Below are 115,343 nucleotides of genomic sequence, written 5' to 3'. Positions count from 1 at the left end.
CGAACAGGCGGTGGACCGGATGCTCGACGGCCGCACCGCCGTGATCATCGCGCACCAGCCGGAAGCGGTGCGGACCGCCGACCGGGTGCTGCTGCTCGCCGAGGGGCGCGTGGTGGAGCAGGGCGACCGCCGCGCCCTGGCGGCCGACCCCGCGTCGGCCTTCTCCCGACTGCTCCGCGCCCAGGAGGTCTCCGCATGACCCGCCGGCCACTGCTGCGCCTGCTCTCCGCCAAGTCCGGACCGTACCTGGCCATCTCCACCACCTGGATCGTGCTCCGCAGCACCGCCCTCGCGGCCGGCTTCCTGATCAAGGCCGTCTTCGACGCGCTCGCCGGGCCGGACACCGGGCACAGCATCGTCTGGGTGCTCGTCGCCGCCCTCGTCGGCTGCGAGGCCGCCCGGCTCTTCCTCTGGTACGGCGTGGTGCTGAGCCGGCTGGAACCCGGCTACACCTACCGCATGCGGGCCAGGCTGCAGGACAACATGCTGCGCGGGATCTTCCGGCGCCCCGCGTCGGTCGCGCTGGGACGCCCGGTCGGCGACGTGGCCAGCAGGCTCGGTGACGACGTCGACGAGGTCGGCGTCTTCGCCATCTGGTCGGCGTCCAACATCTCGCGGCTGGTCATCGCGGTGGCAGCGCTGGTCGTCATGCTGCTGATCGACCCGGTGGTGACCGCGGCCCTCCTGGTGCCGGTCGTCGTCGTCATCCTGCTGGGCCGCGCGCTGACCGGGCCGATCGGCCGGGCACGGGAGGCGAGCCGGCGGGCGGGCGGCGAGGTGAGCACCATCGTGGGCGAGTCGGTGCACGGGGTCCAGGCGCTGAAGGTGAACCGCGCCGAGCGCCGGATGGTCGACCGGCTGCGGTCGGCCGGCGAGGTGCGCCTGGCGGCGGCGGTCCGCGAGGACCTGCTCACCGCCGTGCAGGGCGCGCTGTTCACCAACGTCGCCGCGCTGGGCACCGGGCTGCTGCTGATCGTCGCCTCGGGGCGAATGCGCGACGGCGAGTTCACCATCGGCGACCTGGCGCTGTTCGTCTACTACATCCAGTTCGTCTCCGACGCGGTCAACGCGTTGGGGATGTTCATGTCGCGGACCCGCCGCGCGAACGTCTCGCTCGGCCGCATCGCCGAGGTGGCCGGCGGGCTGCCGGCCGCGATAGAGGCCGCGCCCACCTACGTGGACGGGGAGCAGCCGCCCGCGCCGAGCGAGCCGGCGAAGGACGCCGAGCCGCTGCGCGCGATGACGGTCACCGGCCTCACGTACCGCTACCCCGGCTCGGACCGGGGCATAGTGGACGCGGCCTTCACCGTCGAGGCCGGCGCACTGACCGTGATCACCGGCCGGACCGGTGCCGGGAAGAGCACGCTGCTCCGCTCGGTGCTCGGAATGCTTCCGGCGGACCGCGGCGAGATCCGCTGGAACGGCGAGCCGGTGGACCGGCCCGACGACTGGTTCGTACCACCACGCTCCGCCCACGTGCCCCAGGTGCCCCGGCTGTTCACCGGTTCCCTGCGCGGCAACGTGAAGCTGGGCCTGGAGCGCGACGACGACGCCGTGCTCGCGGCGATCCGCACGGCGGCACTGGAGCAGGACCTCGAGGCGATGCCGAAGGGGATCGACACGATGATCGGCTTCCGCGGGCTACGGCTGTCCGGCGGGCAGGTGCAGCGGCTGGCGGCCGCCCGGATGCTGGTCCGCGGTACCGACCTGCTGGCCTGTGACGACCTGTCGAACGCGCTGGACCCGGCCACCGAACGGCTGCTCTGGGACCGTCTGCTCGCCGAGGGCCGGACGGTGCTGGCCGTCTCGCACCGGATCGCGGTGCTGGAGCGGGCCGACCGGATCGTGCTGGTCGACGACGGCGCGGTGATCGACTCGGGCACCTCCGCCGAACTGCTCGAACGTCGGCCGCTGATGCGCGAGTTGTGGCAGGAGGCCGCCTCGGAGCAGCCGACCGGGGCCGAGTCGGTGGAGCCGGCCCGGTGACGGCCCGGGTCACCTCCGGCCCCGCCGGTGCCGGGACGTCCGCGCCGGGCGCGTGTCGTCACGTGCTCGGCCTCTCCGCACCCGGACCCGGCGAATTGGCGGCGGCGGCGTCCCGGCTCGCCGACGTACTGCGGGAGAACCCCCGGCTGCCGCTGCACACCCTGGCCCGATCACTGGGCACCGCGCCGCACTACCCGGCCCGGCTCGCGGTGGTGGCGGCCGACGCGGTGGAGGCCGCCGAGGCACTGACCGACGGCGAGCACCCGGCGCGAGTCCAGGGCACGGCGGTGCCCGGTGAGCAGTCCGTCGTCTTCCTGCTGCCCGGCGTGGGCGACCACCATCCGGGGATGGTGGCCGGGCCGTACCGGTCGCTGCCCCGGTTCCGACGCCGCCTGGACGAGGTCGCCGAACTGCTGCTGCCCGTCCTCGGCGCCGACGTCAGGGAGGCGCTAGACCTGTCCGGGGCCGTCATGGCGCCGCCGCAGCAGCCGGCCGGTATCGACCTGGCCGCGCTGATGGCGTCCCGCCGGGCGGGTCCGGCCCACCGCGGCGGCTTCGACCGGCCGCTGACCGCGCAGCCGCTGGTGTTCGCGGTGGAGTACGCCACGGCCGGGCTGCTGATCGACGTCGGGCTGCGGCCGGCCGCACTGCTCGGGTACAGCATCGGCGAGTGCACGGCCATGTGCCTGGCGGGCGTGCTGGACCTGCCCCGGGCCGCCGCGTTCGTGGCGGCCCGGGCCCGTGCCATCGAAGCGACCGCCGCGGCCGCACCGCCGGGGGCGATGACCGCCGTGGTGGCCGGCGCCGAGGAACTGACGGGACTGCTGGGCGACGATGTCGTCCTCGCCGCGGTCGACGGGCCTCACCTGTGCGTGCTCGCCGGGCCCGCGGACGGGTTGGCGAAGGTCGAGGACCGGCTGGACGGGGCGGGCATCGCGAGTCGGCGGCTCCCGGTGGAGTTCGCCTTCCACTCCCCGGCGATGGCGGGAGCCGTGGCACCCGTCGAGGAGGCCGCGGCCCGGGCCGGCCTCTCGGCACCGGCCACACCCATGCTGTCGAACCTGACCGGTGGCTGGCTGACGGCCGAGCAGGCGACGGACCCGGCCTACTGGTCCGGCCAGCTGCGTCACACGGTGCGCTTCGACGAGAACCTGGCGAACGCCCTGGCACTGCCCGGCCCGGTCCTGATCGAGGTGGGGCCGGGCCGCTCGCTCGGCACGCTCGGCCGCACGCATCCGGCTGCCGGGCGGGACACCGGAGTGCTGGCGACGCTCGGTGCCCCGGGGGAGCCGGACCCGTTCGCGCGCGCCCTCGCCGGCGCCTGGGTGCGGGGACTTCCGGTCGACCTGTCCGTGGTCGCGGAGCTTTCCGAGGACTGAGCACCTCGGGCGGTCCCCCGTCCTCGGGACGGACGACGGGAGCCCCGGCAGCCAGGCTGCCGGGGCTCCCGTCGTCCGTCCGGTCGTGCCTACCGCGGCGCACCCCTCTCCACGAAGGCCACGATGCTGTCCACCGTACCGAAGTTGGTGATGTCGAGCTCCTCCGTCGCGACCGGTCGCGCGAAGGTCCGCTCGACCCAGACCACGAGCTGCATCGCGAAGAGCGAGCTGACCAGACCAGCCTTGAAGACGTCCAGGGAGTCCTCCAGATCAGTGCGGTTGGTGTGCCGGGCCAGGTACTGCCGGACCTGGCTGCGGACGTCGGTGTCGGTCATTGCGCCCTCCCGGGAGCGTGGTCGGTGCCGTCGGTGTAGTCGTGGAAGCCGCGTCCGGTCTTGCGTCCGTGCAGGCCGGCCTCGACGAGGCGTCGCAGCAGCGGGCACGGGCGGTACTTCGGGTCCCCGAACTGCTCGTGCAGCACGTCCAAGGAGTAGAGCACGGTGTCCAGGCCGATCAGGTCGGCCGTCTCCAGCGGTCCCATCCGGTGCCCGAAGCACCGGCGGAACAGCAGGTCCACGTCGGCCGCGGTGGAGACGCCCTCGTGCACCAGGTACATGGCCTCGTTGACGGTCAGCATCATGACCCGGTTGGTCACGAAGCCCGGCGAGTCGTTGACCACGACCGCCTCTTTCCCGATCTCCCGCAGGAGCGCGGTGGAACGTTCGACGGTCTCCGCACTGGTGTGGAAGCCGCGGATCACCTCGACCATGGGCATCAGGTCGGCCGGGTTCATGAAGTGGTTGCCCAGCACCAGCTCCGGCCGGCCGGTGCGGGCGGCCAGCTGGGTGATCGGGATCGCCGACGTGTTGACGGCCAGGATGCAGTCGTCGGCGCAGATCCGGTCCAGGCGGGCGTACAGCTCCTCCTTGGCGCCGGTCTTCTCGGTGATGTTCTCCACCACGTACTCGGCGTCGTGCAGCGACTCCGGGTCGAGGGTGAAGGTGATCAGGTCCAGTGCGCCGACGGCGCCCGGCGGCCTTTGCGGCTGCCGGGCGAACAGGCCGCCGAGCCGCTGGGCCGAGGCGATCCGCTCGCGCGCCCGGTCGAGCGCGTCCTGACTGATGTCGACCAGGGTCACCGGGCGGCCGGCCGACGCAAAGGCACCGGCCACGCCGACCCCCATGGTGCCGGCACCCACCACTCCGACAGGGCGTGTCATCGGTTTCCGTCCTTCCTGGCGGAGCCGTGGCCACGCAGTGGTTCGGGCCACCTCTCCGGGTCCGGGCCGTGCTGGCAGAGCACGGCGTACATGAGGCGTTCGAGGCCGAAGCCCACGCAGGCGGTGTGCACCGGCTCACCGTCCGGGCCGCTGATCCCGAACGCCTCGCCGAAGCGGGTCTCGTGACGGTTGAACGAAGCCACCGCGATGTCCCGGTCCGGGGCGACGGCGAGCCGGGCCTCGTACTTGAGCGAGAGCAGCCGCTGGCTGGAGATCGCCGGTCCGGTGCGGGCGCTGTCACCGAAGAACGGGTCGTGCGCCACCTCGCAGTGCCCGGCCAGGTCGAGCTCGTCGAAAAGGGCGACGGCCGCCGCCAGGAACCGTTCCCGGCAGTCGGCCGCGAACTGACGGGTGCCGAGGAAGACCACCTCGCGGATGGTGAAGTCCCAGAGCCGTTCCAGGCCGGCGTGGTATCGGTGCTCGTGCCGGAACGAGCTGCCGCGCGCGGTGACGACGCGGTCGCCGCCGGCCAGCGGTGCGTCGGCCAGCTGGTGGAAGGTGTGGTAGCACATGGTCGGCGGGAGGCAGAAGTCCGCGTCGCGGCTGTGCGCCAGCAGGAGGCCGGCCAGTTCGGCCTCTGGGGTCCAGGCCGGCAGGCCCTCCAGGAAGTCCTGGTAGGAGTCCAGGTCGGCGTGGAGCCGGCTGGCGAACATCAGGTGCTGCGGGAAGGAGCCGAGGTAGCCGGAGCGGTGCAGGGCGGAGGTGGGCAGCAGCGCGGGGTAGCGGTACTCGACGGCACCCATCTGCTCGACGGCGATCCGCCGCACCAGGTCGTCGAGGCGGTGGAACAGCTCCAGCGGCCCCGGTCCGAGGGCGACCTGGCCGGGGCCGCAGCGGACCGCGGCGCCGGTGGCGAGGAGCTCCTCGAAGACCGGCGCGGCCGGCCTGGCCACGACGTCCCGGGCCGAGCGCCACACCACCTCGGGGCGCTGCGGGAGCTGGGTGAGGATGTCCGAGGCCACCATCCGCCGGACCTTCTCCACGAGCGCGCGGTCGGCGTCCCGGTCCCCGTCGTCCGGCACGGTGAGATGGACGGCCCGGACCGGTGCCCCGTTCTCGGGCAGCCGGAAGCCGGAAACCCGTGGGCTCACGAAGAGGAGCCGGCGGGCGACCTCCGGGCCGAGCCCGGCGTCGACCGCGGTCGGCAGCGGTACCGTCAGTTCGCGCTCAGCCATGGTCGGACACTCCGGTCAGTCGGGCGATGATCGATCGGTGCACGTCGGAGGTGCCGCCGTAGATGGGACCGGCCAGGGCGTCCCGGACCTCCCGTTCGGCACCGAAGTCGGTGAGGTACCCGCGCGCGCCGCGCACCCGCACCGCGTCCACGGCCGCGGCCAGCACGCTCTCGCTGACGTGCAGTTTGAGCAGCGAGGACTCCAGGGCGGCGACTCGGCCCCGCTGCTTGAGCCAGGCGAACCGGTAGAGCATCAGCCGGGCCGCCTCCAGCCGGACCTGCAGGTCGGCGAGCCGGTGCGACACGGCCTGGAAGGAGCCGATCGGGCGCCCGAACTGGCGGCGCTCGCCCGCGTAGTCGGTGGCCTCCTCGACGAGCCGTCGCAGGGTGCCGACCTGGCTGGCGAACATGAACCCGCGCTCCCACTCGATCGTGGAGGTGAACACCTGGTAGCCGCCGCCCTCCTCGCCGAGGACCAGGTCGGGGGCGAGGACGGCACCGTCGAGCGAGACCTCGCCCATCGGGGTCCCGCGCAGGCCGGACTTCGACCAGCTCCGGGCGATGGTCACCCCCGGCGTACCGGCCGGGACGAGGAACGCGGTGAGGTCGCGCTGAGGGGTGTCGGAGCGGCCCGTGCGGGCGAAGAGTACGAACAGATCGGCCACCGGGGCGTTGCTGATGAAGGTCTTGGTGCCGGTCAGGACGTAGCCGTCGGCCGTCCGTGCGGCCGAGGTGCCGAGGGCCAGCATGTCCGAGCCCGCCTCCGGCTCGGACAGGGCGTGCGCGCCGACCAGCGTGCCGTCGGCCAGGCCGGGCAGGAAGCGCTCGCGCTGCGCCGGGCTGCCGTGGGCCAGCAGGTAGGACGTGGCGGCCCAGACGTGGTTGTTGACCGCGAACAGCAGACCGTTGTCCCGGCAGGCGTGGCCGAGAGCCTCGAAGAGCAGCGCGCAGGTGACCAGATCGTGCCCCGCACCGCCGTACTCGGTGGGGACCGGCCAGCCCATGACACCGAAGTCGGCGAGCCGGCGCCAGCCGTCGAGGTCGAAGACGGCGTCACGGTCGTTGTCCGCCGTGCGGTCGGGGAGTTCCTCGCGGACGAACCGCACGGTCCGGCGGACCAGCGCGTCCTGCTCGGGGGTGGTGGCGAAGTCCATGGCTCGTCCTACTCCTGGTCCGGGGTGGTGGCGGTTTCGCGGGAAGCCGCCCCGAGAAGGGCGGCGATGTCGGCGGGACCGGCACCGGTGAGTTCGGCCAGCAGGTCCGAGTCGTCCTCGGGCACCGTCGTGTTCGCCGGCTGTCGCGGCCCGTCGGGCCCGGCTCCCAGATCGATCCACGCGGCCAGGTCCCGGACGGTGGGCCGGGCGAACAGCTCACCGAGCGGGACCAGGAGCCCCAGCTCCCGTTCCAGCCGGCCGGCGACCCGCAACGCGGCGATCGAGTGGCCTCCGCTCGCGAAGAAGTCCGTGTCCGGGACGCAGGGCGACGGCACGCCCAGCACCTCCGCCCAGATCCGCCCGACCAGGGCCTCGGTCGGCGTCGGCTCCGTGCTTCTGCCGATGGCCGGGACCGTCCCGGCATCCGGGGCGAGCCGCTCCAGGGCCCTCCAGTCGAGCTTGCCGTTCCCCGTGACCGGGAGAGCCGGGACGACGACGATCGTGCCGGGCACGGCGTACGCCGGCAGCAACCCGGCCAAGCGGCGGCGCAGTTCGGGCGGATCGGCGGCGGCTTCCGGGCGGGGCACCACGTACGCGGCGAGGACCCGCTCACCGGCGACGACCCGCGTGCCCACCGCTGCGGCCCCCACCACGGACAGCCCGGTCAGCGCGGCCTCGACCTCGGCCGGTTCGACCCGGAAGCCGCGGACCTTGACCTGGCGGTCGGAGCGTCCGGCGAACTCGATCCGGCCGTCCGCCCCGATCCGGCCGAGGTCGCCGGTGCGGTAGAGGCGGGCGCCGGGCTCGAACGGGTGCGGGACGAAGCGGTCGGCGGTGAGCCCCGGGCGTCCGAGGTAACCGTGGGCGAGGCCGTCGCCGCCGACGTGGATGTCCCCGAGGACGCCGGGCGCCGTCGGGTGGCCCCAGGGGTCCAGGACGAACAGCGAGCGACCGGCGATCGGGCGGCCGAGCGGGACGGGGCGGTCGGGCGCGGGCCGGTCGAGGGCGGCGGTGGTGGCGAAGACGGTCGCCTCGGTGGGGCCGTAGCAGGCGGTGATCCGCAGGTCCGGGTACGCGGCGGAGATCCGGTGCAGACGGTCCGCCGGGACGACGTCGCCGCCGGTGAGCAGTCGGCGCAGCCCGGCGAAGAGCTCCGGCCGCTCGTCGGCGACCACGCGCAGCAGGCCCGCGGTCAGGTGCAGCACGGTCACCTGCCGGTCACGGACGAAGTCGTGCAGCGCGCCGGGCGTCAGTCGGGTGTCCGGCGCGACGGCCAGGGCCGCGCCGGAGAGCAGCGGGGCCCAGATCTCGAAGGTGGAGGCGTCGAACGCGGCCGGTGCGAGGACGGCCACGACATCACCGGGGCCGAGCGGGGCGTACGCGCAGTGGTGGGCGAGGCTGAGCACGCCCGCGTGCGGGACGGCCACCGGCTTGGGCGTGCCAGTGGTGCCCGAGGTGAACATCACGTAGGCGAGATCGGCGGGGGAGAGGTCGAGCGGGGCGGCCGGCCGGCCGGGGCCGTCGAGATCCAGCAGCGGCAGCCCCAGGTCTTCCGCCCGGGCCCGGTGGGAGCGGTCGGTGACCACGGCCCGGGGGGCCACCGCGTCGAGCATCGTCCGGAGCCGGGCGGGTGGGAGTTCGTCGTCGACCGGCAGGTAGGCCGCGCCGGCCTTCAGCACGCCGAGCATCGCCGTGACCAGGCCGGCGTGCCGCCCGACGCGGAGCGCCACCAGGTCGCCCCGGCGGATCCCGGCGGAGGCCAGCCGTCCGGCCAGACGGTCCGAGTCCGCGTCGAGCCGGCGGTAGGTCAGCTCGCCGACGACGGCGGGCGCGTCGGGGGTGCGCGCGGCCTGGGCACGGAACGCGGCGGCCAGGTCGGTGGCGGCGGCGACGGGTGCCGGTCCGGTGGCGGCGGCGACCGCCGCGGCCAGGCGCGGCCCGAGGTGGTCGGCTTCGCCGACCGGCCGGTCCGGGGCCGCCGTCAGCCGGTCGCACAGGACTCGGAACTCCTCGCCGACGTCCCGGACCGTCTCCGGGTCGAAGAGGTCGGTCGCGTACTCGATGACCACCGGCAGCCCCGGGAGGTCGGCGACGAAGCAGCTCAGCTCGAACTCGCTGGCGCGGCGCGGCGGGAAGAGCCGCCGCACGGCCGGACCGCCGTCGTCGCGGTCGTCGGGCAGGACGTCGTGGGTGACCTGGAACGACACCGGGCAGAGCGGCAGCCGGGAGGGGTCGCGTTCGGCGACGTGCCGGGCCACGATCCGGTCCAGCGGCACCCAGCCGTCGCGCAGGCAGCGGATCGCCTCGGCGCGCACCGAGCGGACCAGGTCACGGAAGTGCGGGTCGGCGCCGGTCCGGACGCGCAGCGGCACCATGTTGGCGAACAGACCCACCTCCCCGGCCCACTCGGGGCGGATCCGGGCCGTGTGCGGGATGCCGATCAGCACATCGGAACGCCGGCCCGAGCGGCGGCTCATGGTCACCCCGAAGGCCGCCGTGAGCACCATCGACAGGGTCGCACCCGTGGCGGCGGCGAAGACCCGCAGCCGGCGCTCCAGCTCCGCGCCGAGCGTGAAGGTGTGCTCCGCGCCCCGGAAGGAGAGCGGTGCCCGGCGCGGACGATCGGTGGCGAGCACGAGCTCCTCCGCCCCGGCCAGCGCCTCGTCCCACCGCTCCAGGGCCGCCCGGCACTCCGGCCCGTCCACCCACTCCCGCTGCCACCGCGCGAAGTCGGCGTGGCGCAGTGCGGGCGGCGGGAGCTCGTGCCCCTGGTAGGCGGCGCGCAGATCGGCGATCAGGACCGGCGTCGACAGGCCGTCGAACGCCAGGTGGTGGACCAGCAGCTCGAGTACGTGGCGGTCCGGCCCGTACCGGACCAGGCGGGCGTCCAGCAGCCGGTGGCCGGTCAGCCGCTGGGCCGGTGGCCGGTGCCCGGCGTCCAGCACGGTCAGCCGCCGCGACCAGGGCTCCACCAGATGCGCGGGCACACCGTCGGTCTCCACGATCCGTCCCGCCAGCACGTCGTGCCGGGCGACCACCGCGGCGAGCGCGCGCTCCAGGGCGGGGACGTCCAGGGCACCGTCGAAGGCGAGGTGCACGGGCATGGTGAAGAACTCGGCGTCCGGGTGCAGCCGGACCAGGAACCACAGGCGCTCCTGCAACGGGGACAGCGGCCGTCGGTCGTCGGGGACCGGACGGGTCGTGGCGTCCGCTGGCACTGGCGTCACCGTCCTCTGCTCGTGGTCGACAGCGTGGCCTCAGCCTGGCGGCCGCGCGTCGGCCCGGGCACGTCCCGTAAAGACGCGACGGCGCCCGGACGTGTACCCGCAATAAGGGGCATGACCGGCCGCCGGAATCGTTCCTAGCGTGGTCGGGCCGAGCGGAGCCCGGGAGGTCGGACGCGCATGGAACAGACCCTGGTCGCACTCTGGCGGGAGGTGCTGGACGATCCGGCACTCGACGCCGACGACAACTTCTTCCTGGCCGGCGGGCACTCGCTGCTCGCGCTGCGGCTCCTCGAACGGGTCCGGGAGGCCCTCGGGCACACGGTCGAGCTCGACGAACTCCTGGACGCCGCCACCCCACGAGCCCTGGCCCGGCACCTCGCTGTCCTGGAATCAGGGGACGTGCGCCGCCCCGGCACCGGGAGCACGATCGCTGCCGGGACGGCCGCGGAGAGCGGCGCACGGTACGAAGGGCGGGCGGATGGCTGAGCAACGCGCGACGGCGGCCGGCGGTCTGCCGGTGGTCGCCGAGCCGGGCGGCCCGGTGCTGCACGAGGTGTCCGGAGTGCGGGACCGGCCGTCGCTGCGGTCCTGGCTGACCGAGCACCGGACAGCGGTCCGCGAGACCCTGCTCGTCCACGGCCACCTGCTGCTGCGCGGCCTGCCGATCGAGGAGCAGGCCGACTTCGCGCTCGCCCGTGACGTCCTGACGGAGCGCCGGGCCGCGCACGCCCGGGAGGAGACCACACCCCGCTCCGACCTCGGCGACGGCATCTTCTCGGCGACGGACCTGCCGCGCCAGCACACGATAGGGCTGCACCAGGAGGACAGCTACAGCCTTCTCGCACCCGGGCTGCTGCTGTTCGCCTGCCTCGTGCCGGCCGACACCGGCGGGGCGACCACCCTCGGCGACGTCCGAACGGTGCTCGACGCCGTCCCCGCCGAGCTGATGGACCGGCTCCGCGGACAGGGCTGGCAGATCACCCGTACCTTCAGCGAGCACGTCGGCATCGGCTGGCAGCAGGCATTCGGCACCACGGACCGGGAGAGCGTCGAGCGGTTCTGCGCCGAGAACCTGATCGGGTGCGAGTGGCTCGCCGACGGGAGGCTGCGCACCACCGGTCTGCGCTCGGCGACCCTGCACCACCCGGTCACCGGCGCCGAGTGCTGGTTCAACCACATCGCCGTGTTCAACGAGCACACCTACGAACCCGAGCTCCGCGAGGTCCTGCTGGACGCCGGCGGCGCGGACGCCCTGCCGCAGAACACCTTCCACGGGGACGGCACGCCGTTCGACCCCGAGGAGATCGCGCTGCTCAACAGGGCCTTCGACGCGGCCCTGATCCGGGTCGACTGGCGGCCCGGAGACCTCCTGCTCGTGGACAACCTGCTGAACGCGCACGGCCGGGAGCCGTTCGGCGGCCATCGCCGTGTCCTCGTCGCCCTCGGCGACAGTTTCGACGTCCGTGACCGCAGGCCGACCGGACCGGTCGGGCCGCGCGGTCTGACCTGAACAGCTAGGAGCACCGATGGACATCACGACCGGTCTCGACACCGGCGACCTGGACGTGGTGCTGGCCGACGGCCGCCCACCGATCGGCACCGTGCGCGGCGTGGTGACCGGCCCGGCCGTCGCCGACTGGCTCACCGAGCACCGCCCGGTGATCCGCGCCGTGCTGGACCTGCACGGCAGCCTGCTGATCCGGGGCCTGCCGCTGAACACCCTGGACGACTTCGCGGCGGCCCGCGGGGCGGTGATCGACGAGGAGTTCGCCTACCGGGAGAAGGCGACCCCGCGCAGCGCCTACGGGCAGGGCCTGTTCTCCTCCACCGACATGCCGCCGGCCCACGACATCCGGCTGCACAACGAGAACAGCTACACCCTGAGCTTCGCCGGGATCCTGCTCTTCGGCTGCCTCGCGGCCCCGGCCACCGGCGGTGCCACCCCGGTGGCCGACTCGCGCGAGGTGCTCGCGGCGCTGCCCCCGGAGCTGGCCGAGAAGTTCGCGACCCTCGGCTACATGCTGTACCGCAACTACCACCCGCACCTCGGTCTGCCGTGGACCACCGCGCTCGGCGTGGAGAGCCGGGAGGACGCGGAGCGGTTCTGCCGGGAGAACGTGATCGCCTGGCGCTGGCTGGCCGACGACCGCCTGCTCACCGGTCAGCGGCGGCCGGCCGTGATCACCCACCCGCGCACCGGCGACCGGCTCTGGTTCAACCACATCGCCTTCTGGAACGAGTTCACCCTCGACCCGGACATGCGCGAGGTCCTGGTCAGCAGTTACGGGCCGGACGGCCTGCCGTTCAACACCGCCTACGGCGACGGGACGCCGATCGGCCGCGACGAGGCGGATGCGCTCAACGATGCCTACCGCACGGCGCTGCGCCGCGAGGCATGGCGTCCCGGCGACCTCATGATCGTCGACAACCTGCTGTCCAGCCACGGCCGCGACGCCTACCTCGGGGACCGTCGGATCGTCGTCGCCATGGGCGAACCGGTGCGGGTGGCCGACTGCCGGCCGGGCTCGCCGGTCGAACCCGGTCCGCTGCCGGTCTGAGTCCGCGCCGACGCCCCGTACCGCGAGGAGAGGAATGACCACGAACGCGATCGAGCGGATCTGCCGGCTGACGCCGCTGCAGGACGGCATGTTCTTCGAGGCACTGCGCCGGCAGGGCACCAGCGAGGTGGTCTACCAGGTCTGTCTGGAGCTGACCGGCGAGCTGGACGCCCCGGCGCTCCGGGAGGCGTGGCGGGCGGCGGCACGCCGGCACCCGATCCTGCGGACTTCCTTCCACTACGAGCGGCTCGACGCCCCGGTCCAGGTCGCGCACCGCGAGGCCGAGGCACCGTGGCAGGAGCACGACCTCTCCGGGATGGCGCAGGACGGGCAACAGGACGCGCTCGCGAAGCTGCTGGAGACCGACCGCGCCGCGTCGTTCGACCTCACCCGTGCCCCGCTGATGCGGCTGGCCCTGGTGCGGGCCGGCGAGGGACGGGCGTGGCTGGTCTGGACGTACCACCACCTGCTGCTGGACGGCTGGTCCACCTATCTGGTGCTCGCGGACGTCTTCGACGGCTACCGGGCCGCGGTGGCCGGCGGCGGAACGCCCGGTCCCGCCCCCCGGCCGTACTGGGAGTACGTCGCCTGGCTCCAGGCCCGTGACGAGAAGGGCGAGGAGGAGTACTGGCGCCGACGGCTGGCCGGGTTCCGCGCACCGACGCCGATCGGTTTCGAGACGGTCGAACCGCAGGACGCCGACGCGGAGTTCGGCGAGGCGGAGTTCTTCCTCTCCCCGCGCATCAAGTACGCGCTGGAGGACCTGGTCCGCACCCGCCACCTCACTCTCGGAAGCATCGTGCAGGCGGCCTGGGCACTGACCCTGGCCCGGTACAGCGGTCACGACGACGTGGTCTTCGGTTCGATCGTCTCCGGCCGCACCCCGGACTTCGCGGGGATCGACGACATCGTCGGCCTGTTCATCAACGTCCTGCCGGTGCGCGCGGTCGTGGACGACGAGATGTCCCTGGCCGACTGGCTGGCCCGGTTCCAGGAGCAGCTGGTGGAGGCGCGCCAGTACGAGTCGTCCCCGCTCGCGGCGGTGCAACGGTGGAGCGAGGTGCCGCGCGGGCTGCCGCTGTTCGAGAGCCTCGCGGTGTTCATCAACTACCCGGTCCGGGAGAACTGGACCGACGGCGGCGCGGTCCAGGTGACCGGGAGCCGGGTGCTCCAGCAGCCGCACTACCCCCTCCATCTGACCGCGGTCCCGGCCGACGAGGGGTGGCGGCTCAGCATCGGCTACGACCCGCGCCGCTTCCGTCCCGGCACCGTGCAGCGGCTGGGCCGCCTGCTCACCTCCGTGTTCGCCGCGATCGTCGACGGGGTGACCCGACCGGTCGCCGAGCTGCCGCGCTGGACGGCCACCGTGCCGCTGGCCGATCAGGCGACCGCGGCGGAGTTCTCGCCGGCGAGCCCGGCCGAGCTGCTGAGCGCGGTCGCGGCGCGTCGGCCGACCGCTCCCGCCGTCGACGAGGGCGGGAGCCGGACGGACTACCGGAGCCTGTTCCAGCGGGCCGACGCCCTGGACGGGCGGCTGCGCGCAGCCGGCGCCGGGCCGGGGCGGACGGTGCGGATCCGGCTCGCGCCGTCCACCGACCTCGTGGTGGCCGTCGTCGCGGCGATCGGCACGGGAGCGGCGGTCGAACTGGTGGATCCGGCCGCCGGTGGGCCGGCGCCCGACGCGGACGACAACGGCCCGGTGGTCGGCGCCGGCCTGCTGGTCGAGGCGGCGGTCGGGGCGCGGGACCCGGCCGACGACGGACCGGCCACCGTCCGGCAGCCGACCGCTCCCGTGATCGGCGGGTACGGCGCGGACGGACTGGTCCTCACCCGGGCGGGCTTCGTCGAGGCCCTCTACCGGCTGCAGTGCGCGGTCCCGTTGGGCCGCGGCGACCGGGTCGCCCTCCTGGGCGGCGGGCCGCGGCTGCTGCGCAATCTGCTGTGGACGCTCGCCGCGGGGGCTGCGGTGGTGTTCGACGCGGAGGCGAACGTCGTCTTCGCGTCCGGCGAGGGCGCCGCCCGGACGGCGGCCGGGCGCCTGCCGGCCCACGACCCGGAGGACGGCACGACGCACCGGCTGATCGTCGACGGCGTCGTGTCCTCGGAGCTCCGGGCGGACCTGGCCGCCCGCACCGGGGTCGAGTTCGTCGAGGAGCACCGCGGCGGACCCGTCGGCCTGCTGGTCTCGCCGTCCTGGTCCCGGCCGGTGGACGTCGGTCCGGTCGCCCGTCGGGCCGCCGGTCCCCGGGTCTTCCCGGACACCGCCGAGACCCCGGTGGACGAGGACGCCTGGCTCTGGCCGACGGCAGCGGTCCTGGAGCGGCACACGGCCGTCCGGGAGGCCGCCGTCCGCCTGCTGACGGGCACCGACGGGGTACCGGTAGTGGTCGCCTTCGTGGTCATCGGCCAGGGCGAGCCGACCGCGACCGAGCTGGAGGAACTGGTCGCCTCCCACCTGCCCCGCGCCTGGGTCCCGGGCCGTTTCGTGGTCCTCGACGCGCTGCCGTCCGCCCCGGACGGCACGGTCGACCGTTCGGCGCTGGTCCTCGGCGGGGGCGGCGGTTCGCGGGTGGCCCGCTCCGGCTCCCCGGCCGACCAGCTCGCGGAGGTGGTGACCGGCATCTGGGCCCAGGCACTCGACCTCCCGCCCGGCGAGTCGACCGACGAGGAGACGGACTTCTTCGACCACGGCGGCCACAGCCTGCTGGCGATCAAACTGGTGTCCCGGCTGCGCTCCGCCCTGCGGGTGGAGTTCACCCTGAACCACCTGTTCACCGCCCCGACGCTCGGCGGGGTGGTCCGCGCGGTGCGCGCACTGCTGACCGCCGACAGCGGGGCCGGAGTCGACGCCCCGATCCCCCGGGCCCCGCGGGACCGGCCGCTCGCCGCCTCCTTCGCCCAGGAGCGGATGTGGTTCCTCGACCGGCTGGGCGGCCCTCCCGAGAACGTCATGCTGCCCTCCCGGGTGGACCACCCGCTCGACCCCGAGGTCCTGCGCCGCGCACTGGTCGCGCTGGCATCGCGGCACGAAGTGCTGGGCTCCTGCCTGCGGGAGGTGGACGGGCGCGTGGTCCAGGTCCCACAGGCGGAACCGGCGGTGCCGCTGGAAGTCGTCGACCTCACCAATCTGCCGCTGGACGCAGCCGAGGAGCAGGCCCGCACGCTGCTCGCCGCCGACGCCGCGCGGCCGTTCGACCTCGGCGGGGAGCTGCCGCTCCGGGTCCGCCTGATCCGCCTCGCCCCCGCCGACCACGTCCTCGGTGTCTGTCTGCACCACGCGGTCATGGACGGCTGGTCCACGGGTGTCCTGTTCAACGACCTCAACACGCTGTACCGGGCGGAGGCCACCGGAACCCCGGCCGGCCTTCCCGAACTGACCGCTCAGTACGCCGACTTCAGCGCCTGGCAGCGGGAGCGGCTGTCCGGTGAACGGCTGGACCGGCTGCTGGACCACTGGCGCGGGCGCCTCGACGGCGCACCGGACCTGCTCGCCCTGGACGGCCGGGAGAACGGCCGGGTGCCCGGCACCGAGCGGGCCGGGGACATGCAGGAGGTCTTCCTCGGCCCGGACGTCGCCACCGGACTGCGCAGCCTGGCCGGGAGCGAGGCGGCCACCGTGTCCATGGCGATGCTGTCCGTGTGCGCGGCGATGCTCGCCCGGCACGCGGGGCGGCCCGACGTGGTGGTCGGGCTGGCGGTGGCCGGCCGCGACCACCCGCAACTGGAGGGGCTGGTCGGCTTCTTCGTCAACACCCTGCCGGTCCGCATCGACCTGTCGGACCGGCCGACCTTCCGCACCCTGCTCAAGCGGGTCCGGGAGACGGTCCTGGACGCGCTGGCACACCAGGAGCTGCCGATCGAGAAGCTGGTCACCGTGCTCAGGCCGGACCGCGTGGCCGACCGCCTCCCGTTGGTCCAGGTGCAGTACACCTTCCAGAGCGCACCGTTCCGCCCCCTGGAGTTCGGCGGCCGGACGGCGGGCCACTTCCCGGTCCGGCAGGAGAGCGCCCGCTTCGAGCTCAACATCGAGGTCTACGAGTGGCGCGGCGGCATCCGCTGCGTGCTGCACCACGACCGCTCGCGCTACCGGCCGGAGTACGTCCGGCGGCTGGCCGAGGAGTGTGCCGACCTGGTCCGGGTCGCGGTGGCGGACCCGGACACGCCGGTGGACGCCGCCGGGGGCACATCGCCGGCTCAGCCGCTCGGCAGTCTCGACCTGCTGCGTTCGATCCGAAGTGGAGACCGCTGATGACCGTCCGGACGGATCGCGGGAACAGTCCCGCCGCCATCGAGGACGCCTGCCCGCTCACCGGCTACCAGGCCGCGGCGCTGCTGCGCGCCGCGACCCGCCCGGCGCCCCCCGACCCGGCGGTCCGGATCGGGGTCGAGGCACCGGACCGGGGCACCGGACCGCTGCGGGCGGCGCTGGCCCGGCTCGTCCGGCGGCATCCGGCGCTGCGCACCGTGATCGACGCGACCGGTGCCGGCGGTCCCGTCCAACTGGTGCTGCGGGAGGCCGAACCGGTGGTCGAGGTGGTCGATCTGACCGACCGGACCGCCGAGGACGCCGAGCGGGCCGTGGCCCGGTGGCGGGCCGCCGACCCCCGGCCGGACCGCCCCGACCCCGTCCGGCTCACCGCCCACCGCCTGCCGGGCGGCCGGCAACTGCTCCACCTCGACCTCGCGGATCCGGTGCTCGACCCGGTCGGCGCGGAGCGGGTGGGAGCCGACCTCGTCGCCCTCTGCCACGGCGCCGAGCCCGTGGTCCCACCGAGCGCGGCCACCCGCGACGCGGTCGCCGCCGAGCAGCAGGGCGAGCCCGCCCCCGGCACCGCCGTGCTGCCGGGCGGCGGCCCCGCGACGGCCGGGACGACACTGGACGCCGAACTGACGGCGGCGCTGCGCGCGGCCGGCCCGCCGCTGCACCGGCTGCTGTTGGCGGCGTTCCTGGCCACCGTCGGGCGGCACTCCGGCACCCGGCACGTCGCCGCCTGGACCGTCCGCCGGGTGGGCGAGGGGACCGGCGAGTTCCGGCGCCTCGAACCGGTGACGGTCGACCGCGCCGCACGGAGCTGGGCGGACCTGGTCGACCGGATCGCCCCGCGGGCGCACCCGGGGACCGACGCGCCCGTGTTCGAATGGCGTGAACTCGGTGGAGAGGCCGAGGTGGAGACCCCGGGCGAGGACCTGGTGGCGACCGTGTCGCCGGCCGGCCTGACCCTGCGGTCCACCCGGGACGCCGCCTTCCTGGCCGGCTGCGTCGACACGCTGCGGCGGATGGCCGCGGATCCGGGCACCGCCCCGCAGCCGTCGCCCCTTCCGGAGGCCCACGACACCGGCGGCGCCCGCGATCACGCGGACCCGGACGGCCCCGGCGAACCCGGTGATCACGACGGCCGGACCGTGCCGGAGCTGATCGCGCGGGTGGCCGCGGCCCGTCCCGACGCCGTGGCCGTCGTGGACGAGGACGGCGGCGAGACCAGTTACCGCGCACTGCTCGACCGGGCCGCCGGGATCGCCGCCGGACTGGTCGCCGCCGGCATCCCCGCCGGCAGCGTGGTCGGCCTCCACCTGCCGCGCTCGGCCGAACTCGTCGCGGCGATGCTCGGGGTGCTCTCGACCGGATCGGCCTTCCTGGCCCTCGACCCGGACTACCCGGCGGAACGCTCCGCCGCCGCACTCGCCGACTCCGGTGCCGCCGTCCTGCTGATCGGGACGGCGACGGCCGCGCGGCCCGACCACGCCGGCCCGGTCCTGGCCCTGGACGGAATGCGGGGCGGCCGCAGCGTCGAACTCCCGCCGGTCCCCGCGGAGTCCGCCGCCTACGTGCTGTTCACCTCGGGATCGACCGGCCGCCCGAAGGGCGTCGCGGTGCCGCACCGGGCGCTGGCCTCCCTGATGCACTGGAGCGCGACCGGACTCGGCCTGCGGCCCGGCGACCGGATCGCCCAGCGCACCCCGGTCGCCTTCGACGCGGGCATGTGGGAGGTCTTCGGACCGCTCGCCGCCGGGGCGGCCCTGGTGGTGACGCCGTCGCGGGCCAACCGCGAGCCGGCCGTGCTCGCCGAGGCGCTCCGGCGGCACCGGATCAGCGTGCTCCAGCTGGTCCCCGCCCTGCTCGCCGCCCACCTGGAGGCCAGGACCCTCGGTGCGCTGCCCGAACTGCGCATGGTGCTCTGCGGAGGGGAGGCACTGCACCGCCCGCTCGCCGAGGAGTTCGCCGCGAGCTGCCCGCAGGCCCGGTTGCTGAACGTGTACGGCCCGACGGAGTGCGCGGTGGACGCGGTCTGGGCGGTGGCCGATCCGCACGAGGCCGCCGACACCGTGCCGATCGGCCGGCCGGTGCCGGGCGTCGTGGCCCACGTCCTGGACGAGCTCGGCGAGCCGGCCGCCGCCATGGCCCCGGGCGAGCTGGTCCTCGGCGGACCCCAGCTGGCGCTCGGCTACCACCGCAGGGCGGGGGACACCGCGGCCCGCTTCCTGCCCGACCACCTCGGTGGCCGGCCCGGCGCCAGGCTGTACCGGACCGGTGACCTCGTCCGCAGATTGCCGGACGGGCAGCTGGAATACCTCGGCCGGATCGACCGTCAGGTGAAGGTCCGCGGGGTGCGGACCGAGCCGGGGGAGATCGAGGCGGTGCTGGTCCGGCACCCCGCGATCCGCGAGGCGGCTGTCGTCGCGGCGCCCGACCGCGACGGCGGGATGGTGCTGCACGCCTTCCTGGTGGCCGACGAGCGGTCCTTTCCGCCCGGCGGCGCGCGGGCGGCGCTGCGTGAGCACGCCGCCCGGTGGCTGCCCGACACCATGGTGCCGACCGCGTTCGTCCTGGAGGACCGGCTGCCGGTCCTGCCCAACGGCAAGACCGACCTGACCGCACTGGCCGCGCGGGCGGGCCGCCCCCCGGTGGCCGCGTACCGGGCGCCGTCCGGTCCCGACGAGCGCTGGCTCACCGCCCAGTGGACCGAGGTGCTCGCGCTCGACGCCGTCGGCCGGGACGACGAGCTGGGGCCGCTGGGCGCCGGACCGGTGGCGGCCGCCCGGGTCGCCGCCCGGATCCACCGGGAGCGCGGCGTGCGGGTCACGGTCCCCGAACTGCTCGGCGCGGCCACCGTCGCCAGGCAGAGCGTCCTGCTGACGGGCACGGTCCGGTCCGGGTGAGGACCCGGTCGCTCCGCTGCTGCTCCCCGCTTCCCCCCGAACCACAGACCCCGAACCGAGTGAGGATCCGACGTGCCGCCCACCGTGCCCCCCTTTCCGTTGCGTACCGACCTCTCCTTCGGCGACGAGCGCTTCCTGATGTTCGTCCTCGACGAGATGGCGGCCTCGTACGAGGAACGCCATGACGACGTCGTGCGGCTCACCCTCGGCAAGTCCGAACTCCCGCCCGCGCAGGCGGTCGTGACGGCGATGCTGGAGGCCGCCGCGGACCCCGAAACCGCCGGCCTGGTCCACCCCGGCGGTCTGCCCCTGCTGCGCTCAAGTCTCGCCGAGCACTACCGGCGCACGCACGACGTGGACCTCCCGGCGCACCGATTCGTCGTCGGCACCGGCACCAGCTCGCTCTTCCGCAACCTCAACCAGCTGCTGGCCGGTCCGGGTGACGAGGTCGTCCTGCCGCACCCCTACTACCCGCTCTACCCGTTCACCGCGCGGCTCGCCGGAGCGGACGTCCGGTACTACCGGATCGACCCGCGCACCGGGCGGATCGACTGGGCGTCGCTGGAGCGGGCGCTGAGCGCGCGGACCCGGGCGGTGGTCGTCAACTCGCCGGGCAACCCGCTCGGCAACCTGGTCGACCCGGAGGAGTTCCTGCGGATCGACGCCGCGATGCACGCCGCGACGGACGGCGGCGCCGTGCTGATCAGCGACGAGATCTACGACAACGTCAGGTTCTCGAGCGCCCCCTTCTCCCTGGTCCGGGTCGCCGACCGGCTGCGCAGCCCGTACGTGGTGACCAACGCCTTCTCCAAGGGGAATCGGATGTACGCGCGGCGGGTGGGCTACGCGGTGGTCCCCGAATGGCTGGTCGAGCCCCTGGTCGTCGTCCAGCACCACACGTTGCTGACCACCGACCCGGTACCGCAGTTCGGCGCCGTCGCGGCCCTGGACCACCCCGGGGACCCCGAGGAACTGGCCCGCATCTACGGCCGCCGGCGCGACCACACGCTCAAGGCGTTCGCCGGTCTGGAGGACGTCGAGGCACTGCACTCGCACGGCGGTTTCTACCTCACCCTGGACTGCGCGGCCCACCTGGAGCGGCACGGCCTGCCGGACACGCTGGCGCTCGCCGAGCGGATCATGGAGCGGACCCGGGTCGCCACCGTGCCGGGCTCGGACTTCGGCCTGCCCACCACACTGCGGCTGTCGTTCAGCGCGGCCCGCTACGAGGAGGCGGTGGACCGGCTCCGGGCCTACTTCGAGGACGGAACCACGGGGTGAACCACCACGCGGGCTCCTGGACCTGCCGGTCCTGCTCGCGGCGGTACCCGGTGGCCGAGGTGGTCTACGTGTGCGACTGCGACCGCGCCGGGCGGCTGGACCTGGCCGACGGGCCCGGTGGCCCCGTGGCGACCGGCGAACCGACGCTCTGGCGCTATGCCCCGGTGCTGCCGCTCGGCCCCGACAGCGCCGGCGCGCGTGCGGTGCGCACCGGGTTCCCGGCCGGATGGACACCGCTGCGGCGGGCGCCCGCGGCGGCGGCCGGGCTGGGCGCGGGAGAGCTGCTGGTCAAGGACGAGTCGGTCAACCCGACCGGCTCTCTGAAGGACCGGGCCAGTGCCCTCGTGGTGGCTGCCGCCGTCGAGTTGGGCCGGCAGGTGGTGGCGACCGCCTCGACCGGAAACGCCGCCCTCGCCCTCGCCCGCGCCGCGGAGGTGGCCGGGATGCCGTGCGTGGTGTTCGTGCCGGCCCGGGCCGGTGCCGACCGGATTCGCCTCCTGGCCGGCCACGGCGCGCACGTCGTGGTGGTGGCGGGCGACTACGACGCGACCGTCGGGATCGGCCTGGAGGCATGCGCGGCGTTCGGCTGGTACTGCCGCACGACCGCGGTCAATCCGTTCACCACCCAGGGGAAGAAGACCGTCGGCCTGGAGATCGCCGAGCAGTGCGGCGGCCTGGCACCGGACCTGGTCGTGGTACCGGTCGGCGACGGGAACATCCTGGTCGGGCTCCACCGGGGCCTGCGGGACGCGGTGCGGCTCGGTTGGCTCGACCGGATGCCGCCCATCGTCGGCGTGCAGGCCGCGGGCGCCGCGGCGGTGCACCGGGCCTGGGCCGCCGGGCTGACCGCGGTGCCCGACGCCCCCGCCGACACGGTGGCCGGCGGCATCGCGGTGGGACACCCCATGGACGGCGCGCGGGCGGTCGCGGCGGTCCGGGAGAGCGGCGGCGCCCTGGTCACGGTGTCGGACCGGGAGATCCTCGGCGCCGGCACCGAACTGGCCGTCCGCGCCGGCGTCGTGGCGGAGCCGTCGAGCGCCGCCGGCTTCGCCGCGCTGCCCGGGCTGGACCTGAGGGGCCGACGGGTGGTGGTGGTCAACACGGGCGGGGCCCGGCGCGGCCCGGCGGACGGGGGCGGCGGGCCGGCCGTGCCCGAGGACGTCCGGACACCCGAGCCGGTCGCGCCGACCCTGGAGGCCGTCCGCGCGGCCCTGGCCGGGGTGACCGGGATCCCGATGGAGGTCCTGCCTCCCGGCCGGCGGCTCGGCCGGCTGTCGGGCATTTCGGGGACATGAGCCGAAACCCCGTTCGGGCCAGCATGGTTGGGGCCGTCCGGGGCGACGGCGGCGGTGACACGACCGGTGGAGGGCAGATGCAGGAGGCGGTGACCTCGCCGATGCAGCGGCGGCTGCTGAGGCTTCAGCGAGGGACGGACGCCGGCCGGTACACGGCCTCGTGCCGGATCCGGATCCCGGGCCGGGTGACGGACGCCGCGCTCGCCGCAGCGGTACCGGTGGCCCGTACCGGCCTGGCGGAGGACGTCCCGTTGGACGTCCGGGCCGAGCCGGCCGGTCCGGGGACCGAGCTGGTGGTGTCGGCTGCATCACTGCACGCCGACCCCGCGACCCTGATCGCCGCCGCCCGACGGCTGGCCGACACCCTCGACGGCGGCCCGGACACCACCCCCGCCGACCCGCCGTCGCTGACGCACCAGGACGCGGCCCGCTGGTGGAACGGGATGCTCGTACTTCCGGACGCCGCGCCCTCACGGGAGTTCTGGCGCGCCCGGGCCCAGGGCCGGCTGCCGTTCCACGACCCCGCAGGACGGCGCCGGTTCGACGAGGAGGCGGTCCGCACCGACACCGCCCACATCGACGGCGGGGACCTCCGGACGCTGCGCGCGCACTGCGACCGGGCCGGCGTCCCGGTCGCCGCCTGGCTGGCCGCCTGCTTCCACGTCCTGGTCCGCCGGCTGACGGGGGCCGAGGGCGACCTCCTCCTCGCGGTCGCCACCGATCTCCGGCGCCACCCGGACCTGCACGGCTGCCCCGGGCCGCTGACCCCGTACCTGCCGACCCGGCTGACCGCACCGGCACGGCGCGGCCTCACCGCACTCGCCCGGGAGGCTGCCGAGCAGATCGCCGCCGGCGCCGGCCAGGGCGAGTGCTTCGACTGGGACAACGTCGCCGTCCCGGACGACGATCCGCCGGCGCTCCCGGCCGGCTTCGACCACGTCGACCTCACCGGCGACGACCGGGTGGCCGCCGTGGACGCGCGCTGGGACCGGTTCGCACTGCGCCTGCACACCGAGGAGCACACCGACAGGCTGACCGTCGCCGTCGACCACGCCGTCGGAGAGCTTCCGCTACTGGCCACCGACACGCTGGCGGAGTCCTTCCGGACACTGCTCCTGGCCGCCCTGGCGGCCCCCGAGCGGCCCTCCGCCGCCCTGCCCGTGGTCGGGCCCGGACAGGCCGGCCGGCTGACGGCGGGCGAGGAGTCCCCGAAGGACGGTGCCGCACCGGTCACCGAGGCGATCCTGGACCGGGCCCGGACCACCCCCGGGGCGACCGCCGTGCGCTGCGGCGACGACGTCCTCGACTACGCCGGGCTGGCCGACCACGCCGCTGGACTGGCCGCGCGACTGGTCGACGCCGGGGTCCGGCAGGACGAGCCGGTCGCCGTCCTGCTCGGCCGGTCGACCCGGCTGCCGGTCGCCCTGCTGGGCGTCCTGGACGCGGGCTGCCCCTGCCTGCCGGTCGATCCGGCACTACCCGAGCGGTACGTGCACGGTCTGCTCGCCGCGGCCGGCGTGCGGTTCGCCGTCGTTCCGCCGGAGGGCTCCGCCGGGCTGCCCGCCGGCGTCCGGCCGGTGCCCGTCACCGCCGACGAGGCACCGGGGGCCCGCCCCGGGCGTCCGGCCGCCCACCAGGACCGGCCGGCCTGGCTCCTGCGCACCGGCGGCGCCACAACGGTGACGGTCAGCCGGGGAGCGCTGGCGGCGCTCCTCGACCGGGCGGGCCGCATCCACCCCATGGACGGCGCGCACGGCACGCTGGTCCGGTCCTCGCCGGACTCCGAGCACACCGTCCTGGACCTGTTCCTCCCGCTGCTGGCAGGCAAGGACGCCACCCTCCTGCCGCCGGGCGCGGACGAGCAGGAGCACCTGATCCGGGCCCTCGCGGCCGGCACCGACTACAGCCTGCTGCGGCTCCCACCGTCCCGCCTGCGCGCGCTCACCGACCGGACGGGGCCGTGGCCCGGCCCGATCCGCGTGCGGCGGCTCGCCGTCGAGGGCGGGCCGGACATCGGCGATCCGCTCGACCGGTGGCGCGAACTCGCCCCGGACACCGAGGTGGTCACCCCGTCCGGGCCGGCCGAGCTGCTCGCCGCGACCCTCGGCACCGAAGGGCCGTCCGCCCCGGCCGTCCGCCCGGCACCGGGCGTGGCGGCACGGGTGCTGGACGAGAACCTGCTGCAGGTCCCGATCGGCGTGGTGGGCGAACTCCACCTCGGCGGACCGGGCCTGGCGGACGGCCGACGGGACCGCCCCGGGCCGACCGCCGAGCGCTTCGTCCCCGATCCGTACGGCAGACCCGGCACACGACTCCTCCGAACCGGGGACCTGGTGCGCGCCCTGGCCGACGGGAGCCTGGAGCCGGTCGGCCGAACCGACGACCGGTTGACGGTGGACGGCCGCGCGGTCGAGCCCGCCGAGGCCGAGATGGCGCTCCGGGAGCACGAGGCGGTCCGCGAGGCGGTCGTGGTACCGGTCGGGACCGGGACGGAACTCCGGCTCGCCGCCTACGTCGTGGCCGACGAGGACCGCTGCCCCCCGGCCGACGAGCTCCGTGCCTTCCTGGCCGACCGGCTGCCCGCGCCCCAGGTCCCGGACGTCTGCGTCCGGCTCGACGCGCTCCCGACGACCGCGAACGGCACCCTCGACCGCGCGGCGCTGCCCGACCCCGAACCCGCCCCCGGCGGGGCGGACCGGGAGCCGGAATACGCCGCGCCGCGCGACGAGGTGGAGCTCGCACTGGCCGGTATCTGGTCCGAGGTGCTCGGGGTGGACCGGGTCGGCATCCACGACAATTTCTTCGCCCTCGGCGGGGACTCCATCCTCAGCATCCTCGTGGCGTCCCGCGCGGCCCGGAACGGCCTGCGGGTGGACCTGCGGCTGTTCTTCGAGGAACAGACCATCGCCCGGCTCGCGCCCTTCGTCGAACGGGTCGCGGAACTCCCCGCCGCGGCCGATCCGGCGCTCGGGGCCGGGAGCGGGGCGCTCACCCCGGTCCAGCGGTGGTTCTTCGAGCAGGGCTTCCGGCGCGCCGGGACCTGGAACCAGGGCTGGCTGTTCGCGGTCGGGGAACTGGACGCCGACCTGCTGGCCGCGGCCCTCGGGGACGTGACGGCCCACCACCCGGCGCTGCGGACCGGCTTCGCGGACGAGCCGGGGGCACCGGTGCGGGCGTTCACCCTCGACTCCGCGCCCGTGCGCGTCGAGCGCATCGACCTCGCCGACCGGACCGACTGGGAGACAGCACTGGCCGAGGCGCTCCGCGGCATGCAGGACCACGACCTCGCCGAGCCACCGCTGCTGCGGGCGGCGCTGGTGGACGGCGGCCGGGCCGACCGGCGCCGACTCGTGCTGGTCGCCCACCACCTGGTGGTGGACGCGGTCTCCTGGCGGATCGTCCTCGACGACCTGGTCACCGCGTACGACCGGCGGCTCGCCGGCGAGCCGGTGCACCTGCCCGCGGCCACCACGTCTCCCCAGGCGTGGGCGGCGGCTCTGACCGACCGGGCCGACACGTTCGCCGCCGAACTCGACCACTGGCTCTCCCAGGCACCGACCGGGCCCGCGCCGCTTCCGGTCGACCACCCCGACCAGCCGCCGGCACGGGAGGCGGACCGGGTGGAGACCACCGTCCGGCTCGACCCCGAACGCACCCGGTTCCTGCTGCGCGACCTGCCCGCCGCGATGAGGGTCGACTACGTCCTGCTGGCGGCGGTCACCCTTGCGTTCGGGGCCTGGACCGGCCGTGACTCGCTGCACGTCGACCTGGAGGGCCAGGGCCGGGTACAGCACCTGGTCGAGGGCGCGGACCTCTACCGTTCGGTCGGCTGGTTCACGACCTTCTCGCCCCTGCTGGTGCGGCTGCCCTCGACCGACCCGATGGAGGCGGCACTGGCGGTCCGGGAGCAGATACACGCGATGCCCGAGCAGGGCATCGGCCACGGCGTCCTGCGCCACCTGTCCACGCGGGACGGCCACGAACTGGCCGCCCTGCCGCTGCCGCAGGTCAGCGTCGACTACGTGGGCCCGACCGGAGCGTTCGGACGGGCGAACGGCGCGGAGGCGGCCCCCGGCCTCGACCTGGGACCGGCCCCCGAGCCCCTGGTGGGTCTGATCCACCCGGACAACCTGCGCCCCCGCCGGTTCGGCGTCAACGCCCGGGCCCTGGGCGGATCCCTGCGGATCACCATCGACTACAGCGGGCGCCACTACGAGGCCACGACGGTCGACAAGCTCGCCCGTGCCGTCCTGGAGCGCCTCGAAGCAGTGCTCGACGCCTGCCGCGGCTACGCGGAGAACCCGGCGCCGCAGGACTTCCCCGCGCTGGCCGTGGACCGGGCGACGCTGTCCAAGGTCCTGGCCAAGGCCCGCGCCAAGGCACACGAGGAGGAGCGATGAAGCAGCGCCCCGAGTCCGCGGTGGACGACGTCGTCGACGATCTCTACCCGCTGACCCCCCTCCAGCAGGGGATCCTCTTCCACGCCCTGCACGACGGGGAGACCGCGGGCTACCTGAGCCAGGTCTCCGTCCCGGTGCCCGCCGCCGAGGCGGCGGATCTGGTCCGGTCCTGGCGGGGCCTGGTGGCCCGGCACCCCGTGCTGCGCACCGCGTTCCTGTGGGAGGGACTCGACCAGCCGGTGCAGGTGGTGTACCGGCGGGTCGAGCTGCCGGTCACCGAGCTGGACCTGCGGGACTGCGCCGACCCGCACGAACGGCTGGCCGAGTTCGTCGCCGCCGACCGCCGCCGCCCCTTCGACGTCCAGCGGGCGCCCCTGACCCGCCTGGCGGTCCTGCGGCTGAGCGACGACCTCTGCCAGGTGGTGTGGACCCACGACGGGCTGCTCCTGGACGGCTGGAGCTCGGCACGGATCTTCCGTGAACTCACCACCGGGGTACCCGAGGCCGGGGCACCGGACTTCCGCGAGTTCGTGGCGTGGCTCGGGCGACAGGACCCGGCGCGCCGACGGGACCACTGGAAGGCGTTGCTCGGCGACTTCGACTCGCCGACCCCACTGCCCTTCGAGGGGGTCAACCGGGCGGCCCGCGCACTCGACGGGAGCCCCGGAGCCGGTTCGGCCCGGGTCGAGGTGCTGCTCCCGGCGGAGGAGACGGGGCGGATCACCCGGGGCGCGCGCGAGCTGCACGTGCCGTTCGGGGTCCTCGCCCAGGCGGCCTGGGGGCTGACCTCGGCGCGCTTCGCCGACTCCGACGACGCGGTCTTCGGCGTGGTCACCTCCGGGCGCAGCGCCCCGCTGCCCGGCATCGAGCGGATGGTCGGCCTGCTCACCAACACCGTCGCGGTGCGGGTGCGCGCCGACGGCGCCGCGACCGTCCGGGACTGGCTGGCCGACCTGCTGCGACAGCAGGCCGAGACCCTGCGCCACGAGCACAGCCCGCTGGCCGAGGTGCGGCAGCAGAGCGCCGTACCGGCCGGGCTGCCGCTGTTCCGGACGGTCCTGATCACCCAGAACTTCCCGTACGACACCGACGAGCCGACGGACGGACAGGCAGGCCGGCCGGAGGCGTACGAGGCGAACCACTACCCCCTCACCGTGGTGGCGATCCCGGGCGAGCGGCTCCTGCTGCGCCTCCAGTACGATCCGGCGGAGCTGTCCGCGAGCGAGGTGGAGCTGCTCGGACAGAGCCTGCGGACGGCGCTGCTGGGCATCGTCGCCGACCCCGGGCGGTCGCCGGCCACCGTGCCGGTCCTGCCACCGGGCACAGCCGTGCCGCCCGCATGGACGACCGGCCCCGGGCGGGTCTACCCCGGGGGGACGCTCTCCGACGTGATCGCCGACCGGATCGCGGCCGGACCGTCGGCGCCGGCCGTCATCGACGTCGACGGCACGCTCGACTACCGGGAGCTGGGCCTGCGCGCCGGGGGAGTGGCGACGGTGCTCACCGGGCACGGGGTGCGCCCCGAGGACCGGGTCGCGCTCTTCCTCGACCGCTCGACCACGTCGGTGGTCGCGACGGTCGGCACCCTGGCCTCGGGAGCGGCGTACGTCCCGGTCGACCCGGCCTACCCGTCGGAGCGGGCCCGCTACATGATCGAGGACAGCCGGGCACGCCTGGTGCTGACCCGACGGGACCTTGCCGACCGGTTGCCCGCCGGCCTCGACGTACCGGTGCTGTTCCTGGAGGACGTCCCGCCACGTGCAGAGGGCCTGCCCCGCTGCCCCGCCGGGCCGGACCAACTCGCCTACCTGATCTACACCTCCGGGTCGACCGGGGAGCCCAAGGGCGTGATGATCAGCCACCGGGCCGTGCTCAACACGCTGTTCTGGCTGACCGAGGAGCTGACCCCGAGGACCGGCACCGACGTGGTGGCGCACAAGGTCCCACCGGGGTTCACCGACGTCGTCTTCGAGGTGCTCTGGCCGCTCACCGCGGGATTCGCCCTGGCGGTGCTGGACGAGCGGACCGTCGCGGACCCCGAGGCGTTCCTCGCCGCACTGCGCGAGCACCGGGTCACGTACACCCAGGTGATGCCCCGTCAGGTCGAGGCGATGGCCGCGCTGGCGGAGCACTCCGGCGAGGACCCGCTGCCGGACCTCCGCTGGGCGGTGATCGGCGGGGAGCCGCTGCCGCCGGCCTTCGGACGGTCCTGGGACCGCGGCTTCGCCGCGGGGCGGATCGCCAACATCTACGGGATGACCGAGTCGGCCGTCTACGCCACCTCCCAGCTGCTGGAACGCGGGCTGATGGACCGCCTGGACGCCGTCCCGATGGGCCGGCCGCTGCCGAACACCCGGGCCCTGGTGCTCAACCGGGAGCTGGAACCGTGCCCGGTCGGGGTCCGCGGCGAGCTGTACCTCGCCGGCGTGGGCATCACCCACGGCTACACGGACAAACCGGGCCTGACCGCGGACCGGCTGCTCCCGTTGCCCGACGGCCCCCCGAACGCCCGGATGTACCGCACCGGCGACCTCGCCTTCTGGCGCCCCGACGGCGCTCTGGAGTACGCGGGCCGGGCGGACTTCCAGCTCAAGGTCCGAGGCATGCGGGTGGAGGCCGGCGAGGTCGAGACGGTACTGCGGCGGCACCCGGCCGTCCGGGACGCCGTCGTCGTGACGCGCGGCGGACGGCTGGCGGCCTACCTGGTGGGCAGCCGGGAGGCGGCGGGAGACCTCCGGCAGCACCTGGCCGCGCGCCTCGCGGACCACCAGGTCCCGGCGCTGACGACCTGGCTCGACGAGCTGCCGACGACGGTCCACGGCAAGGTCGACCGGGCCGCGCTGCCCGAGCCGGACATGGTCGCCGCCGACGCCTCCGTCGAGTCGGTGCCCCCGGCCACCGCGGCCGAGGAACTGGTGGCAGGCGTCGTCGCCGGGGTCCTCGGACTGCCCGACGTCGGCGTGCTCGACGACTTCTTCGCGCTCGGCGGCGACTCGCTGCTGGCGGTGCAGGTGGTCGGGCGACTGCGCGACGTGGTGCCGGTGCCGTACACCGTGGCCGCCTTCATGGCCGCGCCGACGGTCCGGGCGTGCGCCGCGGAGATCGAGGAACTGCTGTCCGGTGACACCGCGCTGGCGGCTCTGCTGGACGCGGCCGAACAGGCGGACGGCGTTGGCTGACCCCGGCATGGACACCCTGATCGGGCGGCTGGTCGCGCTCGACCCCGCCCGGCGCGACCGCCTCCGCGGCATGCTCGCGGACCGCGGCACGCCGCGACGCGGTCCGGCCCCGGCCTCCTTCTTCCAGGAACGGCTCTGGCTGCACGACCAGCTCGAACCCGGATCGACCGCCTACCTCGTGCCGCTCGCGGTACGGATCCGCGGGGAACTCGACGTCGCCCTCCTGAGGCAGGCCCTCGACGCGGTGGTCCGACGGCACGACATCCTGCGCACCGCCCTGCTGTTCGCCGACGGAACACTCACCCAGCACGTGCACGAGCACGTCGACGTGCCGTTCGAGCTCATCGACCTGAGCACGCTGACGGACGTCCGGCCGGCCGTCGCCGAGGCGCTGGCGACCGCCACCGCGACCGGCTTCGACCTCGCGACCGCGCCGCTGCTGCGCGTCCGGCTGCTGCGCCTGGCGACCCGCGACCACGTGCTGGTGATCGTGCTCCACCACGCGATCACCGACGGCTGGTCCAACGGCATCCTGCTGGAAGAGCTGGGCACCGCGTACACCGCCGCGGCCCGGGGCGGCACGCCGGACTGGTCCGCGGTCCCACTCCGGTACGCCGATACCGCGGCCGAGCAGCGGGCGGGGCTGACACCGGAGCGGACGGCCGACCTGGTCGCCCACTGGGCGGGCAGGCTGATCGGAGCCCCGGACCCGCTGCCACTGCCGTACGACCGGCCCCGGCGGCCCGACAGCCGGCGCCCGCTCGGCCGCCACCAGCGCTGGCTGGGCGAGCCGGCCGCCGCCGCGATCGGCTCCCTGGCCGCCGGGACGGCCACCACCGCGTACACCGTGCTGCTGGCCATGACCGCAGCGAGCGTCGCGGCCTGGTCGGGCCGGTGCGACCTGCCGTTCGGCAGCCCGCGCAGCGGCCGGGACCGCCCCGAACTCGAAGGCGTCGTCGGGCCGTTCGTCAACACCCTGGTGCTGCGGATGGACCTGACCGGCGAGCCCGGGGCCGGGCCGCTGATCGACCGCACCCGAACTCTCCTGGAGGACGCGCAGGCCCACGCCGACCTGCCCCTGGAGAAGCTGGTCGAGTGCCTGCACCCGCCACGCGTCCCCGGCGTCAATCCGTTGTTCCAGCTCAACCTCGGCCTCGGCAACTTCCCCCGTACCGCACTGCGGCTGCCACAGATGCTCACCGAACCGGTTCCGCTCGGGTCGGGCCAGGCCAAGTTCGACCTCGCCTGGTACTTCACGTCCGACGCGGACGCGTGGCACCTGAACGTCGAGTTCGACGCCGACCTCTTCGACGAGCGGACCGTGGAGGGCCTCGCCGACCGGCTGGAGCGGATGCTCCGCGACGGCGCGGCCGACCGGGAGCGACCCCTGCTCGCCGAGGTGCCCGACCCGCAGGGCTGGAGCGCGCCTCCGCCCGTCCCGACCCGCCGGATCGAACCCCGGGACTGGTGGGAGTGGCAGGTCGCCCAGGCATTCGCCGAGGTCCTCGGGCTCGACGAGGTCAGTGCCAACGACGACTTCTTCCGGATCGGCGGACATTCCATGGCGGGACTGCTGGCCGCGCGCCGGCTCGGCGAACGGACCGGCCGACCGGTCACCCCGGCCGAACTCTTCCGCAACCCGCGGGTCGAGGCCCTCGCGGCGGCGCTGCGCGGGGGCGGAACGGTCGACCCCTCGCCCTTCCTGGTGGCGCTCCGTCCGGAGGGCGACCGTCCGACGCTCTGGTTCGTGCCGGCCGCCGTCGGCGAACTCGGCATGTACTTCCCGATGGCCCGGGCCATGGCCCCCGGCCGCCCGCTCGGCGGTCTGCGCTCGGACGGCTTCGTGGACGGCTCCGCAGGGGTCGGCCCTTCGCTGCGCGCGATGGCCGAGCGGTACGCGCGGGAGATCCTGGAACACCGGCCGGACGACCCGGTCCACCTGGTCGGTTTCTCGGCGGCGGGCCGCACCGCGGTGGCCGTGGCGGACCGGGTGCGCGCGCTCGGCGGCCGGACCGGCGCCGTGATCGCCATCGACACCGCTCCCTTCGGGGACGTCGAGCCGAACCCGGACCTGCCCACGGTGATGGCCCGATGGCTGCCGTTCGCACCGCCCGGGACCGAACTCGCCGCCCTGCCCGAGCCCGAACTGATCGCCCGGGTGCTGGCGGCCGGACACCGCACCGGCGACCTGCCCGGCGAACTCGACACGGAGCAGTTCGGCTGGATGTGCCGCCGGCTGCTCGTCAACGCCCGCGCGCTGGCCGGCCACACCCGGCCCGGCTACCCCGGCCGGCTCACCCTGCTGACCCGGGCGGCCCGTGAGGAGCGGGACCTCGCCGCCGAGTGGCGGGCCCTGCCGGTCGGCGAGGTCCGGGAGCTCCCGGTGGACGTGCCCTCACACATGGACTTCGTCCACGGCCCGCGGGTACCCGCGGTCGCCCGGGCGATCGAAGAGACCCTGACCGACGCCGAGGCAGCGTACGGCGAACCGGAAGGACTGCGGTGATCCACGAATCCGTGCTCGACTGCGTCGGCGGAACCCCGGTGGTGGCGCTCGGCCGCCTCTTCCCGGACGCCGGTGTCGAGGTGCTCGCCAAACTGGAGTTCCTCAACCCCGGTGGCAGCGTCAAGGACCGGGCGGCCCGGCACATCGTGCGCAGCGGCCTCGCCGACGGAACCATCGGACCGGGCACCCACCTGGTCGAGAGCACCTCGGGCAACTTCGGCATCGCGCTGGCCATGGCGTGCCGGATCCACCAGATCCCCCTCACCGTGGTCGTCGACCCCAACATCACCCCGTCGAACCTGACGCTGCTGCGCCGCCTCGGGGCGAACGTCGAGATGGTCACCGAACTGGACGAGCGCGGCGGCGGCTACCTCAACCAGCGCCTGCGCAGGGTCCAGGAACTGCTCGCGACCCTGCCCGACGCGTACTGGATCAACCAGTACGCCAACGAGTTGAACCTCCAGGCGCATCAGGAGACCGGCCGGGAGATCCTGGCCCAGGTTCCCGGGCCGCTCGACCTCCTGGTGGCGGCCGTCAGCACGACCGGAACGATCCACGGGGTCGCGGGCATCCTCCGGGAGGCACACCCGGCCCTGCGGGTGGTCGCGGTCGACGCCGTCGGCTCGGTGATCTTCGGGACGGCCTCGCGGATGCGGCGGATACCCGGCATCGGCGCGAGCCGGGTGCCGGAGCTGCTCCGCCGGGAGGAGATCGACCAGGTCGTCCACGTCACGGACGAGCAGGCCGTGGGCGGTTGCCACGCACTGCTGGACCAGGAGGGAATCCTCGCCGGCGGCTCGTCCGGATCCGTGGTCGCCGCGCTCCGCACACTGATCCCCTCCCTGCCCGTCGGTGGCCGACCGCTGCGGATCGTGACCCTGCTGCCGGACCGCGGCGAGCGTTACCTCGACCTGATCTACGCGGACCCGCCGGGGCCGGAGGAAGACGTGCTCGACACACTGACCGGCCGGCCCGCAGACGTGCGGAGGCAGCGATGACCACGATGACGACGGCGGCCGCGTCCGCACACGTGACGTCCTTCGCCCAGGAACGGCTCTGGGTCCTGGACCAGGCCGGGGAGGGGAGCACCGAGTACCACGTCACCCTCGCCCTGGAGCTGGACGGCGAGCTCGACGTGCCGGCCCTGCGCGGCGCGCTGGCGGCCGTGGTGGCCCGCCACCCCGCGCTGCGGACCGGGTTCGCGGTGCTCAACGGCCATCCCGTGCAGGTGGTCCGGCCGGCCGTCGAGCCGCCGCTGACCGTGGACGACCTCACCGACCGCCCGGAGGCCGAGGCCCGCCGCACCGCCTGCGAGCGGTTCGCCGCCGACGCCTCGGAGCCCTTCGACCTCGCCGTGGCGCCGCTCGCCCGGGTCCGGCTGGCACGCGTCGCCGAACGCCGCCACCTGCTCGGTCTCTGTCTGCACCATCTGGTCTTCGACGAGTGGTCGACGGGGATCCTGGTCCGGGAACTCTCCGCGCACTACACCGCCACGGTGGCCGGCGGTCCCGAGCTGCCCGCGCCACCGCCACTCGGCTACGGCGACTACGCGGCCCGGCAGCGGCGCGCCGTCGCCGGCGAGCGGCTGACCGCGGCCCAGGAACACTGGCGGGCCAAGCTCGCCGGCGCGCCGGAACTGCTCGCCCTGCCGGCCGACCGCCCCCGGCCGGCCCGGCAGTCGCACCGCGGCGGACGGGTGAGGGACCGGCTGGACACCGCCACCGTCGCGGAGCTGACGGCGCTGGCCCGGGGCGCGCGCACGACCCTCTTCCCCACACTGCTCGCCCTGTACGCGACCGTGCTCTCCCGCCTCGGCGGCCAGGACGACCTGGTGATCGGCACGCCGACCGCCGACCGGGGGAACCCGGACTTCGAACATGTCATCGGGTTCTTCGTGGACACCCTGGTGCTGCGCGTCGACCTCTCGGGAGCCCCGTCGTTCCGGCAGCTCCTGGCCCGGACCGCCGCCGAGTCGGTGGAATCGCTGGACCGCCGCGGCCTGCCGTTCGAGAAGGTCGTCGAAGCGGTCGCGCCCCGGCGGACCACGGCGTACCACCCCGTGTTCCAGGCGATGCTGATCCTGCAGAACCCGCTCGTGCCACCGCCGTCGCTGCCCGGCGTCGACGTGCGGGTCGCCGAGGCGCCCTACAACGGGACCGCACAGTTCGACCTCACCCTCTCCGCCCGGGAGGACGACGACGGGCTGTCGCTCGAACTCGAGTACAACGCCGACCTCTTCGACGAGGCCACCGCCCGGCAGCTGCTCGGCAACCTCCGCGTCCTCGCCGAGGGGGCCGCCGCGGACCCGGACCGTCCGGTGACGCGACTGCCGGTGCTGGACGCCGTCGAGCGGGAGCGGATCGAACGCCTCTCGACCGGGCCGGTGGAGCCGGACCCGGAATCCGGGATCCTCGTCCCCGAGCTGGTGGCGCGCACGGCGGCGGCGCATCCCGACGCGATCGCGGTCAGTTGCGGCACCGAGCAGGTCCGCTACGCCGAGCTGATGCGCCGGGCCAACCGCCTCGCGCACCGTCTGCGCGCCGAGGGCGTGGGCCCGGAGACGGTGGTCGCGCTCGCCGCACCGCGCGGCATCGGCTTCGTCACCGCGGTCCTGGCGAGCTGGCAGGCCGGCGGCGCGTTCGTCCCGCTCGACCTCGGGCAGCCGGTCGCCCGCCAGGTCGAGGTGCTGCGACGCAGCGGGGCCGCGGTCCTGGTGGCCGATCTCGACGCCGACGCCGGGGCCGTGGCCGAACTCCTCGCCGCCCTGCCCGCCGGACAGCGGGTGGCGCCGGTGCCGATCGATCCGGCCGCCCACGCGGACGAGCCCGCCACCGCCCCACAGGTCGAGATCGGCGGCGACTCGCTCGCCTACGTCCTCTTCACCTCCGGGACCACCGGGGTCCCCAAGGGCGCCATGATCTGCCACACGGGCATGCGCAACCACATGCTCGCCAAACTGGCCGACGTCGGCTTCGGCCCGGGCGACGTCCTGGCACAGAACGGCCCGGCCACCTTCGACGTGGTGGTCTGGCAGTGCATCGCACCCCTGCTCGCGGGAGGCCGGGTACGCGTCGTCGGCCCGGACGCCGCGATCGACCCCGCGCTGCTCGCCGCGGAGGTCCGCGACGGCGGCGTGACCGTCCTGCAGGCCGTCCCGTCCGTGATCGCCCTGCTGCTGGCCGACCCGCAGGCCGCGGACCTCGGGCCGCTGCGCTGGCTGGTGCCCACCGGGGACGCGCTGCCGACCGAGCTGGTGGCCCGCTGGCTGGCCGCGCACCCCGGCGTGCCGATGCTCAACACCTACGGTGTCACCGAGTCCAGCGACGACCAGTGCCACGCGGTGATCACCGCGCCACCGGGTCCGGAGGCGGGACCGGTCGCCACCATCGGCACCCCCCTGCCCAACACCACCGCCCGGGTGCTGGACCGCGAGGGCGCGCCGGTACCGGTCGGAGTGCCCGGTGAACTGCTGCTCGGCGGCATCTGCGTGGGACGCGGCTACGTCGGGCAGCCCGGTCTGACGGCGGACCGCTTCGTGCCCGATCCCTTCGGCCCGCCCGGCTCCCGGCTCTACCGCACGGGGGACCTCGCGCGGTGGCGGCCGGACGGCCGCCTGGAGTTCCTCGGCCGGGGCGACGACCAGGTGAAGATCCGCGGGGTGCGGGTCGAACCCGGAGAACTCGCCGCGGTCCTGACGACCCATCCGGGGGTTCGCGAGGCCGTGGTCACGGCGCCCGTCGCCACCGGCGGCGAGCGCCGGCTCGTGGCGTACCTGGTGCCCGTCGCGGAGCCGCTGCCCGCAGCCGAGGCCCGCGCCTTCGCGGCCCGTTCGCTCCCCGAACACCTGCTGCCGTCCGCCGTGGTCTGGCTCGACCGCCTGCCGGTCACCGCCCACGGCAAGCTCGACCGGTCGGCGCTGCCCGCCCCGGCCGGACCGGGCGAGGACCGCACCACCGCCGACCCCCCGCGCAACCCCACCGAGGAAGTGATCGCGGGGTTCTGGTCCGCGCTGCTCGGCGCCGACCGGGTCGGTGTCGGAGAGGACTTCTTCGGCGCGGGCGGCACCTCGCTGCTCGCGGTCCAGCTGCTGCTGAAGGTGCGCGAGACCTTCGAGATCAAGCTGGAACTGGCCGATCTGCTGGCCGAACCGACCGTGGCCGGCCTTTCGGCCCGGGTGGCGGCGGCGCGCCGGGCCGGCCCGGACGAGCGGGCGTCGGCGCCGATCCCGCGCCACCTCGGCGGGGCGGGCGACCCACCCGCGTCGTTCGCGCAGGAGCGACTCTGGGTCATCGAGCGGATCGTCGGCCGGCCCGGCCTCTACACCGTCCCGGTCACCCTGCGGCTGCGCCGGCCGGTCGGCGACGAGGTGCTGCGCGCCGCGGTCCGCGACCTGATCCGCCGGCACGAGGTGCTGCGCGTCGGCCTGGTCGAGCGGGACGGGCGTCCGGTGCAGGTCCGGCACGACGCCGACGCGGTGGAGCCGCAGGTCGAGGTGACCGACCTGGCCGACCGCCCGGATGCGGAAGAGGCCGCCCGGGAACTCCTCGACCGGACCGCGGCCGTCCCCTTCGACCTCGGCCGCCCGCCGCTGCTGCGCGTGCACGCGGTCCGGCCGGCCGACGACGACCTGGTGCTCGGACTGTTCCTGCACCACGCCGTCACCGACGCCTGGTCGAACGGGCTGCTCGTGCGGGACCTCCTCGAACTGATCGACGCGGCCCGCGAGGGACGCCCTGCGGCACTGCCCGAGGTCGCCGCGCAGTATCCGGACTTCGCGGCCTGGCAACGCGGGCGGCTGGACGAGACCCGGCGCGAGGAACTCGGCGCCCACTGGCGCGACCGGCTCGACGGCGCGCCCGAGCTCACCACGCTGCCCCCCGACCGACCGCGGCCGCCGGCCCAGTCCCACCGCGGCGGCAGACACGAGTTCACACTCGCCCCGGCCCTGACCACCGGCATCCGGGCACTGGCCCGGCAGCACGACGCGACGCTGTACATGGTGCTGCTCGCGGCACTGGACACCGCGCTGTACCGCTGGACCGGCCAGGACGACCTGGTCGTCGGCGCACCGGTCACCGGTCGCGAGCACCCGGACCTGCACGAGTCGGTCGGGTTCTTCGTCAACACCCTGGCGATGCGGGTCGACGCCGGCGGCGGACCGTCGTTCGCCGGCCTGCTGGACCGGGTGCGACAGGTGTGCCTGGACGCCTACGGACGGGCCGACCTGCCCTTCGAGGCCCTGGTCGAAGAACTGCGGCCGCAGCGCTCCACCGCCCGCAACCCGGTCTACCAGGTGGTGCTCGGTCTGCGGGAGACCGCCCGGCAGTCCCGGTCCGGGATCGAGGGCTTCGGGCTCCCGGACACCGGGATGGCCAAGTTCGACCTGGAATTCCACTTCGCCGACGACGGCTCCGAGTTGAGCTGCCTGGTCGAGTACGCTGCCGACCTGTACGAGCCGCAGACCGTGGCCCGGTTCACCGAGGCACTGACGGCGGTGCTGTCCGGTGCGGTCGCCGAACCGGCCGCGGGCATCGACACCCTGCCGCTCTGGGACGGGACCGCGGAACCGGCCGCCGCTGCCGCCGCCCACGGGCCGGCGCGGCCGGTCGCCGGCACCCTGCCGGAACTGGTCGCGGCGCAGGTGGCCCGGACGCCACGTGCGTGCGCCGTGCGCTGGCAGGGCCGGGACATCTCCTACCAGGACTTCTGGGACCGGGTGACCGGCCTCGCCGAGCGGCTGCGGGCACACGGCGCCGGGGCCGGCCGGACGGTCGGTGTCGTTCTGCCGCGCGGCCTCGACCTGGTGGTGGCGGTGCACGCGGTCGTTCTGACGGGCGGCGCCTACCTGCCGCTGGACCCGGCCGACCCGGAGGAGCGGCGGGCGCTGCTGTGCGCGGAGGCCGGCGCCGATCTGTCGGTCGGACCGGGCGAGCGGATCACCGGGCCGGGGACCGGCGGCACCGCCCGGCAGGACCGCTCGGGCGGCCCGGGGCCGGACTCGCTCGCGTACGTGCTCTTCACCTCGGGCTCCACCGGCCGCCCGAAGGGCGTCGCCGTCCAGCACCGCGCCGTGGTCAACCGGCTGGCCTGGATGACCGAGGCGTTGGGCACGGACGCTGCCGCGCGGGTCCTGCACAAGACCCCGGCCGGCTTCGACGTCTCGGTCTGGGAGCTGTTCTGGCCGCTGACCGTCGGGGGCTGCCTCGTGGTGGCCGAGCCGGACGCCCACCGCGATCCGCTGCACCTGCTGGAACTGCTGGACGAGGAACGCATCGGCACGGTCCACTTCGTCCCGTCGATGCTCGGTCCGGTGCTGGACCGGGTGGACTCGGCGCCCCGGGCCCTGCGCAACCTGGTCTGCTCCGGCGAGGCCCTGGACGTGACGCTGGTGGACCGGGCCGCCGCAGCCCTGCCCGGCGTCACCGTGCACAACATGTACGGCCCGACCGAGGCCGCGGTCGACGTCACCCGGCACCGCTGCGTACCGGGGGAGGCCCCGGTGCCGATCGGCCGGCCCGTGCCCAACACCACGGTGGAGATCCTCGATGCCGGCGGCCGGCGGGTACCGGCCGGGGTGGTCGGGGAGCTCCACCTCGGCGGGGTCCAGCTCGCCCTCGGCTACACCGGCCGACCCGGGCTGACCGCCGAGAGCTTCGTCCCCGACCCCGACGGCCCGCCCGGGGCCCGGCTCTACCGGACCGGGGACCTGGCCCGGCGACGCGCGGACGGTGCCATCGAGTACCTGGGCCGCCTCGACGGCCAGCTGAAGATCCGCGGTGTGCGGGTCGAACCCGGGGAGGTGGAACGGGCTCTGCTCGGTCACCCGGCGGTCGGCCAGTGCGTCGTGGTCGGTCGCGACGACGAGGGCACCGGCACCCGGCTGGTCGCCTATCTCGTCGCCGCCGGCCACGAGCGACCGGACCGGCCCGCCGAAGCCGGCCCGGCCACCCCCGAGGACGGGGAGATGCGGGCGTTCGCGGCCCGGTCGCTGCCCGCGGCGCTGGTCCCGGCCCTGTGGGTCTGGCTGCCGGAGCTTCCGCTCGGCACGAGCGGCAAGGTCGACCGGCGCGCCCTGCCCGCCCCGGCCGGCACCCGGTCCGCACCGGCGGCACCGACGGAACCGCGGACCCCGGCCGAACGGGTGCTCGCCCAGGTCTGGGCCGAAGTCCTGGGCGTGGACCGGGTCGCGGTGACCGACAACTTCTTCGAGCTGGGCGGAGACTCCATCCTCAGCCTGCTGGTGGTCTCCCGGGCGACCCGCGAGGGCTGGCGGCTGCAGCCGCGGCACTTCTTCGACCACCAGACCCTCGGGGAGCTCGCCGCGGTCGCCGAGGAGCTCACCCCGGAGGGGCCGGAGCCCGCCGGGACGACCGCGGCCGACCCCCGGTTCCCCGTATCACCGATCGACGACGACACGATGGGCGCGGTGCTGGCACAGCTGCGCGCGACCGACGACTCCCCAGGAGGCACGCATGGCTGACAACGCCCTGATCGAAGAGGTCTTCCCACTGACCCCGCTCCAGCAGGGGCTGCTGGTGCACAGCATCTCCGACCCCGAGCTGGGCCTCTACGTCAACCAGACCGTGATCGAACTCGCCGGGGAGGTCTCCGGCGCGGAGCTGCACGAAGCGTGGCGGGCGACGGTCGCCAGGCACCCGGCGTTGCGCGCGGCGTTCGTCTGGGAGGGGATCGACACCCCGGTCCAGGCGGTCCGGCCGACCGTCACCCTGCCGTGGACCGAGACGGACTGGCGCGGGGTCGACACCGGGGAGCAGGACCGGCGGCTGGCCGCGGTGCTCGCCGAGGACCGGACGGTCCCCTTCGACCTGGTCCGGGCCCCACTCATGCGCTTCCGGCTGTTCCGGCTCGATGGCGACCGGTCCCTGCTGCTCTGGACGCACCACCACCTGCTGCTGGACGGCTGGTCCGGGACAACAGTGCTGGACGAGGTGCTGCTGCGCTGCCGTGCGGTCCGAGCCGGCCGACCGGTCGAGCTGCCGGACGTCCCGGGCTTCGCACGGTACGTGGCCTGGCTGCGGGACCGGCCCGCCGAGCCGGCCGAGCAGTACTGGCGATCGGCGCTGGCCGGCTTCGCCGAACCGACCCCGCTGCCGGGCGCCCGCGCCACCCCTGCGGCCGAGGCGGCCTTCGACACCGTCACGGTCCACCTGCCGGCCGGGCCGACGGCCGGTCTGCGGGCGATGTGCCAGGCCCGGCGGCTCACCCCGGCCAGCGTGCTGCAGGGCGCCTGGGCACTGCTGCTGTCCCGCTGCACCGACCGGCGCGACGTGGTCTTCGGCTCGGTCGTATCGGGCCGCCCGGCCGAACTGGACGGCGTGGACGCCATGGTGGGCCTGTTCAGCAACACCGTCCCGGTCCGGGCGAGGATCGACGAGGCACGGCCGGCCGCCGACTGGCTGACCGACCTGCAGAACGGCCTGGCCGAGGCCCGCGAGTTCGACCACGTCTCGCTCGCCTCGCTCCGGCAGTACAGCGACGTCCCCGCCGGGAGCGAGCTGTTCCGGACGATCGTCGCCGTCGAGAACTACCCGACCCGGCAGGGCTGGGCCGAGCCCGCCGATGGCGTCGCGGTCCGCGGCATGTCCTCCGCGGAGCGCCCGCACTACCCCCTCACGGTCGCCGCCTCGGTGACGGACGTTCTCACCGTCACCTGCCACGTGGACCGTCGCTGGTTCGAGGACGGCGCCGTCGAGCGGCTGCTCGGACACTTCCTCGTCCTGCTGGGCGCACTGGCCGAGGACCCGGACCGTCGGCTCGGCGGGCTGCCGATCCTGGCCGACGACGAACTCGCCCTGCTGCTGGGGCCGTGGGCGCGGGGCACGTCCGGACCGGCGCCGGGCCGCACCCTGCCGGAGGCGCTCGCCGCCCAGGTGGCACGCACCCCCGAGGCGCCCGCGGTCGCCACCCGCGACGGGGAGCTGAGCTACCGGCAGTTCGCCGCCCGGGTGGCGGCGACCGCCGACCGGCTGCGGGCCGCCGGCGCCGGTCCGGACGACGCGGTCGCGGTCTGCGGACAGCGTTCGGTGGACCTGCTGGTGGCGCTCTGGGCGGTCCAATGGGCCGGAGCCTTCGCGGTGCCGGTCGACCCGGCCTACCCGGCGGCCCGACAGGCCCGCCTGATCACCGACTCGGGGAGCCGGATCGTGCTGCTCGCCGACGGCGGCCGGGTGGTCGACGGCGTCGCCGGACTCCCGACCGTCGAGGTGGACCGGTCCGCGGCCGCCGACGGGGCCCCGGCCCCCCTGGCGGCGCCGGACCCGGACCACGTCGCCTACGCGATCCACACCTCCGGCTCCACCGGGGAGCCCAAGGCGGTGCTCGCCACCCACCGGGGAGTCCTCAACCACCTCGGCTGGCTCCAGCGCGAGTACCCGATCGGCGCCGGCGACCGGGTCGCGCAGCGCACCTCGGCGAGTTTCGACATGTCGGTGTGGGAGCTGTACTGGCCGCTGGTCACCGGTGCCTGCGTCCTGGTGCCGGAGACCGACCCGCAGGACGCCGAGGGCCTGGCCGCGGAGCTGACCGAGCTCGGCGTCACCGTCGCGTCCTACGTCCCCTCGATGCTCACCGGCATCCTGGCCGACCCGGCCGGCCGACTGCCGGCCGGGCTGCGGCAGGCCTTCATCGCCGGCGAGGCGCTGTCCCCCGGGCTCCTCGCCGACCTGCGGGCGGTGTGCCCCGCCGACGGGATCAACGGCTACGGCCCGACCGAGACCACCGTCGTCTCGGTGGCCTGGCGCCTGCCGGCCGAGGCCCCGGACCGGGTGCTCATCGGCCGGCCGGTGAGCGGCGCCCGGTGCTACGTCCTGGACCGGGAACTGCGGCCGGTTCCCGTCGGCGTGCCCGGCGAGCTGTACGTCGCCGGCCCCGGCCTGGCCCGCGGCTACCTGGGGCGTCCGGGCCGTACCGCCGAGCGCTTCGTCGCCGACCCGTTCGTCGGCGACGGCGGTCGGATGTACCGCACCGGTGACCTGGCCCGCTGGACCGCCGACGGCGAACTGGAGTGCCTCGGCCGCGCCGACTTCCAGATCAAGGTGCGCGGGTACCGCATCGAGCCCGGCGAGATCGAGGCGGCCCTGCTGGAGCACCCGGGCGTCCGGCAGGCCGTCGTCCTGGCCCGCGACGACGACGGTCACGGCAACCGGCTGGTCGCCTACCTGACCGCCGACGGCGCCGCGCCGAGCGGCACCGAGGTCCGCGACTTCCTGGCCGAGCGGCTGCCCGCCCACCTCGTCCCCGGCATCATGGTGTGGCTCGAACGGTTGCCGCTCACCGTCAGCGGCAAGGTCGACCGGGCCGCGCTGCCGGAGCCCTCGCACGAGCGGGACGCCGGTTCAGGGTTCGTCTCCCCGCTCACCGAGGCGGAGAAGGCGCTCGGTCAGGTGTGGGAGGAGGTACTCGGCGTCGAGGGCGTCGGGGCCACCGACAACTTCTTCGAGCTCGGCGGGGACTCCATCCTGAGCCTGCTGGTGATCTCCCGGGCCGCCCGCGTCGGGCTGCGGCTGCTGCCACGGCACTTCTTCGAGTACCAGAGCCTCGCCGAGCTGGCCGCGGTCGCCGAATGGCTGGACGGACCGGTGAGCGTGCCCTCCTCGGCCGACGGCCGGCAGGACGGCGAGACCGCGCTGACCCCGATCCAGCACTGGTTCTTCGAGCACGACTTCCACACTCCCGGCCACTGGAACCTCGGACTCTTCTTCGCGCTGGACGCGCCCGAGGACCTCGCACCGGTCGTCACGGCACTGCGCTCCGCCGTGGCCGCGGTCGTCGACCGGCACGCCGCGCTGCGCACCAGGTTCACCACGGGGCCGGAGGGCCCGGTGGCCGAGGTCCTGCCGTTCGCGCAGGACGCGGCGGACGCCGCGGTCTCGGTGCTGCCGGTCGCCCCGGGACCGGACTGGCCGGCCGCGCTCGCGGCCGCACTCGCCTCGGTGCAGGAGTTCGACCTGGAGCGGCCGCCGCTGCTGCGCGCGGTGGTCCTGGACGGTGGCGGGCCCGACCGGCGCCGGCTGCTGCTGGCCGCCCACCACCTGGTGGTCGACGGGGTGTCCTGGCGCATCCTGATGGAGGACCTGGCGGCCGGCTACGAGGCCGCCGCCACAGGCCGGGCGATCACACTGCCGCCCGCCTCCACCCCGGTCGGCGAATGGGCCGGCGCCCTCGCCAAGCTGGCGCGTGGCGCTGACATCACGGCCGACCGGGAGTTCTGGCTCGACCAGACCCGGGACCGGGGCCACCGGCTTCCGGTCCGCGAAGGGGCCGACCGGGCACCGCTGGCCGGTGACGTCGTCCACATTCGTACCGGGCTGGAGCGGGAAGAGACCCGGCAACTGCTCCAGGAGGTCCCCCGGGCCTACCGCACGCACATCGACGACGCCCTGCTCACTGCGGTGGGACAGGCGTTCGGCGAGGTCGGGGCGGCCGGCCCGATGCTGCTGGCACTGGAGGGCCACGGCCGGGAGCAGCACCTAGTCGAGGGCGCCGACCTGACCCGCACCGTCGGCTGGCTCACCTCGATCGCACCGGTGCGGCTGGACGTCCCCACCACCGGCCCCGGCGAGGCGCTCAGGGCGGTGAAGGAACAGCTGCGCGCGGTGCCGCACCACGGCCTGGGCCACGGCCTGCTCCGGTACCTCGGCGACGACCGGGAGCCGCTGCGCGGCCCCGAGCCCGAGGTCAGCTTCAACTACCTCGGCCAGCTGTACGGCGCGGCGCCCGCCCGGGACGGCCGGTCCGACGACGACCCGGGACGGCTGCGGCTGCGCCCGGCCCCCGAGGCGGAGCCGGTCGCGCACCACCCGGGGAGCCGCCGCCCCCACCTTCTCGACATCACCGGGATCACCACCGACGGCCGACTGGGGCTGACGTTCTCCTTCTCGCCGGACCAGCTGCCCGCCGCATGGGTCGAACGGCTGGCCACGGCGACCACCGACCGCCTGCGCGCACTCGTCGAGCACTGCGTCGCGGTGACGTCCGAGGGCGCCACGCCCTCGGACTTCCCGGAATCCGGCCTGGACCAGCAGCAGCTCGACATCCTGCTGGGCGACCTGACCAGCGGCTCCTGAACCCGGCGACCCCACCACTCGCGTCCACCCCATCCACCCGCCGGGCCACCGAGCCCGGCGGAGCGACCACCCGAGGAGAGACATGTTCGACGACAACGACGACCGCAGCTACCAGGTCGTCGTCAACGACGAGGAGCAGTACTCGATCTGGCCCGCCGACCGCGCGGCCCCGGCCGGGTGGCGGGCCGTCGGCCCGAGCGGCCCCAAGGCCGAGTGCCTGGAGTACATCGACCGGACCTGGACCGACATGCGCCCCCTGAGCCTGCGTCGGCGGCTCGCAGAGGACGACGCCGATCCGGTCGCCGTCTGACCGCGCCCGCCCGTCGTACGACACCCTCGCGGCCGCCCCTGCACGGGCGGCCGCGGCAGACCCGAGGAGGTATTCCAGGTGACCGAGGACATCGTGATCCTCCACCGCGCCGACGCCCGGCGCTGTGCCGAACTGCTCGATCCGGTGGCCGTTGTGGAGTCCGTGCTGCGTCGGCACGCCGACGGCCAGGTGCTGTTGCCCGCCGAGGGCTACATGGCCTGGAACAACTCCCAGGGCGCGTACAGCAGATCGATCGCCATGCTGGGCGCGTTGACCGGCAGCGACCCGGTCTACGGCCTCAAACTCATCAACGCCGCCGTCAGCAACCCCGCCAAGGGGATGGAACGGGCGGGGGGCATCTCGGTGGTCTTCGACCCGGAGACCGCCCGCCCCCGGTTCATCGCCGAGGCCGGCTACCTCAGCGGCCTGCGGACCGCCGCCTACACCATCGCCTCCCTGCGCACGCTCGGACCGGAGCGGATCGACGAGGTGGCGCTGATCGGCTGCGGTGCGCTGGCCCGCGCCCATCTGGAGCTGATCACCCGTTACCTCCCCGACACCACCGGCATCCACCTCTTCGATCTCGACGCCGCCCGGTCGGCCGAGCTGAGGAGCTGGACCCTTCAACGGTGGCCGCACCTGACGGTCTCCGTGGCGCCGACCGCCCGCGCCTGCGCCCGTGCCGCCGGGGTCGTCGTCTTCCTGACCGTCTCCGACGAGCCCTATGCGGGGCTGGACTGGTTCCGGCCGGGCGCCTTCGTCGCCCACGTCTCGCTCGACGACCTGCGACCGGACGTCTTCGCCGGGGCCGAGGCCGTCTTCGTCGACGACGTCGGGCTGATCCGGGACAACCCCCGCAGGATCCTCGGCCGGCTCATCCAGGAGGGCGTCGTCCTGCCGCCCGACGGGACCGCGGCCGACGGGGGCCGGGCCCTGAACGGAACCCTGGGCGAGGTGCTGCTGGGGCGCCGGGCGCCGGTGCGTCCGACCGGCGGGGTGGTGGTGAGCAACCCCTTCGGCATGTCGGTCCTCGACGTGGCGATGGTCGCCGAGGTGCGCCGTGTCGCGACGGAGACGGGCCTCGGACAACGGGTCGACCTGCTCGGCGAGTAGGCACCGCGGAACGACCCGGCCCATCCGGCCGCGGGCCCCGACGGGGCAGGCACACGAGAAGCAGCGAAGAGGGGAAAGCGCGATGACCGACACCGACCACCGACCGAGCGGTACGGACGACGTGGGCCTCGCCCACGTGGAGTTCCACGTGGGCGACGCCGCGCGGAGCGCCGACGCCCTGCGCGGACTCGGCTTCGAGACGGTCGCGGAGACCGGCGGAACCCGGGGGAGGGACGACCGGCACTCGATCGCCATGCGTCAGGGCGAGGCGGTCGTGGTGCTCACCCAGGCGCTGGCGGACGACCACCCGGCGGCCGCGTTCGTCGAGGCCCACGGCGACGGCGTCGCGGACATCGCCCTGCACACCACGGACGTGCGGGCGCTGTTCCGGCGGGCCGTCGACGCCGGGGCGCGCGTGGTGGCGGCCCCGACCGGGGGCCACGGCCCGGGCGACCGCGTGACGGCGGTCATCGGCGGGTTCGGGGACGTCGTCCACACGCTCGTCCAGTCCCCGGCCCCGGCCGGGGGGCACCTGATTCCGCCCGGTCCCACGCCGACGGCGGCGGCCCGGTCGCCGCTGCGGGGGATCGACCACCTGGCGGTGTGCCTGGAGGCCGGCAGGCTGGCCCCGACCGCCGCCTTCTACGAGTCCGCCCTGGGGTTCCGGACCGTCTTCGAGGAGAACATCGCGGTGGGCCTGCAGGCGATGAACTCCAAGGTCGTCCAGAGCCCCTCCGGGCAGGTGACCCTGACCCTCATCGAGCCGGACCGGTCCGCGGAACCGGGGCAGATCGACGCCTTCCTCGACGGTCACGGCGGCAGCGGGGTCCAGCACATCGCCTTCGTGGCGGAGGACATCGTGCGGGCCGCGGCCGACCTGTCCGACCGGGGCGTCGATTTCCTGCCGACCCCGGACGCCTACTACGACATGCTCCGCGACCGGCTCACCCCGGAGGCATTCACGGTCGACGACCTGCGGCGGTTCGGGATCCTGGCGGACGAGGACCACGGCGGCCAGCTCTTCCAGGTCTTCGCCCGGTCGTCGCACCCGCGCCGGACGTACTTCATCGAGGTCATCCAGCGGTTCGGGGCGAGCAGTTTCGGGAGCCGGAACATCAAGGCGCTCTACGAGGCGGTCCAGCGCGACCAGGCTCCGGTCGGAGGACGGAGATGAGCACGACGGACCGGCCGTCCGCGGCGCCGAGCGACGGGTGGCTCGAACTCGCCGACGCCGAACGCGCGGCACGGGCCGCCCTCCCGGCCGACGTCTGGGACTTCCTGGCCGGCGGCAGCGGCGCGGAGACCACGCTCGCCGCCAACCGGGCAGCCCTGGACGCCGTCACCCTGGTCCCCCGCGTCCTGGCCGGCGCGCCGTCCGCGCACACCGGGACCGACCTGTTCGGCGCCCGGCTCACGATGCCCGTGGCGATCGCGCCGATGGCCTACCAGCGGCTGTTCCACCCCGAGGGCGAACTCGCCGCCGCGCGCGCGGCCGAGGCCGCCGGTGTGCCCTTCGTCGCAGGCATGCTGAACAGCCATCCGGTGGAGCGGATCGCCGGCGCCTGCGCCACCACCTGGTTCCAGCTGTACTGGCTGCGCGACCGGGCCGCCGTCGCCGACCTCGTCATCCGCGCCGAGGAAGCCGGCTGCCGTGCCCTGCTGCTGACGGTGGACGTACCGCGGATGGGGCGCCGGCTGCGCGACATGCGCAACGGCTTCGCCCTGCCGCCCACCGTCACCGCGGACAACCTGGCCGCGGGCGCCCCCGCGAGCGCGCACGCCGGGGCGCCCGGGAGATCAGCGGTCATGGTGCACACCGCCGAGGCATTCGACCCGGCCCTCGGCTGGGCGGACCTCGCCTGGCTGAGGGAGCGGACCCGGCTGCCCCTCGTTCTCAAAGGCGTCCTCCACCCCGACGACGCGGCGCGGGCCGCCGGACTGGGGATCGACGGCCTCGTGGTCTCGAACCATGGCGGGCGCCAACTCGACGGGGCCGTACCGAGCGCCGCCGTGCTCCCGGCGATCCGTGACGCCGTCGCCGGACGAAGCCGGGTCCTCGTCGACAGCGGCATCCGCAGCGGACTCGACGTCCTGCGGGCGCTCGCCCTCGGCGCCGACGGCGTCCTGCTCGGACGGCCCGCGTTGTGGGGCCTCGCCGCCGACGGCCGGCACGGCGTGGCACGGGTGCTGTCGCTGCTGCGCGCCGAACTGGAGGAGGCCATGCTCCTCGCCGGCTGCCCGGATCTACCGGCCGCGGCGTGTCTCGACCGCCGGGTGGGCGCCTTCCGCTCGGCGACCGCGGACGACGGGACGGGCCGGCCGTGACGACCTCCGACCGGCCCGCCGAGGACCTCCCGGCCCCGCTCCTCCGCGCGGCCGACCTGCACGCGTCACTGACCGACCCGTCGCTCGGGTCCATGAACCTCCTGAACGAGGTCTCCGAACGGTTCCCCGACGCCGTCTCGTTCGCCGCCGGCCGCCCTTGGGAGGGCGCCTTCGACGCCGACCTGATCCCGCGCTACCTCGACACCTACCGCCGCTACCTCCGGGAGACGCTCGGCCGCAGCGAGGAGGAGGTGCACCGCACGCTCTTCCAGTACGGGCGGACCAAGGGCATCGTGCACGAACTCGTCGCCCGGAACCTCCGGACGGACGAGGGCATCCGGGTCGATCCGGAGGCGGTCGTGGTCACCGTCGGCTGCCAGGAGGCGATGTACCTCGTCCTGCGCGCGCTGCGCCGTGACGAGCGCGACGTCCTGCTCGCCGTCTCCCCGACCTACGTGGGGATCACCGGCGCCGCCCGCCTCGTGGACATGCCGGTGCTCCCGGTCCGGAGCGGTGCGGGCGGGGTGGACCCCACCGACCTGGTGGCCACCGTGCGGGAGGCCCGGGCCGCCGGGCTGCGGCCGCGTGCCTTCTACGTGATCCCGGACTTCGCCAACCCCACCGGGGAGAGCCTCGACCTGGCCGCACGGCGCGGGCTCCTGGCGATCGCGCAGGAACACGGACTGCTGCTGCTGGAGGACAACCCGTACGGGCTGTTCCGGGCGAGCGGGTCGCGGTTGCCCACCCTCAAGGCCCTGGACGAGGGCCACCGGGTGGTCTATCTCGGCTCGTTCGCGAAGACCGGTCTGCCCGGTGCACGGGTGGGGTACGCCGTCGCCGACCAGCCGGTGGCCCATGAGGCCGGCCGCCGCGGCCTGCTCGCCGACGAACTGTCGAAGATCAAGAGCATGGTCACGGTCAACACCTCGTCGGTGGCACAGGCGGTCATCGGCGGCAAGCTCATCGAACACGACTTCAGCCTGGTACGGGCCAACGTCCGGCAGACGGAGATCTACGCCCGGAACCTGCGGCACGTCCTGACCGGCCTGGCAGGCCGGTTCCCGCGACAGGCCGGCGAAGCGCCCGTGGTCCGCTGGAACAGCCCCGCCGGAGGCTTCTTCGTCGTCCTCACCGTGCCCTTCCCCGTCACCGACGCCCTTCTGGAGACCTCGGCCCGGCAGTACGGGGTGATCTGGACGCCCATGCACCACTTCTACGCGGACGACGGCGGCCGGTACCAACTCCGGCTCTCCTGCAGCCTGCTCGACCCACCGGCGATCGACGAGGGCCTCGACCGCCTCGCCGCCCTCCTCCGGGACCACTTGCCGCCCGCGGGCACCATCGCGTGACGCCGGGAGGGGGTGTCGGTGTGCGGGGCGGCTGCCGGCCCGGTGACTCGGCTCGCGAAACGGCCCGGGGCGGAGGCGGTCTGCCGCGATCGTGCACCGTTCTTCGCCGAAGACCGTCACCCCGCGTCGTCGCCGGCCTCACCCTGCCCCGGGGCTCGGGCGTGGTCGAAGGACACGTCGACCGAATCGGGATGCTCAAACGCCGGATGTCAGGCCGGGCCGGCTTTCACCTCCTCCGCAGGCGCGTCCTGTTCCACCCGTGAACCGCAGGTCGGACCGTTGTCGGGCGGCCAGTTGGATTTCCCCGTCCGCGACCGTCCGACGGGGAGCCGACTGGCCACGGGACCGGTGACGGTCCGTGACCCGGCTGCGCCCGTCATCCATCTTGTTCGACAGTTCCCGCGACGGCCGGACCGAGATCGGCGGGGAGGTGGCGCACTGCCAGGGCGACGGCTTCCTCGGCTGTGGCGGCCTCGCCGAGAACGTCATCGGAGAGCGGATGCCTCTTCACACGGAATGGGCTGCCACTGTGTGACGGGGTGATGGCCACCTCAATGCGGAACGGGTACCCGGTGCAGGAGCTGAAGCCGAGCGTCCAGTGGCTGGAGAATACATAGAGCCGTCGCAGCCGTGATTCGGCATGAGCCGCTTCCACGAGTTCGCCGAACCCTGTGAAACCCGGTTCCTCGGCCGCCTCCTCCCGCATTGTGCGCCACTGCAGCTCCACCACCGCGGCCGGCCCCCGTTCGTGAGCTTCGGCGCGCTCGCCGGAGCGCAGAAACGACAGCTCCGCCCGCAGTTCCCGCAGGCTCCTGCCCTGACCCCATGCCGCTCCGGCCCTGACGACATCCGCCAGGTCGGACGTGGCTCCGGTGATGAGTTCGACTCCGCGACTCCAGCCGGAGACACCGAACCAGCGGCTCTCCGCCCCGATGTGAACGGATAGCGGCTTGCGTTCAGGGACCGACGAGGCGATCCTCGCCGAAACGAGTGGGCCCCAGTCGTCCGGTACCACTGTGAGGTCGGTACCGAGTTCGGCCGCCAGCTGCTCCAGCGCTGCGGCCAGGCTGCCCGCAGCAGCCAGATCAGGGTAGAGGTCGGAGTCCACCTTCATAGTCTGCTGTCGCGACGCCACCAAGAGAACGGCGATCGGACGTTGCAGCGAGGCCGTGGGCACGTGACTGCGACTGTCCGTTGCTCACGGCCCGGGGAGCCATTGGCATCACACTCGGTCAGCCCTCCACGGAAAGCGAGCCAGAGCCCGGCTTCGGGAGGCGCTGTCGTCTGCTCTGTTCGGTCGGGGTGCAGTGATCGCGCCTCAACATCCGCGAGCGCCACGCCGGTTGATGGTGCCCTGCACACCATCGAACACGGTTGCGGCGGCCAGGGGCGATCATGGAACCATGAACCATCTCGGCGAGGCGCATCTGCGCACCTGGACGCTGCGCTTCATGGCTCTCCTGGCAGCCGGGGCCCGGGACCAGCTTGCTTGGCTGGGCGAGCGTGAGCTGGAGACGAAGGACGTCGTCGAAGAGGTGGAGTTGCTCTGCCGTGTCTCCGAAGAACTCGCGGAGCGCGGAGCCTTCGAGCCCGAGGACATGCGTAATCTCCGGGCCATCGGCCGGCGCCTCGGCGAGATCGATGCCACCTGCCGCGTCGGCCTCTGGGGCAATGCCCTGACCACGGATCCGGCGTGGGACGACATCCGTTCTCTCGCCCGCCGGTTCCTCCTCGCGAGGCTGGGCGACTGGCGTCAGCCACTGCCACGTCCTGTGCCCCCGCACACGGGCGACCGCTGAGCACATCCAGGCCGCCTCACGGCCGAAGTCGTCGGGGACCGGGAGAACGTCGAGGGGACCCGCGTGGTGCTTCGCGAGGACGGAACGGCTCTTTTCGAAAAACTCGACGGACAGGACTTCGACTTCGAGAACGGTCGGCGCCTCTCCGGTACGGGAACCTGGCGGCTGGCCGACGGGGACGGCGGACAGGTCGTCCGGCTCACGCCGACAGCCCGGAAACGGGTGGAGAGACGTTCCCCCGTGACAGGGACCGATGCCCCGGCCCTGGAGCCCCCGTCGACGTACAGGTGGTCCTTCTACGTGGACCGCGACTGGCACGACAAGTTGAAACTGTTCTTCTTCTACGGCGATCCCGACGTCGGGAACACGTATGTGATGACGCGTGGGCCCGTGTCGTAGCGGGCACCGCCTCGCGATCGCCGAGTCCGTTTTTGCCCCGCACACCCAGGGACCGCCGCAGCACCGCCACGCCCGGCACGACGAGGGCTTCTACGTCCTCTCCGGCACCGTGCGGTTCACCGTCGGGGACGAGCACCACGACGCCACCGCGGGCACGCTCGTGATGGTTCCGCCCGGTACCCCGCACACCTTCGCCAATCCGGCCGACCGACCCGCCGTCATGCTCAGCACCTTCACCCCCGACCTGTACGTGCAGTACTTCCGGGACCTCCAGGAGGCGCTCGCCGACGGCCGGCCGCCGACACCACGGGCCGACATCGACGTGATGAGCCGCTACGCGACCGAGCCCGCGACAGACTTCGCCGCCGGGCCCGCCACCCACCTCGCCGCCGGGCCCGCGACCGACCCAGCCTGAGCCGGCGGACCGGGCCTCCTCCGGGCCTCCTTCGGCAAGGGAGGCAATCGTGCGACCCCCGGCGCCGGTGGGAACTGCGGGAACTGGAGGCGGCCGCCGCCCGACTCCTGTCATGTCGTCACCCCAGGAACAGGAGCACCACATGGATCGCAGGCAGCTACTCAGGGTCACCACCGCCCTCGGCGCCACGGGCGCGCTCGCGGCCACCGCCACCACCGCCCGGGCCACCGGGCCGGGGCCGGCCGCCCCCGGCCCGACCCGGTCCGGTCCGGCCCGACCGCTGCGCGTACAGGTCGTGATGTTCGACGGCGTCGAGGAGCTGGACTTCGCGGCCCCGTACGAGGTCTTCTCCGCAGCCGGGTTCTTCACCCCGCGCCCGGTGGAGGTCCGGTACGTCTCGGCCACCGGTGCCCGCCGGGTCACCTGCGCGTACGGCACGGTCGTCCGGGACATCGGCCCCTGGGCCCCGGGCGAGGCGGACGTGCTCGTCGTCCCGGGCGGTGGTTACGCGCGGCGCGACAGCCCCGGGGTGTGGGCCGAGATCGACCGAGGCACTCTGCCCCGCGCCCTGGCGGACGCGCCCCGCCCGGGGCTGACCGTCTCGGCTCTCTGCACCGGCGTCATGCTCCTCTCGGCCGCGGACCTCACGAAGGGCCGCCCCTGCACCACCCACCACAAGGCCAAACCGGATCTGGAGGAACAGGGCGGTCTGCTGAGGAACGCCCGCGTCGTCGACGACGGCGACCTCGTCACCGCGGGCGGCATCACCTCCGGTCTCGACCTCGCCCTCTGGCTCGTACGCCGCGAACTCGGTCCGGACGCGGTGGTGAACCTGGAGGGGATGCTGGAGTACGAGGCCCGGGGCACCGTCTGGACTTCCCGCCCGACCCGCTGAGGCCGGGCCGGAGCTCCCCGCTGCCCGGGGAGTTCCACGTCGGGGCCCGGACGCCGGCCGACGGCAGCCGGAGCGCGTCGCGCTCGACCGCCGTCGGCCGGAGCACCGGCCCGCGACCTTCCGGTACGGGACGGTGCTCAGGCGGTCCGTGCCAGGGCCTCCGCCCCGTCGTGCTCCAACTGCGCGGTCAGGGCGGTACGCGCGCGGGCCACCCGGGAGCGGACCGTGCCGACCGGGCAGCCCGCCGCGCGGGCGGCCTCCGCGTAGGAGAGCCCGAGCAACTGGGTGAGGACGAACGCCTGTCGGCGGTCGTACGGGAGCGTGGCCAGGAGTTCCTGGAGCGCCACCCCTTCCTCGAAGCCGGGCAGCCCGGTCGGCTGGGCGCGTTCGACGGTCGCGCGCCAGTCGTCGGTGTCGGCGAGCAGGGGACGCGCGGCGGCCCGGCGGAAGTCGTCGACGACGGCGCGGCGCGCGATGGTGAGGAGCCAGGCACGGGCCGAGGAGCGGCCCTCGAAGCGGTGCAGGGTGCGCAACGCGCGCAGGAACGTGTCCTGCGCGAGGTCCTCGGCGGCCTGCGGATCGGCGGACAGGTGGGCCACGTACCGCACGACGTCGCGGTGCAGGGCCCGTACGAAGGCGTCGGCGGCCTCGCGGTCCCCGGCGCGGGCGGCCAGCGCCCAGCCGGTCGAGACGGTGTCCTCCGCAGTCCTGTCGCGCGGGACGGCGGCGCACTGCGACCCGCGCGGGGCGGGCAGTGTGGTGTTCATCGCCAGGTGTGTCCTTCACGGATCGGTCCGGAACCCGGGCGTCCGGTGACGGCGCGGGGCGCGCGGCGGCTGCGGCGCGCGTGGCGGCGGTACGGGACGGGTCCGGGTCTCCGGTGAATGGGGCACCCGGGCCCTTCGGGGCCGGGTGTGCCGGAGGACTCCCGCTGCGCGCGGGCACGGCGGCGGACCGGTCGGCGACCGGTCGCGGCCGGGGTCTCGTACGTCCTCCGGAATGCCTGCCGCGTCCTCAGAACGCGGCGAGCACCCCGGGCGGCCCGCGCCGGTCCCGCGCGCGGGCGCACCGCAGGCCCAGCGGCAGCCGGTCGCTCAGGCCCCGGCGGGGGCGCAGACGGCGGCGCGGGGCCGGCAACGGTGCTGTGAGGAGGGGGTGGAGCGGAGCGAGCAGCCGGCTCGCGACCGCGCGCAGGACCTGGAAGGCGGCGCGTTCGCCGCGGGCCAGCCACACGCCGCAGAGGAGGGCGGCGAGGACGTGCGCGGCGAGCATCCCCGTCGAGGACATCCCGGCCATGTCGTGACCCATGTGGTCCATGGGGCCGATGTGGGCCATGGGGCCCATGTGGTCCATGGCGGAGGCGGGTTCCGTGCCGGCCATGTGCTCCATGCCGGTCATCACGCCATTCATGCCACTCGCACCACTCGCACCACTCGCACCACTCGCACCACTCGCACCACTCGCACCACTCATGCCGCTCATGGCCGAGTGGTCCATGCCCGCCATGTGGTGCATGCCCGCCATGGCGTCCGGTGGTGCCGCGCCCGCTCCGGCGACGGTCCGCGCGGCCGTGCCCACGGTCGTTCCCCCGGCGGTCGCGAGGGCGGACTGCGCGGTGGCGAAGGCGTTGTGCAGCACGCCCTGGGCCGCGACCGCGAGGCCCGTGACGAGCCAGGGGCCGCGCTCGCGGGCGGCGAACCACCAGCCGGGAACCGCGAGTGCGAGGAAGCCGGCGGCGAGCACCCAGAAGGGAATCGGGTCCTCGGACATGAGGACGTGCCCGGTCGCGGCGAGCGCGACGGAGACGGCGGCGAACATCGCCGCCCTCACCGCGCGTCCGACCGGCCCAGCCTCCATGGCGCCTCATCCTCCCATCGAGGAGGGCCGGGCGACATGGCGGGTCGTCCGGTTCATCGCGAATGCCGGAAAAGCGGCTGCTGGAGCGGAGTTCCGGCATATGCGGCGGGAACAGGCGGCGGTGCGGGGCATGGTGCTACGGGCGGAGCGGGCGGCCCGTCCCCGTACCCGGCCGGACCACCACCGCCCGGACCCCCAACGGCTTCCCGTGCGTGAAGCGCAGCGTGAAGGAGACCTCTTCGCCGGGCCGCCACGTCCCCTTCGGCCGTACGGTCACGTCGATCCCGTACGGGGACATCGTGAGCCCCTCCCCGGCCGGGACGGCGGCGGAGTCCACCGGCCGCCGGTACGCGGCGCCGGAGGACGTCATGCGGTGTTCGCTCAGCGCGGGGGGCGCGGCCGTGTCGGGCGAGGTGATCCCCACGAGCCGGTCGGCGGAACCGCCGTCGTTGGTGAGGGTGATGAAGGCGGCGGTCTCCGGCGTCGAGCCGGACGGCTGGAAGACGTACGCCCTCGCGACGGCCACGCGCGGCGGGCTCCCGGCACGTCCGCCCGCCGCCCAGGCGCCGAGACCGGCGAGGGCGATGCCGCAGGCGAGGACGGGGACGCCGACGGCGGCGAGCGGGGCGCGCAGGCGCGCGAGGGCGGTCGGCATCAGAGGGCCGCCCTCTGGGAGGGGGCCCGGCGCCGCGCGGCGGCTGCCGCCGGAGCCGGCTGCCAGTGGCGCAGACGGAGGCTGCCGAGGACGACGAGGACCGAGCTGAGGGACATCGCGGCGGCGGCGAGCATCGGGTCGAGCAGGCCCACCATGGCGAGCGGGATGGTGACGACGTTGTAGCCGAAGGCCCACAACAGGTTGCCGCGGATGGTGGCGAGGGTGCGGCGGGCGAGGCGTACGGCGTCGGCCAGGGCCTCGATGTCGTCGCGTACGAGGGTGACGTCGGCGGCACCGATGGCGACATCGGTGCCCGTGCCCATCGCGATGCCGAGGTCGGCCCCGGCGAGCGCCGCCGCGTCGTTGACGCCGTCCCCGACGACCGCGACCCGCTTTCCCTCCGCGCGCAGCGCACGGACGAGCTCCGCCTTGCGTTCGGGGGTGCAGCGGGAGTACGTCTCGTCGATGCCGAGCGCGGCGGCGACGGCCCGTGCGGGCTCCTCCCGGTCCCCGGTGGCGAGGACGGGGTGCACACCGAGGCGGCGGAGCCGGTCCACGGCGCGGTAGCTGCCGGGGCGTACGACGTCGCCGAGCGCGAGGACGGCCTCGGGCCGTCCGTCGACCCGGACCAGGACGGGGGTGTGGGCGGCCTCCAGGGCGGCGGCGAGGGCCGTGCCCAGTTCTTCGGGCAGCTCGCCCCCGGGCGCGCCGACCTCGACGAGCCGCCCGTCCACACGCCCGCGCACGCCGTTGCCGGGCGTCGCGGTGAACTCGCCGAGCGCGTCGGGCCGTACCGCGCCCTCGGGGAGGGAGCGCCCGGCGTGGCGGACGAGGGCCCGGCCGAGCGGGTGCTCGGAGCCGGTCTCGACGGTCGCCGCGAGCCGCAGCACCTCCTGCGCGCCGGGGCCGTCCGCGCGTGCGGTGAGGGAGGCGACGGTGAGGTGGCCGGAGGTGAGCGTGCCGGTCTTGTCGAGCACGACGGTGTCGATCCGCCGGAGGGTTTCGAGGGCCTGCGGGCCCTTGACGAGGACGCCGAGCCGGGCGCCCCGGCCGGTGGCGGCCATGAGCGCGGTGGGGGTCGCGAGCCCGAGCGCGCAGGGGCAGGCGACGACGAGGACGGCGACGCACGCCGTGAAGGCGGGCTGCGGGTCCGCCCCCGCGCCGAGCCAGAAACCGAGCACGGTGACGGCGAGGACGAGGACGACCGGCACGAAGACCCCGGCCACGGTGTCGGCGAGCCGCTGGGCGCGGGCCTTCCCGGCCTGGGCCTCGGTGACGAGGGCGGTGATGCGGGCGAGCCGGGTGTCGGCGCCGACGGCCGTCGCGCGTACGAGCAGGAGCCCGCCCGCGTTGACCGAGCCGCCCGTGACGGCGGAGCCGGCCGCGACCTCCACGGGCCGGGTCTCGCCGGTCACGAGGGACAGGTCCACGGCGGACGCGCCCTCCACGACCTCGCCGTCCGTCGCGACCCGTTCCCCGGGCCGTACGAGGAAGACCTGGCCCACCGCGAGGCGCTCGGCCGGGACGGTGCGCTCCACGGCCCCGTCCCGTACCGTCACCTCCTTCACCCCGAGCCCGGCGAGCGCACGCAGGGCGGCCGAGGTGCCACGCCGGGCACGGGCCTCCAGATGACGGCCGACGAGGACGAAGAGCGGGATGCCGACCGCCGCTTCGAGGTAGACGTGGGCCGTCCCGTCCGACGCGGTGGGCAGCAGCGCGAAGGACATCCGCATGCCGGGGACGCCGGCGCCGCCGAGGAAGAGCGCGTAGGAGGACCAGCCGAAGGAGGCGAGGACGCCGAGGGAGACGAGCGTGTCCATCGTCGCCGCGCCGTGCCGCAGCCCGCGCAGGGCCCGCTCGTGGAAGGGCCACGCGCTCCAGGAGACGACGGGCGCGGCGAGCACGAAGCACAGCCACTGCCAGTTGCGGAACTGGAGCGGGGGCGCCATCGACAGTACGAGGACGGGGACGGCGAGCAGCGCGGTCACCAGGAGCCGCTGCGGGACACCGGGGCCGGTCCCTTCGTCGCCCCGGTCCTCCCCGGAGGCGGGTGGTCCGGGGAGACGTGCGCTGTACCCGGCCTTCTCGACGACGGCGACGAGCGCGTCCGCACCGAGGTCCGCCGGATGCTCGACGCGGGCCGTACCGGTCGCGAGATTGACGGTGGCGCGTACGTCCTCCAGGGCGCCGAGCTTCTTCTCGACCCTGCGCACGCAGGCCGCGCACGTCATGCCGCCGACGATCAGATCGGTCGTGACGAGGGTGCGCGGAGCGGTCTCCCGGCCCATCAGTGGCCCATCCCGTCCATGCCGTCCGTCTCGTCCATGCCGTCCATGTCGTGCGGGCCCGGGCCGTCGTCCTGGTGGGAGCCCCCGCGCAGGTCGGGGGCGACCGGTCCGGCGAGGCGCCCCACCCCGTACGAGACGGCGAAGAGCGCGACGAGCAGAAGCAGGAAACCCCCGAGCGGCGCGTACGGCACGGGGGTGGAACGCCGTCCGGAGGAAGGCGTCACCGAGTGGTCCATGAGGGAGGCTCCGGCGAGAGTGCGGGTCGTACGGTCCAGAGGTCGGCCGGACCGGGCCCCGAGTTCCCCCACTTCCGGGTGACCCGCGTCACATGTCGGACACCTGTCACACGCGCCCCAGGAACATCGAGGCCCAGGAGCATCGCACCCCAGGAACATTGCGGTCCGGGGCGCGTGCCCGGTGCCCGGGACCGTACGGATCGCCCCTGCGCGGATCACACCATCACGACGAACATCACCGCCATGCCCAGCGCCATCAGCCCATGACAGCCCAGGTCCCACGCGGCGTGCACCGCGCTGCTCGGATTCGTGCCGCTCGGGCCCGCGCCGCCCGAAGCCGTGCCGTTCGTCGTGCGGGGCGCGAGGCGGCCGGTGTCGAAGCCCCTCGCGAGCCACCACAGTGCGAACACCAGCAGGAGGAGGGCGAGCAGCGCCGCGCTCCAGCGGTCGGCGGTGCCGTCGAGCGTCATCGTCGCGGTCGCTCCCGGGGCCGACATGTCCATCCCGGGCATGTCGTGCGCGTGGCCCCCGCCCGTCGCGCCCATGGACATGGCCGAGGACATCGCGGCGACCATCCACGCCATCGCCCCGGTCATCACGGTGTGCGGCAGCGCGTCCACGAGGGCGCGCGCCCTCGACCCGGGACCGTTCGGCAGGGCGAGGGCGGCCGCCACGAACCAGGCCGCGGCGACGGAGAAGAAGACCACCTGCGGTGTGCCGGGCAGGTCCATGCCCCAGGACCAGGCCATCGCGAACATGGCGAGGGCCATGACCGCGTGCAGGGCGTGGGCGAGCCGCGCGGTCCACGGGCGGGAGCGGGCGGTGAGGGCGCGCCACAGTCCGTGGGCGGCGAGCGCGCAGAAGAGCAGTGTCAGGATCCAGCGCAGCCCGGTGGCGGCGATCATCGGACCGTCTCCTTCGATGTCCCGGCGTGCGCCTCCGTGTGCGCGCGCTCGCGTCGGCGTACCTGTGCGACCGTCAGATCCACGAGCAGGAAACAGATCAGGGGCAGCCCGAACAGCGGCAGGCAGTGGGCGAGGACTGCGGCCACGACGACGAGCGGCGCCATGACCCTGCCCGGCACCCGGCGCCAGGCCCCCCGCACCGGCGGACGGCCGAACCGTGTCCCGCCCGCCCGGGTGGGCCTGCGCAGCCACCACATGCGGTAGCCCCAGAGGAGCATCCCGATGAGCGCGACGGCGACGAGCGCGAGGGCGATCTGGTTGGCGGGGCCGAAGAGCAGGCCCATGTGGGCGTCGATGCCCCAGCGGGTGAGCTTGGCGAGGACGGGGAAGTCGTCGAAGAGCAGTTTGTCCGTGACCTCGCCGGTGGCCGGGTCGATCGCGATCGAGTCCTGCTGCTCGGGCCAGTGCCGTGTGTTCTCGCGGACGACGTACGCGCTTCCGGTGTCCGCGGGCGGGGTGATGACGAGTCTGCCGCGCAACCCTTCGGCGCGGGCGATGCGGACGGCTTCGTCGAGATCGACCTTCGCGGCGGGAGAGCCGGTGCGGGAGTCGGCGGGAGAGCCGGTGGGGGAGCCGACCGGGGAACCGTCCGCCCCTGCCCCCGCTCCCGCCGCCGGGCCGCCGTGCGTGCCGTGGTCGAGGGTCGAGGAGACGGAGGGCGTCGCCCCGCCCAGCGAGTCCTGGAGCCTGCCGATGGTCGTGCCCGCGTGCGCCGACCAGGTCAGCCCGGTCGCCGAGAGGGCGAGGAGGCCGATCGACGCCCACAGCCCGACCGCCCCGTGCCAGGACAGTGTGCGTCTGCGCCCCTTCGGGCCCCGGCGCGGCACGAACAGCCGGCGCAGCCGCTCCCGGCTCCGTGGCGCCCCGAGCCACAGCGCGATCCCGCCGAGCACCTCGACCCACAGCCAACTCGCGGCGATCTCGCTGTAGTTGCGGCCGAATTCGCCGAGGTTCAGATTGCGGTGCAGGTCGTCGAACCAGGACCGCACGGGCAGCCACTCGCCGGAGGTGAGCAGTGTGCCGCGCACCTCGGCGTCGTACGGATCGACGAAGGCGGTCCGTGTGCGGCCCTCGGGCAACCCCTCGACGTCGAAGCCGACCCGGGTGGTGTCGTCGGCCCCCGCGCCCTTGGTGACGGAGACGAGCCGCCCGCCGGGCACCGCCTCGCGGGCGGCTTCCACCTGGGCGGTGAGCGGCTTCGGCTCGCCGCGCGGGGTGACCTTCAGTTCATGCCGGTGGACGACGGACTCGATCTGTGGGGCGGCCGTGTAGAGCAGTCCGGTGACGGCCGCGACGAGCAGGAACGGGCCGACGAGGACGCCCGCGTAGAAGTGCAGGCGGAGCAGGAGCGGACGCAACCCGCTCCAGGTGCCGCCGCCGTCGCCCGGCATGGACGCGGACGTGGTGAAGTCCTCGACCGGGGCGGTCCTTTCGGCCGGGGAGGTCCCTTCGGTCGAGGCGGTCCTTTCGGCCGGGGAAGTCTCTTCGGTCGGGGAAGTCTCTTCGGCCGGGCGCTGCCGGGACGGTGGCGACGAGGCGGGCGTGGTCTCGGTCATCGAATCTTCCTCATACGTGGACCGGTGGGGACGGTGACGTACAGGAGTCGGTGCGAGAGGTGCGCGAGTTCCCGCACACGTGGTGTGACGCGGGTCACGGTGCGGGAACGGGTTCTGCCGGCCGATTGGCGGGGCGCGGGAGCCGATGCCGTCCGCTCAGGTCGTACCGGCCGCCGGGGCGGTGGTGTCGTCGCTCGGGGCGGCAGGCCACTCGCGGTGTCCTTCGTCGTGCCAGAGCGGCCGCCGGTCGACCCGCAGGCCGAGGATCTCCGGTCGCGCGTAGTGGCCGCGGGAGTCGACCCAGACCTTGACGGCGTCGATGTCGGCGAGGTCGATCCCGGCGGTGACGAGCTTCTCCTCGGCGCCGGTGTGCGGGCCGGCGAGGTACTGGTTGAAGGGGTGGATCACGGCCGACCAGCCGCCGCCCGCGGTGATGTGCTTCTGCGGTCCGACGGTGGACTCCATCCACCGCAGGCACGTCTCGTCCACCGGGTTCCCGGCGGAGACGACGAACGCCTGTGCCGTGAGCGCGTGGGTCTTCATCATGGCGTCGATCTGGATGTCGGCGACGGCCTCGAAGCCGGCCATGGTGGACAGGCCGGGCCATGCTGCCGCGTGGATCTGCTGGCCCTGGGTGATCAGGGACTGCCGGGCCAGGTTCATGGTGTGCTCCCAGCAGGCCAGGCCACCGATCCGGCCCAGGGCGCTGTCGAAGACGCTGAGGGTGGCGCCGCCGCCCTGGGCCCACACGATCCGTTCGGCGTAGGTGGGCTGGAGCTTGCGGTGGACTCCGAGGAGAGTGCCGTCGGGTTCGACGAAGACCTGGCTGTTGAAGCACGTGCGGGTCCCCGGGAGCCGTTCGCTGACACCGAGGACGACACCGGCCCCGGCGCGGGCACAGGCGGCCTGGACCCGGGCGATCTGCGGACCGGGCACCTCGACGGACGCCTCGGCGTAGGCGGCGTTGGCGCCCTGCTGGTCCAACGGGGCGTATGCCTCGATCCAGTACGGGTAACCGGGCACGAAGGTCTCGGGGAACACCAGCAGGTCGATGCCTTCCCGGCCGGCCTGCTCGACGAAGCGGACGACCTTGTCGACGGTCGCCTCGGTGTCCATGAACACCGGAGCGGCGTGCACCGCCGCGACGGTTCGCTTCGTGGAAGCGGGAGATGGCATGTCGGAGCCCTTCTCGGAGGTGGGGCGCACCGGCCGGAACGGGCCGTCGAGCGGTGTCCGGGGCGCACGTCCGGGTGCGGATGGGTGGATGGGTGAGTGGTGAGCCGGTCACGAAGAAGCCTGCCACCGTTCGCAGCGACATGCGCCTACGCCGACCGGCTCGGACAGGACGAGTCAAGTTCTATCAACTCCTGGCACGGGAGCAGGAGTTCGAGAACGGTGCGTCGCCGCCGGAATGTCGCGCCTGAGCGCCTGAGCGCCTGAGCGCCGCCGTGGCCGCGTGCCGCCGTGCCTGCGTGCCGCCGTGCCTGCGTGCCGCCGTGGCCGATCGGCCCGAGGGCATGGCCGGTCGGCCGACGCGGTGCCGTGGCCGGTCCTCCTAGTGTCGAACCCGATCGGACACCGGAGCCGAAAGAGGGGGATGCTCGATGGATCAGCGAGGTACGACCACGGTGCACGGGGACGCCACGGCCGCGGCCGGTACGAGTGTGGAGTTCGAGACCGACGTCATGACGCTGCTCGTCGCGGCACTGCACGGCGCGGTCAAGTCCGGGGCGACGGCGGTGGGGACCGAGAACCTGTTGGCCGCGCTCGTGATGGGGGACAGCGACGCGGGTGCGGCGATCGCACCGGGGATGCGGAGGGCCGGTGCGCTCGGCGGCCTGGTCTCGGGACGGGGAGGAATCGGCTGGGCGAGTACGGACGACGCGGCCGGGACCGTGCCCGAAACCGCCGGGACCGCGGCCGACGAGGACGCGGCCGACGCCCATGAGATCACCGCCGCCTGGCGCGAGGCGCATTGGCGGTTCGGGCTCGACCCGCGCCGTCCGGCCGCAGGGAGCGACCGGCCGCTGCCCGGCATGACGGGAGCACTGCGCGTGTGCCTGCTGTCCGCGCTGAAGGCGGCCCGGGCCGAAGGGACCGTCTCCGTACGCTGTCGGCACGTGGCGCGCGCCCTGCTGGAGCTGCCGGACAGCCGCGCCCGCGAGGCACTGGTGGTGAGGAGGCTGGACCTGGCCGCCGCGGCGACCGCGCTCGACGCCCTGGACGCGAGTGCCCCGGCCGATTCGGAGCGGCCGGAGTCGTACGGCGTCCTGCTTCTTCGCCGGGCCGGCACGCTGGGCCGGAGCGGCAACCGTCTGACGCGCGCGCTGACGTCGTGGTTCTCCGGGTCGGGGCAGTACGGCTCCCCGTTGTTGTTCGCGGTGTTCCTCGAAGCGACCCGGCAGGCGGTGCGGTGCGGGCGTTCGGAGGCGCGCCCCGTCGACCTCCTGCTGGGCATCCTCGCCCTGGACCGTGCCCTGGCCGTCGCCGGGAAAGCCCTGCCCGAGGGCCTGGTGGCCGTCAACTCCGCCGCCACGCTGCTGAACCGGCACGGCGTACGGCTGGACCCGCTGAACCGGGCGGCGAACACCACTACGGAGGACGGTGCGGTGGGGGAGGTACTGTTCTCCGACACCGCCGAGCGGGTCAAGGCCGTCGCCCAGCTCACGGCCGCCGAGCACGGATCGGCCACCGTCGGAACGGTGCACCTGCTGGCCGCTCTCCTCGACGAGTCCGCGGCGGACGTCCCGGCCCAGGGCGCCACGACCCCGGACGGCCGGCCCCAGGGCACCCCGGCCCAGGACACCGCGACCTCGGACACCACGGCCCAGGAAGCCACGGTCATCGGGTTGTTGACTGACCATCACGTGGACGTCGCCGCGCTGCGGGCCGACCTGCCGCTCGGGCCGGGCGCGTGACGGCGGTGGCCGCCGGGACACGGCAGCCCGGTCCGGCGCTACCGTCCATCCCGGCGAGTCCATTGCGTCGGAGGCGGAGACGACCATGAGTGAGGTACCCGAGAACGCCGACCGGGCCCGTGTGCCCGCCTGGCGGGGGCCGGGTGACGTGGTCCGGTGGGTGCGTGCGGAGGTGGTCGCGAGCCGGGCCGCCGTACGGGACGCCGCGCGTACGGCCGTCGCCGTCGATGTCGCGCTGGGCGTCCTCGTGCTGGCCCTCGGACTGGTCCCGCTGCTGGTGGTGCATCCGGCCCGGCCCGTCCTGGCGGTGCTGGAGGCGTTGTGGGCGGCGCTGCTCGTGGTGGGGCGGCGCGGGCGGCCCGTGGCGGCGGTGGTGTGCACCGCACCGCTGCTGGTGGGTGCCAATGTGTGGACGCTGGCGGCGATTTCGCTGATCGTGCTGTCCGCCACCCGCCGGATCGCGCCGCCACGACGTGCGTGGCGGGTGGTGGGGGCGACCTGCGCGGTGGTCGGGGTGCTGACCGTCGTACGCGGCTTCTTCCGTTGGGATTCCCTGCCGGCGGACCTGGCCGGCAACGCGGTCTCCGCGGTACTGCTTCTCCTCCTCCCGGCCCTGTCGGGGACGTTGCTCGGCAGACGGCGGCCCCTGGTCGGCCTGTTGCGGGAACGCAACGCCTATCTGGAACAGACCCGTGCGCTGACCGCGGCGGCGGCCCGGATGGAGGAGCGGACCCGGATAGCCGGCGAGATGCACGACCTCCTCGGCCACCGGCTGAGCCTGATCTCGGTGCACGCCGGGGCGCTGGAACTGGCCGCCGGACGACAGGCCCCCGCCCTCGCGGGACAGGCGGAACTGCTGCGCACGACGGCCGGTACGGCGATGGACGAGTTGCGCGAGATCCTCGGTGTGCTCCGGCACACGGACCTCGCGGACGAGGGCGAGGACGCCGCCGCGGACACGGGTGCGCGGGGGACGTACGAGGACATCTCCGCGCTGGTCACGCAGTCCCGGCAGACGGGCCGCGGGCCGGTGGAGCTGGTGTGGTCGCTCCCCGCGGCGGCCGAGGTCGACGCCCGTACCCGGCAGGCGGTCCACCGGGTGGTCCGCGAGGGGCTGACGAACGTACTGAAACACGCCTCCGGCGCACCCGTGCGGGTGGAGGTCCGGGCCGAGGGCGCGGAGCTCGTGGTCGGTGTGGTGAACGGGGCTCCGCGCGAGGGCGACCACTCGCAGGGAGGCACGCACAGCGGTCTGGCCGGTCTGCACGAGCGGGTCTCCATGCTGGGCGGCACGTTCGCGGCGGGGCCCCTGCCGGACGGGGGCTTCGCCGTGACGGCCCGTCTGCCCTCCCGCGACGTCGACGGCGGCCCCCTGCCCGCCCGTGCTCGACCCCCGGCCGATGCCCCCGTGCACGAGCCGCCGATGTCCGGGACCACGGCACACGGACCGCAGACGTTCGGGGCACCGGCATACGGACCACCGGCATACGGACCACCGGCGTACGGCGGACCGTCGGCGTTCGGGGCACCGGCCACCGGCCGGGGCCGGAGGGGGGCGCACGCCCCGGTGCGGGCCGAGGTGCTGACCTGGCCGCGGATCCTGGGAGCCGGCTGCGCCGCGGTGGCCGTGGTCCTGCCCACGGTGGGCTTCCTGGTCGTACTGCTGGTGGCGGCGGTCCTAAGATGAGCGGGTGATCCGAGTTCTGGTTGCCGACGACGAGGCGCTGATGCGTGCGGGCATCCGGCTGATCCTGGAGAACGCCGAGGACATCGAGGTCGTGGCCGAGGCCGCCGACGGCGGGGAGGCGGCAGCGGCCTGCCGGTCCCAGGAGGTCGACGTCGCGCTCCTCGACCTCCAGATGCCGGGCCGGGACGGGATCGCGGCCGCGCAGGACATCACCCGCCTCTCACCCCGCACGCATGTGGTGATGCTGACGGCCTTCGGCGAGGAGGCGAGCGTCACGCGTGCCCTGCGGGCCGGCGCGGCGGGCTACCTCCTCAAGGACACCGGTCCCAACGAACTGATCCACGCCGTCCGCCTGGCCGCGAAGGGCGAACCGGTCCTGGCCCCCCGCGTCACCCGCCAACTCCTCGAACGCCACGTCCAGTACGGCCGTGACACCGAGAACGCACTGCGCAGGATCGAGGAACTCACCCCGGCCGAACGCGACGTGCTGCGCCTGCTCGGCCAGGGCCTGTCCAACCCCGAGATCGCCGACGAGCTGTACATCAGCACCGGCACGGTCAAGGCGCACATCAGCCGCATCCTGACGCGCACGGGCAGCGCCAACCGCGTACAGGCGGCCGTGCTGGCGCATGACGCAGGGCTGCTGGGGGACCACTGAGCGGCTCACCGGCCGGGGCGCGGTCCAGGTTCATTCGTGGCGCGGCCGGGTTTCACTCGTAACGCAGGCGCAGCGACTCCTGTTCGGCCTCCTCGACCTGGTCGACGGTGAGGTCCGGCAGGTCCAGCTGGGCCAGCGTCACCTCGGCACTGGTCGGCTGGGCGTCGGCGGGCACCCACCGCTCAGGCCGCCAGGCGTCGGCGCGCATCAGCGACTTCGGGCAGTGCGGATAGACCTGCTCGACCTCCACCACGAGCGCCGTGACCGGCGGTTTCCCGACGGGAGTGAGCAGGGCGAGCAGCTCCGGGCGCGCCGAGACGCAGGCACGGCCGTTGACGCGCAGTGTGGTCGGGCGGCCGGGGACGAGGAAGAGCAGCCCGACGCGTCCGGTCTCCAACACGTTGTGCATGGTGTCGAGCCGCTTGTTGCCGGTCGCGTCGGGAATCACCAGGGTCCGCTCGTCCAGCACCGAGACGAACCCGGCCGGGCCGCCACGCGGTGTCACGTCCGCCCGGCCCCCGGCGTCCGCACTGCCGATGAACACCAGCGAGGAACAGCCGATCAGTGACCGGGCCTCCTCGGTCAGGTGGTCGATCTCCTTGCGGAGCGAGTTCGGGTTCGGCGGTGGGTAGAGCTCGCGCAACTGGTCCGGGTCGGTGAGGGCGTCCGCCCGGAGGGATTCGAAGAGCAGGCCGGCGGCTCCCGTGTCGATCGTCATGCGGACCACCCTAGAAGACGGCCGGGCAACAACTCCGGTTCGCTTTCGCGGCGGATGGCTCGATCTTCCCCACTCCAACTGCCCTTCCCCGACTTCCCCGTCGTGAAATACCCGGTCCAACTGTCATGTGCAGACTGCCCTGTTCCAACCTTTCCGATCCAACCTCCCTGACGACAACGGAAGATGACAGTGCAATCAGGTGAATGCAATGAAGTCGGCATGCCCCCCGCCCCCTCTTCGGACGGGGTATCGCGCCACGAGGTTGCGTGGTGCTCCAGGAAGTTTTTTTCGGATTGTTGTGCAACCTGACCGCGGATGCCTCCGTCTCCTCTCACGCAAAGGCTCCGGTGCCACCGCGGCCTGTGATGCGAACCGTCCGGGAGACCCGCGCCCACCCGCGCATTCCTCCCCGGACGGGAAGGAAACGTCAGCATGGCATCAAGGAACCTTGTGTTGTGCTTCACCACCTCTATAAGTTCGCGCTGAAACGGTCACAAAAATGAGTGGAGCGGATGTGCGCCCCCAACAGGGCCCGTCGATGGCCGAGTTATCCGGCCGGCGGACAGTGTGTTCCATCCCCGCAGGGCTCCCGGGGCTGATCAGGGAAATGTCCCGGAAGAGACCCACGGCCGTCGCCGTCGAGTGCGGCGACGAGAGACTGACATACGCGCAACTCGAAGCGTGGTCCGACGGGGTGGCCCGTACGGTACGGGCCACAACACCATCGGGCCGGCCCGTGGCGATGGCCGTTCCGCGGAGCGTCCAACTGCTCGTGGCCCTGCTCGGCATCCTGAAAGCAGGGCGTCCCTACCTCCCCCTGGACGCGGACGACCCCCCGGACCGGCTGCGACGCGTGCTCGACGTGTCGGGCAGCACCCTGGCCCTCGTCACCGGCACGACACGGGACCGGATGGCCGCGCAGGGGCTGCGCACGCTCGTGCTGCCCGCGCGCTTCGAGGGCCCGGCGACGGGGGAGACGGAGTGGGACGCCTTGCCGCCGGTCCCCGACGAGCAGCCCGTCTACGTGCTGTTCACATCGGGATCCACCGGCACGCCCAAGGGAGTCGTACTGCCGAGCGCCGCCCTCGTCAACCGGCTGGTGTGGATGCGCGACGCCTACGGGGCCGGCCCCGGCGACCGCGTCCTGCAGAAGACCCCCGTCACCTTCGACGTTTCCGGCTGGGAGTTGTGGCTCCCCCTCATGTCCGGCGGCACCTGCGTCCTGCTGCCGCCCGGGGAGCACCGCGAACCCGGACTCGTGGCACGTGCCATCCGCGAACGGGGCATCACACTCTGCCACTTCGTCCCCACCATGCTCCGCGAGTTCCTCCGCCACCGCGATGCGGCACGGTGCACCTCTCTGCGGCACATCTTCTGCAGCGGCGAAGCACTGCCGGTCGAAGTGGCGCGTGCGTGCGTGGACACCGTCCCCGCCGCCCTGCACAACCTCTACGGCCCCACCGAGGCAGCCATCGAGGTCAGCCACTGGACCGTCCCGACCCCGGCGCGGGAGATCGACCGCATCCTCATCGGCCGCCCGATCGACAACTGCGTACTGCTCGTGGTCGGCCAGGACGGCGGGCCGGTACTCGACGGCGACGAAGGGGAGTTGTGCATCGGGGGCACGCCACTGGCCCTGGGCTACCTCGACGATCCCGTACGGACCGCCCGCGCCTTCGTGCCCGCACCACCGGGAGCGTCCGTGGACCGGATCTACCGGACCGGCGACCGGGTGCGCCTGACCGGCGGGAACCTGGAGTACCTGGGACGGACCGACGACCAGGTGAAGATCCGCGGGCAGCGCATCGAACCGCAGGAGGTCGAGCACCGGCTGCGTTCCCACCCCTCGGTGAACGAGGCCGTGGTGGTGGCGGTCCGGCTCGGGGAGGACACCGAACTCGTGGCGTGGATCCGCGCGACCGGGGCCGGCACCCCCTCCCGCGAACTCTCCGCCGCCCTGCGCACACACATCGCCTCCGCCCTCCCCGCCGCGTACGTGCCCGGGCACTACCTGACGCTCGACGGGATTCCCCAGACCGGCAGCGGCAAGCTGGACCGGGCGGAGCTGCGCGCACGCGCCGAACAGCGGCTCGGCGCCGGGCGGACCGCGCCCGCCGCACCCTCCGCCACACCGGGCGACCGGCCCCTGCTCGCGGCCCTGCTGCGGGAACGCGACACCCGCGCCGCCGCGACCGGGTCCCGCGAAGGGACCCGCTGACCCGACGGTCGGCCCTCACCGGGATGCCACGCACCCCGCTCTTCCTTCCTTCTTCCTTCTCCGCCCGTCCGAGGCACCCCCGTACCCATGGGGGCTTGTTCCCACGCGTCACGGTGCCCCCATCCCGCGGCGCTCTCGAATATCTGGAGCCATCCCATGCAGGTCGATCCTCCGCAGCAACCACGGTCCGAGGAGCACTTTCCTCCCCGGACCGTCCACGACCTGGTGGCCCGCCGGGCCGCCCAGCACCCCGAAGCCACCGCCGTGATCGCGGGCGAACGCAGAATGAGTTACCGGGAACTGCTCGCCCTCGCCGCACGGATCGGCGCACTCCTTTCGACCGCCCCACGGGGCAGAACCGGAATCTGCCTCGGCCGCGACGAACGCACGGTCGCCGCCTTCCTGGGAGTGTGGCGGGCCGGCCGCTCCTGCGTGGCCCTCGACCCCGCGCTCCCGCCGTCCCGGCTGGCCCACATGGTCGACGCCGCCGGGATCGGCGAGGTCCTCACCACACCCGAACTGGCCCCCGTCGTCGCGGCCGCGGGCGCCCGCCCCCTCATCGTCGACACCACCCCGCACCAGGACGTCCACGACAGCCCCGCACCGCCCCCGGCACGAACCGCGGGCGAGGAGGCGTACGTCCTGTTCACCTCCGGCTCCACCGGCACCCCCAAGGGTGTGGTCATCGGACACTCCTCCGTGCTCGCCCTGATGGAATGGATGACCCGGACCATCGACCCCGCGCACCTGCGGGTGGGCCTGGCGACCGCTTCGCTCTCCTTCGACGCCTCCATCCACCAGATCTTCGGCCCGTTGTGCGCGGGAGGCAGCGTCGTCCTCGCCGACGACATCCTGGCGCTCCCCGACCTCCCCGCACGGGACGAGGTCACCATGATCAGCGCCCCTCCCTCCGGCCTCGCGATGCTGCTGGAACGCCCGCTGCCGCCGGGCGTACGCCGGGTCAACGCCGGCGCGGAACCGGTGCCCCGCCCCCTCGTCGACCAGCTCTACGCACAACCGGGGGTCGAAACCGTCGTCAACCTCTACGGGCCCACCGAATGCACCGTCTTCTGCGCCACCCACCCGATAGGCCGTGACGAAACGGGCACGCCCCCCATAGGCACGGCCGTCGCCGGCTGCGAACTCACGGTGCGCGACCCCCGGCAGCGCCCGGTGCCGGACGGCACCGCCGGCGAACTGTGGGTCGCCGGCCCGCTGGTCGGCCTCGGCTACCTGGACTCCCCGGAGGCGACGGCGGCGAGCTTCGTCACCGACCCCGACGCACCCGGCGGCAGGCGGTACCGCACCGGCGACCTCGTACGCCGCACGAACGGCGTGCTGCACTACCTCGGACGCCTCGACGAACAGATCAAGGTACGCGGCTTCCGCGTCGAACCCGGTGACATCGAGGCGGTCCTCGCGACGCTCCCGGGCGTGCGGCACGCCGTCGTCCTCGCCCCCGTGGACCAAGGGGGCACACGGACCCTGCACGCGCACGTCGAGGCCGTCCCGGAGAGCGCTCCCGCGCCCACCGAGGAGGAACTCCTCCGGCTGCTGCGCACCCGACTCCCGCACTACCTCGTGCCGGCCCGCGTCCTGGTGACGGACCGGCTGCCGCGCAGCAGCAACGGCAAGGTGGACCGCAAGGCCCTGTCCGCCGTGACCCCGCCCGCCGGCACGACCGAACCGGGCGAACGCCCCCGGCCGGGAGCGGAGACCCGGCTCGCGGCGATCGTCGGCGAGGTGCTCGGCACGGACCGGCCGGTGGGCCGCACCGACCGCTTCGACCTCCTCGGAGGACACTCCCTGGCCGCCGCGCGGGTCCTCGCCAGGGTCCGCACCGAATGGGGAGCGGTGGTCCCCCTGGGGGACTTCCTCACCGAGCCGACCGTGGCGGCCCTGGCCGGACTCATCGACGACGCCCCTCCGGTGCCCGCGCCGGTCCGGCGGCCGGACGCCACCGAGTCGCCGCTGAGCGACATGCAGCGCGAACTGTGGACGACCCGCCAGATCAGCCCGGTACCCGGCATCACCACGGAGGCGTTCGTCCTCGGCATCGACGGCGCCGTCACCACCGACGCGCTCCGCGCCGCCCTCGACGCACTCGTGGTGCGGCACGAGGCGCTGCGCACCGTCGTGGCGGAAACCCCGCACGGCCCGGTGGCACGGGTGCTGCCCCCGGCACCGGTGCCCCTCACCGAACACGACATGACGCGGCGGACGGCGGAGGAGACCGACGCGCTCGTCGACGCGGCGGCCCGACAGGTCTTCACGCCCGAGGACACCCCGCTGCTGCGCACCGTGCTCGTCCGCACCGCCCCCGACCGGGCCCGGCTGGTGATCGCCGTCGACCACCTGGCCTTCGACGGATGGTCGGGGGGCCTCGTCCTGGAGGAACTCGCCGCCGCCCTCGACGGCCGGCCCGTGCCGGAACCGGCCGTGCAACTCGGGGACGTGGCGCGCTGGGAGGAACACGCCCTCACGCTCTCCTCCCGGTCCGACCGCGACTTCTGGCGCGAGGAACTCAAGGGGGCACTGCCCCCGTGGGACCTCGCACGCCGCACGCGTACGGGAACCCCCGCGCACCGGGGCGCCAGGCTGGTGCGCCTGCTGCCGCCCGGCACCGCCGAAGCCGTACGGGACCTGGCGGTCTCCTCGGGCGTCTCGGAATTCGCGGTGTACCTGGCGGCGCTCGATGTGCTCATGGCGCACTGGACCGGACGGCACGACGTCCTCGTCGCCGTGCCGGTGGCGCGGCGCCCCGTACCGGAACTCGACCGGGTCGTGGGGCCCCTGCTCTTCGTCCCCCCGGTCCGGGTCGGCTTCAGGCCCGAGGAGACCTTCCGCACCGTGGCCGCGCGGGCGGCCCTGGCACGCAACCGGGCGCTCGCACACACGATGCTCCCCGCCGCCGCACTCGCCGGGGCGGCCACGGCAGCGGGAGTACCGAGGCGCCCCGGCGCGCCCCTGACCCCGGTATCGCTCTCCATGCGGCCGTCGGGGGCACCGGTCCGGGTCGACGCCGGGGAGGTGACCCTGCGGGTCCTCGGCGAACGCGACACCGGCAGCGCGCGGGACGACGCCACCTTCCTCGTCAACACAACGGTGTCGGGCACCGAGATCCACCTCGTCCACGACCTCGAATGCTTCGACGAACAGGCCGCCGGGGCCCTGCTGGACGGGCTCCTCCACGTCCTCGCCCGCGGCACCGAAGCACCCGACCGCTCCTGCTCGGCCATCGACCTGCCCCTCCCGCCCCCACCGGCCGAACTCCCGTCCCCGTCGGCCGAGTTGCCGGACCCGGACGGAAGGCAAAGGATCGCACCGTCCACCGTCGTCGAGGAGTTCCTGGCGACCCTCTGGGAACAGCTGCTGCCGGTGCAGGACGTGTCCGCCTCCGACTCGTTCCTCGACCTCGGAGGGACCTCGCTCACCGCGATGCGGGTCGCGGCCGAGATCTGGGAAGCGCTCGGCGTCGACGTCCCGGTGCGCACGGTCTTCGCCCTGCCGGTGCTGCGCGATCTGGCCGCCGAGGTCGAACAGCAGGCACTGGCCGCCCTGGACGCGGCGGACCCGGACCGGAAGGAGGCGACGGCATGAGCGACACGACGACCACGGCCTCCCGGGCCGACCAGGACCGGCTGCGCGCCCTGCTGTCCGCCCGCAGGTCACAGCGCCCGCAGGCCCCCGCCGCACGGCCGGGGGACGAGCCCCTGCCGCTCGGTCCCGCACAGCACGCGATGTGGCTCGCCTCCCAGCTCCAGCCGGACAGCCCCGCCTACCTGGTCCCCGTCCTGCTGCGGCTGAGCGGTCCGCTGGACCGCCCGGCCCTCCTGACCGCACTGCGCGGGCTCGTCGAACGGCACGACGTGCTGCGCGGCGTCGTCGACGCCTCGGGCCCCGCCCCCGTAATGGCCCTGCGCCCGGCCTCGGCCGTACCCCTGGACTTCGTCGACCTCGGCGCCGCCGCGGACCCCGGGGCCGAACTCGACCGGCTCGTCCACGAGCACGTACGGCAGCCGATCGCCCCCGAACGCGAATGCCCGCTCCGCGTCACCTGCTTCCGCCTCGACGAGCAGGAGCACGCCCTCCTGCTGGTCCTCCACCACATGGCGACCGACGCCTGGTCCAACGGCCTCCTGCTCACCGACCTGGCCGCGCTCTACGCCCACGAACTGGGGCAGGGGCCGCCGCCACCACGACCCCCGCAGTACTCCGAGGTGGTCACGCCCGCCTCCGAGGAACTGACCGCCCGCCATCTGCACTGGTGGCAGGAGCGGCTGCGCGACGCGCCCACCGCACTGGACCTGCCCGCCGACCGTCCCGCCCGGCCGTTCCCCTCCGACGCGGGCGACAGCGTCCCCCTCGTCTTCCCCGCCGGACTCGGGGCGCGGCTCGACTCCCTGGCCGCCGACAACGGTGTCACGCTGTTCATGGTGCTTCTCGCCTGCTGGCAGGCGCTGCTGGCCCGGGTGTCCGACAGCGAGGACATCTCCGTCGGGGTACCGGACGGGGGACGGCACACGGCACGCGCCGGACGGGCCGTCGGCCCGTTCGTCAACACGGTCGTGATGCGGACGGTCCTGTCCCCGGCCTGGTCGGGGCGGCGCCTGCTGACCGAGGTGCGCGACGTCGTGCTCGACGCACTGGCCCGGGCGGACGTCCCGTTCGACCGTGTCGTGCACCAGGTGCGCCCCGACCGCGCCTCCGGCACCGGGCCCCTCTTCGAGACGATGGCGAACCTGTACGTCCGGCCCGACCTCACCGGCCTCTTCCCGGGACTGACGACCCGGTTCACCGAGATCGCGACCGGCGCCGTCAAGAGCGAACTGGCCCTGCACTGCTTCCTGGCGGGTGCCGAGGGGCCGCTGAGCGGAGTGCTCCAGTACCGTCGCGAACGCTTCGACCCGGCGACCGCGCGACGGCTGGGCGAGTCCTACCTGCGGCTGCTGACCGGCCTGGTCGACGACCCCGACCACCCCGTGGGCAAACTGCTCCCGACGGACCCGGCGGAGGGAGTGCTGCGCGGGCCGGTACGCACCTACCCCGGCGACTCCGTTCCCGAACTGGTGCGGCGCCGGGCCCGCTCCACGCCCGGACGGACCGCCGTCGTCGCGGAGGACGGCACCCTCACCTACGCGGAACTGGAGGAGCGGGCCGCCCGGGTCGCCGAGGGCCTGCTCGCGGCCGGGGTGCGCGCCGGCGAGCCGGTGGCGGTGCTGGCCGAGCGGGACGTCCACCTGCCCGTGGCCCTGCTGGGCGTACTCGGGGCCGGAGCGGCCTTCGTCCCGCTGGAACCCGCCCATCCCGACGACCGGCTCGCCCGCACCGTGACGGCGTCCGGCGCACGCTTCGTACTGGCCCCGCGGGCCCTGGCCGACCGGGTGCGGGCGGCGCACGTCCTGGTGACGGAGGACCTGGCCGCCCCCGGCACCGCTCCCGCCGACCGGCCCGGCACACGGGCGGAGGTGGCGGAGGACCAGCTCGCCTACCTGATCTTCACCTCCGGAACGACCGGCACCCCCAAGGGCGTCGGCGTGGAGCACCGCTCCCTCACCCACTACCTGCACGCCGCGCTGGAACGGATCGACGGACACGGGCGGTCGTTCGCCCTGCTCTCCACGGCGGCGGCCGACCTCGGATACCTCTCGCTGTTCGGGGCGCTGGTGAGCGGCGGCACGCTGCACCTGGTGGAACGCGAACGGGCCACCGACCCCGAAGGGCTGGCCGACTACTTCGCCACCCACCCGGTGGAAGTCGTCAAGATGGTGCCCAGTCACCTCGAACTCCTCGCCGCCCACGGCGACTTGGCGGCCGTACTGCCGAAACACCTCCTCGTGCTCGCCGGGGAGGCGTGCCCGCCGCAACTCGTCGCCCGCGTCCGCGCGGCCCGCCCCGGCCTGCGGGTGCACAACCACTACGGCCCCACCGAGACGACCGTGTCCGTCCTCGGATGCGAACCCACCGACACCGACACCGACACCGACGACCCCGCGGACACCACCACCGCCTCCTCCACCACCACCGTCTCCGTCACGACCCCTGCCTCCGTGCCGCTCGGCACGCCCTTCCCGAACGCGCTGTGCTACGTCGTCGACCGCGGCGGGCGCCTCGCACCCCCGGGAACCCCCGGGGAACTGTGGATCGCCGGCCCCGGAGTCGCACGCGGCTACGCCGGGAACACCGAAGACACCGCACGGGCCTTCGTCCCGGACCCGGTCGAGGGAACCCGGCGCTGCTACCGCACGGGCGACCGGGTACGCATACGCCCGGACGGACTCCTGGAATTCCTCGGCCGCCTCGACGACCAGGTCAAGGTACGCGGATACCGGGTCGAACCCGGCGAGGTCGCCGCGGCCTGCCGGGCACTGCCCTCCGTGCGCGAGGCGGTCGTGCTCGCCGTCGGGGAGGCACACCGGCGCCGCCTCGTCGCCTGGATCGTCCCGGCGGACGACGGCACCCCGTTCGACATCGCGGCCGTGCGCTCAGCCCTGCGCTCCCAACTGCCCGACCACATGGTCCCATCGGCCCTGGTACCCCTGCCCGGGATACCGCTCACCCCGAACGGCAAGGTGGACCGCGCCGCCCTGCCCGTCCCGCAGGCATCCGGGAAACACAACGGCACACCCCCGCGCAGCGCCGCCGAACAGCGCATCGCGGCGGCCTGGAAAGAGGTACTGGAACTCCCCGACCAGGACCTCGACATCGACGACGACTTCTTCGCACTGGGCGGGGACTCCTTCAGCGCACTGCGCGCCGCCCGGCTGATCGGCCCCGATCTGAGGGTGGTGTCCCTCTTCACCCATCCCACGGTGCGGGAACTGGCGACCCTGCTCGACGACCCCGGGGCCGCCGGCACCGGGCTCCTCCAACGGCTGGCCGGGCCGCCCCCGGGCACGTCCCCGGCGGTGACCCTCGTCTGCCTGCCCTACGGCGGCGGATCCGCGGCCTCGTACCAACCCCTCGCACACGAACTCGCCGCGCGACGGCCGGACGTCCAGGTGCTCGCCGTGGAACTGCCCGGCCACGACCCCGCACGCGCCGACGAGGAACTGAGCCCCCTCACCGAGGTCGTGGCACGCTGCCGGGACGAACTCGCCGGCATCGACACCGGCAGGGTCCTGGTCTACGGGCACTGCGTCGGCACCGCACCCGCGGTCGCGCTCGCCCTCGCACTGGAGGAGGCGGGCGAGGAACTCGCCGGTGTCGTCCTCGGCGCCGCCTTCCCCAGCGCACGGTTCCCCGGCCGGCTGTCCGCCCTCGTCCACCGCTGGTTCCCCGACGACCGGCGCACCTCCGACCGGGCCTACCACGACGTGCTGCGGGCACTCGGCGGGCAGATGGAGGAGGAGACCCGGGACTCGGTGATCCGTGCCGTCCGGCACGACGCACGCCAAGCGGTCGACTGGTTCAGCGCCCGTTCCGAGACCCACGACCCCCGGCGGCTGCGGGCGCCCGTACTGTGCGTCGTCGGCGACCGCGACCGCACCACCGAACTCTTCGAGGAGCGGTACCGCGAGTGGACCGCCGTCGCCGACGACGTCGCCCTCTCCCGCATCCCGCACGCGGGGCACTACTTCCTCAAGCACCAGGCCGGCGAACTCGCCGGGATCATCGAGGAACGACTCTCCGCACCGGCCGCCCCCGAACCCGCCCCGACGGCCTCCGCCTCCGACTTCGTGTCCGCCTCCGTGTCCGCCTCCGACTCCGCACCCGCGGCCGTCCCCGTACCGAAGGCACCGGACAACTCGTCGCAACGACGGGACCTGCGCAGGTTCGGCCTCTTCGCACTCGGCCAGACGGCCTCGATGACCGGCTCGGCGCTCACCTCCTTCGGCCTGGGGGTGTGGGTCTTCCAGAAGACCCACCAGGTGTCCGCCTACTCCATGGTCACCATGCTGGCCATGCTCCCGGCCTTCCTCGCCGCGCCACTGGGCGGCGCCGCCACCGACCGCTGGGACCGCCGCAAGGTCCTGCTGGGCTGCGCCGCCGTCTACGGCGTCACCCTGTCCGGCCTCGTCGCCGCCGCGGCCACCGGGACGCTGCAGGTGTGGCAGGTCGCGGTGTTCGCCGCGCTCACCTCCCTCACCGCGGCGTTCCAACGGCCCGCCTACCTCGCCTCGGTCGCCCAACTGGTGCCCAAGCCCTACCTCGCCCAGGCCAACGGCGTGGTGCAACTGGGCACCGCCCTCAGCACACTGATCGCGCCGGTGCTCGGCGGAGCGCTGATCAGCCTCACCGGACTGGCCGGGGTGATCTGCCTCGACCTCGTCGCCGTCCTCGCGGGCGGGGCCGTCCTGCTCGTCATCCGCTTCCCGGACCGCCTCTTCCGCAGACGTCAGGAGGGCTTCCTGTCCTCGATCACCGGGGGCTGGCGCTTCCTGGCACGACGGCCACCCATGGTGGCGATGGTGCTCTTCTTCATCGTCGTCAACTACATCATCGCCACCACCACGGTGCTGACGGCTCCGCTCGTCCTCTCCACGAGCAGCCCGGCCGTCCTCGGCACGGTCACCGCGGCGGGCGGCCTCGGCGCCGCGGTCGGCGGCCTGGCCATGGCCTTCTGGGGCGGCACCCGGCGCCGGGCCGACGGCATGATCGGCATGACGATCGGGATGGGCCTGGCCACCGCGCTGATCGGGCTGCGGCCGGAACCCGTCCTCATGGGCGTGGGCCTGTTCCTGTGGTGGGTGTGCAACGCCCTCCTCAACGCACACTGGCTCGCCATCCTCCAGGCCAAGGTGGGCCTGGAACTGCAGGGCAGGGTCGTGGCCACCAACCAGATGCTCGCCACCGGGCTGATGCCGCTCGGCTTCCTGCTCACCCCCCTCCTGCTGAACCACTTCTTCGACCCCCTCGTCGGGCAGGAACCGTTCCTCCGGATCGCGGGCGGCACGGGTCCGGGCCGGGACATGGGACTGCTCATGATCACCGGCGGACTCCTGCTCGCGGTGTGGGGCGTCCTCGGCCTGCGGTACCGCCCCCTGCGCCACATCGAGAGCCGGCTCCCCGACATCTCGACGGCGGAGGTCGTGGCGGACGACCTCGACACGCTCCAGGACGAGGCGGACACCCTGCTGCGCCGGAGCGCCACCCGCACCTGACGCCGCTCGGGCCACGCCGCCACCGGGGCCCGGACGCGTACGGACACGTACCCGACCCGCGCCCGCACCCTCGCCACGACGTACCCACCGGAACCAGAAAGACGTGGACATGAACCAACTCCTGCACGGCGACGACGCCCTGGTCGCGTCGCCGCTCTTCACCACCACACTCTCGTTGCCCGGCTGCGAGGCCGACGCCTGGGTCGTCGTGGACAGCACCGTACGGGGCCTCGCCATGGGCGGAACCCGCCTCACCGGGACCGTCGACGAACTCGAACTGGCAGCCCTGGCAAGGGCGATGACCCACAAACTCGCACTTGTCGGCCTGCCGATCGGCGGTGCCAAGGCGGGCATCCGCCCCCGCTCCGCCATCACGGACCGCGACCGGCTGATGCGCACCTTCGGCCGGGTCGGCCGCCCGCTCCTGCACGGCGGTGTGTACCTGGGCTGCGACCAGGGCACGACGCCGGCGGACCGCGACACGTTCTTCGCCGCGGCCGACTACGACCTCACCGAAGTACCCGGGGCCACCCGGCTGGACGTGCCCTGGGAGCAGTTCTACCGGTCCATGTCCGACATCACGGGCTTCGGCGTCGCGACGGCGGCCCTGAGCACCCTGGAGACACAACGGGTCACCGCACCCCAGCGCGTGGCGGTGCAGGGCTTCGGAGCGGTGGGCCGGGCCGCGGCACTGCACCTCGAACGCGCGGGCCACCGCATCGTGGCCGTCGCCGATGTCCTGGGCACCCTGACCGACCCGGCCGGCCTGAGCACGGAAGGGCTGATCGCGGCGACCTCCGCCGACGGCACCGTCGACCGTTCGCTGCTCCCGGCCCGGGTGCGGTCCCTGGGCCCGGACCGGGCCTGGCTGACCGCCGACGCGGACGTCCTCGTCCTCGCGGCCGGGGCCGACGCGATCGACCCCGGCTCGGTCCCGGACGTGCGCGCCCGCGTCGTCGTCGAGGGCGGCAACCTCAGCTGCGGCCCCACCACGCGCCGCCTCCTGCGCGAGGCGGGCCACACGGTGCTGCCGGACGTGGTGGTGAACGTCGGCGGAGCAGCCCTGACCGGGGCGATCCTGACCGGGGTGGCCCCGTCCGGACTGTCCGCGCCCCGCCTCGCGGACTGGCTGCGCGCCTGGATCGCGGACAGGATCAGGCGCAACTGCGCCCTCGTGACCGAGCTGACCGGCCAAGGCAGCCCCGACCCCGTGGCGGAACTCCTCGCACACCGGGCGGTGCACCGGTGAGGACGTCCGCCTGGCACGACCCGCGTGTCCTCGTCGCACACACGGCGATGGCCGAAGAACTGCTGCCCCACCTGGAACCACTGGTCACGGCGGTGCGGGCCGCCTCCCTCCCCGACCTGTCGCAGAGCGAACTCGCCGAGGTCGAGGTGCTGATCGGCCACCACTTCCCCGAGCGCTCCCTCGCCCTGCTCCCCGGCCTCCGATGGCTGCACCTCACCGGCACCGGAACCGACCACCTCCCCGCCGCCGGACTCGCCCCCGGGACGCTGGTGACCAACTCGGCGCGCGTCCCCGTCGAATCCGTCGCGGAGTACGCGCTGTCCGCACTGCTCATGCTGCTCAAGGAGTTCCCGACCCTGTCGGCACGCCCCCAACGACGTGCCTGGCACATGTCCACCGCCACGATGCTGTGCGGATCGACCGTCCTGGTCGTGGGAGCCGGAAGGATCGGCCGGGCCGTGATCCGCAAGGTCACCGCACTGGGCGCCCGGTGCGTCGCCGTCACCCGCACCGGGGAGCGGAGCGTGCCGGGGGCGGACCGCACCGTGGGCGCCGACCGCCTGGCCGAGGCCGCCGCCACCGCCGACCACGTGGTCTGCTGCCTGCCGGCCACCGCCGGAACCCACCACCTCGTCGGCGCCGACGTACTCGCCGCCCTGCCGGCCGGAGCGGTACTGGTCAACGTCGGCCGGGCCGCCACGGTGGACGACGAGGCCCTGCACGAGGCGCTGGAGACCGGAGCACTGCGCGGAGCGCTGCTCGACGTCCACGACATCGAGCCCCTCCCCGCCGACGACCCCCGATGGCGGACACCGGGTCTGGTGATCTCCCCGCACTGCGCCTTCGCCTTCCCCGGCGAACCCGCCGCCGTGGGCCGGGCGTTCCAGGACAACCTCACCGACCTGCGCGCCGGCCGAACGGCCCGGGACGCCGTCACGGTCGGAACACAACGCGGCTGAACACGAAGGCGGGTCCGGTCCCTCCCGGGCACCGGGCCCGCCTCCCCGGGTTTCGGTCCCGCCTCCCCGGGTTTCGGGCAGTCGACGAGTACGGCTTCGAACCGGATCCGGCCGCTCGGACCGGGCACGCCCGGCACGTGGCCGACGACCACGACGACCACGGGTACCGACTGCTGCCCCGTACCGCCCCCGCTACCGCCGCGGGTGCGACTTCTGGAAGCGCTCGGACTTGGCGCGGTTGCCGCAGACCTCCATCGAGCACCAGCGGCGGGAGCCGTTCTTGCTGACGTCGTAGAACCACAGGACGCACTCGGGGTGCGCGCAGCGGCGGACGCGGTCGGGCCGTTCGGCGAGCAGGCGGACCAGGTCGGCGGCGGCGGTCCAGGCGGGCAGCCGGGCCGGGTCGTCCACGACGGTGGCGACCAGCGGCGCTCCGCCGCGCAGTCCGGGCCGGTGGAAGCCGTGGGCGAGGACGCGGTTGAGCGGGCCGTCGTCGCCGTCCTCCAGCGCGGCGCGCAGTGCGGACCGGGCCTGAAGCAGTGCGTCGCGGACGGCGGCGGTGTCGGCGGCGGTGCCGGACATGTCGTGGTCGGCGAGCCAGTTCTCCAGGCCGTCGGGCTCGTCGAACTGGTCGAGGCGGCGGCCGTGGTCCACCCAGACGGAGTTGACCAGGTCCAGGGCCATGGGCTCGCCGATGAGCGGGCGTGTCATGCCGCACAGTCTACTCAACCGGTAAAACGCACTTGACCGGTTGACCGTGACCGTCCTACGGTGATCCCGCCGTCAACCGGCTAAACGAATTTAGATGGTTGGAGAAGGTCATGACCGCAGTGCGCCACCACACCGCCCGGATCGACGGGCTCGACGTCTTCTACCGCGAGGCCGGCGACCCGGCCGCGCCCACGCTCGTCCTGCTGCACGGCTTCCCGACGTCCTCGGTGATCTACCGGGACCTGATGGCCGACCTGTCCGACGAGTTCCACCTGATCGCGCCGGACTACCCCGGCTTCGGCCTCAGCTCCGCGCCGCCCGCCGACGAGTGGGACTACACCTTCGACCACCTGGCGGACACGGTGGACGCGCTGCTGGAGGAGCTGGGCATCACCCGGTACGCGCTCCACGTCCACGACTACGGCGCGCCCGTCGGATTCCGCCTGGCGCTGCGCCACCCCGAGCGGATCACCGGCATCGTCACGCAGAACGGCAACGCCTACGAGGACGGCCTGACACCGTTCTGGAAGTCGATCCGCGACTACTGGGCCGACCCGTCCGCCGGGAACCGCGACGCGCTGCGCGGCCTGTTCGCCGCCGAGGCCACGCACTGGCAGTACACCCACGGCGTCCCGGACACCACGCTGGTGGACCCGTCGCAGGCGCTGCACGACCAGGCGCTGCTGGACCGGCCCGGCAACGACGAGATCCAGCTCGACCTGTTCCTGGACTACGGCACCAACCCGCCGCGCTACGCCGAATGGCAGCAGTACCTGCGCACCCACCGGCCGCCGCTGCTGGCGGTCTGGGGCCGCGGCGACGACATCTTCGGCCCGGACGGCGCCCGCGCGTTCGCCCGCGATCTGCCCGACGCCCGGATCCACCTGCTCGACGCGGGCCACTTCCCGTTCACCACCCAGCGGATGCGGAGCGCGGCACTGATCCGGGACTTCCTGCGCGGCCTGCCCGACTGAACAGGGGGACCGGCCCGCACCATCCGGTGCGCCGCCGTTGATGTCGGAGCTCTCCGCTACGGTGAACCGGTCCACGGAGTTTCCCGCGTCCGGCGCGGCAGGAGAATGGTGATCTCTGGTGAAGGCCATGGAGCACGCCCACTTCGGGCGTGTGGAAACAAGTGCGCTGGACGGCACGGACGTCGTCTGGGAAAGCACTTCACGACTCGGGGACGACGAGGTCGAGGTCCGGCTGTGGGCCGGACCGTCCGACCAGCCGGACACCGAGGAGCTGGACGCGCTTGCCGCACGCCTCTCCGACCTGCCGGCCCTCGACACGACGGCCCGCACGGCGCTGTGCGCGTACCTGCGCGAGGACCGCTCCTTCATCGACCACCACATCGAGGAGCTCGAGGACAGCGAGACGGTTGTCCGCCTGGTACGGGACGCGGCCGGCGAAGAGGTCGGAGCCGACTCCTTCGTCGCCGCCATGCGTCTGAGCGGCGTCGGCCTGTGGCTGAGCGGTGTGTCCGACGGGTCTCCCGTCATCCTGGACTACGTTTTCGATCCCGATCTCAGCGATCAGATACTCGCCGTCAAGCTGACCCGGGACGGAGCGGTGGTTTCCGTCGACTGGGAGAGCTGACGACTCCACCGCCGCCCGGACGCAGTACCGGGGGACCCGGGCCACGACCACGACGAGTACCGCTGTCCGGTCCGGGGCCCCGGTGCAAAGCCGCGTTCGATGCCGCGGCGGGCGAACAGCGGCTTCACACCGAGGCCCCGGACCGGGCAGCCGACGCCGGTCGGTGAGGCGCGCGTTCGCCCGCCTCACCGGCTCCCGCCGACTGCGCTCCGTGTTCGGCGGTGCCGTGGGCCGACCGCTCGCCGCGAGTCGGTTGAGAACCCCCGCCGGGGTGAAGCCCAAGCCGACGAGGCGCGGTCCGCCCCAGCTGACGCCGACCATGTGTCCCGCGGGCGCCACTGCCGCAGTTCGGCGCTGGCGTGCTCGACTTCGCGGCCACACTTGAAGACCCCGTGCGGCCGCTGCCACGTCACGGCCGCGGAAGACGCTCTCGCCGACCGGGTCGAGGCCGTCGTGCCGTCGCAGGTCGGGCTTCCACCGCGATGCCGGCCATCGCCCCCGGCGGGCGCACCATGAAGACGTCGATCGGATCCTGGGCCTCCACGACGAATCCATGGCGCTCGTAGAGCCGACGGGCAGCACTGCCCTGCAGGACGTTCAGGCCCACGGTCATGCCCTGCGCGTCGGTCCGCTCCAGCACCGTGCGCAGCACAGCGGACCCGAGCCCTCGGCCCTGACGGTGCGGAGCGAGGTAGAAGTGCTCCAGCCACTGCCTGCCTCCGGCAGGCCGGACCGTGACGCATCCTGCGAGTTCACGGTCGATCACGACGACCGACGTGTGCTGTGCGGAGAAGGAATCCCGCAGCCGCTGCCGTACCCGGTGCTCGTCGTAACGCCCGAGGCGCTCCAAGTCCGCACGCATGACCGTGGCCCGCAACTCCGCGATCACCTCGATGTCCGCTGCCACCGCAGAACGCAGCACCCAGCCCGCGGCGCGCGCCGACATGCTTTTTGCAGGCACCGCCGCGTCCGATCGCGTCCCGCTCCCCATCACCCCGGCATCCATGGCCGGAGTATCTCAGTCCGCCTGCCCTGAACAGCAGGATGCGCAACCGAACCCGACCTGCCCAATCCCGCCGTTCCCTCGGGCTCGCACCATCTCGCAAGGGCTGTCCCGCCACTTGTCCCGTCAGCGGTCACGGGAGGGACAACCGGAGACGGAAGCGCCGCGCCCCGCTCGATCGCGGCAGGTGCCGTCGGCCTCACCCCGGAAAGCCGACGTCGGTCCCGTCGTGAGCCGCGGGCGCCGCGTCCTTCCGCCGGCCGTCGGCGGGCCCGGCGTCGCGCAGGCCGAGGGCGGAGACCGCCGCCCCCAGCAGCACCATGACCACCGGGACGACGAGCGCGGTGCGGTAAGCGTCCAGCACCGCACCCGGTGAGCCATCGGCGCCGGCCGAGGCGATTCCGTACACGGCGGTCACCGCGGAGATCCCGACCGCCGAGCCGAACTGGGTGCACGTGTACAGCAGCCCACCCGCCAGGCCCTGCTCCTCCGCGGCCACACTGTCGGTCGCCGCGATGGTGAGCGGACCGTAGGCGAGGGCGAAGGCGATGCCCGCGATGGTCAGACTGGGGAACATCGCCGCGTACGACCAGTCCATCCCGACCGGCAGGAAGAGCCCGTAGGCCACGATCGCCAGCAGGAAACCGCCGAGGACCACCCGGCCGTTGCCGTAGCGACTCACCAGGCGCGGGGTGAGGGTGGGCGCCAGGACGGCGTCGCAGCCCATGACGATCAGCGCGATCGCGGCCTGCGGGGAGGACCAGCCGCGCAACTCCTGCAGGTAGAGCGTGACGATGAACTGGAAGCCGAAGAACGCGCCCAGGAAGAGCAGCGCGGCGAGGTCGGCCCGCACCATCGCGGCCTTGCGGAAGATCTCCGGCCGGACGAGCGGCGCCTGGCTGCGCCGTTCGATCAGGATGAACACCACCACCAGCGCCGGCCCGGCGACGAGCGCGCCGAGGGGCGGCCCGAGCCCTCCGCCGCGGTGCTCGAGCCGGATGATGCCGTAGGCGAGCAGCAGCATCGCGGCGGCTGCGGTGGCCGCACCGGCCAGGTCGAATCCGCGCCGCGCGGGCTCGGGGCGGGTCTCGGGCGGCAGCAGTTCGAGTGCCGCGAGCAGTATGGCGCCGGCCAGGAACACCGGGGCGAAGAACACCCAGCGCCAGCCGAGTCCGGTCAGCAGGCCGCCGATGACGAGGCCCAGCGAGAAGCCGCCGGCACCGACACCGGCGAAGACCAGCAGGGCCTTGTCGCGCCGTGGTCCTTCCGGATACGAGGTCGTGATGATCGACATGGCGGCGGGGGTCATGAAGGCCGCCGCCACACCGGTGACGAACCGGGCCACGACCAGCATCCAGCCGTCGACCGCGAAGCCGCCCAGCATGGAGAAGACCATGAAGACGCCCAGCCAGGTGAGGAACATCCGCCGTCGGCCCAGCAGATCGGCGGCGCGACCGCCGAGCAGGGTGAAACCGGCGTAGCCGAGCACGTAGCCGCTCATCACCCACGCCGCGGTGCCGGTGGTCAGGCCGAGGTCGGCGCGGATGGAGGGGACGGCGACGGCCAGCATGGCGACATCGCTGCCCTCAAGGAAGATCGTTCCGCACAGGACGAGCAGCAGGGCCCGGGTCCGTCCGCTCTCGCGGACCGCAGGGGCGGTGGGCACGGATGCGTCTCTCACCCGTCGAGGCCCTCGGCCACCGGTGGTTCATCGGCGACGGACGCCGCCCATCGCGCAAACTGCACGGGCCCGGTCACGTCGCCCGCACCCGCACGTCGAACCATCAGTTCCGGAGCCCCCACGATCGCCATGGCCGCGACCGTACCGAGCAGCCTGCAACCGGGTCACACCTTTTATCCGCAGCCGGAGGCCGGAGCGGGTTCCCGGCGCAGAAGCCAAGGGCTGTTCCACGAGTGATCGCAGGCACGTGTTCCTCAGCCGGCCGGGCTGATTGACGGCTTCCGGCGCGGGTTCCCGCCGCGGCACGCTGCGTACGGTGCATCGACCGCAGATGGAAGACGGTCACGACAACGGGCGCACGACCGCCCTGGCGAGGCCCTCTGCGAAGGCGCGCGGTGCCGCCGGGGCGTCCACACCGTGGGCGTAGTAGCGCAGGAACGCCTCCTGAAAGCACGCGCCCACCAACAGGCTCGCGGACGCGTCCGTATCGGCGTCCGGGGCGATGCGGCCGAGGGCCCGCTCGGCCCGCAGGCAGCCGGCGAAGCCGGCGACCGCCCGTTCCGGCCTGTGCACCTGGGCTGGACGGTGTGGTCCGTCCGGCCGGCCAGCGCATGACATCCTGGCCCAGTGCTCCTGAACGATCTCTCCAGCAGTGTCGACCTCCGCCCGGTGCGCTATCAGTTCGCCACCGTCCGGGGCGACTCGTACGACGACAACTGGCTGGTCATTGATGGCACGGTGACGACTCCCGAGGGCAGCTGGTCCTTCGCCGATCCGTGTCTGCTCACCAATGAGGCCCGCCAGGTGTCCACGTGGCTGCGCGCGGTGGCCGCGGGGACGGTGGGCGTCACCGAACCTGATGCCGAAGGTGAGCTGTCGCCGGACACGTGGTTCATCGAGCCGGTCGTGGCTTTCAGCCTCGCCGATCGAAGCGAGGGCGGGACCGCGGTGATTCGCATTCATCTGTCCTTGGAGGCGGCACCGCCGTGGCAACAGGGTGATGGCGGAGCTGACATCTACCAGTACGTCGTGGAGGTAAGGACGGACACCGCGGCGCTGCTTCACGCGGCTGACCGGTGGGACCTCGCTCTGGCTTCCTTCCCGCCCCGCTGATCACCGTTCATGTGCGACAACCCGGCTTGCGTTGCTCACGAGATCCGTCTCGGTCGGGGCAGCCACCTGGCACTCCCGGTTCAACCGATTCCTGCTCGCAGTGGCCGAGCGGTCTTGCACGATCCGGTGCGTGTTGGATCCAGAGTTACTGGAACGGATCACCGCGCGGCGCACGGAACTGGACGAACTCGAGGAGCAGCCGGCCGAACAGCTGGCGGAAGTGCGGACTGAGCGGGATGAACCCGCCATCGCCGAACGTGTCCTTGAACGGATGACTGGGCAGATCGCCGAGGAACGCGCCCAGGCCGGGCCGGTGTCCGGGCAGGTCGTGCGGGTCGGGGCGGGTCGGGGCGAGGTGGTGGAGGCGGGCGATGCCGAGCACGGACTGACGGACCGGCGGACCTGCGCCCTGCATGCCCGGAGATGTACGGCCCCGGGGTCAGTAGAGCCAACGGTCCAGGAGCCCCGGCCGGAGGAACCGTTCGTAGCCGTTGAAGGACGCCGGGTCGATCCTCTTCAACTCCTCGGCCAGTTGGTCCAGTTCGGCGAAAGCCAGTTCTTCCTCCTCCTCGGAGAAGTACTCCTCGGGTCCGTCCGGCTCGCCGAGAAGCTCCGATGCCGTGACGCGGCTGCCGTAATGGTGGAGGGCGTCGAGCCACACGCCGACACCCGAGTTGGCGAACCACGCCTCCCCGTCCGGCATGACGAAGTGGACCGCCCCGGTCCCGGGCTCGGCACCGAACCACGACCGCTCGGCCGGCGTACCGGAGCCGGTGTCCTCCGTGAGGCGGTAGAGCGGACCACGGGACGTGCGCAGGACCGGATCGGCCTCGCTCTGCACCACGACTCGCCCGATGAGGCGCGGAGTCACCGGGATGCCCACCTCGACGAGTCGTGCCTTCATGAAGCCCGGGATCCGCCAGCCGGCCACGACGTCCCGCCCGGCTCGCGTGACACGCCCCGGACCGGCCCACTCGGTCAGTCGGTCGTACGTCACCATCGAACGGTCCTCTTCCGTCGGCTGCTGTCCCGGCCCTACCGAGCCGACATCGGGCCAAGGCATGGCCGCACTTGCGGGACGGCCGTCGGAGGCCGTCTCATCCGGCACGACAGTCACTTGGAAAAACCAAGCACCACGGGATACGCTGCCGCACCATGATCACCAGCGGTGGAAACAACGGGTACGAGCTCTCGACGGACCCGGATCGCCTCGACGTGGAACTGGTGCACCGTTGGCTCTCGACGGACGCGTTCTGGGCCCTGGGGCGCACCCGGAGGACCGTCGAGGAGTCGATGCGCGGCTCGCTGAACTTCGCCGTCCACGATGCCGACGGCGACCAGGTCGCCTACGCCCGCGTGGTCACCGACCGGGCCACCTTCGCCTGGCTCTGCGACGTTTACGTCGCCCCCGCCCACCGCGGCAAGGGGCTCGGGACGTGGCTCGCGACAGCGGTTCGCGACCACCTTGCCCCCTATCGGCTCAAGCGCGTTCTCCTGTCGACCCTCGACGCGCACGAGGTCTACGCGAAGGCCGGGTTCACCCCCGTACCGAACCCGGAGAGCTTCATGATCCTGAGTGCCGAGGAGTGAGGGGCGCGGACGGCCCACGGCAGCGGATGGGGGTGCGGGCGATGCGGTGCAGGACGCCGCGCCGGGACAGCCGTTTCCGGGCAACCTCAAGGCGCGTCCGTCCACCCCGTCGCAGAGCGCGGGGCGAGGGAACGAAGCGCGGGGCGAGGGGCCGGGGGCGAAACACGGGGCGAGGAGCCTCGCGGTGGGCCAGCCGATATTCACCCCCGCGCTTGCGGGAGACGGACGCGTGCGACGATCGTGGTGCGGAACGGCTGGAGCGATGCCGGTCTTTCCCGGGAGCGGAGTCAGGGTGCAGGACGACGAGATACGCGCGAGTTTCGACGGCCGCGCCCGCGTCGAGTTGCGGATCGGTCTTGTCACCGCCGCGAGCCGGCGCCGGATCGAGGAGATCGCCCACGCGCTCGGCTACCGGCTGATCACGGCGGAGAACCTCGCCGAGCTCGGTACCCGGCTCGTCCACGAACGCGACGACGGCCCGATCGCACGCCGTCGCGCCGAGCTGACCATTGCCCGGTTGCGGGCGGGCGGTCCGCTGCTGCCTGCGGTGGAGCCGCCGCCACCCCCGCCACCGGGCCCGCCGCCCCCGGCCCCGTCGCAGGCCCGGCCCCGACGGCCCGACCGTCCTCGGTGGGGCCCGCCGCCACCGCCGCCACTGCCCGCAACCGAGGCCCCGGCCCGACCGCGGTTCCCGCCCCCGCCGTCGGTCCCTCCGCCACCGGGCCCACCACCTCGGCCGCCCGTACCCCCGACTTCCTGACGGCGCTCGCCCGTGTCCCGGGCCCGCACGGCACCGACTCGCTCAACGGTGTGGCCGGTGTGATCGCGGCGTAGGAGCAGTCCCGGACAGCTCCGTGCTCCGGACCGAGCTCTTGCGCCTTCGGGAGCCGGTGACGGTTCTGCGGTGCCAGGGTGCGGACGCGGTCCGCAAGGGCCGGGCGCGGAGCCTCGTCCACGACCGGTCACAGGCCGTCCGACAGGTTCTCAGGCGGCGCGCGACACCCATCGCCGGTCCGCCAGCACGAAGCCGAGAGCGCAGACCAGCGCGCAGCCCGCGCTCACCACCGGACGCGCCGGAACGTGCAGGGCGGTGACGGAGAACACCGAAGCGCCGAGCCAGCCCGTTGCCGCGCCCATGCACAGGACGGACAGGCGGTCGAACCGGGCGGGCCGACGGACCCTTCCGTCCACCCGTCGCCAGCGCATCAACTGAACGGGCAGCAGCAGGGCGAGCACGGACAGCCAGGTGATCAATGGCGCGTGCAGCGAACCCGGCAACGGCAACGTGTAGGAGAGGGACTGCACTGCGGCCAGTGCCGTGAGCAGCGACCCGAGCACCGCCCCCTGCACGACGGTCGTGCGTTGTTGGAGCAGCGCCAGTCGCTGCCGCACGATCGACTCGGTCGTCCGGGAGATCTCGTCGGCCTCGCGCTTGACGGATTCGGCATGAGCGATGTCGTCGTCGATCAGGGCGAGGAGCGAGCGGGCCAGGTCCTGGTCCGGGTCGGCGCCCGCTCCGGTGGGAGGCGGCAGCAGCTCCGCCAGGGAATCCGAGGTGATCCGTACCGACTGACGCATGTCGCGGAGGTCCCTCAGCGATTGGTTGAGCCCTTGGTCGCCGACGTACAGAGCGGCGATGGACGCATCCGCGGCGATCAGCTCGTCCGGCCCGGAACCGGTGGCCAGTACGCTGCCGCACAGCCCGGCCAACCGTTCCGACGCGGCCGAGAGACGCTCGCACAGGGAGTGGAGGGCCGGCTGGTGCGTGCGGTGCACGGATGCGTGGTGCCGCAGCCTGGCCGTCCCCTCCAGGCAGCGGAGGAAGGGCGCGACAGTACCCGAGGGACCGATGTGCCACAGCCAGGCATCGAATTCCGCCTCGCGCGACACCGGCCCCACCACCACGGCCGTACCGACCCGCCCCGGCCCCGCGGAGCGCGTGAACCGGACCAGGTACCCGCCGGGCGAGCGCCGCCAACTCCCCTCGGGCAGCGCAGGTGTTCCGGCCACCGGCACCGAGGCGAGCAGGCGGTTCAGCCGACCTGTGCCGGGCGGTGTCCGCCCGCTGTCGAGCACGCGGTGGACGTACGTGGTCGAGGAACCCAGCCGCTCGGGCAATGGTGCCACCCCGTCCCAGCGGTGGCGCAGATCCCCCCAGGAGACGCCGGGGCCCGGGAACAGCACGACCGTGATGCCGACGGCGTCGCCACGACGGTACGCGAAAGCCTGCGCGGGCGACGCCCCCGTGCACTGGCCCGCCGCGAGCAACGTGTGGCCGACGGAGCTGCCCGTCGCGGTCGGCGGTGCCAGGGCGGGCGGTCGGGAGGGGCCGAAGCCGGGGACCGGATCGGTCACGCCCAACCGGTTGCCCAGCCGTTCCCACAATCGGCGCACGGAGAAGTGGCCGTCCTCCTCGTCCCGCACCGCTGCGGCCAGCGGAACGAAGACGTGGACGATCAGGGCACGGCCCTCGAAGCGGCTACGTGGCATGGCCGTTCGGCGACTCGGCGGAATCGGCCGGAACCGGGGCGTCCTCGTCGTCCGCGGCAACTACCCGGATACGGCTCACGAGCCGCTCGACCCGGTCGGCGAGTCCGGTCGGCGGCGGGACCGCATCGGCCCCGCCGAGCATCCGCATGCGCTTCGACTGCAGGGAGTCCTCCAACGCGTACAACGCGCGCCGCAGGGTGGCGGTGTCCCCGGTGTCCAGGGCGGCGTCCACCTCGTCGAGGGCCAGCCCCACCCGGACCCAGACGTGAGGACCCACCGACTCGATCGCACCCACGGCGGCCAGCAGCGGGCCCGCTTCCTCCAAGGCGTCCAACCAGCCGTTCACGCAACTCCCAGTCATTCTTCCGAACCGTAACGGCATGCCATCATAAGGAAGTCACGGCCGATCGTGCACTCATCCACCAGTGACGGGAAACGTTCATGACGGGCTCGGCGGACACCCCGATGACGATACGTCAGATGTTCGAGGCCGGCCTTGTGAACTACCGCGACTGGCAGGACCACCAGGACCCCGAAGCGTTGTGGACCTCGCTGCGGATGTGGTCGACACTCAACGAGGTCGTACCGAGCGGATCGGACCTCCGCCCCCCGCTCCTCACCGAGTTCGGCCGGGCGCTGCGCGGTTGGGCCCGGCTCACCGGCGACCGGAAATGGCTCGACCTCGCGGTGGAGGCGAGCGCCGACGCGGTGCGGGAGGGCGAGGAACGGAACCACCCCTACCTGAACGAGCAACTGTCCAACCTGGCCCTCGCTCTCTGGGAGAGGTTCCAGGTCGCCGGCCGCATGTCCGACGTGGAGGAGGCGATCACCGCGGCCCGGCGCAGCATCACCCTCACCGCCCCCGATTCGGAGCGGCGCCCCGGCCGCCTCGACAACCTCGCCCAGATGCTCCTGCACCGTTTCGACCACACCGGGTCGGCCGCGCACCACGCGGAGGCGTTCGCCGCGACCCGTGACGCCGCCGCAGCCATGCCACCGGGGCACCCGCAGGCCGACGTGACCTACTTCCATCTCGGCGAACTCGCGAGGGCCAACTACGGAAAGACGCACGACCCCGGCGATCTCGACCTGTCGATCGAGGCGGCCCGCCACGTGATCGGCCTGACCCGCCCGGAAAACCCCCGCCATCCTCTGGCCTGGGCGGGACTGGCCGGGTCGCTGCTGATCAGGCTGCAGCTGCAGCGGCGCTCCGGGGACGTCGTCCCGGCAAACGACATGGACGACGCGGTCCGGGCGGCACGCCGAGCCGTCGAACTGGGTGCCTCCGATGACCCGGAGTCCGGAAGCTGCCGGCTGCTGCTCGCCCGGAGCCTGCACTTCCGCGCCGAACCCACCCTGGCCCGAGCGGACCTGGACGAGGCGACAGCCCTGTACGAGCAGCTTCTGGTGGAGTCCTCCGGGACCGGCCGGGAGGCATCGGTACGGGTGGAGCTCGCCACGTGCCTCGCACTGCGCCACCACCGGACCGGTGACATCCATGACGCCCGGGCCGCCGTCGACCTCCTCCGACGAGCCGTCCAGGACTTGGCCGGCACGGACGAACGGATGAACGCACTGCTGCTCCTCGGACCGATCCTCTACACGCTCTACGACGACCACACCGGGAACGTCACGGATCTCGACGAGGCGATCAGGGCCGTGCGGCGGAGCGAGGCACTGAGCGGCGGCGGCGCGGAGGGCAGCTTCGCCCAGGCGATGCTCGGCGAGCTGTTGTGCCGCCGTTTCGACGACTTCGGGGACCGCGACGACCTGGACGGGGCGGTGAAGGCATGTCTCCGGGCCGAGCGGGACGCACCCACCGGGAGTTTCCACCGCTCGTTCGTCCTGCGCGCGATGGGTATCGTTCTGCGGACACGCGCCCTGTACACGGGTGACCGGGCAGATTTCGACAGCGCCGTCGACGCCACCACCGAATGCGTGGCGATCACGCCCGGCGAGGGCCGGGAGAGCGCCACCGCACTGATCGGTCTGGGCAGCGCACTGCACGCCAGGTACGAGCACTGCGGAGGTCTTGAGGATCTGCAGGCCGCGGTGGACGCCAAACGCGAGGCAGTGCGGATGAGCGGGGACCACACGGCGCTCCGGGCCATGTGCCTGAACGGACTCGGATTCGCTCTGCAGGCCCGGTTCGAGCGCACCGGGGACGGCACCGACCTGGCGGCCGCGGTGGACGCCTGCGACGAGGCGGTGCGGACCGTCCCGCCCGACCACCCCCTTCAGGACCGGTATCTGGCCAATCTGAGCCTGGCGCTGCTGAGCGCCCACCGGCACCGCCGGCGACCCGGTGATCTGGACCGGGCCGTCGAGGCCGCCCGGCTCGCGATCGCCGCGACCCCGCCCGGTTCGCACCGGCGGTCGATGAACCTGTCCAACCTCGGGATCGCCCTGTCGAACCGCTTCGACGAGGCGGAGGACGAGGAGGACCTGAACACCGCGATCCGGACCATGAGGGAGGCGTCGGAGGCGGCCTCGAACGACCACCCCGACCAGGTGAAGTTCCTGTCGAACCTGACCGGGATGCTCCGCCGCCGTTCCCGGTTCCCCGGCCGGGAGGACGACCTGCGCGAGGCACTGGACCGGGGCCGCGACGCGGTCGCGCGCTGCCCCGCCGACCATGCGAGCAGGGCCGGGTGCCTGTTCGACCTGGGGCACACGCTTCGCGAGGCGGGACTGCCGGACGAGGCGTCGGACGCCTTCCGCGAGGCCGCCGGGCTTCTCACCGGACCGATGTCGGTACGGCTGGGGGCAGCCCTGCGCTGGGGCGGGCTCGCCGCGGCGGACCGGCGGTGGACCGAGGCCCGGCAGGGCTACGGATATGCCGTGGAACTGCTGCCCCAGGCGGCCTGGCACGGTCTGGACCGGGACGACCGGGCCCAGTTCCTGGCTGATGCCAACGGCCTCGCCCCGGACGCCGCAGCCGTCGCCATCGAGCAGGGCGACCTCGTCTCCGCGGTGGAACTGCTGGAACTGGGGCGTGGCGTCCTGCTGGCCCAGTCCCTCGACGCCCGCACCGAACTCGACGAACTCCGGGAACTGGACGCCGATCTCGCCGACCGCATGGAGGAGGTCCGGCATCTGCTCGACCGGACGAGCACGGCCACCGACATGCGGGAGGCGCCCGCGGCCGGGCCGGCACCGGGAACGCAGGGGAGACGTGAAGCCGCCGCGGAATGGGACCGCCTGCTGGTACGGGCCAGGGCGCTGATCCCGGAGTTCCTGCTGCCACCTCCCTACCACCGTCTGCGGGAGGCCGCGTGCGACGGCCCGGTCGTGATCGTCAACATCGGACGACACCGCTGCGACGCCCTGATCGTGACCGCCGATGAGGAAGCGCCACCCCGGCTCGTCCCGCTGAAGAGGGTCACGCGCGAAGCGGTCAACAGCCGGGCCCGGGAACTGATCGACGTCTTCAGAAGCGACACGGACACCACCGCGCAGGAGCAGAACGAGGTCCTGGGAGCGGTTCTCGCATGGCTCTGGACGGACATCGCCGAGCCGGTCCTCACCGCGCTCGACTGGCCGGCACACCCGGAGCAAGGACGGGAACCCCGCCTGTGGTGGTGCCCGACCGGCGCACTCACCCTGCTCCCGCTGCATGCCGCAGGTGAGTACCCGACTGCCGGGGGCGGCCGGACCGGCCCTGCCCCGGAGGCATCCAGCCTTCTCGACCGTGCCGTCTGCTCGTACGCCCCGACCCTGCGCGCCCTCGTGGCCGCGCGGGACCGCCCGGCCCCCGGTGTCGGCGGACTGCTCGGAGTCGCCGTGCCGAGCGCCCCGGGCATGACAGTGCTGAACCACGCGGTGCCGGAAGTCGACTCACTGCGCGAGGGGTTTCCCACCATGACCGCATTGGTCGGCCCCCTGGCCACCCGTGCGTCGGTCCTCGAACAGCTCCAGTGCCACAGCCGACTTCATTTCGCCGGCCACGGCTCGCAGTACTCGCTCACCGGTGGCGCACTGCACTGCACGGATGCGCCGATCAGTCTGCGCGACGTGACCGCCCTCCGGCTCTCCGGTGCCGAACTCGCCTTCCTCTCCGCATGCGAGACGGCCCGCGGCATCGCCGGCCTGGCCGACGAATTCGCCCACCTTGCCGGTGGACTCAACATCGCCGGCTTCAGCCATGTGATCGCGACCCAGTGGCCCATCAGCGACCTGCGTGCCCCGCAGGTCGCACGGCACTTCTACCGCGCGCTCCAGCACCGACCGCCCTCCGGCGACTGCCGACTTCCTGCCGCCGCGGCCCTGCGCACCGCGGTCCTCGGGCTCCGTGCCGCCCGCCCGGAGTCCCCGGTGCTCTGGGCGCCCTACACCCACACCGGACCCTGAGCCCGTCGTTCGGTGCGTGACGCCGATCGGGTCAGACCCGCGAGCGGTGCCGCCTCATCCTCACAGTCGGGGATATCGAGATCGGGAGCCGTCGATCACGGGGAGAGCGTTGCGCGGACGCTCTGCCTCTTCCTCGACCGGGCGGGTGCTCGGGACACCGATGCACCACGCCCGCCGGTTCCTGTACCGGAGCGGTGGCGGCCCGGAACACTGACGAGGCACCCCACTTCAGCGGCCCCGGGCAATCCCGGCACGGCCTCGCTGTCGGTGGTCGGTGCGACGATCCCCGGACGGCCACGCGAGGAGAGACATGGGCACCTGGGACATCGGCCCCTTCGACAACGACACCGCCGCAGACTTCGGGGCGACCTGGACGAGGCACCGTCGGAGGAACGCGAATCCATGATCCGGCGCGTGCTCGAACGCGCCGCCGACCCTGCGGGCCACCTGAATATCTCCGACGGCGAGCGAGCAGTGGCCGCGGCGGCCCTGGTTGTCGCACAACACCCCGACGGCGATTCGGCGTGCTCGAAGGACCCCGGCTACCTGTCCGACCGGGTCCAGAACTGACGCGGCGCGAACCCCTCGCGCCGCAGCCAGTGCTCGGTGTAGACGATCCGCTCGGCCTCGATCACGACGAGCGGCCCCGACTGCGGTTCGTCGAGAGAGCGTGACCGTTCGACATGGTCGGACTGCCAGCGGAAAGCCGGCCAGTAGTGCTCGAAATCGGGGTCGTCCTCGGACAGCACACGAGCCCGTCCGAAAAGCTGGGCACCCCGGCTGCTGGCCTGCCCGACCAGCGGAGCGAAGATCCCCACCGACACCCGGGGATCAGCGGCGAGGTTCCGCATCTTCGGCGAACCGGTGGCCGTGGAGAACATCACCGCGAAGTCGAGATGGAAGTACCGCACCGGCGTCGCGAGCGGCCCTTCCGGCCCCGCCGTCGCGAGCACGCACATGTTCTGCGACGACAGCAGGTTGAGTATGCGCTCTTCCAGACGCTCGCGGTCGAGTCGGTTCTTCGGCGACGGGCCGGCCAGCCACGGATTGGTCACAGGCATGATCAAGTATCCCACGCCTCGCCGGGCTCTCCAGGAACCGGACAGCCATGGTCATCGACTGGAACCACCAGGGCAGAGACGGGGGGATCGATCAGCGGCAGGAGCCGGGTGGCATCGTGGCGGTTGCCACCGGTCAGAGTGACGGCGAGCGGGGTTCCGTGCCGGTCGACCATCAGGTGGTGCTCGGAACCGGGACGGGCGTGGTCGACCGGCGAGGGGCCGACATGATCCCCCCTGGGGGCCCGGGACATGCGAGCCGGCAACAGTGCAGTGATTCACGTCCAGAAGGCCGGCGCTGCGCAGTTCGACCGGCAAGGCCGCGTGCAGGCGCGGCCAGACACCGGCCTTCCCGGCGGTGGCCCGTACGATCGGGGCCATGACGACCCGCCGCCGGCTGGGCACCGGCCCCGCCGAACACAGCTCCTCCGCCGAGACGGACACCACCGTCACCGACCCCGTTCATCCCCGGATCCAGGCGGCCGACGCGGATCTGGACGGGGGCGCGCTGTACTGCCCCGACCTTGACTCGCTCGCCGACATGCGGGCCCGCGGAGTGCTCGGCCATCGCCCCGCGACGCCGGATCCCACCCCTCGCACATACGGCCACGGCACGGGGGAACGGACGGAGAGCTGACGGAGGGTTGATGGAGTGCGGCATCGACGGCGGACACGGTGGCGGGTCCGCGAACGCCCCAGGCGGACCGGCTCCGGCGGCTCCGATCCGCCCGGGGAAGTACAGCCGTGGCAGGAGCCGAGGGCGCTGTAACCGGTGAGGGATCAGGCGGCGTGGAAGCCGGGCCACCTGGTGCTCGGATTCTTGAAGCAGAAGCGGAAGAGGGTGCCGTCCTTGACGTCCCCGGCGATCACGCGCCGCTGGTTCGGATTGCTCGACTTGTGGAAACCCTTCCGGGAATTGCAGGCCGTGCCGCTGGTGGTGAGGGTGGAAGCACACCCGCACCACCAGCGGGTCGACGTCACCTCGGCCGGAGCGGTGCCCGGTGCCTGACCGGTCCCGGCCCCAGGGCATCCTGTTCGCCCCCCCCAGCAGCGACACGGCCTGGCAACTCCTGTACCCGGGGCCGGAGTTCGGCCCGAAGCGTCACGACACCAGGCCGGCCCCCTCCAGTTCGGTCAGCCGTACGGTGCACAGCCCGCCACGCTCGGCCTTCACCTCCGTCACCTTCAACTGCGTACCCGGCGCGAGGATGTACTCCTCCTCGCCCGTGAACGCGGAGAAGCGCCGGATCCCCACCGCCCGCGCGGGCGTCACCTCGAACAACGTCCGCCGACCGCGCCCGCCGAGGAACGCACGGGCCACACCCAGCTCGGACGTGCACGACGACACGCCCCACCACGTCACCGTCCGCCCCAGCGGGTACTGGGACCGCAGATCCAGCGCCACCCCGCGCCACAGCGGCCGTGTCCGCGCCGGCAGCGCCTCCATCGCCGAGAACAGCAACCGCAGGTACGGCAGGTACGGCACCACGCGCTCGCGGTCCGACGAGCGCAGCACGGCGTTGAGCTCGCGGTAGAAGCCCGACTCGCACGTGTACAGGTAGAGGGCCGAGATCGCATCGGCCGACAAGGCGCCCACCACGTCCTTGGACGGCTCGTCCGCGGACGCCGCCTCCGCGGCCTTCGTCTCCCCGAAACGGCTCGACAGATCGATGTGCCGGTCCAGGTTTCCGAGCACCCGCGAGACCGGCTCGACGGCCTTCCGGAAATCCATCAGCGGTGTGTCGAGCACCCCGGTGACGGGCGGCAGGACGAGGCCCTCGTCCTTGACGCTGGTGAGCCGCTCCAGATACAGCTGGTGCAACTCCATCGTGGACGCGATGAACGCCCCCATCCGCTGCGCGACACCACTGTCCTCCGGCCCGTCGGCCCCGCCCGTCCCCTGGTCCCAGCCCTTCTGCGGCAGCCAGTCGACCGGCTCGGCCCCCACCGCCGCCAGGGCGTCGTTCACCTGGGCGAAGTGGTCGCCCTCGCAGAACAGATCCCCCTGCGCGGCAGGATTGGCATGGTCCAGGTGACGGACCTGCACCTCCGGGTACTTCTTCTCCAGCCGCTGGACGACCCTCTTCAGACTCCGGGCGTGCGCGCCCCACCAGGCGAACACCACCCCCCGGTCGTCCTCCTCCACCGCGTCCTGCTTCGCCCGGAGGATCTCCTCGGCGATCTGCTCGGCCACGGGGCGCCAGAACGACGTGTGCTGATCGGTGGCCATCGCCCCGTCCGCGCTCGCCGTGAGGGACGCGTTCAGCAGCAGCACGCCCTGGGTGAGCATCGCCTGGAACCACTCGGGCGGCTGAACCGTGTCCTGTTTCTTCAGCAGGGCGCGGACGTCGGCGATCGGGGTCTTCTTGACGATGCCGTACTTCCACATCGCGGCCGCCTTGATGAGGCAGCGGATGCTCACGACCCGGCCGAACTGGCTGTCCTTCCAGTCGTTGAAGGTGTTGTCGAACATCGCGATGCCGGTCGCGCTCTCCGCCCGCGGATAGGGGTTCTGTCCGAAGACGACCACCTTCCACTTCTCCGGCGGGTGCGGCTTCAACGCCTGGAACGTCAGCTCGCGCACCGGAACGACCTCCGGGCTGCGCTTCGGGCCGATGAAGTCGGCGGCTCCCGGCTGTGCCTCGATCACCGGCTTGAGCAGCGGCAGCCACGGCTCGCCGCCACCGGTGAACAGGTCGGCCAGCCCCAACGGATCCCCGGCGGGGGAACCGGCATCGCCCGCGGCCGTCACGTCGACATCACTCACGAGGGTGGAACTCCCCATACTCGGACCGGACGCCTCCACGGGCGCCCCGGCATGCTGAACAGATGCGGCAGGGCCGTCGCCGGTGTCCGCGCCCTGGGCGGCACCGGTCTGCGAGGTCTTCGGGTCAGTGACGAAAGGAAGGCCTCTGCGGCACGTTGATCCGGACCCGCCGCGCGGACCCCGCTCCCTCGATGTCGTCGAGCTGCCCCAGCACGGAGGCCCGCAACTCGTCGTAGTTCGCGAAACCGTGGTCGTGGAAGAGCGTGTAGCCCGTCCACATCAAGTTGGCGCACACCTTCGCGGGCACCTTCCCGGTCTGCGCACCCATCCCGACCAGGGCCACCGACCGGATGCTGCCCGGCTTCGCCCGGTTCTGCAGATGCACCGCCTGGAAGGCGGCCGCGCAGGCCAGGGCCACGTTCATCGTCTCGCTGACGTTCTGCGACGACTGGCGCATGGTGGGCGTCGAGATCAGATACCGGGGCACTTCCGCCCCGGACGGGACGCACACCGCGCTGCCCACCGGCAGCCGTCCGCCGAACCGGTCGCGGATCGCCCGCTGCACCCGTACCTGGATGCCCGCACCGAGGTACCGCTTGACGACGGCGTCGACCCCACCGTCCATCCGGCCGCGCTCGTTGGTGGGAGAGACCCAGGCGTCGGCGTCCACATCGAGCAGCGAACCCCGCCTGATCTCGACCTCCGGCGTATCCGCGAACGCGGACCGCCAAGCCTTCACCACCTCGTCGTTGACGTCGACCAGGACGACGCGCAACGCATGCCTGACACCCACGAACTCACCCCTCTCGCCCCGTGGTTCCGAACAATCCCGAAGCTACCGCGTGCCACTGACAACGCCGTTCGGCAGAACTGTTCGAGCAGCGGACGAGTACGGTCTCACTGCCGGCCTCCCGCGGCTCCCGGGCGAGCCCGGACGGACAGGCCTTCCTGCCGCACGCCAAGAAGGTCCTGACCGCCGTGGAGCAGGCCGAGCAGGCCGTGCGCCCCGGCAGCCGGCCCCTGCGCATCGACGTCCTCAACCGGCGCATCGCTCCTGCCCGGGCCGTCCACCGGTTCCACCGCTCCCGCCCCGGGATGAACCTCGACGCCGTCACACTGAGCAAGAAGAACGCCGCCCAAGCCGCCCAGGCGGTGCTCGACGGGACCGTCGACGTGTCCTTCCGCGCCCTGCCGACAGACCGGGTCCCGGCCGGGATCAACGCCGAACAGCTCCTGGACGGACCGCTGACCGGACGACCGGTCCGACGGACACGGCTCGGGGGAGTCGTCGCGAAGAGGGACGGCGTTTGATACGTCGTGGTGGTTCCCGAGGACGGGATCGGTCCCGGAGCCACCTGCGCGGTCGGCCTCGCGCACACGCGCGACGGACGGTCCCGAGCCGCGGAGGGGGCGGCCCTTGGACGGTCATCCGGTGAGCGACTGCGTCCCCGTCACGGAAAGGAGCGCCAGACGGTCGGCGTCCTCGGTGCCGGGCCGGGCTGTGTAGACCATGATGCGCAGGTCGCTGCCGGCGACGTTGAGGACGTCGCAGTCCATGGTCAGGGCGCCGACATGCGGGTGGTCGACGGTCTTGCGGGCGGCTGCGTGCTCGCCGACGGCGCCCGACTCCCACAGGTCGCCGAAGTGGGCGCTGCGGCGGCGCAGTTCGGCGATCAGGGACCGCAGCCGCGCGTCGTCGGGGTAGCGGCCGGCGGTGCGGCGCAGGTCGGCTGCCTGCGCCGCTCGGAGTGCGCCCTTCGATTCGGGGGTGTGGCGTACGCGGCTGTCGGGGTTGAGGAAGTTGCGCCGAACCGCGTTGAGGTCGTTGCCGTGCCATTCCCCCATGAGTGCCGTGTAGAGGGGGTTGGCGAGCAGTTGGTTCCAGGCGGCGTCGAAGACGGCGACCGGTGTGTTGGTCAGACGGTCCAGCATGCGGTGTACACCGGGAGTGATGTGCTGCGGGACCGCGCCGGGGCCCGGTGGGACGAGGCCGGCCAGGCGGAAGAGGTGGGCTCGTTCGGCCCGGGTGAGCCGCAGGGCGCGGGCGAGGGCTTCGACGATCTGGGGTGAGGGCTTGGTGGCGCGCCCCTGTTCCAGCCGGATGATGTAGTCGGCGGAGACGCCGGCCATCTGGGACAGCTCCTCGCGGCGCAGCCCGGCGGCGCGTCTGCGTCCGCCCGCCGACAGACCGACAGCCCGGGGCGAGACGCGATCGCGCCAGTGGCGCAGGGCCGCGCCGAGTTCTGTGGTCGCCATGCCCTCGATTGTGGCAAGAGAGACGTCCACCTGTCCTGGTACTGCCGTTCCCACCACGACGGACGAGGGGCCACAACCCGCGGTCGGCCGCCGCACGCCCATGCTCCGGACCTTCTCCCCGCCACATGGCACACCTCGATGAAGGCCGGTGCGCGCACGGACTTGCTCGACTGCCGCGTCACCTCGACAGCGGGCCGGTGGATGTTGTCACTCGGCGTAGCGGGTGGCGAGCTCGGGGGACTGGCCACCGAAGGCGGCGAGGCCGGCGGCGAAGACGTCCGAGAGAAGCCGGTAGTCCTCGACGCCCGGGGCGCTGACGGTCTCGCCGAGTTCCAGACCGCGCAGCGCACCGGTGACGAGGTCGTCGGCGGACATGCGGGGAACGGCGCTCAGGTCCATGCCCTGGGAGGAGTGGAACTCGGTGGCCACGACGCCGGGGCAGACCACGCCGACTGTGACACCGGAGTCCTCGACCTCCGCAGCCAGGGCCTGTGTCATGGCCACAAGATAGGCGAGGGTGCCGGCGTACACGGCGCGGCGGGGCATGACGCGCTTGTCGGCGGGGCCGGAGAAGGCGATCATTCCGGCGACGTTGAGGATGGTTCCCCGGCCGCGCCGCTGCATGGGGCCGACCGCGGCCCGCATGAGCTGGGTGGGTGCGAGGACCTTGACGTTGACCAGTTCGCCGGCCTTGTCGGCGGGCAGCTCCGCCAGCGGCATGTAATGGGCGACACCGGCGTTGTTGACCAGGATGTCCAGCGGCTCCTCGGCGCAGATCCGGGCGAGGGCGGCGATGCCGTCCTCGGTGGACAGGTCGGCGGCGACGGTGCGGACGCTGATCCCGGGGTGGGCGGAAGCGAAGCCGGCGAGGCGTTCCCGGCGGCGGCCGACGACGATCAGGTCGTGGCTGTCGGAGGCGAAGCGTTCGGCGAACGCCTTGCCGATGCCGGAGGTGGCACCGGTGACGAGGGCGAGCTTGCTCACAAGGGTGTTTCCTTTCGAAGGGCGGTTCGACCCGGGCGGCCGGAGTGGTGAAGGCGCCGCGGAGTCAGGCGTGTTGGCGGTGGTCCCGCTCTGTGGGGCCGGACCGGGCCGGTTCGTCGTTCGCGAGGGTGCAGTCCTGATCACCCGGTCCGATCAATCCGGCCACGGGAGTCTTCCGGGGTGCCGGTGTTCCACTCACGCATTCAGCATGCGTACCACTCGCGCTGTTGGACAGTGGACCCGCTTTCCCGGGACCGGAAGTACCAGGAAGGACGAGGGAGATGTTTGCCGCGATGACGCGGTGCGCCCTCGAAAGAGCTCGGCCAGCTCCTGGGATGCCTGATGCGACGGCGGTTCGCGCCGTACGAGCACAAGTCCGCGACAGCATACGGACATCGGCAGGTGGCACGGCTCCGGACGCCGGCGCCCGCCCGGCGCGGCAGCCGGGGCGTCAACGTGCCCGCCACCAGCCCGAACAACCCGAACGGTCCGCCGGGAAACCGGTGGACTCTCGCGGAAGGGCGAGATCAGTGGAACGTCAGTAAAACGTCAGTTGCCGACTACAGGGTGGGGCTTCCGATCGGCCGGAGCAGGACCCGGTCCGGGCCGAGCGGGACAGCACAGGCTCAAGCTCAGAGAGACCCGCAATGAAGAGAATCCGGGCTGCCGTCCTCACCGCCTCGGCCATCACAGGCACGGCCCCGGCCGCCACCCCGGCCCCGGTGCTCGGCCGCTGTGGGAGGGGCGTCGGCACCGTCATCCGTGAATACGGCGTCGCCGCCTGCGCCACGGCACGCGGCGTCCGGACGGATTTCGCGGGCGGCACCGGTCCGGCCGCCCACGTCCGTACGGAGAAGGCGTCCGCCGGACGGAGCGACTGGCCGGTCCCGGGCAGGGGTTGGAGAAACGGCATCAAGGCCGAATCGAGGTGGGGCGCGGGTTCCGGTGACACCTCGCAGCGCAGCGTCGCTGACGCCACCGCAGCGCCCATGACCATCAGGGAGTTACACATGACGTCGCCTTTGCCGCTGCCCGCTTTCCACCCGGACCATTCGAACGCCCACTACACGGTCGACGAGATCTCCAGACTGGTCGGGATGTCACCGCGGAACATCCGTGCACACCAGTCGCGCAAACTGCTCCAGCCCCCGACCCGCAAGGGACGGATCGGTTACTACGACGAGACCCACGTCCGCCGCCTCCAGCACATCGTGTCCTTGCAGCGGCAGGGCTTCAACCTGGTCTCCATCGCCGCCTTCCTCGGCGTCGGGGACCACGACGACGAGGAGGGCCGGCTCGCCGCCGCGGTCAACCGTGCGGTGCGCGACCAACCCGGGGTGTTCCACTGCCTGAACCGGCACGGCATGCTCGGGTGGGAGGCCGACGGCACGGTGACGATCTCGCGGCCCGGGGTGCAGCGGGCGGCGATGGAACTCGTCCGGACCGGAATCCCGCCGACGGCCGTGCTGCGTTGCCTGGCGCGGCTGCTGGACCGGATCGCCAACGCCGCCGAGGAGTTGGTCACCTCCTCCAGTGCGGAACTCATGCCCGTCGCAACCGGGTTCACGCAGTCCCCGGCCCTCCGGCCGGCCGATGCCCCGCCGACCGACCGGTTCACCGAGGGGCTGGTGGACCTCTTGGTGAACGCCTTCCGCGCCGCCGCGGAGGAACGCTGCCGGGAACTGGTCACGGACATCCTCATGGCGGACGGCGGCTCCGAGGCCTGGATCGAGGAGCACCTGGTGGTCGAGAACGGCTGAACGGCGCCGGCCCCTTCTGCTGAACGGCGCCCGGCCTCATCCGTCGAGCGGCGTCGGGCCCTGTCCGTCGAGCGGGGCCCGGCCCCGTCCACAACACCCCGTCGATGGCACGCTTTCGTGCAACGGTCGAACGGCTGCCGGGCACGGGGTCGTTCCTTCCGCGCACCGGCCGTCCCACCGGCACTACGGTCAAACACATCGGCAGTAGTCCAGTTGCCGTGCGGTGGCCGCGCGAGTGAGCGCTGCCAACAGTCCACGCCCATGCGCCGCACGGACGCCCCAGTACCGGAAGCATGAAAGCCAGTGAACCGCACTCCTCTCCTGCACGGCGCCGTCAAGACCGAGAGCTACCGCCTCCGCGCCGACGCGCGGTTGACCGAGGAACCGGGAGGCTGCCTCGTCCTCGAACAGTCCCGCTACCGACTGCGCCTGCCCGGCCTGGGGGCGGGCCGCCGCGCCCTGCTGCTGCGGATGGCGGAGAACTGGCTGGGCGACCTGCAGATCGCCCAGCTCGTCACCGGCCTGGACAGCGACTCCCGGCTCCTGCAGGCCCAGTTGCTGGTCCGAAGGCTGGTGCTGCACTCCTGGCTCGAGCGCCGGATCTCCGTCGGCGCCCGCGCCCTGCTCGACGTGGTGCCGCGCCGGATCGGAGCCCACAGCATGCCGCCCCAGCACCGCCACGGCGCCGGGGCGACGTACCGCCTGTCCAGGTTCGCGGTGCTGCGGGCCGAACAGAGCCGGATGGTGGTGTACTCGCCGCTCAGCACGGTCGGGATCAGCTGCCCGGAGACCCGGCTGACCGCCGTGCTCGCCCGGGCGTGCGGCGAACCCGTCGGCCTCGGCGAGGTGGCCGGGGAACTGGGACTCGACGAGAGCACGGCGGGGCTGCTGCTGAACGAGCTGCTCTCCGCCCGACTCCTGCTCACCCCGCAGGAGGCCGATGCCGAGACCCGGGCGGCGCCGCTGGCCCTCTGGTCGGCGGAGGAGCTCTGGCTCCACGACCGCACCCGGCCGGAGCGGCACGCCGCCCCGATCGGCGCCACCGATCGGTTCCGCGACCTGCCGGAGCCGGAGCCGGGGCCCGCGGAGCCGGTGTCCGGCTCCGCCCGGCCCTCGATCGCGTTGCCCGAGCCCGGCACCGCCGACCGGCGGGACCGGCCGTCCGACTCGCTGTCGGCGGTGATGGCCCGGCGCCGCAGCGTGCGCCGGCACGACGACACCCGGCCGCTGACCGTCGCCCAGCTCGGCGAGTTCCTCCACCGGGTCCAGCGGCTCGGACCGCAGGACCGCGACGGCGGGGCGAACGCCGTCCGGCCCTACCCGGGAGCGGGCGGCCTCGGCGAACTGGAGGTCTACCCCCTGGTCTCGCGCTGCGCGGGCCTGCCCAGCGGCCTCTACCACTACGACTCGACGCACCACCGCCTGACCACCGTCGCGGCACCCGGGCCGGAGACCGAACGGATGCTGTCGTTCGCACGGGCCACGGCCACCATGCCGGGCCCGCCGCAGGTGCTGTTCGTGATCACCGCCCGGGTCGGACCCCTGATGCGCAAGTACGAGGGGATCCCCTATGCCCTGGCACTCAAGGACGCGGGAATCCTGACCGCCTGGATGTACCTGGTGGCCACCGACATGGGCCTGGCGCCCTGTGCCCTCGGCGCCGGTGACGCCGCCTCCTTCGCCGCCCTGACCGGCCTGGACCCACTGGCCGAGCCCGCCATCGCCGAGTTCACCCTCGGCTCCCGCCCGACCGAAGCCGAGGAACAGTCATGAGATTTCGCAAACAGGCCGTGCGGAAACTGGAATCGCCCGAACAACTGGACGAGATCGCCCGGCTGACCTCGGTACCCGGCTGGCTGACCACCCTGGCACTGTCCGTCGTGGTCCTCACCGTCGGCGGCTGGTCCGCCCTCGCGACCGTCACCGAGACCGTCTCGGCACCCGGGGTGCTGGTCGGCGCGAGCGACGAGCAGCCCGAGGCCGTGGTCTACGCGCCGATGCCGACCGCATCCCTGCTGCACCCCGGTCAGCCCGTCCGGCTGTCGGCCGCGGCCGCCCCCGCCGCCTCGGCCGGAACCCTGTCCGGGACGGTCACCGCCATCGCCTCCGCCCCCGAGACCGAGCAGTCCCTGCGTACCCGGCTCGGCGCCGACCACGACCTCACCCCGTATCTCGGATCCGGCCCGGTCACCGCGGTCACCATCCGCCTGGCCACCGACCCGCGGTCGCCCACCGGGCTGAAGTGGTCCCGTTCCGGCCCCGCCTTCGCGCTCGGACCCATGAGCCCGGTGACCGCCGTCCTCGACGTCTCCGCCGAACACCCCATCGACTGGCTGGTGAAACGATGAGCCTCACCCTCCCCGGGCGCGCCGCCGCCCGACCCGGAAGCAGACGGGTCCGCACCCCGACAGTCATCCAGATGGAGGCCACCGAGTGCGGAGCGGCGTCCCTGGGCATCGTGCTCGCCCACTACGGCCGCCACGTCCCCCTGGAGGAGCTGCGCCAGTCCTGCGGAGTGAGCCGTGACGGCTCCACCGCGGCCAGCGTCGCGAAGTCGGCGAGACGCTACGGGCTGACGGCGCGCGGACGGCAGAGCCCGATCGCCGACCTCGGCTCGGTGCCGCTGCCCGCCATCCTGTACTGGAAGTTCGAACACTTCCTGGTGCTCGAGGGCATGGGCCGCAAGGTCTGGCTCAACGACCCGGCGACCGGCCCGCGTTCGGTGAGCTGGGAAGAGTTCGACGACGCGTACACCGGCATCCTGATCGCCCTCGAACCCGGCCCGGAGTTCGAACCCGGGGGCACCCGCTTCAGCCTGCCGCGCGCGCTGCGGGAACGCTGGCGCAACCTGGGATCCGTGGTCGCGCAGACGGTGCTGCTCGGCATCCTCGTCGCCCTGGTCGGCATGGCGGTGCCCGCGCTCACCCGGGTCTTCGTCGACCGGACGCTGCTCGGTTCCGACTCCGGGACGCTGACCGGACTGGTGGCGGCCCTGGCCGTGGCCACGGCGGTCACCTTCATCGCCGGCTGGCTCCAACAACGCCTGCTGGTACGGGCCGAGACCGCCGTCGCCCTGGGCAGCGCGGCCCGCCTGCTGCGGCACATGCTGCGACTGCCACTGGACTTCTTCAATCAGCGGATGGCCGCCGACCTCGCCCGCCGGGTACGCACCAACGACGTCGTGGCCGACATCTTCACCCGGCGCCTGGCCTCCATCGCGGTCGACATGATGCTGGTGCTGTCCTACGCCGGACTGCTGTGCCAGTACGACCTGACCCTGGGCCTGAGCGCCCTGCTGTTCTCCGGGCTGAACGTCGCCGTGCTGCGCTGGCTCTCCACCATGCGCGCGACCGCGATCGCCGGGCTCCAGGCCGAGCGGGGCCGGCTCTACGGCGCCGTCTACACCACCATCTCGATGATCGAGACGGTCAAGGCCAGCGGACAGGAGGAACTGAGCTACCAGCAGTTCGCCGCCCGGCAGGCCGCGGTCACCAGCGGGCAGCAGCAGGCCGGTGTGCCGGCCGCCATCGTCGCGGCGGTCCCCGCCCTGCTCGCCGCACTCAACACGGTTGTGCTGATCGCCCTGGGCAGCCACCTGGTGGTGGCCGGAACACTCAGCGTCGGCGTCATCATCGCCATGCAGGGCCTGGCCGTCGCGATGAACCGGCCCGTCACCAGCCTCGCCGCGGTCAGCGCCCAGGTGGAGGAGATCGGCGCCGACCTCCAGCGCCTCCAGGACGTCGAGCGCTACCCGCTGTCACCGGCACGGACCACCGACCACCCGGCCTCCCCGCCGGAGGGACACGTGGTGCTGGACAAGGTCACCTTCGGCCACAACCCGCTGGTCCCACCGCTGCTCGACGAGTTCTCGCTCGACCTGCCCCCCGGCACCCGGGTCGCCCTGGTCGGTGGCTCGGGCAGCGGCAAGTCCACCGTCGGCCGGCTGGTCGCCGGGCTGCACCGGCCGTGGAGCGGACGGATCACCGTCGACGGCCGGGAGATCACCGACCTCGACCCCGCGCTGTGGGCCGCCACCGCGGCCATGGTCGACCAGGACCGGGTCATGTTCGAAGGCACCGTACGGGACAACACCACCCTGTGGGACCCGACCGTCCCCGACGAGGACGTCGTCCAGGCACTCCGGGACGCCTGCATCCACCAGGAGGTGGCCGCCCGCCCGGGCGGCCTGGCCAGCCCGGTGCACGAGGGCGGACGGAACTTCTCCGGCGGCCAGCGCCAGCGGCTGGAGATCGCCCGCGCCCTGGTCCGCAACCCGCGCCTGCTGATCCTCGACGAGGCCACCAGCGCCCTGGACACCGAGACCGAGCGGCTGATCGACACCAACCTGCGCCGCCGCGGCGCCACCTGCCTGATCATCGCGCACCGCCTCTCCACGATCCGCGACTGCGACCTGATCGTGGTGCTGGACCACGGCCGGGAGGTCGAACGCGGCACCCACGACGAGCTGCTCGCCCGCGACGGCTCGTACGCGGCACTGATCCGCCACCACCAGAACTCCGGGAAGGAAGCCTCGTGAACACCCCTGCTCCGCCCCGGGACTGGGAACTGCTCGCCCGCCTCGCGGCACCGGACTCGGCCACCAGGACCGCCCGCCGGCTCGACGGACGGCACACCGTCTACCTGCTCGACGGCGGACCGGCCGACATCTTCGCCACCCGCCCCACCCCCGGCGGCGGCACCTCCCGCCAGCACTTCGTCGCCCGCTGCCCGGCCCACAGCGCCATCCCGTCCTCGACCGCCACCGGCGAGTGGCAGCTCACCGTCGTCCCGCTGCCCGGGGGCCGCCTGCGCGACGTCGACCACGACCAGCTCTCCCAGCTGCAACTCCTGGTCCAGCACGGCGAATCCGAATCCGCCCGGCCACCGGAACGGCACCGCACCCGGCCGCCGGAGCACGGCGACCGGATCGCCGGAGCGATCAGCGACGCCCTCGACCGCGCGCTGCAGGCGGTCGCGGACGCGTCGCGCACCACCACCGCGCCGCGCGACGCCGAGGTGCTGCGCCCGCGCCAGATCGTCTCGCTCGCGCGCGGTCGAACGGTCGTCGGCAGCGGGCGGCCCTGCTGGCTGCGGCTCGCGGACGGCCGGATGAGCAAGAACGGCCTGACGGAACACACCGTTTCGGCGGGCCGCGAGGCGCTGTTCCTCGGGGTGCGCGACTGGACCCGGGTGGAGAGCGACTGCCTGGCGGAACTGCTCAGCACCCCGGACCTGCTGCGATCGGGCGCCCTGTTCGAGGCCGTCGACCAGCAGATGGCCCACCTGGTGCGCTCGCTCACCGACCGGATCCAGACCGCCGACGCGGCGTTCCTGCGCTCGCTCGACGCCCGTCGGCACGCCGCCGATCAGCTGGTGGCGGCCAGTGCCCGCGGGGCGCTGCGGGTGCTGGGCACCGACGGCGCCCGGCGCGGGCACCTGACGGCGAACGGCGCCCAGGACGCCCGGGCCTGGGCGGTCGAAACCCTGCGGGTGGTCACCGAGGGCGCGGAAGTCACCGTCACCGAACCGCCGGTCCACATCCCCGGCACCACCGATCCGGCCGACGAACTGCGCGCGGTGGCCCAGAGCTCACGGCTTCACCTGCGGCAGGTACGGCTACCGAAGGACTGGTGGCGCAACGACGCCGGACCGCTCGTCGGCTGGTGCGACCCCGCCGACGTGATGACCTCCGCCACCCCGGCGCAGGTGCCCGGGGCCGGAACGGAGACCGCCCGCGACGGGGAGAAGGCCCGGCCGGTACCGGTCCCGCTGCTGTTCGCCCGGGGCCGCTACTGGATGGTCAACCCGTACACCCGGGCCCGTACTCCCGTGGACCGGCGCCTGGCGGCGGCCTGCACGCGCAACGCCACCCTCGTCCAGCTCCCGCTGCCCTCGGCCGGCAGCCTGTGGCAGCTCCTGCGCCTCGGGGCGTCCGGAACGGGCTCGGAACTGCGCTCGGTGCTGCTCAACGGAGTGGTCGTGGCGGCGCTCGGCCTCGCGACCCCGCTCCTCATCGGGTGGGCGCTGAGCTCGCTGGCCACCGGCGGCGTGCGGGACCTGTCCTGGGCCACCGGGCTCTATCTGGCGAGTGCGGTGGTGGCGGCCCTGTTCACCGTCATCCTGAACCTGCGTGCGCTGCGGCTGGAGGACCGGCTGGAGTCCGGGATCCAACTGGCCCTGTGGGACCGGCTGGTCCGCCTGCCGTCCGACTTCTTCACCCGGACCACCAGCGGCGTCCTGGCGAACAAGATGCTGGGCACCGCCTACGCCCGACAGGCGCTCAACGGGCTCGCCACCCGGACCATCCTGGCCCTGCTGACCGCCGTCGCGGGACTGGCGCTGACCGTGTGGATCAGCCCGGTCATGGGCCTGTACGCCCTGGCCCTGCTCGCGGCGACCTCCGGGCTGGGGGTCCTGTTCGGCGTCGTGGTGGTACGGCGTCAGCGTCAGGCCCTGCCCGCCGAGCACCACGCGGCCGCGGTGACCAACGAGCTGTTCGGCGGCATCGTGAAGATCAAGCTCGCGGCCGCGGAGAACGCGATGTTCAGCCGCTGGGCCCAGGCCACCGTCGCCGCCCGCGCGGGCCTGCAGCGGGTGCACCGGGTCCAGGCGGCGATGGCGGCGGTGGCCGTCACGGTGCCGGTGGCCGGGCAGTTGGTCCTCTTCGCGGTGCTGGCCGGACCACTGCGGGGACAGGTGCCCGCCGGTGACTTCTTCACGCTCAACGCCGCTTTCGCCCTGCAACTCCAGGCGATGATCCAACTGGTTACCACGGGAACCGAGTTCGTCGCCGTGCTGCCGCGGCTGAACGGCCTGTCCGAGGTGATCACGGCACGCACCGAACGGGAGCCCGGCCACGTCCAGCCCGTGGAGCTGCACGGCGAGATCGAGATCGTCAACGCCTCCTTCGGCTACCCCGGCCAGGACACCCCCACCCTCGACCGGGTCTCGCTCCACGCGCGCCCGGGGCAGTTCGTCGCCGTCGTCGGGCCGAGCGGCTCCGGCAAGTCCACCCTGCTGCGGCTCCTGCTCGGATTCGAGCGCCCGCGCAGCGGTTCCGTCCTCTACGACGGCCAGGACCTCGCCGAACTGGACGCGCAGGCCGTGCGCCGGCAGTGCGGGGTCGTGCTCCAGGACAGCAGGCTGTTCAGCGGCACCATCCGCGAGAACATCTGCGGCGCCAACCCGTACTCCCTCGACCAGGTCTGGGAGGCCGCGGCCATGGCCGGACTCGACGAGGACATCCGGCGGATGCCGATGGGCCTCAACAGCCTGCTGTCCTTCGGCGGCGGCACGCTCTCCGTCGGGCAGCGGCAGCGGGTGCTGATCGCCCGGGCCCTGATCGCCAAACCGCGCGTCCTCTTCTTCGACGAGGCGACCAGCGCGCTGGACAACCACACCCAGGAAGTGGTCACCGCCAGCACCCACCAGCTCGCCGCCACCCGGATCGTCATCGCCCACCGGCTCTCCACCGTGGTCAACGCGGACCTCATCCTGGTCATGGACGAGGGCCGGATCGTCCAGCGCGGCACCTACGAGGAGCTGCTCGCGGACACCGGCGGGCTGTTCCACCAGCTCGCCCGGCGGCAGTTGTGGGAACAGCCGACCACCGCCGAGGCCCCGGTCCGTTCCTGAGCCGGTGCGGGGCGCGGCATGCCCCGCCCCGCACCGCCCCGCCCCGAACATTCCTGAAGCGTCCCTGAACAGCCCTTCCGAACCGCTCGCGGCCGTCCGCGGAGCCCCGTCCGCAGAACAACCCGTCCGCAGATCCCGTCCACAGAGCAGAGGAGCGAACCATGTACTCCGCCGAACGCACCGCCTTCGCCGCCGGCTACAGCGCGATGGTGGCAGCCGTCTGGTCCGATCCGAGCCGGGAACGGCTCCTGACCGAGGAACCGCGCGTCCTGCTCGCCGAGCACGGCATCGGGGTGCCGGCCGGTACGGCCGTCGACGTCGTCCGGGACCTGCCGGCGGCGCCGGAGGTGGTGGAGGTCCAGATCCGGTTCTGGGAGGAGGCGGCCGCCCGGGGCCGGCTCACACTGTTCGTGCCCCACCCCGACCGCTTCGACGCGCGGGATCTCACCGAGGAGGAAATGGACGCCCTGGTGGCAGGTACCGGCGTTCCGGAATTCCTGAGAACTCCCCGATGACGGAACGGACGACCCGACCGTGGCATTTATCGGTGTCACGGTCGGGAAAGTCTTGTTGCCGGAAAGCGTGACGCCTAGATTCCTCTTACGGACGAGAATGCGGCGCATCGTCCGTGACCCGACGCGAAAGCCCGCATGCAAAAGGAAAGGGAAACACCGTGAACGAGGACGACGAGACCTATGCGGCTGATTTGTCGGACGACGACCTGGAGGCCCTCGTGGCCGGCATCAAGGGCCTGAACATCGCGGGCGACGAGTAGCGCCGTACCCCCGTTCCCGTCCGTGTCCCCGCCCGCATCCGCGCCCGCGTCGATACCGGCGGTCCGGGCACGACCGAGGGGCCGGCCGATATCGGCCGGCCCCTCGGTCGTGCCCCGCTCAGGCGTCGTTCGCCCCGCTCCGCAGCGCCGCCGCGAGATCCACCACCGTACGGGCGGACTCCGGCGGGAGCGAAGCGTCACCGGCATCGGCCCCTGCCCCGTGCTCGGTCCCGTGCTCGGGCCCGGGAACGGTCTCCACGGCCGCGCACAGGTCCTCCGGGGTCAGATCGGCCAGCCGCCGGCGATGGTGGTCGAGCAGCTCGGCCGCGGCACGGCGCAGCTCGGTCGGGCCCACCGGGCGTGGCGGCAGGCGGAGTCCGTCGTCGAGGTGGCGGGCCAGCGCCGTGCGCAGATCGGCGGTGCCGGGCTGCCGTACGGTCAGCGACAGGTGGACGGAGAGGCCGTCCGCGTGGCCGACGGCCGAATGCGGTGCGCCGCGGGGGATGTAGAACACCTCTCCCGCGCTCGTCGTGCTCTCCAGTTCCACCGGTCCCGGGTCCGGCTCGTAGCCGATCCGCCAGTGCCCGCCCTCGGGGACCGCGTGCACCCGCCACCGCTTGCTGCCGTGCAGTTGCAGCACGAAGACGTCCGCGTCGTCGCGGTGGGAGCCCAGCCCCTGCCCACCGGGCGGGGTGAGGAAGAGGAACGCCTCGACGCGGCGGCCCAGTTCGACGCCGAGCCGCGCCGTGAGGGCGGCCGCCCCCGGGTGCCAGTGCTCGATGTTGCGCATCAGCAGGGTGGCACCGGCGGCGAGCCGCCGCAGCACCTCGGCGGGGTCGGCATAGCCGCCGAAGACCTGGTCCCCGACGGTGCGTGCGGTGGTGTACTCGCCCGGCTCCAGGTTCTTTCCGCGGGAGACGAGTTCGAGGTACGGGCGGCGGAGCAGACCCGAGGCCAGCGCGGCGTCCACGTCGGCCAGGGTGACCGGTGGTGCGGACAATACGGGTGGGCGCAGGAGTCGGGCACGGCGTCGCCACGTCGTGGTCAGGAACGGTTCGGGCTCGCCCACCAGGGAGCGGAGGGTATCCATCAGGATCGGTGGCCTTCTGTGACGGGTCGGAGCGCCGGGGCGTGCCCCGGCGCCGGGCGTGTTCCGGAAACGGCGCCGGGCGTGTTCCGGGAACGGCGTCGTCCGCCCGGCGGGGAACGCCCGCCGGGCGGAACCTTCGGAACACGCCCTAGGAGGCGTCGCGCAACGGGTACGTCCCGCTGCCGAGCACGCGCACCGCCGCGCGGACGGTGGAGCCCAGGTCGTGGTGGACCGGCAGTTCCGGGCGGGCGTACCGGAGCTGGGCGATCACGTCCGGGCGGCGGCGGTAGCCGTGCTCGACGCCGACGGCGACCGGCCGGCCGGAGGCCGCAGCGGCACCCAGCTCATAGAGCGCTATGGGCTGTTCGGGCCGGTGCGCGTTGCCTGCGGGGAACCAGAAGAGCACCAGGTCGGCGCGTGACAGATGGCGGTGCTCCCAGCCCACCATCGCCTCGTCGAACCCGGAGGAGCCGGAGACGCTCCGGCGGGGGCTGAACAGCCCCAGGGGACGTCGGTCGGGCCAGCTCCGCTCGAACGTGGCAATGGCGTCGGCCCGCCAGTCGGGGCAGTTGTGCATCCCCCCGGCGAGGAAGACCTTCGCTTCTCCCGGGCGGGGAACGCATTCCTCCAGGGACTCGATCACCCGCACCCGCTGGGTCGTCGTCATGCGCCATTCCTTGTCGTTCGGGGCTCGCGGAGGTTTCAGGACTGCAGGTACGCCGAGCGTTCGGGAGTGTCCGGCAGCTGCAGGTGCTGGACCACGGGGTTGCGCTTGCCGTCGGCGGTGAACTGGAAGTCCCGGTCCGGGCGGTGGCGCAGCCGGAAGCCCTGCCGGGCGCCGAAGTGTGTGCCGAGGCGGGTGTTGAGGTCGTCGACGCAGGCCGCGGCGGGTGCCGTCGGGCCGGCGGTGATCAGTTCGAGCGTGCCCGGTTCGTCCTGGACGACCTGGTAGTCCGGGAGACCGGCGGCGGCGAGCGCGGCGAGCAGGGCGTAGGGCGAGTAGGCGGCCCCGTCGCGGCCGACCAGGCTGCAGCGGGCCCGGCCCACGAGCCCTTCGACGACGGTGCCGGGCAGACCGCAGTCGCAGTCGACCGGACGGTGCGCGAGGTCGCCCGTGGCGTAGCGGATGACCGGCATGGGGGTGGACAGCAGGGAGGTCAGGACGACCTCTCCCGCCTCGTCGCCGGTCGCCTCGATCTCGGGCAGGACGAAGTCGTCCTGGAAGTGCATCCGTCGCCGACTGCACTCGAAGGCCGCGTAACCGGTCTCCGCGGTCGTGTACAGCATGGTCACCGGGCGGCCGAACGCCTCCTCGACCAGGCGGCGACCGCTGTCGGGCATGTGCTCGTAGGTGGCGACGACACCGTTCGGGCGCAGGACGATGCCGCGCTCCAGGCAGTAGCGGGCCAGGGTGATGACACGACTGGAGGAGCCGGTGATCTGGTCGACCGGGAAGCGGCCGACCACGGCCTCGTAGTCGGCGACGATGTCGGGCGCGTCGGGGTCGTACCCGCGCAGGTTGCACTTGATGTAGGGGCGGGGCAGCATCACCGGCTGGAACAGCGGGGTGTCGGGGAAGAGCAGCCCCACGTTGAGGGAGGTGCCGCTGTCCGGCAGGCCGAGGAAGGCGCTGAACCGCTCCCGGACCACATGGGTCAGCAGTCCGCCGGTCTCCGCCGTGGACAGCAGGGTGACGGGCTGCCCGGTGCTGCCGCTGGTCCGGGTCAGGAAGAACGCGCCGGGCGCCATCCGGCCGGTCGCGTCGCGGCTGACGAAGTCGATGAAGTGCTCGCGCAGGTCGCTCTTGCGCGTCCGGGGGAAGTCGCGCAGGCTCAACCGCTCGCGGCCGCGCAGGGCGCGGTAGTACGGCGCCCGTTCCGCGGCGGTGGCCAGCAGGTGGTCGAGACGCTCGCGCCCCCGCTCGGGGTCGTACGGTGCCAGGCTCTCGATCTCCCGGCGTTTCTCCAGGAACCATGCGGACGACGCCTTGCGCGTGATGCGCTCGCGCAGCCGCTGGAAGTCGTGTGCCAGATCGCTGGGCAGGTTCAACGCAGTTCCTCCGTGTGAACGACCGGCCGGGGGGGGGGGGGGGGGGGGGGCCCCCCCGCCCCGCGGGGGGGAGAGAGTAATTCTAGTCGCCCCCCCA

The 115,343-nt window shown here is 73.5% G+C and carries 79 protein-coding genes and 2 pseudogenes (1 of these 81 running past the window's edge); 48 read left to right on the top strand and 33 right to left on the bottom strand.

What is annotated here, in order from left to right; genetic code table 11:
• The 3 genes in view from ABZZ04_RS23255 to ABZZ04_RS23245 are tightly spaced (each overlapping or abutting the next) and all read left to right on the top strand, a layout consistent with a single transcriptional unit that may run on beyond the window.
• A protein-coding gene (locus tag ABZZ04_RS23255; protein ID WP_356934115.1) for an ABC transporter ATP-binding protein crosses the window boundary here: on the top strand, positions 1-199 show its 3' end. Its footprint begins 1,484 nt before the window's first position; 199 of the gene's 1,683 nt are visible here — the last part of the coding sequence; the start codon falls outside the window, past its left edge; its stop codon occupies positions 197-199.
• On the top strand, positions 196-1,986 hold the full coding sequence (locus ABZZ04_RS23250; protein WP_356934114.1) for an ABC transporter ATP-binding protein: 1,791 nt from the start codon (positions 196-198) through the stop codon (positions 1,984-1,986). Before ABZZ04_RS23255 ends, ABZZ04_RS23250 begins: the two co-directional genes overlap by 4 nt.
• A complete protein-coding gene (locus tag ABZZ04_RS23245; RefSeq protein WP_356934113.1) occupies positions 1,983-3,365 on the top strand; it encodes an acyltransferase domain-containing protein in 1,383 nt (460 codons plus the stop codon). The genes ABZZ04_RS23250 and ABZZ04_RS23245 overlap by 4 nt, the downstream gene beginning before the upstream one ends.
• 89 nt (positions 3,366-3,454) lie before the next feature.
• Here the strand turns inward: ABZZ04_RS23245 and ABZZ04_RS23240 are convergent, their stop codons facing one another.
• The 5 genes from ABZZ04_RS23240 to ABZZ04_RS23220 are packed head-to-tail and all read right to left on the bottom strand — an operon-like array spanning position 3,455 to position 10,190.
• Positions 3,455-3,700, bottom strand: coding sequence for a phosphopantetheine-binding protein (locus ABZZ04_RS23240; protein ID WP_356934112.1), 246 nt, complete (start codon positions 3,698-3,700; stop codon positions 3,455-3,457).
• On the bottom strand, positions 3,697-4,584 hold the full coding sequence (locus ABZZ04_RS23235; RefSeq protein ID WP_356934111.1) for a 3-hydroxyacyl-CoA dehydrogenase family protein: 888 nt from the start codon (positions 4,582-4,584) through the stop codon (positions 3,697-3,699). The genes ABZZ04_RS23240 and ABZZ04_RS23235 overlap by 4 nt, the downstream gene beginning before the upstream one ends.
• Positions 4,581-5,819, bottom strand: coding sequence for a hypothetical protein (locus ABZZ04_RS23230; protein WP_356934110.1), 1,239 nt, complete (start codon positions 5,817-5,819; stop codon positions 4,581-4,583). Before ABZZ04_RS23230 ends, ABZZ04_RS23235 begins: the two co-directional genes overlap by 4 nt.
• Positions 5,812-6,972 carry an acyl-CoA dehydrogenase family protein gene (locus ABZZ04_RS23225; protein ID WP_356934109.1) on the bottom strand — a complete coding sequence of 387 codons (1,161 nt, stop codon included), beginning with the start codon at positions 6,970-6,972 and terminating at the stop codon, positions 5,812-5,814. The genes ABZZ04_RS23230 and ABZZ04_RS23225 overlap by 8 nt, the downstream gene beginning before the upstream one ends.
• Before the next feature lie 8 nt (positions 6,973-6,980).
• Positions 6,981-10,190 carry an amino acid adenylation domain-containing protein gene (locus ABZZ04_RS23220; protein ID WP_356934108.1) on the bottom strand — a complete coding sequence of 1,070 codons (3,210 nt, stop codon included), beginning with the start codon at positions 10,188-10,190 and terminating at the stop codon, positions 6,981-6,983.
• Positions 10,191-10,376: 186 nt separating this feature from the next.
• Between ABZZ04_RS23220 and ABZZ04_RS23215 the strand changes: the two genes are divergently transcribed.
• From ABZZ04_RS23215 to ABZZ04_RS23130, 18 genes are all read left to right on the top strand, one after another.
• On the top strand, positions 10,377-10,685 hold the full coding sequence (locus ABZZ04_RS23215) for a phosphopantetheine-binding protein (RefSeq protein WP_356934107.1): 309 nt from the start codon (positions 10,377-10,379) through the stop codon (positions 10,683-10,685).
• Positions 10,678-11,709, top strand: coding sequence for a TauD/TfdA family dioxygenase (locus tag ABZZ04_RS23210; RefSeq protein ID WP_356934106.1), 1,032 nt, complete (start codon positions 10,678-10,680; stop codon positions 11,707-11,709). Before ABZZ04_RS23215 ends, ABZZ04_RS23210 begins: the two co-directional genes overlap by 8 nt.
• A gap of 16 nt (positions 11,710-11,725) precedes the next feature.
• Complete coding sequence (locus tag ABZZ04_RS23205) at positions 11,726-12,757, top strand: TauD/TfdA family dioxygenase (protein ID WP_356934105.1); 1,032 nt, start codon at positions 11,726-11,728, stop codon at positions 12,755-12,757.
• A gap of 34 nt (positions 12,758-12,791) precedes the next feature.
• Positions 12,792-17,006, top strand: a complete 4,215-nt coding sequence (locus ABZZ04_RS23200) for a condensation domain-containing protein (protein ID WP_356934104.1) — start codon at positions 12,792-12,794, stop codon at positions 17,004-17,006.
• Positions 17,006-19,915 carry an amino acid adenylation domain-containing protein gene (locus ABZZ04_RS23195; protein ID WP_356934103.1) on the top strand — a complete coding sequence of 970 codons (2,910 nt, stop codon included), beginning with the start codon at positions 17,006-17,008 and terminating at the stop codon, positions 19,913-19,915. The genes ABZZ04_RS23200 and ABZZ04_RS23195 overlap by 1 nt, the downstream gene beginning before the upstream one ends.
• A gap of 72 nt (positions 19,916-19,987) precedes the next feature.
• Positions 19,988-21,196, top strand: a complete 1,209-nt coding sequence (locus ABZZ04_RS23190) for an aminotransferase class I/II-fold pyridoxal phosphate-dependent enzyme (RefSeq protein WP_356934102.1) — start codon at positions 19,988-19,990, stop codon at positions 21,194-21,196.
• A complete protein-coding gene (locus ABZZ04_RS23185; RefSeq protein ID WP_356934101.1) occupies positions 21,193-22,491 on the top strand; it encodes a pyridoxal-phosphate dependent enzyme in 1,299 nt (432 codons plus the stop codon). Before ABZZ04_RS23190 ends, ABZZ04_RS23185 begins: the two co-directional genes overlap by 4 nt.
• A 77-nt stretch (positions 22,492-22,568) precedes the next feature.
• Entirely contained in the window at positions 22,569-26,891 is a 4,323-nt protein-coding gene (locus ABZZ04_RS23180; RefSeq protein WP_356934100.1) for a condensation domain-containing protein, read from the top strand.
• Positions 26,888-30,070 carry an amino acid adenylation domain-containing protein gene (locus tag ABZZ04_RS23175; protein WP_356934099.1) on the top strand — a complete coding sequence of 1,061 codons (3,183 nt, stop codon included), beginning with the start codon at positions 26,888-26,890 and terminating at the stop codon, positions 30,068-30,070. Before ABZZ04_RS23180 ends, ABZZ04_RS23175 begins: the two co-directional genes overlap by 4 nt.
• Positions 30,071-30,077: 7 nt before the next feature.
• Positions 30,078-32,576: a condensation domain-containing protein gene (locus tag ABZZ04_RS23170; RefSeq protein WP_356934098.1), complete on the top strand. Its 2,499-nt coding sequence runs from the start codon at positions 30,078-30,080 to the stop codon at positions 32,574-32,576.
• The gene (gene sbnA, locus ABZZ04_RS23165; RefSeq protein ID WP_356934097.1) at positions 32,573-33,574 is read left to right on the top strand and encodes a 2,3-diaminopropionate biosynthesis protein SbnA; all 1,002 of its coding nucleotides are present in this window, start codon (positions 32,573-32,575) and stop codon (positions 33,572-33,574) included. Before ABZZ04_RS23170 ends, sbnA begins: the two co-directional genes overlap by 4 nt.
• Positions 33,571-40,056, top strand: coding sequence for an amino acid adenylation domain-containing protein (locus tag ABZZ04_RS23160; protein WP_356934096.1), 6,486 nt, complete (start codon positions 33,571-33,573; stop codon positions 40,054-40,056). Before sbnA ends, ABZZ04_RS23160 begins: the two co-directional genes overlap by 4 nt.
• Positions 40,049-44,662 (top strand): amino acid adenylation domain-containing protein, encoded by a 4,614-nt coding sequence (locus ABZZ04_RS23155; RefSeq protein WP_356934095.1) that lies wholly within the window; start codon positions 40,049-40,051, stop codon positions 44,660-44,662. Before ABZZ04_RS23160 ends, ABZZ04_RS23155 begins: the two co-directional genes overlap by 8 nt.
• An 82-nt stretch (positions 44,663-44,744) precedes the next feature.
• A complete protein-coding gene (locus ABZZ04_RS23150; protein WP_356934094.1) occupies positions 44,745-44,972 on the top strand; it encodes an MbtH family protein in 228 nt (75 codons plus the stop codon).
• A 78-nt stretch (positions 44,973-45,050) separates the two neighbouring features.
• Complete coding sequence (locus ABZZ04_RS23145) at positions 45,051-46,085, top strand: ornithine cyclodeaminase (RefSeq protein WP_356934093.1); 1,035 nt, start codon at positions 45,051-45,053, stop codon at positions 46,083-46,085.
• 82 nt (positions 46,086-46,167) lie between these two features.
• A complete protein-coding gene (gene hppD, locus ABZZ04_RS23140) occupies positions 46,168-47,259 on the top strand; it encodes a 4-hydroxyphenylpyruvate dioxygenase (RefSeq protein ID WP_356934092.1) in 1,092 nt (363 codons plus the stop codon).
• Positions 47,256-48,410: an alpha-hydroxy acid oxidase gene (locus tag ABZZ04_RS23135; protein ID WP_356934091.1), complete on the top strand. Its 1,155-nt coding sequence runs from the start codon at positions 47,256-47,258 to the stop codon at positions 48,408-48,410. The genes hppD and ABZZ04_RS23135 overlap by 4 nt, the downstream gene beginning before the upstream one ends.
• A gap of 92 nt (positions 48,411-48,502) precedes the next feature.
• Positions 48,503-49,759, top strand: a complete 1,257-nt coding sequence (locus ABZZ04_RS23130; protein WP_356934129.1) for a PLP-dependent aminotransferase family protein — start codon at positions 48,503-48,505, stop codon at positions 49,757-49,759.
• 376 nt (positions 49,760-50,135) lie between these two features.
• Here the strand turns inward: ABZZ04_RS23130 and ABZZ04_RS23125 are convergent, their stop codons facing one another.
• Positions 50,136-50,867 (bottom strand): DUF6193 family natural product biosynthesis protein, encoded by a 732-nt coding sequence (locus tag ABZZ04_RS23125; RefSeq protein ID WP_356934090.1) that lies wholly within the window; start codon positions 50,865-50,867, stop codon positions 50,136-50,138.
• Positions 50,868-51,162: 295 nt separating this feature from the next.
• Between ABZZ04_RS23125 and ABZZ04_RS23120 the strand changes: the two genes are divergently transcribed.
• The 4 genes from ABZZ04_RS23120 to ABZZ04_RS23105 all read left to right on the top strand — a co-directional run bounded on the left by ABZZ04_RS23120 (position 51,163) and on the right by ABZZ04_RS23105 (position 53,267).
• Positions 51,163-51,558, top strand: a complete 396-nt coding sequence (locus ABZZ04_RS23120) for a hypothetical protein (RefSeq protein ID WP_356934089.1) — start codon at positions 51,163-51,165, stop codon at positions 51,556-51,558.
• Between the two features lie 63 nt (positions 51,559-51,621).
• Positions 51,622-51,957 (top strand): hypothetical protein, encoded by a 336-nt coding sequence (locus tag ABZZ04_RS23115; protein ID WP_356934088.1) that lies wholly within the window; start codon positions 51,622-51,624, stop codon positions 51,955-51,957.
• Positions 51,941-52,372 (top strand): cupin domain-containing protein, encoded by a 432-nt coding sequence (locus ABZZ04_RS23110; protein ID WP_356934087.1) that lies wholly within the window; start codon positions 51,941-51,943, stop codon positions 52,370-52,372. The genes ABZZ04_RS23115 and ABZZ04_RS23110 overlap by 17 nt, the downstream gene beginning before the upstream one ends.
• A 142-nt stretch (positions 52,373-52,514) precedes the next feature.
• Entirely contained in the window at positions 52,515-53,267 is a 753-nt protein-coding gene (locus tag ABZZ04_RS23105) for a DJ-1/PfpI family protein (protein WP_356934086.1), read from the top strand.
• 137 nt (positions 53,268-53,404) lie between these two features.
• Here ABZZ04_RS23105 and ABZZ04_RS23100 read toward each other — a convergent pair whose 3' ends face one another.
• The 8 genes from ABZZ04_RS23100 to ABZZ04_RS23065 form a co-directional block, all read right to left on the bottom strand.
• A complete protein-coding gene (locus tag ABZZ04_RS23100) occupies positions 53,405-54,034 on the bottom strand; it encodes a sigma-70 family RNA polymerase sigma factor (protein ID WP_356934085.1) in 630 nt (209 codons plus the stop codon).
• A gap of 247 nt (positions 54,035-54,281) precedes the next feature.
• Complete coding sequence (locus tag ABZZ04_RS23095) at positions 54,282-55,124, bottom strand: hypothetical protein (protein WP_356934084.1); 843 nt, start codon at positions 55,122-55,124, stop codon at positions 54,282-54,284.
• Positions 55,125-55,260: 136 nt separating this feature from the next.
• Positions 55,261-55,779, bottom strand: a complete 519-nt coding sequence (locus ABZZ04_RS23090; protein ID WP_356934083.1) for a copper chaperone PCu(A)C — start codon at positions 55,777-55,779, stop codon at positions 55,261-55,263.
• Positions 55,779-58,067: a heavy metal translocating P-type ATPase gene (locus ABZZ04_RS23085; RefSeq protein WP_356934082.1), complete on the bottom strand. Its 2,289-nt coding sequence runs from the start codon at positions 58,065-58,067 to the stop codon at positions 55,779-55,781. The genes ABZZ04_RS23090 and ABZZ04_RS23085 overlap by 1 nt, the downstream gene beginning before the upstream one ends.
• Positions 58,067-58,291 carry a hypothetical protein gene (locus ABZZ04_RS23080; protein ID WP_356934081.1) on the bottom strand — a complete coding sequence of 75 codons (225 nt, stop codon included), beginning with the start codon at positions 58,289-58,291 and terminating at the stop codon, positions 58,067-58,069. Before ABZZ04_RS23080 ends, ABZZ04_RS23085 begins: the two co-directional genes overlap by 1 nt.
• 227 nt (positions 58,292-58,518) lie before the next feature.
• A complete protein-coding gene (locus ABZZ04_RS23075) occupies positions 58,519-59,208 on the bottom strand; it encodes a DUF5134 domain-containing protein (RefSeq protein ID WP_356934080.1) in 690 nt (229 codons plus the stop codon).
• Complete coding sequence (locus ABZZ04_RS23070) at positions 59,205-60,824, bottom strand: PepSY domain-containing protein (RefSeq protein WP_356934079.1); 1,620 nt, start codon at positions 60,822-60,824, stop codon at positions 59,205-59,207. Before ABZZ04_RS23070 ends, ABZZ04_RS23075 begins: the two co-directional genes overlap by 4 nt.
• A gap of 156 nt (positions 60,825-60,980) precedes the next feature.
• Positions 60,981-62,000: a carbon-nitrogen hydrolase family protein gene (locus ABZZ04_RS23065; protein ID WP_356934078.1), complete on the bottom strand. Its 1,020-nt coding sequence runs from the start codon at positions 61,998-62,000 to the stop codon at positions 60,981-60,983.
• A 428-nt stretch (positions 62,001-62,428) separates the two neighbouring features.
• Here ABZZ04_RS23065 and ABZZ04_RS23060 point away from each other — a divergent pair, with 428 nt between their 5' ends.
• The 3 genes from ABZZ04_RS23060 to ABZZ04_RS23050 all read left to right on the top strand — a co-directional run bounded on the left by ABZZ04_RS23060 (position 62,429) and on the right by ABZZ04_RS23050 (position 66,087).
• Positions 62,429-63,742, top strand: a complete 1,314-nt coding sequence (locus tag ABZZ04_RS23060) for a Clp protease N-terminal domain-containing protein (protein WP_356934077.1) — start codon at positions 62,429-62,431, stop codon at positions 63,740-63,742.
• Positions 63,743-63,827: 85 nt separating this feature from the next.
• On the top strand, positions 63,828-65,429 hold the full coding sequence (locus tag ABZZ04_RS23055; protein WP_356934076.1) for a histidine kinase: 1,602 nt from the start codon (positions 63,828-63,830) through the stop codon (positions 65,427-65,429).
• Positions 65,430-65,433: 4 nt separating this feature from the next.
• The gene (locus ABZZ04_RS23050) at positions 65,434-66,087 is read left to right on the top strand and encodes a response regulator transcription factor (protein ID WP_356934075.1); all 654 of its coding nucleotides are present in this window, start codon (positions 65,434-65,436) and stop codon (positions 66,085-66,087) included.
• Positions 66,088-66,139: 52 nt separating this feature from the next.
• On the opposite strand, the gene ABZZ04_RS23045 is transcribed toward ABZZ04_RS23050, so the two are convergent.
• Positions 66,140-66,805, bottom strand: coding sequence for an MSMEG_1061 family FMN-dependent PPOX-type flavoprotein (locus ABZZ04_RS23045; RefSeq protein ID WP_356934074.1), 666 nt, complete (start codon positions 66,803-66,805; stop codon positions 66,140-66,142).
• Between the two features lie 607 nt (positions 66,806-67,412).
• On the opposite strand from ABZZ04_RS23045, the gene ABZZ04_RS23040 reads away from it, so the two are divergent.
• The 5 genes from ABZZ04_RS23040 (at position 67,413) to ABZZ04_RS23020 (ending at position 80,335) form a co-directional block, all read left to right on the top strand.
• The gene (locus ABZZ04_RS23040) at positions 67,413-69,023 is read left to right on the top strand and encodes an amino acid adenylation domain-containing protein (protein ID WP_356934073.1); all 1,611 of its coding nucleotides are present in this window, start codon (positions 67,413-67,415) and stop codon (positions 69,021-69,023) included.
• 156 nt (positions 69,024-69,179) lie between these two features.
• Positions 69,180-72,623 carry an amino acid adenylation domain-containing protein gene (locus tag ABZZ04_RS23035; RefSeq protein WP_356934072.1) on the top strand — a complete coding sequence of 1,148 codons (3,444 nt, stop codon included), beginning with the start codon at positions 69,180-69,182 and terminating at the stop codon, positions 72,621-72,623.
• The gene (locus ABZZ04_RS23030; RefSeq protein WP_356934071.1) at positions 72,620-78,127 is read left to right on the top strand and encodes an amino acid adenylation domain-containing protein; all 5,508 of its coding nucleotides are present in this window, start codon (positions 72,620-72,622) and stop codon (positions 78,125-78,127) included. The genes ABZZ04_RS23035 and ABZZ04_RS23030 overlap by 4 nt, the downstream gene beginning before the upstream one ends.
• 109 nt (positions 78,128-78,236) lie before the next feature.
• A complete protein-coding gene (locus ABZZ04_RS23025) occupies positions 78,237-79,376 on the top strand; it encodes a Glu/Leu/Phe/Val dehydrogenase dimerization domain-containing protein (RefSeq protein ID WP_356934070.1) in 1,140 nt (379 codons plus the stop codon).
• Positions 79,373-80,335, top strand: coding sequence for a D-2-hydroxyacid dehydrogenase (locus ABZZ04_RS23020; RefSeq protein ID WP_356934069.1), 963 nt, complete (start codon positions 79,373-79,375; stop codon positions 80,333-80,335). The genes ABZZ04_RS23025 and ABZZ04_RS23020 overlap by 4 nt, the downstream gene beginning before the upstream one ends.
• Positions 80,336-80,527: 192 nt before the next feature.
• Here ABZZ04_RS23020 and ABZZ04_RS23015 read toward each other — a convergent pair whose 3' ends face one another.
• Positions 80,528-81,046 (bottom strand): CGNR zinc finger domain-containing protein, encoded by a 519-nt coding sequence (locus ABZZ04_RS23015; protein WP_356934068.1) that lies wholly within the window; start codon positions 81,044-81,046, stop codon positions 80,528-80,530.
• Positions 81,047-81,156: 110 nt separating this feature from the next.
• Here ABZZ04_RS23015 and ABZZ04_RS23010 point away from each other — a divergent pair, with 110 nt between their 5' ends.
• Entirely contained in the window at positions 81,157-82,020 is an 864-nt protein-coding gene (locus ABZZ04_RS23010; protein WP_356934067.1) for an alpha/beta hydrolase, read from the top strand.
• Between the two features lie 127 nt (positions 82,021-82,147).
• Complete coding sequence (locus tag ABZZ04_RS23005) at positions 82,148-82,645, top strand: DUF2004 domain-containing protein (protein ID WP_356934128.1); 498 nt, start codon at positions 82,148-82,150, stop codon at positions 82,643-82,645.
• 409 nt (positions 82,646-83,054) lie between these two features.
• On the opposite strand, the gene ABZZ04_RS23000 is transcribed toward ABZZ04_RS23005, so the two are convergent.
• The 4 genes from ABZZ04_RS23000 to ABZZ04_RS22985 form a co-directional block, all read right to left on the bottom strand.
• Complete coding sequence (locus tag ABZZ04_RS23000) at positions 83,055-83,651, bottom strand: GNAT family N-acetyltransferase (RefSeq protein ID WP_356934066.1); 597 nt, start codon at positions 83,649-83,651, stop codon at positions 83,055-83,057.
• A gap of 196 nt (positions 83,652-83,847) precedes the next feature.
• Positions 83,848-85,314, bottom strand: coding sequence for an MFS transporter (locus tag ABZZ04_RS22995; RefSeq protein WP_356934065.1), 1,467 nt, complete (start codon positions 85,312-85,314; stop codon positions 83,848-83,850).
• A gap of 11 nt (positions 85,315-85,325) precedes the next feature.
• On the bottom strand, positions 85,326-85,460 hold the full coding sequence (locus ABZZ04_RS22990; protein ID WP_356934064.1) for a hypothetical protein: 135 nt from the start codon (positions 85,458-85,460) through the stop codon (positions 85,326-85,328).
• Positions 85,461-85,671: 211 nt separating this feature from the next.
• Positions 85,672-85,902, bottom strand: coding sequence for a hypothetical protein (locus ABZZ04_RS22985; RefSeq protein ID WP_356934063.1), 231 nt, complete (start codon positions 85,900-85,902; stop codon positions 85,672-85,674).
• 54 nt (positions 85,903-85,956) lie between these two features.
• Between ABZZ04_RS22985 and ABZZ04_RS22980 the strand changes: the two genes are divergently transcribed.
• Complete coding sequence (locus ABZZ04_RS22980; RefSeq protein ID WP_356934062.1) at positions 85,957-86,442, top strand: hypothetical protein; 486 nt, start codon at positions 85,957-85,959, stop codon at positions 86,440-86,442.
• Between the two features lie 145 nt (positions 86,443-86,587).
• Here the strand turns inward: ABZZ04_RS22980 and ABZZ04_RS22975 are convergent, their stop codons facing one another.
• Positions 86,588-86,857 carry a hypothetical protein gene (locus ABZZ04_RS22975; protein WP_356934061.1) on the bottom strand — a complete coding sequence of 90 codons (270 nt, stop codon included), beginning with the start codon at positions 86,855-86,857 and terminating at the stop codon, positions 86,588-86,590.
• 24 nt (positions 86,858-86,881) lie between these two features.
• Positions 86,882-87,442, bottom strand: a complete 561-nt coding sequence (locus ABZZ04_RS22970; RefSeq protein WP_356934060.1) for an SUKH-4 family immunity protein — start codon at positions 87,440-87,442, stop codon at positions 86,882-86,884.
• A 155-nt stretch (positions 87,443-87,597) separates the two neighbouring features.
• On the opposite strand from ABZZ04_RS22970, the gene ABZZ04_RS22965 reads away from it, so the two are divergent.
• Both ABZZ04_RS22965 and ABZZ04_RS22960 read left to right on the top strand, forming a co-directional pair.
• Entirely contained in the window at positions 87,598-88,032 is a 435-nt protein-coding gene (locus ABZZ04_RS22965; protein WP_356934059.1) for a GNAT family N-acetyltransferase, read from the top strand.
• 630 nt (positions 88,033-88,662) lie between these two features.
• Positions 88,663-88,866: a hypothetical protein gene (locus ABZZ04_RS22960; RefSeq protein ID WP_356934058.1), complete on the top strand. Its 204-nt coding sequence runs from the start codon at positions 88,663-88,665 to the stop codon at positions 88,864-88,866.
• A 150-nt stretch (positions 88,867-89,016) separates the two neighbouring features.
• Here the strand turns inward: ABZZ04_RS22960 and ABZZ04_RS22955 are convergent, their stop codons facing one another.
• Both ABZZ04_RS22955 and ABZZ04_RS22950 read right to left on the bottom strand, forming a co-directional pair.
• Positions 89,017-90,522, bottom strand: a complete 1,506-nt coding sequence (locus tag ABZZ04_RS22955; RefSeq protein ID WP_356934057.1) for a CATRA conflict system CASPASE/TPR repeat-associated protein — start codon at positions 90,520-90,522, stop codon at positions 89,017-89,019.
• Entirely contained in the window at positions 90,512-90,883 is a 372-nt protein-coding gene (locus ABZZ04_RS22950; protein ID WP_356934056.1) for a CATRA system-associated protein, read from the bottom strand. Before ABZZ04_RS22950 ends, ABZZ04_RS22955 begins: the two co-directional genes overlap by 11 nt.
• A gap of 104 nt (positions 90,884-90,987) precedes the next feature.
• On the opposite strand from ABZZ04_RS22950, the gene ABZZ04_RS22945 reads away from it, so the two are divergent.
• Positions 90,988-94,872, top strand: coding sequence for a CHAT domain-containing protein (locus ABZZ04_RS22945; RefSeq protein WP_356934055.1), 3,885 nt, complete (start codon positions 90,988-90,990; stop codon positions 94,870-94,872).
• 310 nt (positions 94,873-95,182) lie between these two features.
• A pseudogene (locus ABZZ04_RS22940) lies at positions 95,183-95,442 on the top strand (DUF4259 domain-containing protein).
• Here ABZZ04_RS22940 and ABZZ04_RS22935 read toward each other — a convergent pair.
• Together ABZZ04_RS22935 and ABZZ04_RS22930 are read right to left on the bottom strand one after the other, a co-directional pair.
• Positions 95,415-95,933, bottom strand: a complete 519-nt coding sequence (locus ABZZ04_RS22935) for a pyridoxamine 5'-phosphate oxidase family protein (protein ID WP_356934054.1) — start codon at positions 95,931-95,933, stop codon at positions 95,415-95,417. The pseudogene ABZZ04_RS22940 and the gene ABZZ04_RS22935 overlap by 28 nt on opposite strands.
• Positions 95,934-96,019: 86 nt before the next feature.
• A pseudogene (locus tag ABZZ04_RS22930) lies at positions 96,020-96,281 on the bottom strand (IS5/IS1182 family transposase); the annotation flags it as partial.
• A gap of 28 nt (positions 96,282-96,309) precedes the next feature.
• Between ABZZ04_RS22930 and ABZZ04_RS22925 the strand changes: the two are divergent.
• Positions 96,310-96,567, top strand: a complete 258-nt coding sequence (locus ABZZ04_RS22925; protein ID WP_356934053.1) for a hypothetical protein — start codon at positions 96,310-96,312, stop codon at positions 96,565-96,567.
• Positions 96,568-97,032: 465 nt separating this feature from the next.
• Here the strand turns inward: ABZZ04_RS22925 and ABZZ04_RS22920 are convergent, their stop codons facing one another.
• Complete coding sequence (locus ABZZ04_RS22920; RefSeq protein ID WP_356934052.1) at positions 97,033-98,697, bottom strand: ADP-ribosyltransferase domain-containing protein; 1,665 nt, start codon at positions 98,695-98,697, stop codon at positions 97,033-97,035.
• 124 nt (positions 98,698-98,821) lie between these two features.
• Positions 98,822-99,490 (bottom strand): macro domain-containing protein, encoded by a 669-nt coding sequence (locus ABZZ04_RS22915; RefSeq protein WP_356934051.1) that lies wholly within the window; start codon positions 99,488-99,490, stop codon positions 98,822-98,824.
• 185 nt (positions 99,491-99,675) lie between these two features.
• Between ABZZ04_RS22915 and ABZZ04_RS22910 the strand changes: the two genes are divergently transcribed.
• Positions 99,676-100,008 carry a hypothetical protein gene (locus ABZZ04_RS22910; protein ID WP_356934050.1) on the top strand — a complete coding sequence of 111 codons (333 nt, stop codon included), beginning with the start codon at positions 99,676-99,678 and terminating at the stop codon, positions 100,006-100,008.
• 114 nt (positions 100,009-100,122) lie between these two features.
• On the opposite strand, the gene ABZZ04_RS22905 is transcribed toward ABZZ04_RS22910, so the two are convergent.
• Positions 100,123-100,953 (bottom strand): helix-turn-helix transcriptional regulator, encoded by an 831-nt coding sequence (locus ABZZ04_RS22905; RefSeq protein ID WP_356934049.1) that lies wholly within the window; start codon positions 100,951-100,953, stop codon positions 100,123-100,125.
• 207 nt (positions 100,954-101,160) lie between these two features.
• Positions 101,161-101,937: an SDR family NAD(P)-dependent oxidoreductase gene (locus tag ABZZ04_RS22900; RefSeq protein ID WP_356934048.1), complete on the bottom strand. Its 777-nt coding sequence runs from the start codon at positions 101,935-101,937 to the stop codon at positions 101,161-101,163.
• A gap of 647 nt (positions 101,938-102,584) precedes the next feature.
• Here ABZZ04_RS22900 and ABZZ04_RS22895 point away from each other — a divergent pair.
• From ABZZ04_RS22895 to ABZZ04_RS22870, 6 genes are all read left to right on the top strand, one after another.
• Positions 102,585-103,697, top strand: a complete 1,113-nt coding sequence (locus tag ABZZ04_RS22895) for a MerR family transcriptional regulator (RefSeq protein ID WP_356934047.1) — start codon at positions 102,585-102,587, stop codon at positions 103,695-103,697.
• A 303-nt stretch (positions 103,698-104,000) separates the two neighbouring features.
• Positions 104,001-105,470 (top strand): SagB family peptide dehydrogenase, encoded by a 1,470-nt coding sequence (locus tag ABZZ04_RS22890; RefSeq protein WP_356934046.1) that lies wholly within the window; start codon positions 104,001-104,003, stop codon positions 105,468-105,470.
• Complete coding sequence (locus tag ABZZ04_RS22885; RefSeq protein ID WP_356934045.1) at positions 105,467-106,045, top strand: hypothetical protein; 579 nt, start codon at positions 105,467-105,469, stop codon at positions 106,043-106,045. Before ABZZ04_RS22890 ends, ABZZ04_RS22885 begins: the two co-directional genes overlap by 4 nt.
• Positions 106,042-108,234 (top strand): NHLP family bacteriocin export ABC transporter peptidase/permease/ATPase subunit, encoded by a 2,193-nt coding sequence (locus ABZZ04_RS22880; protein ID WP_356934044.1) that lies wholly within the window; start codon positions 106,042-106,044, stop codon positions 108,232-108,234. Before ABZZ04_RS22885 ends, ABZZ04_RS22880 begins: the two co-directional genes overlap by 4 nt.
• A complete protein-coding gene (locus tag ABZZ04_RS22875) occupies positions 108,231-111,332 on the top strand; it encodes an ATP-binding cassette domain-containing protein (protein ID WP_356934043.1) in 3,102 nt (1,033 codons plus the stop codon). Before ABZZ04_RS22880 ends, ABZZ04_RS22875 begins: the two co-directional genes overlap by 4 nt.
• A 161-nt stretch (positions 111,333-111,493) precedes the next feature.
• Positions 111,494-111,847 carry a hypothetical protein gene (locus ABZZ04_RS22870; RefSeq protein WP_356934042.1) on the top strand — a complete coding sequence of 118 codons (354 nt, stop codon included), beginning with the start codon at positions 111,494-111,496 and terminating at the stop codon, positions 111,845-111,847.
• A 378-nt stretch (positions 111,848-112,225) separates the two neighbouring features.
• On the opposite strand, the gene ABZZ04_RS22865 is transcribed toward ABZZ04_RS22870, so the two are convergent.
• From ABZZ04_RS22865 to ABZZ04_RS22855, 3 genes are all read right to left on the bottom strand, one after another.
• Positions 112,226-113,197 (bottom strand): cupin domain-containing protein, encoded by a 972-nt coding sequence (locus ABZZ04_RS22865; RefSeq protein WP_356934041.1) that lies wholly within the window; start codon positions 113,195-113,197, stop codon positions 112,226-112,228.
• A gap of 148 nt (positions 113,198-113,345) precedes the next feature.
• A complete protein-coding gene (locus ABZZ04_RS22860; RefSeq protein WP_356934040.1) occupies positions 113,346-113,864 on the bottom strand; it encodes a nucleoside 2-deoxyribosyltransferase domain-containing protein in 519 nt (172 codons plus the stop codon).
• Between the two features lie 35 nt (positions 113,865-113,899).
• Complete coding sequence (locus ABZZ04_RS22855; protein ID WP_356934039.1) at positions 113,900-115,246, bottom strand: hypothetical protein; 1,347 nt, start codon at positions 115,244-115,246, stop codon at positions 113,900-113,902.
• Positions 115,247-115,343 lie beyond the last annotated feature (97 nt).

This window comes from Streptomyces sp. NPDC006435, from assembly GCF_040612315.1.
Classification (GTDB): domain Bacteria; phylum Actinomycetota; class Actinomycetes; order Streptomycetales; family Streptomycetaceae; genus Streptomyces.
Note: the sequence above shows the minus strand (reverse complement) of the source record. Positions and strands in the feature narration are given on the sequence as shown.

What these genes read in the sequence shown, in the direction of transcription:
- ABZZ04_RS23005 (WP_356934128.1), top strand. Translation starts at nt 82,148, where the DNA reads ATGGAGCACGCCCACTTCGGGCGTGTGGAAACAAGTGCGCTGGACGGC.
- ABZZ04_RS23090 (WP_356934083.1), bottom strand. Translation starts at nt 55,779, where the DNA reads ATGCCGACCGCCCTCGCGCGCCTGCGCGCCCCGCTCGCCGCCGTCGGC.
- ABZZ04_RS23030 (WP_356934071.1), top strand. Translation starts at nt 72,620, where the DNA reads ATGAGCGACACGACGACCACGGCCTCCCGGGCCGACCAGGACCGGCTG.
- ABZZ04_RS22970 (WP_356934060.1), bottom strand. Translation starts at nt 87,442, where the DNA reads ATGGTGACGTACGACCGACTGACCGAGTGGGCCGGTCCGGGGCGTGTC.
- ABZZ04_RS23040 (WP_356934073.1), top strand. Translation starts at nt 67,413, where the DNA reads ATGTCCCGGAAGAGACCCACGGCCGTCGCCGTCGAGTGCGGCGACGAG.
- ABZZ04_RS23035 (WP_356934072.1), top strand. Translation starts at nt 69,180, where the DNA reads ATGCAGGTCGATCCTCCGCAGCAACCACGGTCCGAGGAGCACTTTCCT.
- ABZZ04_RS22945 (WP_356934055.1), top strand. Translation starts at nt 90,988, where the DNA reads ATGACGATACGTCAGATGTTCGAGGCCGGCCTTGTGAACTACCGCGAC.
- ABZZ04_RS23205 (WP_356934105.1), top strand. Translation starts at nt 11,726, where the DNA reads ATGGACATCACGACCGGTCTCGACACCGGCGACCTGGACGTGGTGCTG.
- ABZZ04_RS22935 (WP_356934054.1), bottom strand. Translation starts at nt 95,933, where the DNA reads ATGCCTGTGACCAATCCGTGGCTGGCCGGCCCGTCGCCGAAGAACCGA.
- ABZZ04_RS22860 (WP_356934040.1), bottom strand. Translation starts at nt 113,864, where the DNA reads ATGACGACGACCCAGCGGGTGCGGGTGATCGAGTCCCTGGAGGAATGC.
- ABZZ04_RS22870 (WP_356934042.1), top strand. Translation starts at nt 111,494, where the DNA reads ATGTACTCCGCCGAACGCACCGCCTTCGCCGCCGGCTACAGCGCGATG.
- ABZZ04_RS23215 (WP_356934107.1), top strand. Translation starts at nt 10,377, where the DNA reads ATGGAACAGACCCTGGTCGCACTCTGGCGGGAGGTGCTGGACGATCCG.
- ABZZ04_RS23250 (WP_356934114.1), top strand. Translation starts at nt 196, where the DNA reads ATGACCCGCCGGCCACTGCTGCGCCTGCTCTCCGCCAAGTCCGGACCG.
- ABZZ04_RS23120 (WP_356934089.1), top strand. Translation starts at nt 51,163, where the DNA reads ATGAACCATCTCGGCGAGGCGCATCTGCGCACCTGGACGCTGCGCTTC.
- ABZZ04_RS23095 (WP_356934084.1), bottom strand. Translation starts at nt 55,124, where the DNA reads ATGGAGGCTGGGCCGGTCGGACGCGCGGTGAGGGCGGCGATGTTCGCC.
- ABZZ04_RS23230 (WP_356934110.1), bottom strand. Translation starts at nt 5,819, where the DNA reads ATGGCTGAGCGCGAACTGACGGTACCGCTGCCGACCGCGGTCGACGCC.
- ABZZ04_RS23235 (WP_356934111.1), bottom strand. Translation starts at nt 4,584, where the DNA reads ATGACACGCCCTGTCGGAGTGGTGGGTGCCGGCACCATGGGGGTCGGC.
- ABZZ04_RS23100 (WP_356934085.1), bottom strand. Translation starts at nt 54,034, where the DNA reads ATGAACACCACACTGCCCGCCCCGCGCGGGTCGCAGTGCGCCGCCGTC.
- ABZZ04_RS23210 (WP_356934106.1), top strand. Translation starts at nt 10,678, where the DNA reads ATGGCTGAGCAACGCGCGACGGCGGCCGGCGGTCTGCCGGTGGTCGCC.
- ABZZ04_RS23015 (WP_356934068.1), bottom strand. Translation starts at nt 81,046, where the DNA reads ATGACACGCCCGCTCATCGGCGAGCCCATGGCCCTGGACCTGGTCAAC.
- ABZZ04_RS22990 (WP_356934064.1), bottom strand. Translation starts at nt 85,460, where the DNA reads ATGGCGATCGTGGGGGCTCCGGAACTGATGGTTCGACGTGCGGGTGCG.
- ABZZ04_RS23240 (WP_356934112.1), bottom strand. Translation starts at nt 3,700, where the DNA reads ATGACCGACACCGACGTCCGCAGCCAGGTCCGGCAGTACCTGGCCCGG.
- ABZZ04_RS23130 (WP_356934129.1), top strand. Translation starts at nt 48,503, where the DNA reads ATGAACCTCCTGAACGAGGTCTCCGAACGGTTCCCCGACGCCGTCTCG.
- ABZZ04_RS23070 (WP_356934079.1), bottom strand. Translation starts at nt 60,824, where the DNA reads ATGACCGAGACCACGCCCGCCTCGTCGCCACCGTCCCGGCAGCGCCCG.
- ABZZ04_RS22905 (WP_356934049.1), bottom strand. Translation starts at nt 100,953, where the DNA reads ATGGCGACCACAGAACTCGGCGCGGCCCTGCGCCACTGGCGCGATCGC.
- ABZZ04_RS23200 (WP_356934104.1), top strand. Translation starts at nt 12,792, where the DNA reads ATGACCACGAACGCGATCGAGCGGATCTGCCGGCTGACGCCGCTGCAG.
- ABZZ04_RS23160 (WP_356934096.1), top strand. Translation starts at nt 33,571, where the DNA reads ATGACCACGATGACGACGGCGGCCGCGTCCGCACACGTGACGTCCTTC.
- ABZZ04_RS22865 (WP_356934041.1), bottom strand. Translation starts at nt 113,197, where the DNA reads ATGGATACCCTCCGCTCCCTGGTGGGCGAGCCCGAACCGTTCCTGACC.
- ABZZ04_RS23010 (WP_356934067.1), top strand. Translation starts at nt 81,157, where the DNA reads ATGACCGCAGTGCGCCACCACACCGCCCGGATCGACGGGCTCGACGTC.
- ABZZ04_RS23045 (WP_356934074.1), bottom strand. Translation starts at nt 66,805, where the DNA reads ATGACGATCGACACGGGAGCCGCCGGCCTGCTCTTCGAATCCCTCCGG.
- ABZZ04_RS23075 (WP_356934080.1), bottom strand. Translation starts at nt 59,208, where the DNA reads ATGATCGCCGCCACCGGGCTGCGCTGGATCCTGACACTGCTCTTCTGC.
- ABZZ04_RS23085 (WP_356934082.1), bottom strand. Translation starts at nt 58,067, where the DNA reads ATGGGCCGGGAGACCGCTCCGCGCACCCTCGTCACGACCGATCTGATC.
- ABZZ04_RS22885 (WP_356934045.1), top strand. Translation starts at nt 105,467, where the DNA reads ATGAGATTTCGCAAACAGGCCGTGCGGAAACTGGAATCGCCCGAACAA.
- hppD (WP_356934092.1), top strand. Translation starts at nt 46,168, where the DNA reads ATGACCGACACCGACCACCGACCGAGCGGTACGGACGACGTGGGCCTC.
- ABZZ04_RS22965 (WP_356934059.1), top strand. Translation starts at nt 87,598, where the DNA reads ATGATCACCAGCGGTGGAAACAACGGGTACGAGCTCTCGACGGACCCG.
- ABZZ04_RS22880 (WP_356934044.1), top strand. Translation starts at nt 106,042, where the DNA reads ATGAGCCTCACCCTCCCCGGGCGCGCCGCCGCCCGACCCGGAAGCAGA.
- ABZZ04_RS23155 (WP_356934095.1), top strand. Translation starts at nt 40,049, where the DNA reads ATGGCTGACAACGCCCTGATCGAAGAGGTCTTCCCACTGACCCCGCTC.
- ABZZ04_RS23150 (WP_356934094.1), top strand. Translation starts at nt 44,745, where the DNA reads ATGTTCGACGACAACGACGACCGCAGCTACCAGGTCGTCGTCAACGAC.
- ABZZ04_RS23170 (WP_356934098.1), top strand. Translation starts at nt 30,078, where the DNA reads ATGGACACCCTGATCGGGCGGCTGGTCGCGCTCGACCCCGCCCGGCGC.
- ABZZ04_RS23060 (WP_356934077.1), top strand. Translation starts at nt 62,429, where the DNA reads ATGGATCAGCGAGGTACGACCACGGTGCACGGGGACGCCACGGCCGCG.
- ABZZ04_RS23000 (WP_356934066.1), bottom strand. Translation starts at nt 83,651, where the DNA reads ATGGATGCCGGGGTGATGGGGAGCGGGACGCGATCGGACGCGGCGGTG.
- ABZZ04_RS22975 (WP_356934061.1), bottom strand. Translation starts at nt 86,857, where the DNA reads ATGCAGGGCGCAGGTCCGCCGGTCCGTCAGTCCGTGCTCGGCATCGCC.
- ABZZ04_RS23105 (WP_356934086.1), top strand. Translation starts at nt 52,515, where the DNA reads ATGGATCGCAGGCAGCTACTCAGGGTCACCACCGCCCTCGGCGCCACG.
- ABZZ04_RS23180 (WP_356934100.1), top strand. Translation starts at nt 22,569, where the DNA reads ATGCAGGAGGCGGTGACCTCGCCGATGCAGCGGCGGCTGCTGAGGCTT.
- ABZZ04_RS23195 (WP_356934103.1), top strand. Translation starts at nt 17,006, where the DNA reads ATGACCGTCCGGACGGATCGCGGGAACAGTCCCGCCGCCATCGAGGAC.
- ABZZ04_RS22950 (WP_356934056.1), bottom strand. Translation starts at nt 90,883, where the DNA reads ATGACTGGGAGTTGCGTGAACGGCTGGTTGGACGCCTTGGAGGAAGCG.
- ABZZ04_RS22895 (WP_356934047.1), top strand. Translation starts at nt 102,585, where the DNA reads ATGAAGAGAATCCGGGCTGCCGTCCTCACCGCCTCGGCCATCACAGGC.
- ABZZ04_RS22925 (WP_356934053.1), top strand. Translation starts at nt 96,310, where the DNA reads ATGACGACCCGCCGCCGGCTGGGCACCGGCCCCGCCGAACACAGCTCC.
- ABZZ04_RS23055 (WP_356934076.1), top strand. Translation starts at nt 63,828, where the DNA reads ATGAGTGAGGTACCCGAGAACGCCGACCGGGCCCGTGTGCCCGCCTGG.
- ABZZ04_RS23065 (WP_356934078.1), bottom strand. Translation starts at nt 62,000, where the DNA reads ATGCCATCTCCCGCTTCCACGAAGCGAACCGTCGCGGCGGTGCACGCC.
- ABZZ04_RS23175 (WP_356934099.1), top strand. Translation starts at nt 26,888, where the DNA reads ATGAAGCAGCGCCCCGAGTCCGCGGTGGACGACGTCGTCGACGATCTC.
- ABZZ04_RS23225 (WP_356934109.1), bottom strand. Translation starts at nt 6,972, where the DNA reads ATGGACTTCGCCACCACCCCCGAGCAGGACGCGCTGGTCCGCCGGACC.
- ABZZ04_RS22955 (WP_356934057.1), bottom strand. Translation starts at nt 90,522, where the DNA reads ATGCCACGTAGCCGCTTCGAGGGCCGTGCCCTGATCGTCCACGTCTTC.
- ABZZ04_RS23135 (WP_356934091.1), top strand. Translation starts at nt 47,256, where the DNA reads ATGAGCACGACGGACCGGCCGTCCGCGGCGCCGAGCGACGGGTGGCTC.
- ABZZ04_RS23025 (WP_356934070.1), top strand. Translation starts at nt 78,237, where the DNA reads ATGAACCAACTCCTGCACGGCGACGACGCCCTGGTCGCGTCGCCGCTC.